The sequence below is a fragment of the Streptomyces sp. NPDC046831 genome (assembly GCF_040645305.1).
In the GTDB taxonomy this organism is placed as follows: Bacteria; Actinomycetota; Actinomycetes; order Streptomycetales; family Streptomycetaceae; genus Streptomyces.
This window is the reverse complement of record NZ_JBEYXZ010000019.1, coordinates 1-115,343: the sequence shown is the minus strand read 5'-3', so window position 1 is coordinate 115,343 and position 115,343 is coordinate 1. Positions and strand designations below refer to the sequence as shown.

The following is a 115,343-nucleotide window of genomic DNA, read 5'->3' as shown; positions in this document are numbered from 1 at the left end:
GTCGCGGGCGCAGGAGTAGAGGTTGCCGACGCCCTCGTGGTCGGAGAGGAAGGCGATGCGGCCGCAGACGAACATCGGCGACTGCAGGTGGCCGCCGAGGCCTTCGAGCAGCCGCTGCCCGTGCAGCCACAGCCGGCCCGTGGCGCCGCCGCGGTAGCGCTTCCAGGTGGCCGGCTCGTGCGGCGCGGCGCCGGTCAGCAGCAGGGTCCTGCGCTCGCCGTCGAGGTCGGCGACCTGGATGTCGGAGACCGGGCCCCAGGGCAGTTTGCGGCCGGGGGCGCCGTCCGGGGAGATCTTGTAGGACCAGGTGAGGTACGAGAAGGGCTCGCCGTGGGAGGTGACGGCGAGGATGTCGGTGTGGCCGTGTTCGGCGGGCGGGCTCCAGCCGCACACCCGGGTGTCGGCGCTGCCCCAGTACGTCAGCTGCCGGGCCGGTCCGCCGTCCACCGCGACCAGGTGGACCTCGGGCACCAGGCTGCGCCAGCTCGTGTACGCGATGTGGCGGCCGTCGGGGGAGAAGCGGGGGTGGCCGGCCTTGGTGCGGTCGACGGTGAGCCGCCAGGCGCGGTCCGGTCCGTCGAGCGGCGCCAGCCAGAGGTCGTCCTCGGCCACGAAGCACAGCAGGTCTCCGCTGAGGTGCGGCAGGCGCAGATAGCTCACCCACCCATGCTTTTCCCCCGGCCCGGACGGAGCAACTTATGGGAAACCGACGGACGTGACCCAGCACACGTACGAAACAGTTTCGTTTCGCTAGCGCGTGCGCTAGATTCGAGGTGTAGGAGACATGCTCGTCCGGAGCCCCTTCGGCGCCGGACGGGGAGCGGGGAGGCGAGGACATGGCGGAGGCATCCGGGGCCGCGGCATCGGCCGCTCCGGCGGAGCCGGCGCCCGCACCGGGACGCCGCAGCCGTATCACGCCCCAGCGTGAGGCCGAGCTGTACGCGGCCGTGCTCGACCTGCTCCGCGAAGTCGGCTACGACGCCCTGACCATGGACGCCGTCGCCGCGCGCACCCGGTCCAGCAAGGCCACGCTCTACCGCCAGTGGGGCGGCAAGGCCGAACTGGTGGCGACCGCGATCCGGCACAGCAAGCCGGGCAGCATCGCCGACGTCGACACCGGGTCGCTGCGGGGCGACCTGCACGCCCTCGTGACCCGCGAGGACGACTGCGGCATGGAGCAGAACAGCGCGCTGATGCGCGGTCTGGCCATGGCGATGCACACCCACCCGGACCTCCTCAGGGCGTTCCGGGAACAGCTGATCGAGCCGGAGACCGCGGAGTTCCACCGGGTGCTGCAGCGGGCCGTCGACCGCGGCGAGGTCCGCGCCGACAACCCGGCACTGCGCTACGTGGTGCACATGATGATCGGCGCGTTCGCCACGCGCGCGATCATCGACGACCAGCCGCCGACCCAGGCGTTCCTGCGTTCGTACCTCGACGCCGTCGTCCTCCCCGCCCTCGGCGTCCCCACCTGACACCCTCCCCCTCCGGCACACCCCACCGGAACGTCCCCAGGCCCTGTCGTCACCGCTCACGTCGCCGGGCTGACCACCCCTGCCCAGAACAACCCCAACGACCTGACCGGGAGTACGCCCACGTGGCCACGTTCCTGTACAAAGCCGGCCGACTCGCCTTCCGGCGACGGCACTTCGTCGTCCTGATATGGGTGGCACTGCTCACGCTCGCCGGCGTGGGCGCCGCCTCCGCGCCCACCGCGGGCTCGTCCTCCTTCTCCATCCCCGGCACCGAGGCGCAGAAGGCCTTCGACCTGCTGGACGAGCGCTTCCCCGGCATGAACGCCGACGGGGCGACCGCGCGGGTCGTCTTCGCGGCGCCGAAGGGGGAGAAGATCACCGACGCCGCCCACAGGGCGACCGTCCGGAAGACCGTCGAGGAGCTGGCGGACGGCTCCGAGGTCGTCTCCGCCGCCGACCCGTTCACCGCGCGCGCCGTGAGCGGGGACGGCCGGACCGCCTACTCCCAGGTGAGGTACGAGGTCTCCGGCATGGAGCTGGAGGACTCCGCCAAGGACGCGCTGCAGCGGGCCGCGCAGGACGCGCGCGACGCGGGGCTGACCGTCGAGATCGGCGGTGACGCGCTCAGCGCGGTGCCCGAGACGGGAGCCACCGAGGTCGTCGGCATCGCCATCGCCGCCGTCGTCCTCGTCGTCACCTTCGGCTCGCTGGTCGCGGCCGGGCTGCCGCTGCTGACCGCGCTGATCGGCGTGGGCATCGGCGTCTCCACCATCACGGCCCTGGCGAGCGCCCTGGACCTCGGCTCCACCACGTCCACGCTGGCCACGATGATCGGCCTGGCGGTCGGCATCGACTACGCGCTGTTCATCGTCTCCCGCTACCGCGCCGAACTGGCCGAGGGCCGCGAACGCGAGGAGGCGGCCGGACGCGCCGCCGGCACCGCCGGCTCGGCGGTGGTCTTCGCCGGTCTCACGGTCGTCATCGCCCTGGTGGGTCTGTCGGTCGTCAACATCCCGATGCTGACCAAGATGGGCCTCGCGGCGGCCGGCACCGTCGTCGTCGCCGTCCTGATCGCCCTGACGATGATCCCGGCGCTGCTCGGGTACGCCGGGCGCAGGGTGAGGCCCGCCGGTGAGAAGAGCCGGCTGCTCGGCGGCGGGCGGACGCCGGGGAGGACCGGCCGGCCGAACTTGGGCACGCGCTGGGCCAGCTTCGTCGTGCGCCGCCCGATCGCGGTGCTGCTGCTCGGCGTCGTCGGCCTGGGCGCCGCGGCCCTGCCCGCATCATCGCTGGAGCTGGGTCTGCCGGACGACGGCGCCCAGCCGGTGTCCACGACCCAGCGCCGGGCCTACGACCTGCTCTCCGAGGGCTTCGGGCCGGGCTCCAACGGCCCCCTGATGCTGGTGGTCGACGCGAAGGCGAGCGACGACCCGAAGGCCGCGGTCACGACGGTCGCCGACCAGGTCAAGGGCCTGAAGGACGTGGTCACGGTGACGCCCGCGACCTACAACAAGGCCGGCGACACCGCGGTGATCACCGTCGTCCCCGACTCCAAGCCGTCGTCGGCGACGACCGAGGACCTGGTGCACTCCATCCGCGGCGCGGGCGACCGGATCACGGCCGAGACGGACGCGAAGGTCCTGGTCACCGGCTCCACGGCGATGAACATCGACGTCTCGCAGAAGCTGAACGACGCGCTCTTCCCCTACCTCGCGCTGGTGGTCGGCCTGGCGTTCCTGCTGCTGATCGCGGTCTTCCGGTCCGTGCTGGTCCCGCTGAAGGCGGCGCTCGGCTTCCTGCTGTCGGTGATGGCCGCGCTCGGCGCGGTGGTCGCGGTCTTCCAGTGGGGCTGGCTGTCCGGCCTGCTGGGCGTCGAGCAGACCGGCCCGGTCATGTCCATGATGCCGATCTTCATGGTGGGCGTCGTCTTCGGTCTCGCGATGGACTACGAGGTCTTCCTCGTGACCCGGATGCGGGAGGCGTACGTCCACGGGGAGAAGCCGGCGCAGGCCGTCGTGACCGGGTTCCGGCACGGCGCGCGGGTCGTCACGGCGGCCGCCGTCATCATGATCGCCGTCTTCTCCGGCTTCATCGGCTCCAGCGAGTCCATGGTCAAGATGATCGGCTTCGGCCTCGCGATCGCGGTGTTCTTCGACGCCTTCGTGGTGCGGATGGCGCTCGTCCCGGCGGTGCTCGCCCTGCTGGGCCGCAAGGCCTGGTGGCTGCCGCGGTGGCTGGACCGCGCGCTGCCCGACGTGGACGTGGAGGGCGAGGGCCTGCGCACCGGGGCGGCCCGGGACGACGAGGACCAGGAGCTGGTCCGGGCGTGAACCGGCCCGGCTGAAGAGCCGCGAATGGGCCGGTGAGGGCGCGCCATGGGGACGGCGCGCTCTCACCGGCCTCCTCGTGCGTCCCGCCACCGGGGCGGAGAGTCCTGACGCGCCGGGCGGCCGGCCCGCCGTGCATGACCTCCACCGAGCCGGCAGCCCACTCCCACTTCGCCGAAGCCCTGGGCGCGCCGGGGCTGGAGGAGCCGCTGCCGCGGATCCGCCGCTTCCCCGCCGCCACCCGCACTGCCGCCGAGACCGCCGCGGCCGTCGGCTGCCAACTGGGCCAAGAGCGCTTCGGGGCGCCGAGGATCGCGGCCGCCGGGCTGCTCGTCGTCGGCAACGGGCTGATGCTGCGTACGGGTTGAGGCAGTGCGCCGGCCCCGGCTCCCGCCCTCCGCGGCCGTGGCCGACGTCCGGTGCGGCCGCCCCGCTCGGGCGTGCCGCCCGCGTGGGTGCGCCGACGCCCCGGGAGGAGCACCCTGGAATCAGGTGTTCCGGAGGTGATCGTCATGATGCACGCCGCTGTGGGATGGCATGTCGAGATGGAGTTCGAGGAAGACGACCAGCACACGCGGGCGGCGGCGCTCCTGCGTCTGCCGGACGGGAGCGAGGTGCGCTCGCACGGCCGCGCCAGCCGTCACACCACGGACAACAATCAGCCGCGGGTCGGCGAGGAGATCGCGGGAGCCCGGGCCCTGAACGAGCTCGCCCTGGAGCTGCTGGACAAGGCCCACACGGAGATCGACCAGAACTCGGGCCGCACGTCGCACCCGATCCACGTCTGAGCGGGACCCCCGCCGGGACGGCGCGGGTGACGACGCCGCGGGCGGCGACGAGGGCGGGCGGCCCCCGTCGCCGCCCCGCCCCGCGGCGCGACCCGGCCTGGTTCCGTGACGCCCTTCCGGGCGGGGAATCGGGGCCCTGGCGCGGCGCCACGGCGCGTCGCCGGACGCCCGAGTACGCGGTGCGCCTCTGCCGGGCGCGCCGCGCGGCAGCGGTGGCCGCGCTCTCCGCGGAGGGCACGGCGATCCTGCGCCGTGCGATGCCCGCTTGACCTGACGGGACGGGAGGCACGGCGCCCGTCCGCCTGCACGGCGGGGGAGGTTCCCGCCCGTCCGCTGAACGGCGGGGGAGGCGCCCGCCCGTCCGCCGCAGGGGCGCAGGACCCGCCCGTCCGCCTGAACGGCGCGGGAAGCCCCCAGCACCGGCGCCCCGGGTCCAAGTCCGGGCCGGCCCGATCCGGCCGCAGCCCCCTACGCCAGGGCGGTCCGCACCGCCCGGATCAGGGCCTGCGCCCTCGGGTCGGCCGTCACGCCGGAGCGGAAGCCGTTGGTGACGTAGCCGAAGGCGATGCCCGACTCGGGGTCGGCGAAGCCGAGGGAGCCGCCCCGGCCCGGGTGGCCGAAGGAGCCGTCGCCGAGGAGCGGGGACGCGCTGCCGTGCAGCATGTGGCCCAGGCCGAAGCGGGTGTGGACCACCAGGACCCGGTCCGGGCCCGCCGCCTGCTCGGTGCGGGCCAGCTCCATGGTCCGGGGGGTGAACAGGCGCCGGCCGCCGTCCACGTCACCGATGAGGGAGGCGTAGAAGCGCGCCAGGCCGTCGGCGGTGGCGATGCCGTTGGAGGCGGGCAGGACGGCCGCGCGGTAGGCGGGGTCGTTCTCGTCCGGCAGCGGGCTGATCGCGCCGAACGCGCGCCGGGTCAGCGACTCCGGGTCGGCGTACGCCTCCGCGACGGACCGCTTGGGCCGTGTCCTCAGCGCGCCCGGCGCCGCGGGGGCCGCCTCCAGCCGCCCCACCCGGCCCACGCGCCCGGCCTCGCTCCCGGGCAGCCCGACCCACAGGTCCGCCCCGAGCGGCCCGGCGATCTCGCTCGCGATCCACGCGCCGATCGTGCGGCCCGTGACCCGACGGACCAGTTCGCCCGTCAGCCAGCTGTACGTCTGCGCGTGGTAGCCGTGGTCCGTGCCCGGTTCCCAGGCCGGCGCCTGCGCCGCGACCGCCTCCGCGCCGAGCACCGGGTCGAGGGCCTGCTCCGGCGTCAGCGGCCGGTCCAGCACCGGTACGCCCGCGCGGTGCGCGAGGAGGTCGCGCACGAGGGTCTGCTCCTTGCCCGCCGTCTTGTACTCGGGCCAGTACGTGCCCACCGGGGCGTCCAGGTCGAGCTCCCCGCGCTGGTGGAGCAGCAGGATCACGGCGGCGGCGACGCCCTTCGCCGCGGACCGCACGATCTGTGCCGTGCCGCGTTCCCACGGCGCCGCAGCGGACGTGCCGGCCGCGCCGTCCACGTGCCGTACGCCGCCCCACAGGTCGACGACCCGGTGCCCGTGCCGGTAGACGGCCACAGCCGCGCCCCGGTCGCCCAGCAGGGCGAAGTTGCGGGCGAACGCCTCCCTGACCGGCTCGAAGCCCTCGGCCACGGTGCCGTGCACGACGGTCCCGCCGTTCCCGTCCCCGCCCGCGTCCCTGCCTGCGTCCGCGTCCACGTCCGCCGTCCTTCCTGCCCGACCTGTACCAGGGGGTGCAACGCGCGCCCCCGGTCCGCGATTCCTGTGCCCGGGCACGGACGGGTCACGCGCCCGTCGTCACCGACCGCGGGTCGAAGCCGAAGGGCAGCTCCAGCCGGTGGGCGCGCATGAGGGCGTCGTCGGAGAGGAGTTCACCGGTCGGGCCGTCCGCGACGATGACACCGTCGCTCAGGACCAGTGAGCGCGGGCACAACTCCAGCGCGTACGGCAGGTCGTGCGTGACCATGAGGACCGTCACGTCCAGGGCGCGCAGGATGTCGGCCAGTTCGCGGCGGGAGGCGGGGTCGAGGTTGGACGACGGCTCGTCCAGCACCAGGATCTCCGGCTCCATGGCGAGGACGGTCGCCACGGCCACCCGGCGCCGCTGGCCGAAGGAGAGGTGGTGCGGCGGGCGGTCGGCGAAGTCCGCCATGCCCACCCGCTCCAGCGCGGTGTGCACCCGCCGCTCCAGTTCCGGGCCCTTCAGCCCGGCCGCCGCCGGACCGAACGCCACGTCCTCGCGCACGGTCGGCATGAACAGCTGGTCGTCCGGGTCCTGGAAGACGATGCCGACCTTGCGCCGGATCTCGGCCATGTGCTCCTTGCCGACGGGCAGCCCCGCCACCCTCACCGTGCCCGTCCCGCCGGCCAGGATGCCGTTGAGGTGCAGCACGAGGGTCGTCTTGCCGGCGCCGTTCGGGCCGAGCAGGGCGACCCGCTCGCCGCGCGGGATGCGGAAGTCGACGCCGAACAGGGCCTGGTGGCCGTCGGGGTAGGCGAAGGCGAGGCCGGAGACCTCGAGCGAGGGCGGCACGGAGGTCACCGGATCCGGTCCGGCGGGCAGAGCAGTCACAAAATCCATCCCAGCAGACAGACGACGAGGGCGGCGAAGGGGAGGGCGAGGGCGTACGACCACTGCGCCCGGGACGCGCTCACCTCGTCGATCACCGGCATCGAACCGGTGTACCCCCGGCTCACCATGGCCAGGTGCACCCGCTCCCCGCGCTCGTAGGAGCGGATGAACAGCGCGCCGGCGGACTTGGCGAGGATCCCCCAGTGCCGGACGCCGCGGGCCTCGAAGCCGCGCGACTGGCGGGCGATCCGCATCCTGCGCATCTCGTCGGTGATGACGTCGCCGTAGCGGATCATGAAGGAGGCGATCTGCACGAGCAGCGGCGGCAGCTTCAGGCGCTGCAGGCCGAGGAGCAGGTCGCGCAGCTCGGTGGTGGCGGCGAGCAGGACGGAGGCGGCGACGCCGAGGGTGCCCTTGGCGAGGACGTTCCAGGCGCCCCACAGCCCGTGCGCGCTCAGGGAGAGCCCGAGGACGTGCACGCGCTCGCCCTCCGCCACGAACGGCATGAGCACGGCGAACGCGACGAAGGGAACCTCGATCAGCAGCCGCCGGAGGAGGAGGCCGGCGGGCACGCGCGCGGTGTACGCGACGGCCCCGAGCAGCACGGCGTAGAGCGCGAACGCCCACATCGCCTCGCGCGGGGTCGACACCACGACGACCACGAAGGCGAAGGCCGCGGCCAGCTTGGTGTGCGGCGGCAGCGCGTGCACGGGGGAGTGCGCGTGCCGGTACAGCCGGTGCGCTCCCCCGGCACCCGGAGCGTGCCCGCCACCCATGTCAGACGGCCTGCGAGGAGGGCCGGGAGGAGGACTCGGCGGAGGCGTCGCGGCGCCTGCGGACCACCCGGAAGACGGCGGTGCCCACCACGACGGTGGCGCCGACGCCGATCACGCCCGCGAGACCGCCGGACAGCCGGGCGTCGGAGACGTCCTTCACGCCGTAGTCGGCGAGCGGGGAGTCGGCGGCCGCGTGCGGCTCGGCCTTCCGGTCGATGCCCTGGTCGCCGGCGACCTTCTCCAGTCCGTCCGGGGAGGCGGAGGCGTAGAAGCTGACGAAGCCGGCGAGGACGAGCGAGGTGACCAGGCCGGTGATCCACACCTTGCGGTGGTGGGGGGCCCGGGCGGTGCCCGCGGCGGCCCGGGGGAGGGCCGCCTCCGGTCCGGGGGCGTCGACCAGTTCGCCGTTGACCCGCAGCTTCAGCCGCTGCTGGAGCCCACGGGCCCCGTGGACGAGGTCCGGCCGTACGGCGATGACGGCGCCGACCGTCAGCGCGGTGATCGCCGCCTCGCCGATGCCGATCAGGAGGTGCACGCCGATCATGGCGGTCGCCACCTTGCCGATCGCGACGTCGGTGGTCCCGCCGACCGCGTAGATCAGCGTGAAGGCGACGGCGGCGGCGGGGACGGAGAGCAGGGCGGCGGCGAACGAGGCGACGGTGACCGAGCGCCGCCCGCGCGGCAGCACCTTCACCAGGCCGCGGAAGACGGCGTACGACACGACCGTCGTGACGATCGCCATGTCGGTGATGTTGACGCCGAGCGCGGTCAGGCCGCCGTCGGCGAACAGGAGCCCCTGCATGAGCAGGACCACGGAGACGCACAGGATCCCTGTCCAGGGACCGACGAGTATCGCCGCGAGGGCTCCGCCGAGGAGGTGCCCGCTGGTGCCCGCCGCGACGGGGAAGTTCAGCATCTGCACCGCGAAGATGAACGCGGCCACGAGGCCGGCCAGGGGCGCCGTCCGCTCGTCCAGTTCACGGCGGGCGCCGCGCAGCCCGACGGCGAGGGCGCCGGCGGCTACGACTCCGGCGGCGGCGGAGAGGGGGGCGTCGATGAATCCGTCAGGCACATGCACAGGTTGATGATAGTCGCTTGTTGCGAACGAGTTGCAAGAGCGAGGAGGTCGTGCCCGGGCCGGGCTTCGGCGCCGCGTCGCCGGCTCGGTGTACGGAAGGGTCGTGCGGCTCGATAGCGGGCGCCTATCAGCAAAAGCCGCATATCAGAACATATGGGATATTGAATGAGGAAGTGGATGTACAGCTTCCGTACCGGTGACTGAGCGTGAGAGGGTCGTCCGATGTCGGTAGTCGAACAGAACGCACGAGCCCATATCCTCACGGACGACGACATACAGCGGCAGGACGAGGGCGCCGTCCCGGTCGTCCTGCGCTACGACCCCGGGGCCGACCCGCGCTCCGTGCGCGTCGGACTCCCCGGCACCCGCGAGTGCACCGTGCCCCGGTCGCTGCTGGAGGAGGGGCTGCGCGTCCCGGCCGGCACCGGCCAGGTCCGGGTGTGGCCGTGCGGCCGGGTGCAGACCGTGGTCGAGTTCCACTCCCCGAGGGGCGTCTCGGTCGTGCAGTTCGAGACCAGGGCGCTGCTGCGCTTCCTGCGGCGGACCTACGCGGCCGCCACCCCCGTCGTCCACCGCTGACCTGCGCGGCACGCCGTCAGCCGGATCAGCGGCCCGCGTGCGGCCGTCTTGCCGTCAGCGGTCCGCCGCCCGCCTTGGGCCGTCCGCCGCCAGTGGCTCGCGTCGGCCGTCCGCCGTCAGCCGCCCGCCTTCAGCAGGGCCGCCACGATCGGACCGGCCGTGTCACCGCCGTGGCCGCCCGCCTGGACGACGCCCGCGGCGGCGAGGTCGCCCCGGTAGGCGGTGAACCAGCCGTTCGGCTTCTTCTGGTTGTCGACCTCCGCCGAACCCGTCTTCGCGCCGTAGTCCGGGCCGAGGCCGGACATCGCCTCGGCGGCGGTACCGGACGCGGCCGTGTACCGCATCAGTTCCCGCAACTGGGAGAGCGCGGACGGGGACAGCGTGCGCGAGGCGGTGGCCAGTGTCCGGCCGTCGACGCTCGGGGCCACCAGGTACGGCTGGTGGAAGGCGCCCGAGGTGACGGTCGCGGCGACGGACGCCATGTTCAGCGGGTTCATGCGCACCCCGCCCTGGCCTATCAGGGACGCGGCCATCTGCGCCGCGCTCTGCACCGGCACGGACCCGTCGAAGGACGGCACGCCGACCGACCAGTTGTTCATCGACAGCCCGAAGACCTGCTGGGCCTGCCGGGTCAGGTCGTCGTTGCCGAGCTTCTTGGCCTGGCTGATGAAGGCGGTGTTGCAGGAGCGGGCGAAGCTCGCCTTGAACGTGCCGCCCTTGATCTCGAAGTCGTCGTCGTTGTGGAACTTCCAGCCGCCGTAGGTGAACGTCTTGGGGCACGGATGCTTCTTGTCCACCGACGCCAGCCCCTTGTCGATCAGCAGCGACGAGGTGATGATCTTCATCGTGGAGCCGGGGGCGAGGGACCCCTGGAACGCCGTGTTGAAGCCGTGGCCGCTGTTCGCCACCGCGAGGATCTCGCCGGTCGAGGCGCGCATCACCACCACCGACGCGCGCGCCCGCTTGGCGACCTGCTGCTCGGCGGCCGCCTGCAGGGCGGGGCTCAGGGTCGTCCGCACCGTGCCCGGTGTGCCCTCGCTCAGCTCCAGCAGCGTCTTGTCCGTGAGCTCGGCCGCCTGCGACGCCTTGCCGCGCACCACACGCAGTTCGACGCCCGCCGTGCCGCCCGCCTTCTTGCCGTACTTCGCGCGCAGCCCGTCCAGCACGGTGCCCAGCGACGGGTACGTCGCCGCGGTCAGCTCACCGCCCTCGCGGTCCAGTGCCTTGACCGGCGGGGTCCCGGACTCGCCGGTGACCAGGGTGTCGCCGTCCCTCAGCTCGGGATGGACCACCGAGGCGTGCCAGTCGACGAGCGGCCTGCCGTCCGCGGCGCTCCGCACGACGGTCAGCGCGCCCGCGTACGCCAGGGGCTTGCTGAGCTGCTTGTAGGTCACCGTGGCCCTGACCGAGAAGGGGACCTTGGCGCCGGCGGGGGTGCCCGGGGTCAGCGTGACACCCGTCAGGCGGGCGTCCCTGGTGTATCCGGTGAGCAGGGCCGCGGCCGCCGCGGAGTCGTCCGTCGCGGCCGCCGCCTCCGCGGTGCGGCCCTGCTGCCAGGCCGTCAGGAACCGCTGGGCGGTGGTCCGGACCTCGGTCGCCGACAGCGGGCCGGTCTTCACCTTCTTCTGGCCGGCGGACGTCCGCGTCCCGTCGTCGGCCGCGGCGCCTCCGCCGTACAGCGCGTAGACGCCGAACCCCGCTCCGGCGACGACCACGGCGGTCATGCCGCCGACCACGGCGGGAGTCCTCTTCCGTCGCTCGGCGACACGCCTTCTTCTGCCCACTGGCCTTCGTCCCTCCGCGACATCCCCGGGGCCCCGCCGCCCTCGCTGCCCGCACGCTCCCCAACGTCGGGCCCCAGCCTAGGGCCTGGACGCCCGCTCCCCGTCCGCCGGGCGGCGATGTGACGCAGGACTCCGCGGGCGGCCTTGGCGCGCGGTCACCGGCTCCGTGGCGGCGCCGCGGCGGGCGGCCCGGCTCAGTCGCCGGCGCGCAGCACGGACGCCACGATCGGGCCCGCCGCGTCGCCGCCGTGGCCGCCCGCCTGCGTCATGGCCGCGGCGGCCACGTCGTCGCGGTACCCGGCGAACCAGCTGTTGGACCGGGCCTGTCCGTCGACCTCGGCGGAGCCGGTCTTCGCACCGATACGGCGGCCGGGCAGCCCGGACATCGCCGCGGCGGCGGTCCCGCTGGTGGCGGTGCGGTTCATCATCTGCCGCAACTGGGCGGCGGTGGTCGCCGGCAGGCCCTTGGCCCGCGCCAGGGGGCGGCCGTCGAGGCTCTGCGGCACGATCACCGGCTGCCGGAAGCTGCCCGTCATCGCGGTGGCCGTCACCGACGCCATGTCGAGGGGGCTCATCTGGACCTGGCCCTGGCCGATCAGGTTGGCCGCCATGTCCGGGCCGCCCACGCCGGGAACCGCCCCGTCGAAGGAGGGGATGCCGACCTTCCAGTCGTCCCGGCCGAGGCCGAAGCGCTCCTCGGCCTCGCGCTGCAGGGAGTCCACCTTCAGGTCGTCCGTGAACTTGACGAAGGCGGTGTTGCAGGAGCGCGCGAAGCTCTCGGAGAGGGTGGCGCCCTCGTTCGGGGACATGCCCTCGAGATTGTGGAAGGTCTGGCCCTCCCACATCGCGTCCGGGGTGCAGGGCGCCGGCCCGCCGGCCGTCGTGATGCCGTTGTCGATGAGGGTGGCCGCGGTGACGATCTTCATGGTGGAGCCGGGGGCGAGCCGGCCGAGGAACGCCGCGTTCCAGGCGTCGTTGCGGTGGTTGGCGACTGCCAGCACCTCACCGGTGGACGCCTTGACGGCCACGACGGACGACTCGGCGTACCGCTGCACCGATCGCTCGGCCGCCGCCTGGGCGCTCGCGCTGAGGGTCGTGTGCAGCTCGCCCGGCCTGCCCTCGGTGAGCGTCATCAGCGGCGTCTCGGCGGAGTCGGGACCCTCGTGACGGATGCTCAGCTCGACGGCCGGCGAGCCGCCGGCCTTGTCGCCGTAGCGGGCGCGCAGTTCGTCCAGGATCGGCCCGAGGGAGGGGTACTTCTCCTTCGTCAGGACGGCGCCGTGGCGGTCGAGGGCGCGGATCGGCGGCTTGGCGGACTCGCCGGTGACGAGCGTGTCGCCCTTCTTCAGGGCGGGGTGCACCAGGGCCGGGTCCCAGTCGACCAGCGGGCGGCGGGTGGTCTCGCCGCGCACGACGGTCAGCCGGCTGCGGTAGGCCAGCGCCTTGGACGTCCCGCCGTACGACACGGTCCCCTTGACGGAGAACGGCACGCTGGTGCCGGTGGCGGCCTGCGGAGTGATCTGCACCTTCTCGATGTGCGCGGCCTGGCCGTAGGCCGTCAGCAACGCGCCGGCCCCCCCGGGGAAGTTGGTGTACGACGCGGCGGTCGACGCGTCCTGCTTCTCCCAGGCCGCGAAGAACCTCGCCGCCGTCTCCTTCACCTCGGCCGCGCTCGGCGGCCCGGTCTCCACGGGAGCCGCCCCGCCGACGCCCGCGTCGGCCTCGATGGCGGACACGACGTTGAACGCCCCGTATCCGGCCCCACCCACCAGCACCGCGAACACGCCGCCGACGACGGCGGCCTTCGCCCCCTTGCGCATGACGCGCTCCCCTCCCGTTTCGGCCTCCGGCACTCTAGGTGGTCGCCGGGCACCCGGGAGGGCTGTTTCCGGATGGTGTCCGAACGGAGATCAGCGGGCTGACTCTGCCCCGGCATTCAGCCACGTAGGTGAACGCCGGGTCAGACGGCACCACCGGTCTGGTCGGCCGGGTTGGTGCTTGCGTCGATCGGTGGGCGAGCCGGAGGGACCTGGTCGACCGGCTGCTGGCCTGCCGGCACCTGACCTGTCTGCGCTTGACCTGCCTGCGCTTGACCTGCCTGCACCTGACGTGCTGCCGAGACCAGCGCCCTGAAGTCGGGAAGCTTCCTGATGACGAAGATCCCCGCGATGGAGGAAGCCGGGAGGCCGCACAGCAGAACGCCGTAGCCCGCTTCATGCGCCTCGACCATGGTGTGAGCCACCCACAGGAAGGCGGCCACCGCCCCGCCGGCCACCAAGGTCCCCAGTGCGGTCGTGACATGCCCGAGATACATGTCGATGCGCTCGGTGCGAGCCGTGTAGTTGATCCCCTTCAGGGCCTGTCTGAGGCTGGCCTTCTCCACGTTCTCCAGTTTCGTGGCCAACTCGATGAGCTGGTCGACGTCGACCTTCGCACTGGGATCCCCCGCTTCGGACATGCCTACAGCGCCTCCTGCACATCTGCCGCGAGGCGACGCAGCATTCTGACTACGGGGTGGTCTTCACTCGCCGTTTTCATGACCTGCTCTACGCTGAAATGGGGTGAGTGCGCCTCGGAGACGAGAAGGCTTCTGCGGCCCCCTTCGTCGTACTCCGAGAGGATCTCGATGAGCAACGCACTCGCCAGTTCCGGATCCCCCTTGCTGCGGCGGATCAGGCTGTTTGCCTCAAGGGACTGGACCTGATTCTCGGCCATGCGCATCAAGGCTTTGCGCATCAGGTCGAGATCGCGGTGGTGCAGCTCGCGCTCTTTCTGCCTCAATGAGTATTGCAGCGCCGCGAAGAACGCACCGATTCCCACCGTGGCCACGACCGAACTCGCGGATATCACAGCCACAGGCCAGTTGGTGCCGCTCGCCAGCGAAACGAGTCCGAGTGCGGACGTGAGAACTGCCGAGAGGAAACTGGCGGTCACTGCGACGATGCGTAGGCGCGACAAGGACAGCCGCGGACCGAGCCGACGCGCCCACGGTCGGGAACCCTCGGCCGGCTCGGGAGGGCTGTCCCTTTCCGCGTCCAATGCGGAGATCAAGGCATGGACGCCCTCGTCGAAGGAGCGCACTTCGAAATCTGAGTGCGCCGCGCGCGCCGGGAGCGCTTTTCCCGTTGGATCGAGAACGGCACGTGCCCCCGTCCCGATATTGCCCCAGCGCATGACAACCACCCCCGATGAGCTGCCTTAGCCCCATGTGCTGTACCCAAGGTAGCAGATCGATAACCGGCAGTGACGGAATTGCTGCGATGTGGAGAGTCTGCCCCTGGCGGCCGGAGGTCGGTGCGCTGCATTGTCTCGGACTCTGGGATTCGGCCGACGATCGATCAAAAGCGAACGGACCTTTCCTCTCCAGTAATACGAGCGAACAGCTGCCAATGATCAAAAGGATCTTCATACCGCTGTCGGATCACTCTGCGTGGGCCTGTGGGTATTGCCCTCCCTCTTTCCGCAGTGGCCCACCGCCACTGCCGCCGACGGCGGGAACGGCGACGCTCCCCCGTCCCCCGTCGCCCCTCGGTGACCGTGGCGCGGATGTCCCCGGCTGGACCCGGGCGGTCAGACCCAGGTGTCCAGCCACATCCGCGACCGCCACGCGTCGATCGGGATGGCGGTGCCGGTGTAGATCGGCCAGAAGTAGACGAAGTTCCAGGCGATCAGCAGGACCAGGACGCCCGCGCCGGTGGCGCCCGCGACGCGGCGGGTGTCCGTGGCGCCGGGCGGGCCGGCCAGCGCGCCGATCATCATGGCCACCGCCAGGCACAGGAAGGGCACGAACACGACGGCGTAGAAGAAGAAGATCGTGCGCTCCTGGTACAGGAACCACGGCAGGTATCCGGCCGCCACGCCGCAGGCGATCGCGCCCGCCCGCCAGTCACGGCGGAAGAACCAGCGCCACAGGACGTACAGCAGGGCCACGGCGGCCGTCCACCACAGCACCGGCGTGCCCAGGGCGAGGACCTCGCGGGCGCACTTCTCGCCGGCGTCGGCCGGGCAGCCGTCCACGCCGGGCGCCGGCGACTCGTAGAAGTAGGACACCGGGCGGCCGTCGACGAGCCAGCTCCAGGGGTTGGACTGGTAGGTGTGCGGCGAGGACAGGCCGACGTGGAACGTGTAGACCTCGTGCTCGTAGTGCCACAGGCTGCGCAGCCAGTCCGGCAGGAAGGTCCAGCTGCCGCCCCGGCCGTCGGTCGCCGCCCAGTTGCGGAAGTAGCCGCCCGTGCCGTCCGTGGGCGACAGGATCCAGCCGATCCAGGAGACCAGGTAGACGGCGAGCGCCACCGGGACCGTGGCCAGGAACGTGAGCGGCACGTCCCGCTTCAGCACCGCCGCGTACGGGTGCCGGGCGCCGGCCACCCGGCGCGAGCCCACGTCCCACAGCACCGCCATGACGCAGAAGGCCGCCGTGACGTACAGGCCGTTCCACTTGGTGCCGATCGCCAGGCCCAGCATCAGGCCGGCCGCCCAGCGCCAGGGACGCAGGCCCAGGCGGGTGGACTCGGCCGCTTGCGCGTCGGGGCGGACGCGGCCGTCGGCGTCCGCCGGGAGCGCGGCGGCCAGTCTCTCCCGCGCCCGGTCGCGGTCGACCAGCAGGCAGCCGAACGCCGCCAGCACGAAGAACATCAGCACGCCGTCGAGCAGCGAGGTGCGGCTCATCACGAAGTGCAGGCCGTCCACCGCCAGCAGCACGCCCGCCAGGCAGCCGAGGAACGTCGAGCGGAACAGCCGGCGGCCGATACGGCACAGCATCAGCACCGAGAGCGTGCCGAGCAGGGCCGTCATGAAGCGCCAGCCGAACGGGTCGAACCCGAAGACCAGCTCGCCGAGGCCGATCACGTACTTGCCCACCGGCGGGTGCACGACGTACGCCGCGTCGGACGGCACGGAGACGTGACCGCCCGTCTGCAGGATCAGGTCGTTGGCGCTCTTCTCCCAGTTGACCTCGAAGCCGCGGTGGACGACCGCCCACGCGTCCTTGGCGTAGTAGGTCTCGTCGAATATCACCGCCTTCGGGCTGCCCAGGTTCCAGAACCGCAGCACGCCCGCCAGCAGGGTCACCAGCAGCGGACCGCCCCAGCCGGACCAGCGCATGAAGCGGTCGGAGACCGACGGCGGGACGCGCAGGGCCGCCCACAGGCGCGGACCTGGCTCGGCGTACGGCGGCACCAGCCGATCGACGACACCTCTGACGTGGTGTGCGGGCCCCGCCGAGTAGCCGAGACGGCGCAGCCGCTGGGGCCACGACGGCCGGTGGTCGTACGGGGCCGGGCCCTGCCGGGTGTCCGTGGAGGACGCGGTACTGGTCACCGCGCCATCGTAGGGAACCACTCTGTGGGAGTCCCGCGGATGGGCGGTTGTGGGCGAGGGGGCGTAGGCCGTCGCGCCGTCCGCCGGGGCGCGGGCCTGCGGTGATGGGCGGATCACTCCGGTCCGGGTGGTTCCGTGGACCCCTGTGGGCCGGGGCTTGGCGGGTACATGTAGGCCGGGCTGGGCGAGTGCACGCCGGCCGGGGTTCGCCGAGTCTCCGCCGGTTCCGGGATCCGCAGCCCCTCGGGGTCAACGGGACTCGGGCCCTGCGGCGTCGGGGAACCGGGTGCGGCAGGGGCAGGGCGACCGGGTCCCGCGGGGTCCAAGTGGGCCGGTGGGTCCTGCGAGGATGGGAGCGTGACTGGAACCCTTGTTTTGGCTGGCACCCCCATCGGCGACATCCAGGACGCGCCGCCCCGGCTCGCCGAGGAACTGGCCGGCGCCGACGTCGTCGCCGCCGAGGACACGCGGCGGCTGCGGCGGCTGACGCAGGCCCTGGGCGTGCAGCCCAAGGGGCGCGTGGTGTCGTACTTCGAGGGCAACGAGTCCGCCCGCACCCCGGAACTGGTCGAGGAGCTGCTGGGCGGTGCGCGGGTGCTGCTGGTCACGGACGCGGGCATGCCGTCCGTGTCCGACCCCGGGTACCGGCTGGTCGCCGCGGCCGTCGAGAAGGACGTCCGGGTCACCGCCGTGCCGGGGCCGTCCGCCGTGCTGACCGCGCTCGCGCTGTCCGGGCTGCCCGTCGACCGGTTCTGCTTCGAGGGCTTCCTGCCACGGAAGGCGGGCGAGCGGCTGTCCCGGCTCCGGGAGGTCGCGCAGGAGCGGCGGACGCTGGTCTACTTCGAGGCTCCGCACCGGCTGGACGACACGCTCGCGGCGATGGCCGAGGTGTTCGGCGCCGAGCGGCGTGCCGCCGTGTGCCGCGAGCTGACCAAGACCTACGAGGAGGTGCGGCGCGGCGCGCTGGGGGAGCTGGCCGCGTGGGCGGCCGAGGGCGTGCGCGGCGAGATCACGGTCGTGGTGGAGGGCGCGCCCGAGAGGGGGCCGGAGGAGATCGGCGCCGAGGAGCTGGTGCGGCGGGTGCGGGTGCGGGAGGAAGCGGGGGAGCGGCGCAAGGAGGCGATCGCGGCGGTGGCCGCGGAGGCCGGGGTGCCGAAGCGGGAGGTGTTCGACGCGGTGGTGGCGGCGAAGCACACCGGGTGACGCACGCGCTACACCCGGGACGTGCGTGACGGGGGCGGCGCCGCCCGTGGGGCGGTGGCGCGCCGCCGTCCGCGTGAGCCGGGCCGGGAGCGCGCAGGAGCCGCCCCGGCGTCGGCTGGGCGGCCCGTCCCCTCGCCCCGGCGCCCGGTGCGCCGACGGGTCGGCCGGGTGCCCCGGCGGGCGATGGCGGCGCGCACGGCGTACGAGGGTCGCGGGCGCTGCGAGCGGGGCGCGACCTGGGTGAGCGTGCTCCCCATGCCGGGGCAAAGCGGCGGCGCCGGAGGCAAAGCCACACCCCGCCCGGGAGGCGCGGAGGGCAAGCGGACTCCAAATCGGCTCCAACACTCGGCAGGCCTGTCGCCCTCCCGCCGGTGAACGCGTCCACTGGACGGCAGGGACGCACCCGTCCCTCGTCCCCGGCGGCGGGATCCGCGGCAATCCGCCCGCCCGGGGGCGCTCGTCCAGCGGACCCGAGGAGCCGGCATGAGTGAGATACCGGAAGTGACCGGTCCCCGCGACAGCGCGGCCGCCGCCGTCACCGAGTCCTACTCCTTCGCCTGCATGCGCTGCGGGCACGGCTGGGAGCAGTCGTACGAGATCGAGCACCACACGGACGGCGACGGCAACCGGCTCGTGCTGTACGTGGCCGACGACCGCGTCGTGCCGTCCCCGCTCAGCCGCCCCAGCTGCCAGAACTGCGACAGCCGCGTCGTCCGCATCATGCGGGCCGGCCAGGTGTCCTCGGTGCAGCGGCACGACCCGCACCGGCGCCGGCCTCAGGCAGGCCCCGTCGTGGCGCCGGCGCCCCCGTCCGCGCAGGACGCGGTCGGCCGGGAGCGGCACGGGCGCCACCACTGGCACCTGTCCGACCTGCTGCACCCCTTCCGGCGCAAGGCGGTCTGAGGCCCCGGCGCTGCGCAGGGCGGGCCGGGGGTCTCCGGTGCGTGCGGGCCGCAGCCCGGCGCGAGGCGGCCCGCCCTCTCCGGCGCCGGGCGAACCGCGGCCGTCCGTGACAAGGCCCAGCCCTGTCCACCACACCGCGGGCCCGCCCTCGCCCGGCCCGGAACGGCATGCCCCTTCCGTAGGATCGGGGGCATGCCTTCGAACGCCGACAAGAAAGCGGCGCCGCCGCTCCCGGAGCCGCTCCGGGTCCCGGTCGCCGACTCCCACACCCACCTCGACATGCAAACCGGCACGGTCGAGGAAGGCCTGGCCAAGGCCGCGTCGGTGGGGGTGACGACGGTCGTCCAGGTCGGCTGCGACGTGAACGGCTCGCGATGGGCGGCACAGACGGCCGCGGCGCACGGGAGCGTCCACGCCTCCGTGGCGCTGCATCCGAACGAGGCTCCGCGCATCGTGCACGGCGACCCCGTCGAGAAGGCCCCCGGAGGCGACGCGGACCAGGGCGACGGCGCGCGGCGGACCGTACGGCCGCGGCAGGGCGGACGCGGGCCCGGCGGCGACGCGGCGCTGGACGAGGCGCTCGCCGAGATCGACCGGCTGGCCGCGCTGCCGCAGGTCAAGGGGGTCGGCGAGACCGGGCTGGACTACTTCCGCACCGGGCCCGAGGGGAAGGCGGCGCAGGAGCGGTCCTTCCGCGCCCACATAGAGATCGCCAAGCGGCACGGCAAGGCCCTGGTCATCCACGACCGGGACGCCCACGCCGACGTCCTGCGCATCCTCAAGGAGGAGGGCGCCCCCGAGCGCACCGTGTTCCACTGCTACTCCGGCGACGCGGAGATGGCGGAGGTGTGCGCCCGCGCGGGGTACTACATGTCCTTCGCCGGCAACGTCACCTTCAAGAACGCGCAGAACCTGCGGGGCGCGCTCGCCGTCGCCCCGCTGGAGCTGGTCCTGGTCGAGACCGACGCGCCGTTCCTGACGCCGGCGCCGTACCGCGGACGGCCCAACGCGCCCTACCTCGTTCCGGTCACGGTGCGTGCCATGGCCGCCGTCCGGGGTGTCGACGAGGACGCGATGGCGACGGCGCTCGGCGAGAACACGGCGCGCGCCTTCGGCTACTGACGGCCGGGCCGGACGGCGGCAGCCCGGTGCCGCCCACCGGCCGCCCCGTCACCGGCCGTTCGAACGCGACGGTGTGTAGTCGCGTCGCTTTGGAGAGTGACGACCGCTCCGCTAGGTTCTGGGGTTCCGATCCGGACCCCCTCGCCCTCTGGAGCGTGTCGGCGTGAGCAACTCGCAGGACGAGACGACGTACCTGACCTGGGGCCCGGGCGCGAGCCCCGCCGGCCCGCGGCCGCCGGGGCCCCCGCCGCACGGCGGCTCCGGCGGCCCCGGCGGTGCGCGGCCCGGCCTGCACGACGCCGAGACCGTGGCGGCGCCCGGCCCGTACGGGCTGCCCGGCGTCCGCGAGGATCCCTACCGGCCCGCCTACGAGCGGACCGAGCCGGTGCTCCCGCGGCAGACCGGCCGCGGGCCGGCCGAGGACCCGCGGCGGCGCACCTCCGGCGCGGGCGTCGCCGGGACGGGACGACGGGGGGTACGCAGGCGCAGGCCGGCGTACGCCGAGCGCACGGAGGCTGGCGTGCGGCGGCTGCTGCCGCAGGCACTGGTCGTGGCGTTCCTGGCGGGCGGCACCACCGCCTTCGTCGCCCAGGACAAGGCGGTCGAGCTCGACGTCGACGGCACCCCGCGCACCCTGCACACCTTCGCCGACCACGTCTCCGAGCTGCTCACCGAGGAGGGCGTGCGCGTCGGCCCCCACGACGAGGTCGCGCCCGCCCCCGGCGCCGGACTCACCCGCGGCGCCCGGGTCGCGGTGCGCTACGGGCGGCCGGTGCGGCTCACGCTCGACGGGCACCGGCACGAGGTGTGGACGACCGCGCACACGGTGGACGCGGCGCTCCGGGAGCTCGGGGTGCGGGTCGAGGGCGCCCACCTGTCCGTCCCGCGCTCCGGACGCATCGGACGCGCGGGGCTCACGCTCGACGTCCGCACCGAGCGCACCGTGACCGTCATGGCGGACGGCCGCGCCCGCACCGTCCGCACCAACGCGGCGACGGTGCGGGAGGCGGTGGCCCAGGCGGGCGTCACCCTGCGCGGGCACGACGCCACCTCCGTCGCCCCCGACGCCTTCCCGCGCGACGGGCAGACCGTCACCGTGCTGAGGATCACCAGCCGGAGGGAGGTCCGCGAGGAGGTGATCCCCTTCGCCGTCCGGCGCACGGCCGACCCTTCGCTGTTCCGCGGCACGGAAGTGGTGGAGCGGGCCGGCCAGCCGGGGGTCCGCCGCACCACGTTCTCCCTGCGCACCGTCAACGGCGTGCGCCAGCGGCCGCGGCGCCTGGAGTCGGCGGTCGTGCGCGCGCCGCGGGCGCAGATCGTGAAGGTCGGCACCCGGCCGCGTCCGCCGTCCGTGCGGGGCGCCGACCACCTGAACTGGCAGGGGCTCGCGGCCTGCGAGTCCGGGGGCAGGCCCGGAGCGGTCGACTCCACCGGCACCTACGGGGGCCTGTACCAGTTCGACACGCGCACCTGGCACAGCCTCGGCGGTACCGGCCGCCCCCAGGACGCCTCGGCGGAGGAGCAGACGTACCGGGCCAAGAAGCTGTACGTGCGCCGCGGCACGAGCCCCTGGCCGCACTGCGGGGAGCGCCTGCACGGGTAGTGCGCGGCCCGGGCGGGGATCCGGGGGCCGGCGCCCCCGGCCCCACCCGCCGCGCCGCCGGTCGCCCCACCCTCGTCGCGCTCGCCCCGGTGGCCCGCTGCCCGTCACCCCGGCCGCGCGGGGGCCGGCGGGCCGCCCCGTACCCTTGCTCCGTGAGCAGCAGCCCCGCCCCCGACGCCCTTCTGGGCCCCGCCGACGTCCGTGAGCTGGCGGCAGCCCTCGGCGTACGCCCCACCAAGCAGCGCGGCCAGAACTTCGTGATCGACGCGAACACGGTCCGCCGCATCGTCCGCACCGCACAGGTGCGCCCCGACGACGTGGTCGTCGAGGTCGGACCGGGGCTCGGCTCGCTCACCCTGGCGCTGCTGGAGGTCGCCGACCGCGTCACCGCCGTCGAGATCGACGACGTCCTCGCCGCGGCGCTGCCCGCCACCATCGCCGCCCGCATGCCCGAGCGCGCCGACCGGTTCGCGCTCGTCCACTCCGACGCCATGCACGTCGCCGAACTGCCGGGCCCGGCTCCGACCGCGCTGGTCGCGAACCTGCCGTACAACGTCGCCGTCCCCGTGCTGCTGCACATGCTCGACACCTTCCCGAGCCTGGAGCGCACCCTCGTCATGGTGCAGGCGGAGGTCGCCGACCGGCTCGCCGCCGCGCCCGGCTCGAAGGTGTACGGCGTGCCGTCGGTCAAGGCGGCCTGGTACGCCGAGGTCAAGCGGGCCGGCGCCATCGGCCGCAACGTCTTCTGGCCCGCGCCGAACGTCGACAGCGGGCTGGTCTCCCTGGTCCGGCGGACGGAGCCGCTGAAGACGACCGCGACGAGGAGCGAGGTGTTCGCCGTCGTCGACGCGGCCTTCGCCCAGCGGCGCAAGACCCTGCGGGCCGCGCTCGCGGGCTGGGCCGGGTCCGCGGCGGCCGCCGAGGCGGCGCTCGTCGCCGCCGGCGTCTCGCCGCAGGCGCGGGGCGAGTCGCTCACCGTCGAGGAGTTCGCGCGCATCGCCGAGTCCGCGCCGGCCCGGGACGCGGCCCCCGCCCCCACGAACGAGGAGTCCGGCAAGTGAGCGTGACCGTACGTGTCCCGGCCAAGGTCAACGTCCAGCTCGCGGTCGGCGCCGCGCGCCCCGACGGCTTCCACGACCTGGCGAACGTCTTCCTCGCGGTCGGCCTCCACGACGAGGTCACGGCGACCCCGTCGGCCGGCGGACTCCGGATCACCTGCGAGGGCCCGGACGCCGCGCAGGTCCCGCTGGACCGCACGAACCTGGCCGCCCGCGCGGCCCTCGCGCTCGCCGAGCGGTACGGCCGCCCGGCCGACGTCCACCTGCACATCGCCAAGGACATCCCGGTCGCCGGCGGCATGGCGGGCGGCAGCGCGGACGGCGCGGCCGCGCTGCTCGCCTGCGACGCCCTGTGGGGCACGCGCGCCCCGCGGGCGGAACTGCTCGACATCTGCGCCGAGCTGGGCAGCGACGTGCCGTTCAGCCTGGTGGGCGGGGCGGCCCTGGGCACGGGGCGGGGTGAGAGGCTGACGCCGCTGGAGGTGGGCGGCACCTTCCACTGGGTGTTCGCCATGGCCCACCGCGGGCTGTCCACCCCGGCGGTCTTCGGTGAGTTCGACCGGCTCGGCGAGGGCACGGACATCCCCGAGCCGGTGGCGTCCCAGGACCTGCTGGACGCCCTGGCCAAGGGGGACCCCGACGCGCTCGCCGCCGCGGTCTCCAACGATCTGCAGCCGGCCGCGCTGTCCCTCTTCCCCGACCTGGCCGGCACCCTCGCCGCGGGCCGCGCCGCCGGCGCCCTGGCCGCGCTCGTCTCCGGTTCCGGCCCGACCACGGCGTTCCTGGTCCGCGACGCGGAAGCCGCGGACCGGGTCGCCGGGGCCCTGCGCACGTCCGGCACCTGCCGCTCGGCACGCACGGCGCCGGGCCCGGTCCCGGGCGCCACGGTCCTGACCGACCGCCCGGCGTAGGCACCGCGCGGGCACCGCGGGGCGGCGGCCCGGGGGCCCGGCCCTGCCCCGGCGATCGCGCACGACGGCCCCCCGGCCGATCGCGCCCGACCGCCCCGTGGCGGGTCGCCCCGCCCGGCGAGGCGAAGGCCGTTCCCGGGCGGAGCGGCGCGCGGGTGGGGCCCGCCCCGGTGCGGGCGGGAAACCTCCACCACGGAGCACCGCGCGCGCCGACTACCCTGGAGGGTCGATCGATCCCCGGGGCAGGAGTGAAATGGCCGTCAACCTGGTCAATGTCGAGAACGTCAGCAAGGTGTACGGCACGCGTGCCCTGCTCGACGGCGTCTCGCTCGGCGTGTCCGAAGGGGACCGGATCGGGGTCGTCGGTCGCAACGGCGACGGCAAGACCACCCTGATCCGGATGCTGGCGAGGCTGGAGGAGGCCGACACCGGGCGCGTCACGCACTCCGGCGGGCTGCGGCTCGGGGTGCTGACGCAGCACGACTCCCTGGACCCGGAGGCGACCGTCCGGCACGAGGTCATCGGCGACCTCGCCGACCACGAGTGGGCGGGCAACGCCAAGATCCGCGACGTGCTGACCGGTCTGTTCGGCGGGCTGGACCTGCCCGGCTTCCCGAAGGGACTCGACACGGTCATCGGGCCGCTCTCCGGCGGCGAGCGGCGCCGGATCGCGCTCGCCAAGCTGCTCATCGAGGAGCAGGACCTCGTCGTCCTGGACGAGCCCACCAACCACCTCGACGTCGAGGGCATCGCCTGGCTCGCCCAGCACCTGCAGAACCGCCGGTCGGCGCTGGTGTGCGTCACGCACGACCGGTGGTTCCTCGACCAGGTCTGCACCCGCATGTGGGACGTGCAGCGCGGCACCGTCCACGAGTACGAGGGCGGCTACTCCGACTACGTCTTCGCCCGCGCCGAGCGCGAGCGCATCGCCGCCGGCGAGGAGGCCAAGCGGCAGAACCTCGTCCGCAAGGAGCTGGCGTGGCTGCGGCGCGGCGCGCCCGCCCGCACCTCCAAGCCCCGCTTCCGCGTCGAGGCGGCCAACGAGCTCATCAAGGACGTGCCCGCGCCGCGCGACCGCAGCGAGCTGATGAAGTTCGCCTCCTCCCGGCTCGGCCGGACCGTCTTCGACCTGGAGGACGTGACCGTCCAGGCCGGCCCCAAGGTGCTGCTGCAGCACGTCACCTGGCACCTGGGACCCGGCGACCGGATCGGCCTGGTCGGCGTCAACGGCGCCGGCAAGACGTCCCTCCTGCGGGCGATGGCCGAGGCCGCCCGGTCGGAGGGCGAGCAGCAGCCCGTGGGCGGGCGGATCGCCGTCGGCCGGACCGTCAAGCTCGCCTACCTCTCCCAGGAGGTCGCCGAACTCGACCCGAACTGGCGGGTCCTGGAGGCCGTGCAGCGGGTGCGCGAACGCGTCGACCTCGGCAAGGGGCGCGAGATGACCGCCGGTCAGCTCTGCGAGACGTTCGGCTTCAACAAGGACAAGCAGTGGACGCCGGTCGGCGACCTCTCCGGCGGCGAGCGGCGGCGGCTGCAGCTGCTGCGGCTGCTGATGGACGAGCCCAACGTCCTGTTCCTGGACGAGCCCACCAACGACCTCGACATCGAGACCCTCACCCAGCTCGAGGACCTGCTCGACGGCTGGCCCGGCTCGATGATCGTCATCTCGCACGACCGGTTCTTCGTCGAGCGCACCACCGACACCGTCTACGCCCTCCTCGGCGACGGCGCCCTGCGGATGCTGCCGCGCGGCGTCGACGAGTACCTGGAGCGCCGCCGGCGGATGGAGCAGCAGGCCGCCGCGGCCGTTCCCGCCCCGGCCGCCGCGCCGGCCGCCGAGAAGGCCGCGCCGGAGCGGAGCGCCGCCGAGGTGCGCGCCGCGAAGAAGGAACTGCAGAAGATCGAGCGGCAGCTGGACCGGATCTCGGAGAAGGAGTCCACGCTGCACGCCCGGATCGCCGAGAACGCGACCGACTTCGAGAAGGTCGCCCGACTCGACGCGGAACTGCGCGAGTTGGCGGGGGAGCGCGAGGAACTGGAGCTGCGCTGGCTCGAACTCGCCGAGGACGCCTAGGCCGCGCCCGCGGCGGGCCCGGTGCCGCGGGCGTCCGCGGTGCCGCCGTCCCCGCTCCCGGCGCCGCCCCGGGCCGGGCCCCGGCGGCCGCCCGGTGCGCGGCCGGAAACGCTCCCCGGTGTCCGGAAGTACGCGGCGCGCGCCCCCCGTCGCGCGCGCCGCGTGAAAGGGGCGTGAAGGCGCGTAACGAGGGCATCACAGGGCGGTCCTCCCTTGGGAACAGCGGCCGCTCCGGGCCGGTGGACCGTTGGGCTCGAGTGATAGAAAGACCGTCTGAGAACCGCCTGAATACGACTCTGGGTCCACCAACAGCCTCAGGGCGTGGCTAAAAAAATCAGTGAATGAGGGGGATCGCGCTGATGACTCAGCCGCCGGACCAGCAGCCGCCCGGGGGACACCCCGACCAGCAGCCGTCGCAGCCCGGCGGCTTCGGCGATGCCCAGGACCCGCGTCAGGGCACGCCCCCGCCCCCGCCCCCGGTCCAGCCGCCGCAGCCCCGGCCCGGCTTCGGCCACCCGCAGCAGCCCGGCGCCCCCGGCCCCTACGCCCAGCCCGGACCCGGCCCCTACGGCGCGCCCGCCGCGCCCGGCCCCTACGGGCAGCCCGGCCCCTACGCACAGCCGGGACCCTACGGGCAGCCGCAGCCGGGTCCGTACGGGCAGCCGCAGCAGCCGGGTCCGTACGGACCGCAGCCCGGCTACGGCTACCCGCAGCCGCAGTTCCCCGGAGCCCCCGGCACCCCGCCGCCCGGCGGTTCCCGCAACCCGTTCAAGGGCAGGCCGGCCGCCGTCGTCGGGGCCGCGGTCGCGGCACTGCTCGTGGTCGGCGGCACCGTGTGGGCCGTGAGCAGCGGCGACGACGACGGCAGGAAGCCCGTCGCGGAGAAGAGCGGCGACGCCAAGGGCCCCGCCTCCGACGCCCCGGTCGATCCCGGCGACGGCAGCGGCGACGGCGGCGAGGACCCGGAGGACCTCAACGACGGCCGCAAGCCCGGCGAGGCCAAGGTGCTCTGGTACAAGGAGGCGCCGGACGCGCCCGGTTCCGGCGCCGACGCCCCCGGCATGTGGATCACCGGCCGGACCGCGGTGAAGGCGGCCTACAAGCAGCTCTTCGCCTACGCCGTGGGTGACGGGAAGCCGGCCTGGGACCCGGTCGGCTTCCCGCAGAAGATCTGCGCGGTGACCCCGCAGAAGTCGGCCGACGACAAGATCGTCGTGGCCTACATGAGCGGGGCCAGTGACCGCGCCAAGTGCAACCAGCTCCAGCAGATCGACCTGAACACCGGCGCCAAGGGCTGGAGCGGCGAGGTCGCCGAGGGCAGCCTGTTCGACAGCACGCTCAGCGTCGAGCTGTCGATCACCGGCAGGACGCTGATGGTGGGCCGCTCGCAGTCCGGCACGGCGTACGACCTCGGCACCGGCAAGAAGCTGTTCGACAAGCAGAAGTACGGCGAGGCCTGCTTCCCCGCCGCCTTCGCGGGCGGCGCCCGGCTGATCTCGGTCGCCTCCTGCGGCGCCGGCCGCGCCAACGAGCACGACGAGGTGCAGGAGCTCGACCCGACGACCGGCAGGGCCAGGTGGACCAGGAAGATCCCCAAGGGCTGGTCGGTCACGCGCGCCTACTCCGTCGACCCGGTGATCCTCTACATGACCAACGAGGACAAGAAGCACTGGAACATCTCGACCCTGAAGGCCGACGGCTCCGTCCTCTCCCAGGCCGACACCAAGGCGTCCTTCCGGCCCGAGTGCGGCTGGGCCGTCCTGGAGCGCGACCTGCAGGGCTGCAAGGGCGTCGCGTCCGACGCCGGCACCCTGTACCTGCCCACGGAGGCGACCAGCGGCCCCAACGAGATCGTCGCGATCAGCCTGGCCACCGGCAAGGAGAAGTGGCGCGTGAAGTCCCCCGCGGACACCACGATGCTGCCGGTCACGGTGGAGAGCGGCCGGCTCGTCGCGTACGTCGAGCCGTCCTACTCCTCCGGCGGCCGGATCGTGTCCGTGCCGACCGCCGGCACGGCGCACACCGTGACGACGCTGCTGCAGAACCCGCAGGCCACCGCGCAGATCGAGAACGGCTTCTTCTCCCGGGACTTCCACTGGGCCGACGGCCGGTTCTACCTCTCCACCACCCGGCTGAGCGGCAGGGACGAGGCGAAGGAGAAGCTGATGCTCGCCTTCGGCAAGTGAGGCGGGCCGGCCGCCCCGCGGCGGCCGGCACTCCCGCGCCGTTCCGATCACCGGACTTCCGCCCGTCCCCCTTCCCCGAGGTGCCCCTCCGATGACCCAGCCGCCCCCGCCCCCCAACCAGCCCCCGCAGCAGGGCGGTTTCGGCCCGCCGCAGGACCAGCCGCCCCAGGGCTCCGCACCCGCGCAGCACTCGCAGCAGCCGCAGCCGCCCGAGTCCCAGCACCCCGCGCAGCCTCCGCAGCCTCCGCAGCCCGGGCAGGCCCCCGGAGCCGCCCGGGCACCGCAGGGCCCGCCTCCCGCCGGCCCGGCGAACCTCGCCAAGTCGCCCGGGCCCGCTCCGGACCAGGGCCCGTCCCCGCAGCAGCCGCCTGCGCCGCCGGCCCCGCCGGTGCCCGGTCCGCCACAGCCCGGCTACGGCTACCCGCAGGCGCCCCCGCCGCCCCCGCCGCCCGGGTACGGCTACCCGCAGGCGCCGCAGGCCCCGCAGGTGCCGCCGCAGCCCGGCTACGGCTACCCCGCCGGGCAGCCCAACCCCTACGCCCAGCAACCGCACCCCTACGGCGCCCAGCAGCCCGGTTACGGCTACCCGGGCCAGCCGACGGTGCCGATGCACCCGCAGACGGCGCAGCCCGCGCCTCCCGGCGGCAGGCGGGGCCTGAAGGCGCAGGTGGCGATCATCGTCGCGGCCGTCGTGGCGATCGCGCTGATCATCGGCGGCGGCGTCTGGTACGCCAACTCGTCCGGCGGGGACGGCGGGAAGAACACCGCCGGTTCCAGCGGCGGCACCGGCGGCAAGGACGGCAAGGGCGCCGACGGCGGCTCCGCCGGCACCGGCACGGAGAAGGTGCCGGACGACCCGGCCGCCCGCATGCTCTTCCAGATCCCCGCGCCGGCCGTCAAGGACGACCAGATCGACAGCGTCGAGGGCTCCTGGCTGACCGACACCGTGTACGCCAAGGCCGGCGTCAACCAGATCGTGGGCTACGAGCCCGACACCGGCAAGGCGAAGTGGACGCTGCCGCTGACCGGCCAGACCTGCGCGGCCTCCCGCCAGGTCACCGCGGACGGGACGGCCGTCGTCCTCACCGAGGGGGCCAGGCGGAACAGCAAGGGCGACCACGTGCCCTGCACGGAGATCACCGCGTTCAGCCTCGGCACCGGCAAGGCGCTGTGGACGAAGAACGTCGAACTCAGCGGCACCAAGGTGATGTTCGGCGAGGTCAGCATCTCGGGCAGCACGGTCGCCGTGGGCGGGGGCTACAACGGCGGCGCCGCCTTCGACGTCAGGACCGGCAAGGTGCTCTGGCAGCCCAAGGCCGACGGGTGCCGGGACGCCGGCTACGCGGGCGGCGAGCAACTGGTCGCGGTCCGCAAGTGCGGCACCTACGGCAGCGAGACGCTGGAGGTCCAGTTGCTCGACGCCACGACGGGTCGCGTCAGGTGGACGTACAAGCTGCCGGCCGGCATCGACAACGCCAAGATCATCTCCACGAAGCCGGTCGTCTTCGGCGTCGACTCCGGGGACATCACCGCCTCCGGCGCCACCGACGTCTTCTCGCTGGACGACGGCGGCAAGCTCCGGTACAAGATCGCGCTCAGGGACGGCGAGTACGCGCACCGCTGCGAGATCGGCAGGTTCGACGGCTGCAGGGGGATCGTGGTCGGCAACGGCAAGCTGTACGTCCCGACCAAGGAGCACGACGGCTCGGCGCAGTTCAGCAACACCAACGAGATCGTCGCCTTCTCCCTGGCGACCGGGAAGACCACCGGTGACCGCATCGACGCGGGCGACCGCTACACGGTCTTCCCGATCCGGATGGACGGGGGCGATCTCATCGCGTTCAAGGACGGCCCGTACGACAAGGGCGCCCAGGTGGTCTCCGTGAACGGCGGGACGCTGAAGCAGACCAAGCTCCTGGAGACCCCGGCCACCAGGCCGGTCCTGGAGGCGATCAGCAGCATGGTCCCGAGCTCCGCGGAGCTGCTGTACACCGGCGGACGGCTCTTCCTGGGCAAGGACCTGGTGAGCAAGCCCTACTCGGCCGACCAGAAGCGGTACACGGCCATCGGCTTCGGCACCCGGTAGCCCCTCCGTGAGAGGACGGCCCCGCCCCGCATCGGGGGGCGGGGCCGTCCGCGTACCGCGCCCGGTGTCCACGCGTGGTGATTTTCGGCGATCCGGGGCACTTCTCGCCGGTAGGGGCAGCGCGACGTCCCCCGAGCGTGTAGCTTCCGGGGGCATGCGGGGCGGCTGCGCCGGGGGGTCACCGCCCGTGGGGCGGGGTGCGCGTGGGGCCCGGTGGGCATCCGCAGGGGGCATCCAGGGGGAGCTGGGGGTTGCTCATGGGAGTGCGGCTGATGGTGGTCGACGACCACCGCCTGCTCGCCGAGGCGCTGGCCTCGGCGCTGAAGCTGCGCGGACACCGGGTGCTGGCCGCGGCGGCGCCCGTCGCGGGAGCGGCGGACCTGGTGATCACCCGGTCGCCGGAGGTGTGCCTGCTGGGCACGGCGACACCGGCCGGGGCGGGGACGTTCGACCCGGTGGCGCGGATCAAGCGGGAGCGTCCGCAGGTCGCGGTCGTGGTGCTGGGGCCCGTGCCGTCGCCGCGGGGGATCGCGGCGGCCTTCGCCGCGGGGGCCTCGGGCTACGTCCGCCACGACGAGCGCATCGAGGGGGTCGAGCGGGCGATCATCAAGGCCCGCGCGGGTGAGGCGGCGGTGGCGCCGCAGCTCCTCCAGGGGGCCTTCGACGAGCTGCTCCACCCGGCCGCGCAGCCCGACGACGAGGGCCGGCGGCTGCTGGAGCTGCTGACCCCGCGGGAGGTGGAGGTCCTGGTGCGGGTGGCCGACGGCGAGGACACCCGGCTCATCGCGGCGGGCATGGGGATAGCGCCGAGCACGGCCCGCACGCACGTGCAGCGGGTGCTGATGAAGCTGGAGGTGGGCTCCCGCCTGGAGGCGGCGGCCCTGGCGGCCCGGACCGGGCTGCTGGACCGCGCCGGCCCCCTGCTGGAGAAGCGGGCGGAACCGGAGCGGACGTCCCCGGCCCCGCCCCCCGGCGGCCCGTGAGCGAGGGGGCCGGCCGCGGGAAGGCCCGCGGCCGCTCCCCTTCGGATGCGGGGGAACCCGGCGGGCCCGTGCCCGCCGTCCCGTGTCACTCGGCCGGTTCGTCCTTCCGCGGTGCCGCCGGCGCCGCCGGGCGCAGCTTCAGCCACACCAGGAAGAACACGCCCAGGGCCAGCATCCCGATCCCGGTCCACAGGTTGATGTTGACGCCCTGCGCCTTGTCGATCGCGGCCTGCGAGTCCGTCAGGCCCGTGATCGTCACGATGATCCCGTAGAGGACGAACAGCCCGCCGATGATGCGCCGCAGGTCGAAGATCCGTGCGGCGGTCGCGGACGTGGTCTCCAGCTCGGTGACCTCCCGCTGGACGTCCTTCTCGGAGAATCCGTGCTTCTCGGTCATGGTCTCTCAATCCTCCCGCGTCAGAACGAGAACGGGATGTAGCAGAGGGCGGCGAGGACGATCGCTCCCCAGCCCAGCAGCGCGGGCCTGCGGTACCAGGCCTCGTCACCGGGGGCGGCGGGCTCGGCCACGCCGGGGGAGGTGGTGCCGTAGACCAGGCCCTGCAGCTCCTCGGCGGGCTTGGGCCGGGTGAACAGCGACACGGCCACCATGACCACCGCGCCGGCGACGAAGCCGGCGATCGCGGAGACGAAGTTGGCGCCCTGGTCGGTGGGGATGTCGATGATGCCCTGCTTGTAGATCACGAAGTAGTTCACCATCGCGGTCACGGTGCCGGCGAGCAGGCCCCAGAAGCCGGACTTCATGGACGCGCGCTTCCAGAACATGCCGACGATGAACACCACGAACATCGGCACGTTGAAGAAGGAGAAGAGCGTCTGCAGGTAGGCCATGATGTTCGAGAACGACGAGGCGAGGAACGCCGTGCCGATCGAGGCGAGCACGCCGATGGCGGTGATGAGCCGCCCGAACCGCACGTAGTAGCCGTCCTCGCGGTCCTTGACGACGTACTTGGCCCAGATGTCGTTGGTGAACACCGTGTTGAAGGACGACACGTTGGCCGCCATGCCCGCCATGAAGGCGGCGAGCAGACCGGTCACCGCGATGCCGAGGACGCCGTTGGGCAGCAGCTCCTGCATCAGGTACGGGATGGCGTCGTTGTACTGCAGCCCGGAGCCGGCGGTGCCGATCGTGGGCACGAGGGCGGCGGCGGCCAGGCCCGGGATCATCACCAGGAAGACGATGAAGATCTTCGGGTACGCGGCGATCAAGGGGGTGCGCTGGGCGGCGGAGAGGTTCTTCGCGGACAGCGCGCGCTGGACCTCGGCGAAGTTGGTGGTCCAGTAGCCGAAGGAGAGCACGAAGCCGAGGCCGAGGACGATCGTCAGCCAGTTGGCACCCAGCGGGTTGGCGCTGCCGATGCCCGTGCCGCCCCAGGCGGTCACGAAGTTGTCGCCGTGCTGCCTGGTGAGGGTGTCGGTCAGGCCGTCCCAGCCGCCGACCCGCTTCAGGCTGAGCACCACGATCGGGATCAGCGCCGCGAGGATGACGAAGAACTGCAGCACCTCGTTGTAGATCGCGGACGACAGGCCGCCGAGGGTGATGTAGGCGAGGACGAAGAAGCCGGCGACCACGATGGCCACCCACTGCGGCCAGGCGAGCAGTGCCTCGACGACGATCGCCAGGGCGTAGAGGTTCACGCCCGCGATGAGGATGGCCGCGAAGGCGAACAGGATCGAACTCAGCAGGTGCGCGCCCCTGTCGAAGCGCAGCAGCAGGAACTCGGGGACCGAGCGCACCTTGGAGCCGTAGTAGAAGGGCATCATCACCAGGCCGAGGAAGACCATGGCCGGGATGGCGCCGATCCAGTACCAGTGCACCGTGTAGGCGCCGTACTGGGCGCTGTTGGCGGCCATGCCCAGGATCTCGGTGGCGGCGAGGTTGGCGGAGATGAACGCCAGGCCGGTGATCCAGGCGGGCAGCGACCGTCCGGAGAGGAAGAAGTCGAGGCTCGTGCGCACGGAGCGGCGGGCGGCGAAGCCGATGCCGAGCACCACGACGAAGTAGATGCCGAGAATCGTGTAATCGAGCCAGTTGGTGGGGAGTCGTAGCTCCGCTGCCAGGTACGTGGGGGTATGCATAAGAACTCGCTTCGTTGCGCGAACTGATCCAGCGTGGAACCTACGCCTCCGCGTTCGGGAATTGAACACTTGTGTTGGGTGTCTTTGTTTGATTGTGATGTGCCGCAACGGATGATCGGTTGTGGCGTGTTATGTTTGATTGTGTTGAGTGATTGGGTCCGGGCACAGGGAGTCCGAAGTGAAGAAGACCTCGACCCGCCTGGCCGACGGTCGCGAGCTCGTCTACTACGACCTGCGGGACGACACCGTGCGGGACGCGGTCGACCGGCGCCCGCTGGAGCCGACGGTGACCGCGTCCGAGATCCGCGAGGACGTGCTGCTCGGCGACGCGGTCGCCGTGGCCTCGCACCGCCAGGGCCGCACCTACCACCCGCCGGCCGACGAGTGCCCGCTGTGCCCGTCGCGCGGCGAGCGGCTGAGCGAGATCCCCGACTCCTCCTACGACGTGGTGGTCTTCGAGAATCGCTTCCCGTCGCTGGCCGGCGACTCCGGCCGCTGCGAGGTCGTGTGCTTCACCTCCGACCACGAGGCCTCCTTCGCCGACCTGACCGAGGAGCAGGCGCGGCTCGTCCTGGACGCGTGGACGGACCGGACCTCGGAACTGTCGCATCTGCCCTCCGTCGAGCAGGTCTTCTGTTTCGAGAACCGCGGGGCCGAGATCGGCGTGACCCTGGGTCACCCCCACGGTCAGATCTACGCCTACCCCTTCACCACCCCGCGCACCGCGCTCATGCTGCGGTCGCTGGCGTCCCACCGGCGGGCCACCGGCGGGGAGAACCTGTTCGACGCCGTCCTGGAGCGCGAGCTCGCCGGCGAGCGGGTCGTCCTGCGCAGCGACCACTGGGTCGCCTTCGTCCCGTACGCCGCGCACTGGCCGTACGAGGTCCACCTGTACCCGCGCCGCCGCGTGCCGGACCTGCTGGCCCTCGACGAGGCGGCGCGCGCGGAGTTCCCCCGGGTCTACCTGGAACTGCTGAGGCGCTTCGACCGGATCTTCGGCACGGCGGGGAGCGGTGAGCGGTCCGCGGGCCGGCCGCCGACGCCGTACATAGCGGCCTGGCACCAGGCCCCGTTCGGCGCGCTGAGGGAGTTCGACGGCGTCAGCCGGGACGACTTCGCGCTCCACCTCGAGCTTTTCACCATCCGACGCACCGCCGGCAAGCTGAAGTTCCTCGCGGGTTCCGAGTCCGGCATGAACGTGTTCATCAACGACGTGCCGCCGGAGCGCGCGGCCGAGCGACTGCGAGAGGTAGCGAGTTCATGAGCGGGAAGTACCTGGTGACGGGCGGCGCGGGCTACGTCGGCGGCGTCGTCGCCCAGCACCTGCTGGAGGCCGGCCACGAGGTGACCGTCCTCGACAACCTCTCCACCGGCTTCCGCGAGGGCGTCCCCGCGGGCGCCGCCTTCGTCGAGGACGACATCCGCCACGCCGCCAAGTGGCTGGACCCCTCCTACGACGCCGTGCTGCACTTCGCCGCGTTCTCGCAGGTCGGCGAGTCGGTGGTGCAGCCGGAGAAGTACTGGGACAACAACGTCGGCGGCACCATGGCGCTGCTGACCGCCATGCGCGAGGCCGGCGTGCGGAGGCTGGTGTTCTCGTCCACGGCGGCCACGTACGGCGAGCCGGAGCAGGTCCCGATCGTCGAGACCGCGCCGACGAAGCCCACCAACCCCTACGGCGCCTCCAAGCTCGCCGTCGACCACATGATCGCCGGTGAGGCCGCCGCGCACGGCCTGGCCGCGGTCTCGCTGCGCTACTTCAACGTGGCGGGCGCCTACGGCCCCCACGGGGAGCGCCACGACCCCGAGTCGCACCTCATCCCCCTGGTGCTCCAGGTCGCGCAGGGCCGCCGGGAGGCTATCTCCGTCTTCGGCGACGACTACCCGACGCCCGACGGCACCTGCGTCCGCGACTACATCCACGTCGCCGACCTCGCCGAGGCCCACCTGCTGGCGCTGAAGGCCGCCGCCCCGGGCGAGCACCTGGTCTGCAACCTGGGCAACGGCAGCGGCTTCTCGGTCCGCGAGGTCGTCGAGACCGTCCGGCAGGTCACCGGCCACCCCGTCCCCGAGGTCGTGGCCCCGCGCCGCGGCGGCGACCCGGCCGTCCTGGTGGCCTCCGCCGAAGCCGCGCGCGAGAAGCTCGGCTGGACCCCGTCCCGCCCGGACCTCGCGGGTATCGTCGCGGACGCGTGGACGTTCGCGCAGCAGGTCGCAGACACGGCAAGGGAGCAGTAGTGCGGGCACAGCAGGTGCGGGACGGCTTCGTGGAGCTGTACGGGGCCGAGCCCGAGGGCGTCTGGGCGGCGCCGGGCCGGGTCAACCTGATCGGCGAGCACACCGACTACAACGACGGCTTCGTCATGCCGTTCGCCCTGCCGCACGTCACGGTCGCCGCGGTCTCCCGGCGCACCGACGGCGTGCTGCGCCTGCACTCGGCGGACACCGAGGGCGGCGCGGGCGACGGCGGCGACGGCGGCCCGGGAACGGCCGTCGAACTGCGCGTCGACGAGCTGGCCCCCGAGTCCGCCAAGGGCTGGACGGCCTACCCGGCCGGCGTGGTGTGGGCGCTGCGCGAGGCCGGCCACCGGATCACCGGCGCGGACGTCCACCTCGCCTCGGCCGTGCCGGCCGGCGCCGGCCTGTCGTCGTCCGCCGCGCTGGAGGTCGTCGTCGCCCTCGCCCTGAACGACCTGTTCGCCCTCGGGCTCAAGGGCTGGCAGCTGGCCCGCCTGTGCCAGCGCGCCGAGAACGTCTACGTCGGCGCCCCCACCGGCATCATGGACCAGACCGCGTCGGCGTGCTGCGAGGCCGGCCACGCCCTCTTCCTCGACACCCGCGACCTGTCGCAGCGTCAGATCCCCTTCGACCTCGCGGCCGAGGGCATGCGCCTGCTGGTCGTCGACACCCGCGTCAGGCACGCCCACAGCGACGGCGAGTACGGCAAGCGCCGCGCCGGCTGCGAGAAGGGCGCCGCGCTGCTCGGCGTGGACGCCCTGCGGGACATCCCCTACGGCGAGCTGGACGCGGCGCTCGAGCGGATCGGCGAGGACGAGGAGGTGCGCCGCCTGGTGCGCCACGTCGTCACCGAGGACGAGCGGGTCGAGCGGGTGGTGTCGCTGCTGCGCGCGGGCGACACACGGGCGATCGGGCCGGTGCTGACCGAGGGGCACCTCTCCCTGCGGGACGACTTCCGGATCTCCTGCCCGGAGCTCGACCTGGTCGTCGACACCGCGAACGCCGCCGGCGCGCTGGGCGCCCGCATGACCGGCGGGGGTTTCGGCGGCTCGGCGATCGTGCTCGCCGAGGAGGGCGACGTGCCCGCGATCACCAAGGCGGTCGAGGACGCCTTCGCCGCGGCGGGCTTCCGGGCGCCGCGCGTGTTCGAGGCGGTGCCCTCGGCGGGGGCGCGCCGGCTCAGCCCAGCGGCTTGATCAAGGTGTACTCGGTGATCCCCGGCGGGTAGTCGGGGATCGCGCACACCACCTTGTAGCCGTGCCTGCGATAGAACTCCGGCGCCTGGAAGTCCCAGGTCTCCAGGCGGGCGCCCCGGCAGCGGCGTTCGTGACGCGCCGTGCGCTCCGCCCGCGCCAGCAGCCGGGAGCCCATGCCCCGGCCCCGGTGACGGGCGTCGACCCACAGCAGGTCCACGTGCAGCCAGGTCGTCCACGTGTGGCCGACCAGGCCGCCGGCCAGGTTCCCCGCCTCGTCCACCGCCCAGACGTGCAACGGGACTTCGCGTTCGGCGGGGGTGCCGCGCAGCGCGGCGAGGACCGGCGAGGCCGCCGTGTTGGTGTCGCGGAGGCGGGAGCGGAGCAGAGCGTGCCGCTCTTTGTCTACTTCTGCCTCGATTCGGAACATGCGGCACACCCTAAACGCGCCCGGTGGTCAGTTCTGTGAATTGCCTTCCGCTCCTGCCCCCCGTCCGTAGGCTGAAAACAGCACCGGTGGGGGCCGGTGCCGATCAGGGGGCGAGACAGCCGGGTACGACGTCCCGAGTGGGGGTAGCTCTTCCGCATGGCGGCGGCCGTGCGGTCGTGACCACGGGGCGCCGTACCCGCGTGTCGGCGTTCTCCGGACGATGGGGCGTCCCCGGCTCTGCACAGGGCGTGGGGGAGGGGGGTTTTCAGTGGTTCGCATCCGAGTGCTGGTCGTCGACGACCACCGCATCTTCGCCGAGTCCCTCGCCGCCGCCCTGGCCGCCGAGCCCGACGTCGAGGTGGCCGCGGCCGGCTCCGGTCCGGCGGCGCTGCGCTGCCTGGAGCGGGCGGCCGCCGAGGACCGCCGCTACGACGTGGTGCTGGTCGACGCGGACCTGGGCGGGGGCGTGCCCGGCGGGCGCGCGGCCGTGCCGGTGCGGGACGGCGACGCGGACGGCGTGGTCGACGGGCTCTCCCTCGTCGCCGGCGTCCGGGGCGCGCAGCCCGGGGTGCGCACCGTCGTGCTCGCCGAGAAGGACGACCCCCACCGTGCGGCGCTGGCCCTGCAGGCCGGGGCCTGCGGCTGGGTGGCCAAGGACTGCTCCCTGTCGCGGCTGCTGACCGTCATCCGGGGCGTGCTGCGCGACGAGACGCACCTGCCGCCGGCCCTGCTGACGGGGGTGCTGCGCGAGCTGACCGCCGCACGCCGGCACCGCAGCGAGAGCGAGCGGCTGGTGGAGTCCCTCACCCCGCGCGAGCGCGAGGTGCTGCGCTGCATGGTCGCCGGGCTCGGCCGCAAGGCCGTCGCCGAACGGCTCTACCTGTCCCCGCACACCGTGCGCACCCACATGCAGAACGTCCTGGGCAAGCTGGGCGTGCACTCGACGCTCGCCGCCGTCGCGCTCGCCCGGCGGGCCGGGGTCGGACCGGCCGAGACGGCACCCGCCGCGCCGCTCGGGGTGAGGCTCACGGAGGGCAGCAGCGCCTGAGCCCGCGGCGGCCGGCAGACCCTGGAGGTCCTGTCCGACCCTGCGCGTCGTCGCCCGGAGGGCGGCCGCGCGTCGTCCGGTGCGTGCTCTCGGCGTGCCGCCCCCAGGCCTCCGTACGGGACGTGCTCGGGTCCGGGGCCGGTGCGGCGAGTGGGGGTATACCCCTTGCTCGAGCGAAGCCGAGAGCCTGGGGGAGCGTGCAGGGCGTCGCGCGGCAGACGCGCATGGTCAGACAGGGCCTAGCCTGGGATGTTGTCGAACGGGGCGGTCAGCTGACGCAGCAGGGCGGCCAGTTCGCTGCGCTGGGCGTGCGACAGCTCGCCCAGAATCGCCCTCTCCTGGTCGAGCAGGCCCGCGAGCGCCTGGTCCGCACGGTCCCGCCCCTCCACCGTCAGCCGGACCAGCACGCCGCGCCGGTCGCTGGGGTCGGGCAGACGCTCGACCAGGCCCTTCTTCGCCAGCCGGTCGATGCGGTTGGTCATCGTGCCCGAGGTGACCAGGGTCTGGGTCAGCAGCTGCCCCGGCGAGAGCTGGTACGGGGACCCGGCGCGCCGCAGCGCCGTCAGCACGTCGAACTCCCAGGGCTCCAGGCTGTGCTCGGCGAAGGCGAGCCGGCGCGCGCGGTCCAGGTGCCGGGCCAGCCTGCTCACCCGGCTGAGCACCTCGAGCGGTTCCACGTCGAGGTCCGGGCGCTCCCGGCGCCACGCTGCGACCAGCCGATCGACCTCGTCCTCCATGGCGATCAGTGTAGTGGTTGTGTCGATGTGAAGTCTCTTGACATCGACTGTCTTGATGTCAAGATATCTCCGGGGGACGTGATGGCAGCGGGCCGCACGACCCCGAGGGCACCGCGGTCACCGACCGCCGAGGACATCCAGGAGGCCGCCATGCCGTCCCCCGTGACCCCCCGCTGGGACCCCGCCCAGTACCTGCGCCACGCCGGGCACCGCGCCCGCCCTTTCACCGATCTGCTCGCCCGCGTCCCCGATCCGCCCGGCGGCCGTCCCCGCGTGGCCGACCTCGGCTGCGGGCCCGGCAACGTCACCGTCCTCCTCGCCGACCGCTGGCCCGCCGCGCACGTCACCGGGTACGACAACTCGCCCGAGATGCTCGACGGGGCCCACGTCGACCACGAGGGCCCGACCCGCGGCGGCGGCCGCCTCGACTTCGCCCACGCCGACCTGCGCACCTGGACGCCGCCGGAGCCGTACGACGTCATCGTCTCCAACGCCACCCTGCAGTGGGTGCCCGGGCACGCCGGCCGCTTCGCCGACTGGATCGCGGCCCTGAGGCCCGGCGGCACCCTCGCCTTCCAGGTCCCCGGCAACTTCTCCGCCCCCAGCCACCGCCTCATGCGCGACCTCGCCCACTCCGCCCGCTGGCGCGGCCGCCTCGCCGGAGTCCTGCGCCACGACGACGCCGTCCTGACCCCGGCCGCCTACCTGGAGCGGCTGACCGGCCTCGGCTGCACGGCGGACGTGTGGGAGACGACGTACCTGCACCTGCTGAAGGGCGAGGATCCGGTCCTCGACTGGGTGAAGGGCACCGGCCTGCGCCCGGTCCTCACCGCCCTCGCCGACGACCCCGGGGCGCGGGAGGCGTTCGTGGCCGAGTACCGCGACGCCCTGCGCGAGGCCTACCCGGCCGGCCCGCACGGCACCCCGTTCCCCTTCCGCCGCGTCTTCGCGGTGGCCACGAAGGAGGCCTGAGGAGATGCTCACCGCCCTCGACCACGTGCAGCTCGCCGCCCCGCCCGGCGCGGAGGACCTGCTGCGGGCGTACTACGCCGGCGTCCTCGGGATGACGGAGGTCCCCAAGCCGCCGGCCCTGGCGGCGCGGGGCGGGTGCTGGTTCCAGGCCGGGGCCGTGCGGCTCCACCTGGGCGTCGAGGAGGACTTCCGGCCCGCCCGGAAGGCCCACCCGGGGATCGCGGTGACGGGCATCGAGGCCTACGCCTCCCGGCTGGCGTCCCGCGGCGCGCGGGTCACCTGGGACGACGGCCTCCCCGGCCACCGCCGCTTCTACTCCGAGGACCCGGTCGGCAACCGCCTGGAGTTCCTGGAGCCCGCCGGCCCTCAGGCGTGAGCGCGCCCGCGCCCCGTCAGCTCTTGCGGTGGCCGATCAGCCGCGGCTTCTGCTCCAGGCCGTCCAGGCCGTGCCAGGCGAGGTTCACCAGGTGCGCGGCCACCTCCGCCTTCTTCGGGCGGCGCACGTCCAGCCACCACTGGCCGGTCAGCGCGACCATGCCGACCAGGGCCTGCGCGTACAGCGGGGCCAGCTTCGGGTCGAAGCCGCGGTTCTTGAACTCGCGGCCCAGGATGTCCTCCACCTGGGTGGCGATGTCGGAGATCAGCGAGGCGAAGGAGCCCGTCGACTGGGGGATGGGGGAGTCGCGGACGAGGATGCGGAAGCCGTCCGTGTACTCCTCGATGTAGTCCAGCAGCGCGAACGCGGCCTGTTCGCACAGCTCCCGCGGGTGCCCCGCGGTCAGCGAGCTGGTCACCATGTCCAGCAGGCGCCGCATCTCGCGGTCCACGACGACCGCGTACAGGCCCTCCTTGCCGCCGAAGTGCTCGTAGACCACCGGTTTGGAGACCCCGGCCCTCGCCGCGATCTCCTCCACCGACGTGCCCTCGAAACCCTTGGCGGCGAACAGGGTGCGACCGATCTCCAGCAGCTGCTGGCGGCGCTCGGCACCGGTCATGCGGGTGCGCCGCGCGCGCCGCGGCTTGTCGTTGCTCGGGGTGCTGGAGTCGGTCGCCACGGCGACCATCATGCCGCCTTCGCGGTCTTCCTCCGGCGCCGGGAGCCGCCTTCACCGGTGTTGCGGCGGGAATCGATACGGGAGCGTGACGGCCAGCGCACGTCGTACGCCCAGCCCAGCTGCTCGAACCAGCGGATCAGACGGGCGGAGGAGTCCAGCTGGCCGCGCTCCACACCGTGCCGCGCGGAGGTCGGGTCGGCGTGGTGCAGGTTGTGCCAGGACTCGCCGCAGGACAGGATCGCCAGCCACCACACGTTGCCCGAGCGGTCGCGCGACTTGAACGGGCGCTTGCCGACCGCGTGGCAGATCGAGTTGATCGACCACGTCACGTGGTGCAGCAGGGCCACCCGGACCAGGGAGCCCCAGAAGAACGCCGTGAACGCCCCCCACCACGACATGGTGACCAGCCCGCCGATCAGCGGGGGCAGCCCCAGCGACACGACCGTCCACAGCGCGAACTGGCGGGAGATCGTGCGCAGCGTCCGGTCCTTGATCAGGTCGGGCGCGTACTTGTCCTGCGGGGTCTGCTCCTCGTCGAACATCCAGCCGAGGTGGGCCCACCACAGGCCCTTCAGCAGCGCCGGGACCGTCTCGCCGTAGCGCCACGGGGAGTGGGGGTCGCCCTCGTGGTCGGAGAACCTGTGGTGCTTGCGGTGGTCGGCCACCCAGCGGACCAGGGGCCCCTCGACCGCCATCGACCCCATGATCGCCAGCGCGATCTTCAGGGGCCGCTTCGCCTTGAAGGAGCCGTGCGTGAAGTGCCGGTGGAAGCCGATGGTGATGCCGTGGCAGCCGAGGAAGTAGAAGAAGACCAGCAGGCCGAGGTCCAGCCAGCTCACACCCCATCCCCAGGCCAGCGGCACGGCGGCGACCAGCGCGAGGAACGGGACGGTGATGAACAGCAGGAGCGTGATCTGCTCGATCGAACGCTTCTGCTCGCCACCCAGCGTCGCGGAGGGCAGCGAGCCGGTCGCCTTCGGGGCGTCTGCGATCACATCGGAGCTTGTGGTCATGGGCGTCCCCCGTGGGGTCGAGGATTACGGCAGGTGCCGCGGGCCGCGGAACCGGTCAGCTCCCGGGGAGTTCCCTACGGTTCCGTAACCTACGGCATCGTAAGTATGTCAGTGCGTCGCCTCGCGGCAAGAGCCCCTAGCCTGCGCGTCCGGGTCGACACCTAGACTTGGACTCGGTCGGACAGCGCGGTCCGCTCTGTTTTCTTCCCGGCTGCCCCCTCACTCAAGCGGCACCGCCGCGGGTGTGGATGCCCGGGTTCCCTCCCAGACGAGCTTCAACACTGCAAGGAGCCGCACCTGTGAGCAGTGCCGACGACCAGACGACGACCAGCAGCGAGCTGCGCGCCGACATCCGCCGACTGGGCGACCTCCTCGGTGAGACCCTCGTCCGGCAGGAGGGCCCCGAACTCCTCGACCTGGTCGAGAAGGTGCGCCGCCTGACCCGGGAGGACGGCGAGGCCGCCGCTGAGCTGCTGCGCGGCATCGAACTGGAGACCGCGGCCAAGCTGGTCCGCGCCTTCTCCACCTACTTCCACCTGGCCAACGTGACCGAGCAGGTGCACCGCGGCCGTGAACTGCGCGCCCGGCGCGCCGCCGAGGGCGGCCTGATCGCCCGCACGGCCGACCGCCTGAAGGACGCCGACCCGGAGCACCTGCGCCAGACGGTCGAACACCTGAACGTCCGCCCGGTGTTCACCGCCCACCCCACGGAGGCCGCGCGCCGGTCGGTCCTGAACAAGCTCCGGCGCATCGCCGCGCTTCTGGAGACCCCCGTCCTCGACTCCGACCGCCGCCGCCACGACACGCGCCTGGCGGAGAACATCGACCTGGTCTGGCAGACCGACGAGCTGCGCGTCGTCCGGCCGGAACCGGCGGACGAGGCCCGCAACGCCATCTACTACCTCGACGAGCTGCACGCCGGCGCCGTCGGCGACGTCCTGGAGGACCTGACCGCCGAGCTGGAGCGGGTCGGCGTCAAGCTGCCCGACGACACCCGCCCCGTCACCTTCGGCACCTGGATCGGCGGCGACCGCGACGGCAACCCCAACGTCACCCCCCAGGTGACCTGGGACGTGCTGATCCTCCAGCACGAGCACGGCATCAACGACGCCCTCGACATGATCGACGAGCTGCGCGGCTACCTGTCGAACTCGATCCGCTACACCGGCGCCACCGACGAACTCCTGCAGTCCCTCCAGGCCGACCTCGAACTGCTGCCCGAGATCAGCCCCCGCTACAAGCGGCTCAACGCCGAGGAGCCCTACCGGCTCAAGGCCACCTGCATCCGGCAGAAGCTGGAGAACACCAAGCAGCGCCTGGCCCGCAGCACCGCCCACGAGCCCGGCCGCGACTACCTCGGCACCTCCGAACTGCTGCGCGACCTGCGGATCATCCAGGACTCGCTGCGCGCGCACCGCGGCGGCCTGTTCGCCGACGGCCGCCTGGGCCGCACCATCCGCACCCTGGCCGCCTTCGGCCTCCAGCTGGCCACGATGGACGTCCGCGAGCACGCCGACGCCCACCACCACGCCCTCGGCCAGCTCTTCGACCGCCTCGGCGAGGAGTCCTGGCGCTACGCCGACATGCCCCGCGAGTACCGCGCCAAGCTGCTCGCCAAGGAGCTGCGCTCCAGGAGGCCGCTCGCCCCCACCCCCGCCCCCGTCGACGCGGCCGGCGCCAAGACGCTCGGCGTGTTCGAGACGGTCGGGCGGGCACTGGAGGTGTTCGGGCCGGAGGTCGTCGAGTCGTACATCATCTCGATGTGCCAGGGCGCCGACGACGTGTTCGCCGCGGCCGTCCTCGCCCGCGAGGCCGGCCTGATCGACCTGCACGCCGGCTGGGCGAAGATCGGCATCGTGCCGCTGCTGGAGACCACCGACGAGCTCAAGGCGGCCGACACGATCCTGGAGGACATGCTCTCCGACCCCTCCTACCGGCGGCTGGTCGCCCTGCGCGGCGACGTCCAGGAGGTCATGCTCGGCTACTCCGACTCCTCCAAGTTCGGCGGCATCACCACCTCCCAGTGGGAGATCCACCGCGCCCAGCGCCGCCTGCGCGACGTCGCCCACCGCTACGGCGTCCGCCTGCGCCTCTTCCACGGCCGCGGCGGCACCGTCGGCCGCGGCGGCGGCCCCAGCCACGACGCCATCCTCGCCCAGCCCTGGGGCACCCTCGAGGGCGAGATCAAGGTGACCGAGCAGGGCGAGGTCATCTCCGACAAGTACCTCATCCCCTCCCTGGCCCGGGAGAACCTGGAACTGACCGTGGCGGCCACGCTGCAGGCCTCCGCCCTGCACACCGCCCCCCGCCAGTCCACCGAGGCCCTCGCCCGCTGGGACGCGGCCATGGACGTCGTCTCCGACGCCGCCCACGCCGCCTACCGGCGCCTCGTCGAGGACCCCGACCTGCCCGCCTACTTCTTCGCCTCCACCCCCGTCGACCAGCTCGCCGACCTCCACCTCGGCTCCCGCCCCTCCCGCCGCCCCGACTCCGGGGCGGGCCTGGACGGCCTGCGCGCCATCCCCTGGGTGTTCGGCTGGACGCAGTCCCGGCAGATCGTCCCCGGCTGGTTCGGCGTCGGCTCCGGCCTGAAGGCCCTGCGCGAGGCCGGCCTCGACACCGTGCTCGACGAGATGCACGAGCAGTGGCACTTCTTCCGCAACTTCGTCTCCAACGTCGAGATGACCCTCGCGAAGACGGACCTGCGCATCGCCCGGCACTACGTCGACACCCTCGTGCCCGACGAGCTCAAGCACGTGTTCGACACCATCAGGGCCGAGCACGAACTGACCGTCCGTGAGGTCCTGCGCATCACCGGCGAGAAGGAGCTCCTCGACGCCCATCCCGTCCTCAAGCAGACGTTCGCGATCCGCGACGCCTACCTCGACCCGATCTCCTACCTGCAGGTCACCCTGCTGAAGCGGCAGCGCGACGCGGCGGCGGCCGGCGAGGAGCCCGACCCGCTGCTCGCCCGCGCCCTGCTGCTCACCGTCAACGGCGTGGCGGCCGGCCTGCGCAACACCGGCTGATCCGGCCGCACGGCACGAACGGGGGTGCCCCCGGGCTCCGTACGAGCCCGGGGGCACCCCCGTGGGAAGAGAACGAACCGGCCCCGCACACCCGGGGGCCGGCTCACAACGTCACGAACGCCCCCGTCAGCAGGGCCACCCCCGCGCCCGCCAGTACCCAGGCCGCCCGCGTCCGCCGCAGCCCGCCCGCGACCACCACCGACGCCAGCAGCAGCGCGCCGCCGAGCGGGGCCCAGGCGTACAGGATGCCGGCGGGTCCCGAGCGCACCACCTCGTCGGTGCCCGGCTTCACGATCACGCTGTACGTCTGTCCCAGGCGCACCCCGGCCGTGTGGGCGACCACGACCCGGTCCCGCGCCGTCGACCCCTGCGACACCGGCGCGTACGGGCCGCTGCACGTGTCCTCACCGCACCGCGTCACCCGCACCGTGCCGCTCTCGCGGCCCTTGGTCAGCATCACGTGCTGCGCCGTGCCCCACGACGCCCACACCCCGGCGACCAGGATCAGCGCCGCGACCGTGCCCATCGCCGCCGTGCGCCCGAACCGCAGCACGGCGGACGAGGCCCGGCGGGCGGTGGTGGTGGCGCTGGCAGGCATGGCCGGGATCATTGGCCACACCCTTGCGCCAGGTCAACTCGGCGGGGGACAAGTCAGGAGTTGTACGCGCTTTGCGCCCGCTCCAGGCCCTCCGTGACCAGACACTCCACCGCGTCCGCCGCCCGGTCCACGAAGTAGTCCAGCTCCTTGCGCTCCGCCGGGGAGAAGTCCTTGAGCACGAAGTCCGCCACCTGCATCCGGCCCGGGGGACGCCCGATCCCGAACCGCACCCGGTGGTAGTCCGCGCCCATCGCCTTCGTCATCGACTTCAGGCCGTTGTGCCCGTTGTCGCCGCCGCCCAGCTTCAGCCGCAGCGTGCCGTGGTCGATGTCCAGCTCGTCGTGGACCGCCACGATGTTGGCCACCGGCACCTTGTAGAAGTCCCGCAGCGCGTTCACCGGGCCGCCCGACAGGTTCATGTACGACATCGGCTTCGCCAGCACCACCCGCCGGCTGCCCGGCCCCGGCGGACCGATCCGGCCCTCCAGCACCTGGGCCTGCGCCTTGCCGGCCCGCTTGAACCGTCCGCCCATCCGCTCGGCCAGCAGGTCCACCACCATGAACCCCACGTTGTGCCGGTTCATGGCGTACTCCGGTCCGGGATTGCCCAGCCCGACGACCAGCCAGGGGGCGTTGGCGGGGGTGGTCACGTCCGTCTCTCCTTGATACGCGCCGGCCGCCGCCCCCCGTGCACGAGCACGGGAGAGCAGCGGCCGGCGAAACGATGGGGACTCGAGGGATCAGGCCTCGGCGGCCTCTTCGCCCTCGCCTTCCTCGCCTTCCTCGGCCTCGACCTGCGCGGCCACGACCTGCAGCACCACGGCGTCCTCGTCCACGGCCAGCGTCACACCGCTCGGCAGGGCGATGTCCTTGGCGTGGACCGAGGCACCGGCCTCCAGGCCCTCCACCGACACGGTCAGCGCCTCGGGGATGTGCGTGGCCTCGGCCTCGACCGGCAGCGCGGCCAGGATGTGCTCCAGCAGGTTGCCGCCGGGGGCCAGCTCGCCCTCGGTCTGCACCGGGATCTCGACCGTGACCTTCTCGCCGCGCTTGACCAGCAGCAGGTCGACGTGCTCCAGGAAGCCCTTCAGCGGGTCGCGCTGCACGGCCTTCGGGATCGCCAGCTCGTTCGACTTGCCGTCGATGTCGAGCGAGATCAGGACGTTGGGCGTACGCAGCGCCAGCAGCAGGTCGTGGCCCGGCAGCGTCAGGTGCAGCGGCTCGGAGCCGTGCCCGTACAGCACACCCGGAACCTTGTTGTCGCGGCGGATACGGCGCGCGGCACCCTTGCCGAACTCGGTGCGCGTCTCGGCGGCGAGCTTCACCTCGGACATTGCTCACTCCTCGTAGTGGTACGTGGAAAACGGTCGGGGTCACCCGGCCAACGAACGGCCTGCTACGAAGAGCGCGTCGATTACGGACCGCCGGTCCCGCCGAAAACGGGAACGGCCTCCCTCGCCGAGCAACTCCAGCAGTTTACTCGGAGAAGGAGGCCGTTCCCAAAACGATCTCCACGGGCGCGGGGCCTCGGGCGGACCCGGTGCCGGATCCTTCCTGCGCGGGACCCCTACTGCTCGTCGAACAGGCTCGTGACCGAACCGTCCTCGAACACCTCGCGCACCGCGCTCGCGATCGTCGGCGCGATCGACAGCACCGTGATCTTGTCCAGCTCCAGCTCGCCCGGCGTCGGCAGCGTGTTGGTCAACACGAACTCGCTCACCTTCGAGTTCTTCAGCCGGTCCGCCGCCGGACCCGACAGCACACCGTGCGTCGCCGTCACGATCACGTCCTCCGCGCCGTGCGCGAACAGGGCGTCGGCAGCGGCGCAGATGGTGCCGCCGGTGTCGATCATGTCGTCGACCAGGACGCAGATGCGGCCCTTCACGTCACCGACGACCTCGTGCACGGTGACCTGGTTCGCCACGTCCTTGTCGCGCCGCTTGTGCACGATCGCCAGCGGGGCGCCCAGCCGGTCGCACCAGCGGTCCGCCACCCGCACCCGGCCGGCGTCCGGGGACACCACCGTCAGCTTGGAGCGGTCCACCTTGTTGCCCACGTAGTCCGCCAGCAGCGGCAGGGCGAAGAGGTGGTCCACCGGGCCGTCGAAGAACCCCTGGATCTGGTCCGTGTGCAGGTCCATGGCCAGGATCCGGTCGGCACCCGCGGTCTTCATCAGGTCCGCGATCAGGCGCGCCGAGATCGGTTCACGCCCGCGGTGCTTCTTGTCCTGCCGCGCGTAACCGTAGAACGGCACGATCACCGTGATGGAGCGGGCCGACGCGCGCTTCAGCGCGTCGATCATGATGAGCTGCTCCATGATCCACTTGTTGATCGGAGCCGTGTGGCTCTGGATCAGGAAGCAGTCCGCGCCACGGGCGGACTCCTGGTAACGGACGTAGATCTCGCCGTTGGCGAAGTCGAAGGCCTTCGTCGGGACGAGCCCGACACCTAGCTGCTGGGCGACCTCCTCGGCAAGCTCGGGGTGGGCGCGGCCGGAGAAGAACATCATCTTCTTCTCGCCGGTCGTCTTGATCCCGGTCACAGCACTGTCTCCTCAGAGGTGTTCTCAGCCGGCTGTCGAGGGACCTCTCCAAAGCGCCTGAGAGGCCGTCTCGGCTGGTGGGGGTGCGGATGTGCACTTATCACGGTACGCCGTCCCAGACGTACGTGTTTCTGGTCAGGCTTCGCCTTCCGGCTCCCGGGACGCCGTCTCGGCCGCCTTCGCCGCCGCGCTCCCCGGGCGCTTGCGGGCCACCCAGCCCTCGATATTGCGCTGCTGACCACGGGCCACGGCCAGCGAACCCGGCGGCACGTTCTTCGTGATCACCGAGCCGGCCGCGGTGTACGCGCCGTCTCCGACCGTGACAGGAGCCACAAACATGTTGTCCGATCCGGTCCGGCAGTGCGACCCGATCGTCGTGTGGTGCTTGTCCTGGCCGTCGTAGTTCACGAACACGCTGGCCGCGCCGATGTTCGTGTACTCGCCGATCGTCGCGTCGCCCACGTACGACAGGTGCGGCACCTTCGTCCCCTCGCCGATGCGCGCGTTCTTCGTCTCGACGTACGTGCCGACCTTCGACTTCGGGCCCAGCCGCGTACCGGGCCGCAGGTACGCGTACGGACCCACCGACGCCTCCGGGCCGATCACGGCGCCGTCCGACACCGTGTTGTCCACGCGCGCGCCCCTGCCGACCTTCGTGTCCGTCAGCCGGCAGTTCGGCCCGACCACGCTGCCCTCGCCGAGCTGCGTCGACCCGTGCAGCTGCGTGCCCGGCAGCACCGTCACGTCCTGCTCGAACGCCACCGTGACGTCGACCCACGTCGTCGCCGGGTCGACCACCGTGACACCCGCGAGCATCGCGTTCGTCAGCAGCCGGTCGTTGAGCGTCCGCCGCGCCTCGGCCAGCTGCACGCGGTTGTTGATCCCCGCGATCTCGCGGTGGTCGGCGGCCACGCACGCGCCCACCCGGTGGCCCGCCTCGCGGAGGATCCCGAGCACGTCCGTCAGGTACTCCTCGCCCTGGCTGTTGTCCGTGCGCACCTTGCCCAGCGCCTCGGCGAGCAGCCGCCCGTCGAAGGCGAACACCCCGGAGTTGATCTCGCGGATGGCGCGCTGCGACTCCGACGCGTCCTTGTGCTCCACGATCGCGGTCACCGCGCCCGACGCCTCGTCCCGCACGATCCGGCCGTACCCGGTCGCGTCCGGCACCTGCGCCGTCAGCACCGTCACCGCGTTGCCGTCCTCGTCGTGCGTGGCCGCCAGGCTCCGCAGCGTCTCGCCGGTCAGCAGCGGGGTGTCGCCGCACACGACCACCACGGTGCCGTCGACGGAGCCGCCGAGCTCCTCCAGCGCCATGCGGACGGCGTGACCGGTCCCCTTCTGCTGCTCCTGCACCGCGGTGCGCACCTGCGGGTCGGCCTCGGTGAGGTGCGCGGTGACCTTCTCGCGGGCGTGCCCGACCACGACGACCAGGTTCTCGGGCTCCAACTCGCGCGAGGCGGCGAGCACATGGCCCACGAGGGAACGGCCGCAGATCTCGTGCAGGACCTTGGGTGTGGCCGACTTCATACGGGTGCCCTCACCCGCTGCGAGAACGACGACGGCTGCCGGGCGAATGGCGCTCACGGAGTTGCCCTTCGGCTGTGGATGGGTGGGGGTTGGACATCCGCAGGATACCGGGGCGTTTCCGGGGGGAGACGGGAGCGGCCGGACTCGGCGGCCGGGGCCCGGACCGCCGGTGACCGGCTGTGGCTCCCCCGCAAGGATTCGAACCTTGTCCTGCTGGTACCAAAAACCAGTGTGCTGCCGGTTACACCACGGGGGACGGCGCTTCAGACCTTACCGGAGACGCGCCCGCGCCCGGGCGGTGATTCCGCGCTGCCGGCCCGGACAAGCGCCCGGATCCGCACCGTCCGGGCCGCCCGGCGCGGATCCGCGGCGGGATGCGGCCCTCACGTCGCGGACCCACCGCGGGACGGGGCTTTCGCGTCGTGGCGCCGTCGTCCGCTCCCGCGCGCCGGCGAAGTCGGCCCGGCTGCGCGGGAACGCACGCCGCGCGGGCCGTTCGGCCGGAATGGGCCGTTCCGCGGTATACCGTCCCGGGCTCGGCAGTTCGGTGGACAGCGGTTGTTTTCGGTGCTGTTCGATCACCGGGCGCGGTGTGGGGTGGTAGCGGAAACTCGCCGGAAAAGCCGGGGGCGGCGCCCGTAGGCTGGGAGGCATGACCACGACGGGGGAAGAGCACGCGGCGGCCGTGACCGGGCCGTGGTGGTGGGCACGGTGGCGCAGCGCGACGCTCGACGGGACTCTGGCGCTGGTGTCCGCGCTGGAGTGCGCGGCGGAGGGTGTTCCGTTCGCCCGGGACGCGGGGATCCCGGTGTCCGCGGGGATCGTCTTCGGACTGCTGGCCGGCTCGGTGCTGCTGGTGCGGCGCCGCTGGCCGATCGCGGTGGTGCTGGTGGCGATCGCCATCACGCCGGCCCAGATGGGCTTCCTGCTAACCATAGTCGGCCTGTACACGCTGGCGGCCTGCGAGCTGCCGCGCCGGGTCATCGCGGCGCTGGCCGGCATGTCGCTGGTCGGGACGATGATCGTGACCTTCGTGCGGGTGCGCCAGGACACGGCGCGCGGTGACCTGACGCTCGGGGACTGGTTCGTGCCGTTCGCGGCGGTGACGACGTCGCTGGGGCTGACGGCGCCTCCGGTGCTGCTGGGCCTCTATGTCGGGGCGCGGCGGCGGCTGATGGAGAGTCTGCGGGAGCGGGCGGACAGCCTGGAACGGGAGTTGCAGCTGCTCGCGGAGCGGGCGGAGGAGCGGGCGGAGTGGGCCCGCAACGAGGAGCGGACCCGCATCGCGCGGGAGATGCACGACGTCGTGGCGCACCGGGTGAGCCTCATGGTGGTGCACGCGGCCGCGCTGCAGGCCGTGGCCCGCAAGGATCCGGAGAAGGCGGTGAAGAACGCCGCGCTGGTGGGGGACATGGGCCGGCAGGCGCTGACCGAGTTGCGCGAGATGCTCGGGGTGCTGCGCAGCGGCGACGGGGGGCAGCGGCGGGCGCGGCGGGAGCCGTCCGGGGCGCCGTTGGCGGCGGTGGGGGTGGCCGCCGCGGCGGCGGCCTCCCGTGCGGTCGGGGCGCCCGTGGGGTTTGCGCCGGAGGGGCCGGGGCCGAGCCTGTCGGAGCTGGACGAGCTGGTCGAGCAGTCGGCGGCGGCCGGGATGGTCGTACGGCTGTCGGTGGAGGGCCGGGCGCGCCCGTACGCGGCGGAGGTGGAGCAGACGGCGTTCCGGGTGGTGCAGGAGGCGCTGACGAACGTCCACAAGCACGCGGCGGGAGCGAAGACGCATGTGCGCCTGGCGCACCGGGTGTCGGAGATCGCGATGCAGGTGGAGAACGAGCCGCCGCCGGAGCCGGGGTCGGCGGACGCGGCGCGGCTGCCGTCGGGGGGGAACGGCCTGCTCGGGATGAGGGAGCGGGTGCTGGCGCTCGGGGGCGTGTTCGTGTCCGGGCCGACGGAGGCGGGGGGCTTCCGGGTGTCGGCGGTGATCCCGGCGTCGTGAGGCCGGGCGGTGGCGGACCCGGGGGCGTCGGGAGGCCAGGTCTGGTGCGACCTGTGGGCGGCGTGAGGTAGGGCACCGTGCCCGGACCGGAGCGTGGAGGGTCGGGCGTTGTGGGCCGGGCCGGACCGGACCCGTGGGGGCGGGTGCCGGCGTGCCGGGGGTGCGGCGGCCCGGGCTCTCAGCCCGCGGTCAGGCGTACGGGTGCTATGCCGGAGATCAGCGCGGACAGGGCCTGGTCGACGTCGGGGCCGAGGTACCAGTCACCGGTGTGGTCCAGGGCGTAGACGCGGCCCTCGGCGTCGACGGCGAGGAGGGACTCGGTGTCGGTCTCGGCGCCCAGGGGGCAGACGTCGGTGCCGAGGGCGCGGCCGAGGTCGCCGAGGGTCCGGGCCATGTGCAGGCCGTGCAGCGGGTCGAGGTGGAGCGCGGCGGGGGCGACCTGGCGGCCGGGGCCGGCCGCGGTGACGTGCAGGCCGCCGAACTCGGCCCACGCCTCCACGGCGGCCGGGAACACCGTGTGGCGGTGTCCGGCGGGCGAGGCGTGTTCGCGCAGGGTGTCGGCCCAGATCTCGGCCTGCTTCATGTCCCAGCGTCCGGGGTGCCAGCCGGCGGCGCGCAGGGCGGCGTCGACGGGGACGGCGAAGCGGGACGGAGGTCCGCCCTGTGCGGGCGGAGCGGGGAGCCTGGGGGGCGTGGAGCGGTCGGTGTGCATCTGCCCTTCGTTCGTCGAGGTCGTCGGGGTCGTCGGGGTCGTCGAGCCGCGGCTTCGGCCCGCGTGGGGTGGTCGCCGCGGTGTCGTGCCACCGGTCGCGCCGTGGTGCGGGGTCGTGGAGCGGCCCGCCGGGTCAGCCGTCCGTCGGCGTGGGGTCGACGATGCGGACGCCGAAGTGGGCGCTGAGCGCGGTGCAGGCGCGGCAGGGCGCGGCGAAGCCGCCGTGCAGGGGGTCGCCGTCCTCGCGGATGCGCCGGGCGGTCAGCTTGGCCTGCTTCAGGGCCTTGCGCGCTTCGCCGTTCGTCATGGGTTTGCGGGAGGCGCGTTTGCTGCGGGCGGCGTCGGCGACGGTGATGTGCCGGGAGATGAGGATGGTCTCGGCGCAGCGGCCGGTGAAGCGGTCGCGCTGGGCGCTGGTGAGCGCGTCGAGGAAGTCCTGGACGAGGGGGTGCAGCGCGGGGGGCTGGTCGCCGCGTGCGGCGGTGCCGGTGAGCGTGGCGCCGCGGACGGACAGGGCGGCGGCCACGGTGGGGAGTATGCCGTCGCGGCGGTGGCGGAGGGCGGGAACCTGGGGCGTTCCGGTGCCGCTCCAGCCGATCCGCGGGTCGCCGGAGGCGGTGCCGTGCGGTTCCGTCTGCGTCGCGTTCATGATCGTCTTTCCCTCCGGAGCATCCCCCCGAAGGACACAGAGTGCCAAATGCCGTGGGGGGTGCGGAAGCTGGGGCGGTGCGACACGCCCGGTCGGGTCGGTGCGTCACGGCGGGGTGACGGCTGGTCACGGAAGTGGTGGGCCGGTGACCGGTGTCCGCGTACCGCATAGGCTGTCGGCACCCGCATGCGTGCGGTCAACGCGTTGGAGAGAAGTAGTCGATACGGGCCGCGGTGGGCCGGTCTGGGACCGGTGGCCGCGGGCCGTACAGAGTGCCGCAGGGGGCAACCGCCATGACGACAGGTCGGCTCGGGCTGGGGGTACCACCACCCGGCCGCCAGGCCGGGGGAGACGCCGTGCCGCCGAACGCGGCCTATGCGGGGCAGGTCGTGCACTTCCCGGATCCGGTGCGGGCGGCACGTCACCCGGGAGGGGTGCGGGTCGACGACCGGGGCTACCCCGACTTCTCCGCGTACGCGCGGGCGGCCGTGGAGATCGCGGAGCCGCCGGAGGGTTTCGGCGTCGACGAGTTGCGGCTGACGGACTACGTGTCGGCGAACGCCGCGCTGGCCGCGTCGGGGCACGAGCTGTGGGACACGGTCGGCTACGTCGCGACGCCGCACGGCTGGACGTGGCACCACGTGGCGGGCGGGCGGCGCCTGGAGCTGGTCCCGGTCGAGGTGAAGGCGCTGCTGCGCCACCACGGCGGGATCGCGACCGCGAACGTCGACCAGGGCAAGCGCGGCACGCGGCCGTTGCAGGAGACGCGGCCGGCGCACTTCGGGCTGCCGAAGTCGGGCGTCGCGGTGTCGGAGCAGCAGGTGCAGGGCGTCGAGGAGGACCTGGGGTACCGGCTCCCGGGCGCGTACCGGTCCTTCCTGAAGGCGGCGGGCGGCTGCGCGCCCGTCGGCACGGCGCTGGACGCCCAGTTGGGGCTGCTGATCGACCAGCCGTTCTTCACCGTGCGGGAGGAGGCGGCGGTCAACGACCTGGTCTACGTCAACAAGTGCCTGCGGGATCACCTGACGAAGGACTATCTGGGTGTCGCCTTCGTGCAGGGCGGTCTGCTCGCCGTGAAGGTGAGGGGCGACCGGGTCGGATCGGTGTGGTTCTGCGCCTACGACGACGTGCGGGACGTCGATCCGTCGTGGACGCAGGCAGAGCGCGTGGAGCGGCTGTTGCTGCCCTGCGGTGAGGACTTCGACGCGTTCCTGTCCCGGCTGGCGGGTTCCCCGCCGGAGCTGGAGACGGTGGCGAACCTGATGGTGGACGGCGGTTTCGCGCGTGCCGTCCCGGTTTCTTCCGCGGGGGAGTGAGCTTCGGCGATGGTGACGTTCGCGCAGGCGCAGGAGCGCGCGGAGGAGTGGGTCAACGGCGACGTGCCGTCGTACCAGCATCGTGAGGTGCGGGTACGGGAGTTCGAGCTCGGATTCGTGGTGTGGGCCGAGGACCGCGCCGACGGGCCGCGTTCGGACGGGGGCGCGCAGCGGCTGGTGATCGCCCGGGACAGCGGCGAGGCCACGCTGTGGCCCGCGCTGCCGGTGGGCGAGGTGATCCGCCGGTACGAGGAGGAGTACGGCCGCCCGGACGTGCCGGCCGGGCCGGCGGTGGCGCCGCCGGCGCGGGTGGACCTGAACCAGACGTCGTTCCTGCTGAGTCCGCCGGAATGGCTCCAGGAGGCGGCGGACAAGCTGGGCATCCCGGATCGGCGTCCCGGGGCGGACGCCGGGGCCGGGAGCGGCTCGACGGCCGGCGCCGGGGCCGGCGGTGATGCGCCGGCTGGTGGTGGTGGCGCCGTTGCCGCGTCCGCGGGGCCGGGGTCCGCCGAAGGCGGCGCGCTGCCGTGGACGCAGGCCGGGATGCCGGGCGCCGCGCCGGCCGCTCCGGGCCCGGACGCCGGCCCGGGCTCCGCCGCCGGGTCGTACACCCCCGGTGCGCAGGGCTCGCCGGCGACGCCCGCCGGGGCCACGCCCTGGGCCGGGACGGACACCAACGCCGAGACCGGTGACGACCGTTCCGTGCCGCTGCCCGCGACCGTGTTCGCGCCGCCGCTCAGCGGCTCCGACGACGACACCCCGCCGCCTGCGCCCACCGCCGCTCCCGACGCGAAGACGGCGCTGATGGCGGGCGGCAGCCACCTGCCGCGCACCACGACGGCACCGGCGCTCGGCGACTCCGGCACCTCCCCCGCGGCGGGTGCTCCGACGGCGCAGCCGGCACCCGGCGGTGCGGCGGGAACGTCCGGCGGTCCGGCCGCCCCCGGTGCGCCGGGCTCCGCGCAGGGCAGCGTCCCGCCGCCTCCGCCCCCGGGCGGACCGTCGTACGGCCATCCGCAGGGTCCCGGTGCTCCGGTGCCCCCGCCCGCGGACGGCTCGACGGGGTCCGGACGGCCGCTCGCGGCGAATGCCGGCGACATCGCCGATGCCGCGACCAGCAAGGCGGCGCCTCCGCCGCGACGCGGGGCGACTCCGCCTCCGCCGCCTCCGCCTCCGCCGGGTGCCCCGGGGACTCCCGGCGCGCGACCGGGCGTGCCCGCGCCGCCCCCGCCCGGTGGTCCCGGTGCGCCGGCGGGCGGGTACGCGCCGACCCAGCTCGTGTCCTCGCTCGGACGGGAGGGGCCCGAAGGAGCCCCGCAGCCGCCGGGTGCTCCGGGGACGCCGGGTGCGCCGGGTGGTACGCCTCCCGGTGGCGTCCACCATGCGGCGACGATGTTCGCCGACCCGAGCCGACCGGGCGGCGCGCCGCAGCCCCCCGGCCCGCCGGCTCCCCCCGGCGCGCCCGGCGCTCCGGGTGTGCCCCAGCCGCCGGCCGCTCCGGGCCTGCCCGGCGTGCCCGGGCCCCACCCCCCGCAGCCGCCGGGCGCGCCGGGTGGTACGCCTCCCGGTGGCGTCCACCACGCGGCGACGATGCTCGCCGACCCGAACCGGCTCGGCGGCGCCCCGCAGCAGCCCGGCCCGCCCGGCGTGCCGCCGGGTGCGATGCCGCCGCCACCGCCGCCCGCGCCCGGCCAGGTCCCGCAGCCGATGCCGGGTCAGCCGATGCCGGGTCAGCAGCCGCCGGCGTACGGCTATCCGCAGCAGGGTCAGCCGACGGTCGGTCCCGGCTACCAGGCCGTGCTGCGCTACCGCGCGCACGACGGGTCCGAGCAGCAGCTGATCCGGCGTTCGGCGCCGGGTGTTCCGCACCCGGAGTGGCAGATCTTCCACGAACTGCGCGCCATGAACGTCCCGCCGGACCAGGTGCTGGAGCTGCACACGGAACTGGAGTCGTGCGAGCTGCCGGGCGCCTACTGCGCGCGGATGATCCGCGAGCAGTGGCCGCAGGCCCGGATCACGAGCATCGCCCCCTACGGCACGGACCACGCGAGCCGCCGGCAGGGCATGCAGCAGCTCCTGGCGCACCAGGGCGAGCTGCACCAGGTGGCCGACGGCCCCGCGCGGCCGGGTCCGGTGCGGGCGCCGCTGCCGCCGGTGCAGCCCGTGCCGCCCATCCCGCCGGAGGGCGTCGCGCAGGAGCTGGCGGGCGCGTTCGGGCCGGGCGTCCACCGGTTCGAGCAGGCAGCGGTCTCCCGCCAGGGCGTGCCGCCGATCGTGGCGCACACCCTGGTGGTGGCGGGGCTGCCGCTGGACATGGGCCCCTTCTTCTGGGCGCAGGCCCAGCCGGGGCGGCCCGTGCCGACCCTGGCGGAGCTGGCGGCCGAGCGCGGGGTGCGGCCGGCGCCGGACGCCGGCTCGTACCTGGTGATGGGCAGCGACTTCGGCAAGGCCGTGTGCGTGCAGTACGGCACGGCGAACATCGTCGCGGTGCCGGTGGAGGCGGGGCCGGGCGGTACGTCCGTGCCGCCGCAGTTCGTCAACACCGGGCTGCCGGAGTTCGTGCGCTGCCTGGCGCTGCTCGGGCGGATGTGGCGGCTGCGGTTCGGCCTCAACCAGGAGCAGGCGGGCCGCTGGACGGTCGACTTCCAGGCCCAGCTCGCCGCGCTCGACCCGGCGGCGCTGGCGTCTCCCGAGAGCTGGTGGTCGGTGCTGCTGGAGCAGATGTGGGACGGACTGCTGTGAGCCGCTGACGCGGCGCCGCGCAGGGACGAACGGCGCGCAGCGCGTGGTGGACGAGGGCCGGGCCCGGTCGTGCGACCGGGCCCGGCCCTCCCGCGTTCCGTTCCGGCCGATGGGGGACGGGGCGGTCCGGCTTGGCCCCGGTCGCCGGCGGCCCGCTCACGGACCCGCCCCGGCAGGGACGCGCGTCCGAGGCCGGTGCAGGTCAGGACGGGGGCTGCGAGGCCGGTGCGTGGGCCGGCGCATCCGCGTCCGATGCGTCCGGCTCCACGAGCTCGATCCCGGCCGCTCCGGCCAGGTCGTTCGGCGCCGGCGCCGTCGGCGGGAGTGACCGGCCGTCAGCACGGACGCTGGCTACGTCCGGAGTGTCGCGTTATGAGTATTTACGCCCTATAGCTCAAGATGTCCGCGCAGTCATCCTTACGCGTCCGTTCGGCGGAGAGGGGTTCCAGGATGAGCGGCCCATCGGTGTCGCCCCACGGCTTCGTGGTCGTGCGGCGGCGCGGTTACCGTCCCGACCAGGTCGACGCGTACGCGGACGCCCTCTCCGACGACCGCGACGCCGCCTGGGAGCGCGCGGCGCGGCTCACCGTCCTCGCCCGGCACATGGAGGCGGAGGTCGTCCGGCTGCGGGAGGCCGTCGAGGCGCTCGTCCCGCAGGACTACGCGTCGCTCGGTGACGGTGCCCGGCGGCTGTTCGCGGCCGGGCAGGACGAGGCGGAGGCCGTCCGGGAGCGGGCGCGGCGGGAGGCGCGGCGCATGGAGGAGGAGGCGCGGGCGCAGGCGGAGGGCGTGCTGCAGGCCGCGCGCAAGCAGGCAGACGCGGTGCGCGCCGAGGCCGACGAGCACGCCCGGCGGCGGCTTCTCGCGGCCGGTGCGGAGGTGCACGACATCCGCGTCGCGGCCCGGCGCCAGGTGCGCAGAAGCCGCGCCGAGGCGCTGGCCGACCTGCGGCACAAGCGGCAGCTCGCCGAGGCGATGCTGGCCGACCAGGCGCGCGAGCACGCCCGGCGGCTGGCCGCGGCTGAGCGGGAGGAGGACGGGCGCCGGGCCGCCGTCGACGCGAAGTACGCCGAGCGGGCGGCGCGGGCCGAGGCGGCGCTGTCCGCGGCGGCGCGTGCGCTCGCCGACGCGGAGGAGTCGGCGCTGCGCGGGCAGGAGGAGGCACGGGCGCGGGCGGCACGCGTGCTCGCCGACGCCCGGCGCCACCGGGAACGGATCGCCCGGCAGGCCGAACGGATGCTGGGCGAGCACGGCGAGCTCTGGGACGGCCTGCGCGAGCCGACGCACACGGTGCACGGCGACCTCGCGACGCTCACAGGCCCGACACGGCCGACGTAACGGTCGACACGCGAGCAGGCCCCTCGGCCGACCGGGTGCGTGCGCGCCCCCGACCGGCCAGGCGTGCGAGCACACGCCCGACCGGCCGCGCACCTCCCCGGCACTGGCGACCGGCCGTGCGGCTGCGGCCGTTCGGACAGGCCTCTTCCGAAGGGGTGAGGCAGACTCAGCCGTACGGCTGAACGCGCCCGCCGCTTCCCCTTCGTGCGTACCAGGGGCCGCGGCCGCACCGAACGGGCGGCCGCCTTCCCGCTCAGCCGCCCCTGCGGACCGCGCCCGCCAGGATCAGCCCCTCCACCGCCTCGTACTGCCGGCGTTGTCCGTCCGTCTTGGCGCGGCCGGAGGCGAGTGTGCCGAGCCAGCCGCAGAGGAAGCCGAGGGGGATGGAGACCAGGCCGGTCGTCGTGAACGGGAAGTAGGCGAAGTCGGCGTCGGGGAACGCCGCGACGGGGGAGCCCGAGACCAGGGTGGTGCCCGGCATCAGCACCAGGACCGCGAGGCTGCCGCCGATCAGCGTGCACATCAGGCCCGTCCGGGTGAACCGGCGCCAGAAGAGGCTGTAGACAAGTGCGGGGGCGATGGCGGAGGCGCCCAGGCAGAAGCTCAGGGTCACCAGGTGCTGCAGGCTGCGGTGCTGCACGAGGGTCGCCAGCGCGATCGTCGGGACGCCCACGGCCAGCGCCGAGACACGCGCCAGCGTCATCTCCCGGCGCGGCGGCATCTCCTGCACGCGGGCCGCGAAGACGTCGTGGGCGAGGGAGTTGGCGCAGGCGAGGATCATCCCCGAGACGGAGGCCAGCAGGGTGAGGAAGATGGCCGTGGTGACCGTGGTGAAGAGGAAGGTCTCCACCGGGGAGACCTCCGCGCCGAACACCGCCCTGGACCCCAGCAGGTAGGCGGTGTTGCCCTGCGGGTCGGCCTGCGCGATGGCCGCCCGCCCGATCAGCGCGGTCGCGCCGAAGCCGACGACCGTGATCACCAGCACGAACAGCGCCACGCTCGACACCGCCCACGACATCGACCGGCGGACCTGCCGGGCGCTGGAGGCGGTGTACATGCGCATGGTGACGTGCGGCAGGCACGCCCCGCCCAGGACGATCGTCAGCTCCGAAGTGATCATGTCCAGGCGGGGGCTGGCGCCGCCGGCGAACTCCAGTCCCGAGTGCAGGAAGGCGGGCCCGACCCCGCTCTGCCGCGCCGCCGCGTCGAACAGCGCGCCCGGGTCCCAGCCGAACCGGTGCAGGATCAGCAGGGCGACCACGACGCCGGAGCCGAGCAGCATCACGATCTTCAGGATCTGGATCAGGGCGGTGCCCTTCATCCCGCCGATCGCCGCGTAGCTGATCATCAGCACGCCCAGGCCGATCACGCAGCCGGTCTGCAGGGAGTCCCCGGAGAAGCCGAGGAGGTAGGCGAGCAGCTGCCCGGTGCCGGCCAGCTGCACCAGCATCAGCGGCATCAGCGCCGCGATGGTCACCGCGCACGCCGTGATGCGCACGCCCCGGCTCGGCATCCGCCGGGCCAGCACGTCGCCCATGGTGAACCGGCCCGCGTTGCGCAGGGGTTCGGCCAGCAGGAACATCAGCAGCATCAGGGACAGCGCCGTGCTCAGCGCCAGTACGACCCCGTCGTAGCCGCACAGGGCGATCACGCCGCCGGTGCCCAGCACGGACGCCGCGGAGATGTAGTCGCCCGCGATCGCCAGGCCGTTGCGCAGCGGGGACAGGGAGCCGTAGCCGGTGTAGAACTCGTCGAGGTCGTCCCGGTCGGGGCCGGTCATCACACACAGCAGCAGCGTGAGCGTGGCGACGGCCGTGAACGCCACCAGGGACGTCGTCTGCGCGGATCCGCCGAGTTCGGTCGTCATCGGGTCGCCTCCCGCGGGGCGTCCAGGCCGGCCTGCCGGCGGATCCGGTCGGCCAGCGGGTCGACGGAGCGGCGGGCGGTGCGTTCGTAGAGGACGATGGCCAGCCAGGTGACCGGCAGTTGGACCAGGGCCAGCAGCAGCCCGGTGGTCAGGCCACCGGTGACGGTGCCCGTCATGAACGACGGTGCGTACGCCGACAGGACGAGGAAGAGGACGAAGTAGCCGAGCGCGGTGAGCGTGGCGACCCGCCGCTGCCGGCGGTAGGCGCCGCGCAGGACGCGCAGGTCGCCGTGGTGCTCGGGCGCGGCCCCCTGGGGCGAGGACCATCGGGCGGCTTCGGGCCGGTGCGCCGGCGGCTGCCAGGGGTGGGCCGGGCGCGACGCGAACGCGCCCGGCACGGGGTACGGCCCGGACGCCGGCGGGCCGGACGGGGGAACGGCGGACGACGGCGGCGCGTCGTGCGACGGATACGGGTACGGGTGCGACATGTCGCGGGGTGGACGGAACTGCGACGGGGAGGGGTCGTAGGACATCCCGGTGCTCCTTCTGGCTCCTTGCACGGCTCGGTCCGGTGCGGCGGACCACAGGGAGTGGGGGGCTGAGCGAGTGACGCACGCTACTCGGCGAGCGGGATCTCCGTGGAGTTTTCGCCAAACTGGCCGGTCGGTATGCCCTTGTGCCGCCGCTTGGGCGCCGCGCGGCCTTGACCCTCACGCGGCGGCAGGGTGGAGCCTGGATGGGCCGCAGGGTGGAGACGACCCCGAGGCGCCTCCGCCTGCCGGTGGACGGCCCCTAGGGGTTGCTCCTTACCCGGGGTCGGGGAGGGGTCGTCCCGACGGAGGACGAGAAGGCGGGGGCCTCGTCCTTAACCTGGCTTTACGCCGTGGGGGCGGCGCACCGGACCGACGGGGGTGGGGTTTTCCCCAGCGCGGGACTGCGCTGGGCACCAGCGCGCCGGAACCCTCCGCCGACCAGAATCATCGACGTACCACCTCGCACGGCACGAACCCGTGACACCGCTCGGCGTCCGCGGGCCTCGCGCACCTCATCGCCGACCGACTTAGGAGACTTACCGTGACATCGGCTGTGACCATTCCCAGGCACGGGGGCACTGGAGGGCCTACGGCCGTTGCCGCGCGGGCGCGGCAGGTCGTGAAGGCGTACGGGGCCGGGGAGACCCGCGTCGTCGCCCTCGACCACGTCGACGTGGACATCGCCCGCGGCCAGTTCACCGCGATCATGGGTCCCTCGGGATCCGGCAAGTCCACGCTCATGCACTGCCTCGCCGGGCTCGACACCGTCACCGGCGGCAAGATCTACCTGGACGAGACCGAGATCACCGGCCTGAAGGACAAGAAGCTCACGCAGTTGCGCCGGGACCGGATCGGCTTCATCTTCCAGGCGTTCAACCTGCTGCCGACGCTGAACGCGATCGAGAACATCACCCTGCCCATGGACATCGCCGGCCGGAAGCCGGACCGGGCGTGGCTGGACCGTGTGGTGGAGACGGTCGGGCTCGCCGGGCGGCTCAGGCACCGGCCGAACCAGCTCTCCGGCGGTCAGCAGCAGCGCGTCGCCGTGGCCCGCGCGCTCGCCGCCCGCCCCGAGATCATCTTCGGGGACGAGCCGACCGGAAACCTCGACTCCCGCGCCGGCGCCGAGGTGCTGGGCTTCCTGCGCCGCTCGGTGGACGAGCTAGGCCAGACGATCGTGATGGTCACGCACGACCCGGTGGCCGCCTCCTACGCCGACCGCGTGCTGTACCTCGCCGACGGCCGGATCGTGGACGAGATGCAGCAGCCGACGGCCGAGCAGGTCCTGGACCGGATGAAGGACTTCGACGCCCGGGGGCGCACGTCATGACGGTCCTGAAGACCTCGATGCGCAACTTCCTCGCGCACAAGGGACGCATGGCCCTGTCCGCGGTCGCCGTGCTGCTGTCGGTGGCGTTCGTGTGCGGCACGCTCGTGTTCACCGACACGATGAACACGACGTTCGACAAGCTGTTCGCGGCCACGTCCTCGGACGTGACCGTCAGCGCCAAGGGCGCCTCGAACACCGGGGAGACCACCTCCGACACCGGCAGGCCGCCGGTCGTGCCGGCCTCCGTGCTGACCCAGGTGCGCGCGGCGGACGGCGTGAAGTCGGCCGAGGGCGCCGTGTTCTCGACCGCGGTGACCGTCGTCGACGCCGACAAGGAGAGCCTGTCGCCCTCCAGCGGCGCCCCGACGATCGTCGGCAGCTGGAACGCCAACGAGGCCCGCACCATGAAGATCACCTCGGGTGCGGCGCCGCGGAACGCGGGCCAGATCATGGTCGACGCCGACACCGCGGACAAGCACGGCCTGCGGCTCGGGGACACGATCGGCGTGATCACCGCGGTCGGCACGCACACCGCGAAGCTGTCCGGCATCGCCGACTTCACCGTCACCAACCCCGGTGCGGCCATCTTCTACCTGGACACGGCGACGGCGCAGCGCACGCTCGTCGGACGCACCGGCGTCTACACGAACGTCAACGTCACCGCCGCCCCGGGCGTGAGCGACGCCCGGCTGAAGGCGAACGTGCTGGCAGAGCTCGGCGGCGCGTACAAGGTGCAGACCGCCAAGGAGACCGCCGACGCCAACCAGAAGGACGTCGAGAGCTTCATGAACGTCATGAAGTACGCGATGCTCGGCTTCGCCGGGATCGCCTTCCTCGTCGGCATCTTCCTGATCATCAACACCTTCTCCATGCTGGTCGCCCAGCGCACCCGGGAGATCGGCCTGATGCGGGCGATCGGCTCCTCCCGCAAGCAGGTCAACCGGTCGGTCCTCACCGAGGCACTGCTCCTCGGCGCCGTCGGCTCGGTGCTCGGCGTCGGCGCGGGGGTGGGTCTCGCGATCGGCCTGATGAAGCTCATGGGCCAGATGGGCATGGAGCTGTCCACGGACGACCTCACGGTGGCCTGGACGACCCCGGTGGCCGGCGTGCTGCTCGGTGTGGTGGTCACCGTCCTCGCCGCCTACCTGCCCGCCCGGCGCGCCGGGAAGATCTCGCCGATGGCCGCGCTGCGCGACGCCGGCGCCCCGGCCGACGCCAGGGCCGGCCGGGTGCGCGCCGTCCTCGGCACGCTCCTCACCGGCGCCGGCGCGTACGCCCTCTACCTGGCGGCCGACGCCGCCCGGGCCACGGAGGGCTCCCTGTGGCTCGGCGTGGGCATCGTCCTGTCCCTGATCGGCTTCGTCGTCGTCGGCCCGCTGCTCGCGAGCGGCGTGGTCCGCGTCCTCGGCGCGGTGCTGCTGCGCGCCTTCGGCCCGGTGGGCCGGATGGCCGAGCGCAACGCCCTGCGCAACCCGCGCCGCACCGGCGCGACGGGCGCCGCGCTGATGATCGGCCTCGCGCTGGTGGCGTGCCTGTCGGTGGTCGGCTCCTCCATGGTCGCCTCCGCCACCGACCAGCTCGACAAGACCGTCGGCACGGACTTCATCGTCCAGTCCGACAGCGGCCAGCTGATCACCGCGCAGGCGGTACGGGCCGTGCAGTCGACACCGGGCCTGGAGCGGGTCACCGAGTACCGGTGGACCAAGGCCGACTTCACCACCCCCGACGGCAAGACGCTCAAGGACACGGCGATCACCGCGGCCGACCCGACGTACGCGACGGACCTGCGCACCGAGACGGTCGCCGGCAAGCTGGCGGACGCCTACCGGCCCGACGCGATGTCCGTGCACGAGAAGTTCGCCGAGGACCACGGCATCACCCTCGGCTCGAAGATCACCGTCGCCTTCCGGGACGGCCGCACCGCCCGCCTGACCGTCCGGGCGATCACCAGCAGCGACGTCGTGATCGACGCGGGCGCGATGTACACGTCCATCGACACGCTCGCCCGGTACGTCCCGGCCGACCGGATGCCGCTGGACACGCTGGTCTTCGCCTCGGCGAAGGAGGGGCAGCAGGATGCCGCCTACAAGGCCCTCAAGTCGGCCCTGCACGACTACCCGCAGTACACCGTGCGCGACCAGACCGACTACAAGCAGGCGCTGAAGGACCAGATCGGCCAGCTGCTCAACATGATCTACGGCCTGCTGGCACTGGCGATCATCGTCGCCATCCTCGGTGTGGTGAACACGCTCGCCCTGTCGGTCGTGGAGCGCACCCGGGAGATCGGCCTGATGCGGGCGATCGGCCTGTCCCGCCGCCAGCTGCGCCGCATGATCCGCATGGAGTCGGTGGTGATCGCCCTCTTCGGCGCCCTGCTGGGCCTGGGGCTCGGCATGGGCTGGGGCGCCACCGCCCAGAAGCTCCTCGCACTGGAGGGGCTGACCGTCCTGGAGATCCCCTGGCCGACGATCATCGCGGTCTTCGTGGGGTCGGCCTTCGTGGGCCTGTTCGCGGCCCTGGTCCCGGCCTTCCGCGCCGGCCGGATGAACGTCCTGAACGCGATCGCCACGGAGTAGCGAACAGCTCGCGGCCACCGCACACGGGGGTTGCGGGGGACGGGCGCCCGGTGCCGGGGAGTACACCGACGTACTCCCCGGCACCGGGCTTCCCGCGAGCAGACGACCGCCCACGACGGATACGGCGTGCCGTTCCCCGCACGGTCCCGCGGCCGCGGTGCCCGGCAGTTCCCGCAGCCGCCCACGAACGATGCCGTGTGCCGTTCGCCGGACGGTCCCGGAGCCGCCCACGAACGACGCCGCGTGCCGCTCGCCGGACGGTCCCGCGGCCGCCCACGACGGATGTTGCGTGCCGTTCGCCGGACGGCGCCGCAGCCGCCCACGGACGGGAGGGGGCGTGTCGGGGGGTGCCCGCCCGCAGCGGCCGGCGCGTCGACGCCGGGTGCGCTCCTGGAGAAACCGAGCTCGCGCCGGTCCGAGGACGGGCACCCCCCGGCGCGCCCCCGGCACCCCCGACTCGCGGCGACCACCCACACCGCTCGCACATGCCCAGCACCGCCCGCACACGCCCCGGACTGCCCGCACCGCCCGCACACGCCCCGGACTGCCCGCACCGCCGGCACCGCCCGCACCGCCCGCACACGCCCCGGACTGCCCGCACCGCCGGCACCGCCGGCACCGCCCGCACACGCCCCGGACTGCCCGCACCGCCCGCACACGCCCCGCACCGCCCCGCCGAACCGGGCTTCGCCGCCCACGCCGGACCACCACCGCCCACGGCGCACCGCCGCCGCCCACCGCGGACGGCACGTTGTCCACAGCCCCACCAGCCGCCACTCCGGCGTCGTACGCTGGAAGTACCCCCGGCCCGCAGCGCGTGCCGGGCCGTTCGTGTTGCCCACCCCCCGGGACGGAACCCACTTCATGAGCCTGCACGGTCTGCTGGACGCCGTCGTCAAGGACCCCGCCCTCGCGGAAGCGATCACGGCGGCAGCGGACGGCAACCGCATGCACGTCGACCTGGTCGGCCCCCCGGCCGCCCGCCCCTTCGCGGTCGCCGCCCTCGCCCGCGAGACCGGCCGCCCGGTCCTCGCGGTCACCGCCACCGGTCGTGAGTCCGAGGACCTGGTCGCCGCCCTGCGCTCGCTGCTGCCCCCGGAAGGCGTCGTGGAGTACCCCTCCTGGGAGACGCTTCCGCACGAGCGGCTCAGCCCCCGCAGCGACACCGTCGGCCGCCGTCTCGCGGTGCTGCGGCGGCTGGCCCACCCCCGCCCCGACGACCCGGAGACCGGCCCCGTCTCCGTCGTCGTCGCCCCCGTGCGCTCCGTGCTCCAACCGCAGGTCAAGCGCCTCGGCGACCTGGAGCCGGTGTCCCTGAGGACGGGCCAGAGCGCCGATCTGAACGACGTCGTCGAGGCCCTCGCCGCCGCCGCGTACTCCCGCGTGGAGCTGGTGGAGAAGCGCGGCGAGTTCGCCGTGCGCGGCGGCATCCTGGACGTGTTCCCGCCCACCGAGGAACACCCCCTGCGCATCGAGTTCTGGGGCGACGACGTCGAGGAGATCCGCTACTTCAAGGTCGCCGACCAGCGGTCCCTGGAGGTCGCCGAGCACGGCCTGTGGGCCCCGCCGTGCCGCGAGCTGCTGCTCACCGACGAGGTCCGCACCCGCGCGGCCGCGCTGGCCGAGCGGCACCCGGAGCTCGGCGAACTCCTCGGCAAGATCGCCGAGGGCATCGCGGTGGAGGGCATGGAGTCCCTCGCCCCGGTCCTCGTCGACGACATGGAACTGCTGCTCGACGTGCTGCCGAAGGGCTCCATGGCCGTCGTCTGCGACCCGGAGCGCGTGCGCACCCGCGCGTCCGACCTGGTCGCCACCAGCCAGGAGTTCCTGCAGGCGTCCTGGGCGGCCACGGCCGGCGGCGGGGAGGCGCCCATCGACGTCGGCGCCGCGTCCCTGTGGTCCATCGCCGACGTGCGGGACCGCGCCCGCGAGCTGGACATGATGTGGTGGTCGGTGTCGCCGTTCGCCGCGGACGAGACCGCCGAGGACACCGACACCCTCAAGCTGGGCATGCGCGCGCCCGAGGCCTACCGCGGCGACACCGCCCGAGCCCTCGCCGACACCAAGGGCTGGCTCGCCGACGGCTGGCGCGCCGTCTTCGTCACCGAGGGCCACGGCCCCGCGGCCCGGACGGTGGAGGTGCTGGGCGGGGAGGGCGTCGCCGCCCGTCTGGACGTCGACCTGGGCGAGCCGACCCCGTCCGTGGTGCACGTGGCGTGCGGCTGCATCGACCACGGCTTCGTCGACCGCGGGCTGAAGCTGGCGGTGCTCACCGAGACCGACCTGACCGGCCAGAAGACGGCCAGCCGGGACGGCACCCGCATGCCGGCCCGCCGCCGCAAGACCATCGACCCGCTGACGCTGGAGTCGGGCGACTACATCGTCCACGAGCAGCACGGCGTCGGCCGCTACATCGAGATGGTGCAGCGCACGGTCCAGGGCGCCACCCGCGAGTACCTGGTGGTGGAGTACGCCCCCGCCAAGCGCGGCCAGCCCGGCGACCGCCTGTACATCCCCACCGACCAGCTGGAGCAGATCACCAAGTACGTCGGCGGCGAGCAGCCCACGCTGCACCGGCTCGGCGGCGCCGACTGGACGAAGACCAAGGCGCGTGCGAAGAAGGCGGTCAAGGAGATCGCCGCGGACCTGATCCGGCTGTACTCCGCGCGGATGGCGGCGCCCGGCCACGCCTTCGGCGCGGACACGCCCTGGCAGCGCGAGCTGGAGGACGCCTTCCCCTACGCGGAGACGCCCGACCAGCTCACGACGATCGCCGAGGTCAAGGACGACATGGAGAAGACGGTCCCGATGGACCGCCTGATCTGCGGCGACGTCGGGTACGGCAAGACGGAGATCGCGGTCCGGGCCGCCTTCAAGGCCGTCCAGGACGGCAAGCAGGTGGCGGTCCTGGTGCCGACGACGCTGCTGGTGCAGCAGCACTTCGGCACGTTCTCCGAGCGGTACGCGCAGTTCCCTGTGAACGTGCGGGCGCTGTCCCGCTTCCAGACCGACACCGAGGCGAAGGCGGTCCTGGAGGGCCTCAGGGACGGTTCGGTGGACGTCGTCATCGGCACCCACCGCCTGTTCTCCTCCGAGACGAAGTTCAAGGACCTGGGCCTGGTCGTCGTCGACGAGGAGCAGCGCTTCGGCGTGGAGCACAAGGAGCAGCTGAAGAAGCTGCGGGCGAACGTCGACGTGCTGACGATGTCCGCGACGCCGATCCCGCGCACCCTGGAGATGGCGGTGACGGGCATCCGCGAGATGTCGACGATCACCACCCCGCCGGAGGAGCGCCACCCGGTGCTCACCTTCGTGGGGCCGTACGAGGAGAGGCAGATCGGCGCGGCGATCCGCCGTGAGCTGCTGCGGGAGGGTCAGGTCTTCTACATCCACAACCGGGTCGAGTCGATCGACCGGGCGGCGGCCAGGCTGCGGGACATCGTGCCGGAGGCGCGCATCGCGACCGCGCACGGCCAGATGTCGGAGCAGGCGCTGGAGCAGGTCGTCGTCGACTTCTGGGAGAAGAAGTTCGACGTCCTCGTCTCGACGACGATCGTGGAGTCGGGCATCGACATCTCCAACGCCAACACCCTGATCGTCGAGCGCGGCGACACCTTCGGCCTGTCGCAGCTGCACCAGCTGCGCGGCCGGGTCGGCCGTGGCCGCGAGCGCGGCTACGCCTACTTCCTGTACCCGCCGGAGAAGCCGCTCACGGAGACCGCGCACGAGCGTCTGGCGACCATCGCCCAGCACACGGAGATGGGCGCGGGCATGTACGTGGCGATGAAGGACCTGGAGATCCGCGGCGCGGGCAACCTGCTCGGCGGCGAGCAGTCCGGCCACATCGCGGGCGTCGGCTTCGACCTGTACGTGCGCATGGTCGGCGAGGCGGTCGCCGACTACCGCCGGCAGCTGGAGACGGGCGAGCCGATGGAGGAGGCGCCGCTCGAGGTCAAGATCGAGCTGCCCGTCGACGCGCACGTCCCGCACGACTACGCCCCCGGTGAGCGGCTGCGCCTCCAGGCGTACCGGGCCATCGCCTCCGCCAACTCGGAGGAGGACGTCAAGGCCGTCCGCGAGGAACTGACCGACCGCTACGGCCCGTTGCCCGAGCCGGTGGAGAACCTGCTGCTGGTGGCGGAGCTGCGCATGCTCGCCCGCGCGTGCGACGTCGGCGAGATCGTCCTGCAGGGCAACAACATCCGCTTCGCACCGGTGGACCTGCGCGAGTCGCAGGAGCTGCGGCTCAAGCGCCTGTACCCGGGCACGGTCGTCAAGCCGACCGCCCACCAGGTGCTCGTGCCCCGCCCCAAGACCGCGAAGATCGGCGGCAAGCCGCTGGTCGGACGGGAACTGCTGGGCTGGGTCGGCGAGTTCCTGACGTCGGTCCTGGGCTCGTGACCGGGCGGCCGGACGGCGCGCGGCGCCGCCCGGCCGCCGCGGTCGCGGGCCGGGCCCGCCTGGTCCGCCTGGTCCGCCGGCCGGACCCGGATGGCGCGCCGGTGGACTCCCGTGGCGCCGCCGGCCGGGCCTCGCAGAGCGCGCCGGTAAGCCCCCGGGAGCCGCGGCCCCGCACGGCGCGCCGCACCGCCGTGCGCGCCGTGTGACGCTGCCGCCCGTCCGCGCCTCCGCCGCCGTTGCACGCGGGGACGCCGTCCGCGACAGGCGCGGGCGGCGTCCGTGCCGGTGGTTCACGACGGCCGCGCACGGAGACGTGACCGCCCGTTCCGCCGGCCTCCGTTCGGCTGGGGTCCGTGGTCCTACGGCTCGTCGTCGGGCCGGCGGTCGCGGTGGGTGCCGAACCTGCCCTCGATGTTCTGCTGGGCGTCGTCGATCTGGCTCCCGTACCTGTTGCCCGTCCTCTCGTTGGTCTTCCGCTCGGCTGTGTCGGACATGCTCTTGGCCCGGTGCTGTACCTGGCGCTTGAGCTTGTCGAAGATGCCCATGCAGGAGCTCCTTCCGGACGTCACTCAGAACGACGATACGACCGGTAAGGGAGCATCTGCACCTTTACGGGTGATATGGTCTGGACATTTTCGCTGCTCCGGCGGGCATCCGGACCACGAGCGCCCCACCGGGGCGGCGACCGGGGAGGCAAGGGGAGGGACGCACCGTGGCGCGTCAGAGGGGCGGGACGGCCGTAGCGGCGTGCGCCGTGACGGTGGAGGGGCACATGAGGCGCGGGGGAGTGCGGAAGGCGCGCTTCCTGCGCGCGGCGACGATGTCGGCGGCCGCCGTGCTCCTCGTGACGGGATGCGAGGACCTCGGCACGGACGACCCCGCCGCACGGCCGGGTCCGGCCGCTGAGGACGGGCGGGCGGCCAGTCCGCTCGACAATCCGGAGGGCACGAAGCCGGGTCTCGCGCCTCTGACGACGGACGCGGACAGGGCCGCCGCCCGCAAGCTCATCGAGAAGGTGCCGACCAAGGGGCGCGGGCCCAAGACGGGCTACGACCGGGACGAGTTCGGCTACGCGTGGATGGACACGGCCGACGGCGTGCCGTTCGCGAGGAACGGATGCGACACCCGCAACGATCTCATCCGCCGCGACGGCCAGGGCCTTCGCTTCCGAACCGGCTCCGACTGCGTGGTCGTCGCCATGACGCTGGACGACCCGTACACCGGGACGACCATCACGTGGCGCAAGCAGAAGGCCGCCGAGGTGCAGATCGACCACGTGGTGCCGCTGTCCTACAGCTGGCAGATGGGTGCCTCGCGCTGGTCGGAGAGCAAGCGCGAGCAGCTCGCCAACGACGCCCTGAACCTGATTCCGGTTCAGGGCCGGGCCAACTCCGCCAAGAGCGACTCCGGCCCCGCGTCCTGGCTGCCGCCGAACCAGCGCATCCGGTGCTCCTACGCGGTCCGGTTCGCCCAGGTCGCCCTCGAGTACGAGATGCCGGTCACCGCGCCGGACAAGCAGGCGATGCTGCGCCAGTGCGGCGGCTGACGGGCGGACGGACGTGGGGAGCAGCGGTAGAAGACCGTGCCGGTCCCGGAGGTCCGGTACCGGCACGGAGGAGGAGAGCGGCTGACGCCGGATCCGGTGGTCCGGACCCCGGTGCCGGCGGGTGGCGGCGCCGCCTACCGCCCGTACGGGTAGCCGTACGGGCTGCCCTGCGGTGCGACGGGCGCCGCCGCGTACCCGGCCGGACCCGTCGCCCGCTTGTCGAACAGGGCGAACAGCAGCATGCCCGTCCCCAGCAGCAGGCACAGGATGATGACGAGGCCCAGCATCGCGTCGCCGTCGGCGTCCTCCGGCGTGAGGGCCAGCCACGGCAGGGTCACGCACTCGTAGACCACGAACGAGGCGAAGGCCCCCCAGTCCGACCCCCGGCCGCGGCGGATCGCCACGTACAGGAACGGCACCCAGGCCAGCAGTCCCAGCGAGCCCCACAGCAGGACCGACCACGCGGCCCGCTGGAACCAGCCGGCCTCCAGACGTTTGTTCATCGAACCCCCCAAACAGATCCGTCGCGCGGGGACGGAGGCGAAGCAAGGGGGCAAGATTAAGCCACGCACGCCTCGCCGGACCGGGGCGGGAGGAGCGAACGCCCCGAAGGACCGGTCAGTTTGCCTTGCGCAGCGCCCCGACGATCCGCTCCGTCAGCCTGCGCGCCGTCGCCGCCCCGTTGTCGTGGCCGTCCGTCGACATGACGCTGACGACGTTGGTGCCGACCCGGGCCGCCACGAGCGTCGTGCCGTTCACCCAGGCGGGGTCCGTCAGAGTGAACGTGTAGGCGGCGTCGCCCAGGCCGGGCGTGGGCCGCCCGGCGACCTTCACCTTCGTGTGGGTCTGGGAGTCGGTGAAGCCGGTGCAGGCCGTGGCCACCCGCTCCAGCGCCTCCAGGACGTCGGCCGCCGCCGTGCCGCGGTAGGCGTCGATCTCCTGGGCGATGTCCTCGGAGGTGTCCTGGCTGACGTAGTCGTTCTGCGCGAACGACACCCCGGTGACGCCGCTGACGTCGATCCAGCCGGTGCCGCCCAGCCGCGTGCAGTCCGGCTTCCCGGCGGGCGCCGTGGAGGGGGGAACGTAGGTGTCGCCGGAGTCCCGCTCCCCGCTCGGGTCCACGGCGAACCCGGAGGGGAAGAACGACGCCGGGGCGAGCGCCTTCTTCAGCTGGGCGCCCGTGAGCAGACCCGCGTTCGGGCTCTTCGGCGAGGGCGCCGAGGACGGGGCGCCGGAGCCGGCGGGGTCGCAGGCGGCCAGGGCCAGCGGAAGCGCCGCCACGGCGAGGGCGCGGGCGGTGCGGGACGTGAGGTGCATGGAAGTCCTTGCGGTGGGCCACAGGAGTGGGGGTGGCCAGCGGACCCTACGGCAGGCGCGAGGGGCACGGTTCATCTCCGGGTCAGCATTCGATCAAGGGTTCGCCAAGATCGTGCGGGGAAGGGGGCGCGCCGGCCGACGGCGGCACGCGGACCGGCGGCGCGGCGGTGCCCCAACGGGCGGGCAATCGTTGGTCCAATGGGTTGGCCGCAGACCGGCCGCTGCCTACCATCGATCTTCGCAAGACTCTGTGCGCCCGCCCGTCGCCCGACCAGCGCCGCTGGTGGAGGCGCCGTGCGACGCACCCGTTGTGGCAACAGCCTCGGGAGGCCTCCTTGCACCGCCGCCGTCGCACCGCGCTCCTTCTGTCCGCCGCGATCGCCGCGGCGGCACCCCTGCTCACCGCCTGCGGGAACGACGCGCATCCGGGCGCGGCGGCCGTCGTCGGGGGGCAGCGGATCACCGTCGCCCAGCTGCAGAGCCGGGTGGACGAGGTGCGCCGGGCCCAGCGGGCCGCGGTACCGGACGCGACGCAGTACGAGCACGCCGTCGCCGGCACCGGCACCCTGACCCGGGAGACGCTGCACGGCATGATCCTCGACCGCGTCGTGCGCCGCGCCGCCGAGGACGCCGGGATCACCGTCACCCCGCGGGAGGTCCAGCAGATGCGCGCCGGCCTCGAACGGCAGGCGGGCGGGTCCAAGGGCCTCAAGGCGACCTGGCTGCAGCAGTACAACATCCCGCCGGAGCGCCTCGACGCCAATCTCCGCCTTCAGATCGAGGCGCAGAAGCTCGCGGCCGGGCTGAACACCCAGCCCGGTTCGCCGGTCTTCTGGCAGGCACTGTCGAAGGCCTCCCGCGAGCTGGATGTCGACCTCAACCCGCGCTACGGCGGCTGGGACGTGCAGAAGAGCGTGGACGCGAGGACGCCGTGGCTGCGGGACGTCTCGGCGACGGGGACGCAGCAGACGACGTGACGCGCGCGGCGGGGGTTCGCCCCCCGCCTGTGGACAACGGCTCGGGGTGCGCGCCAGGGCCTGTGGACAACTCGTGGGCCGGACGGTGGTGTGCGTTACGTTCGGAGGGTGAACGCAACCAGCTCCGCACCCGCCCCCGGCCGCGTCGTCCTGCTCACCACCAGCCACCGCGTCGCCCCCGGCCTGCTGTCCTGGCCGGCCTGGCAGGCCCTGCGCGCGGCCGATCGCGTGCTGTGTGCGGACGGGGCCCATCCGCAGGTGCCGTACCTGCGCGAGGCGGGCATAGCCGTCGACGAGGCGTCGCCGACGGCGCGGGAACTGGTCGACGCCTGCGCCGGCGGCCGCACCGTCGTGGTCGTGGCGACCGGCGAGGGCGAACCGGCCCTGACCGACGGCCTGGCCCGGCTGGCCGGCTCCGGCCGGGTGCGGATGCCGGACCTGGAGCTGCTTCCCGCCTCCTACGACCTGCCGGGCGCCCGGCTGCTCGACCTGGTCCAGGTCATGGACCGCATCCGCGCCGAATGCCCCTGGTCGTCGCGCCAGACCCACCAGGGCCTGGCGAAGTACGGCATCGAGGAGGCCTACGAGCTGGTCGAGGCGATCGAGGACGGCGACCGGGAGGAGCTGCGCGAGGAGCTGGGCGACGTGCTGCTCCAGGTCGTCTTCCACGCCCGCATCGCCGAGGAGGACGCCGACGCCCCGTTCTCCATCGACGACGTGGCCGGCGGGATCGTCGCCAAGCTGATCCACCGTCATCCGCACGTCTTCGGCGAGGAGACGGCCGCCACGCCCGAGGAGGTCAAGGAGCACTGGCTGCGCACCAAGGCGGAGGAGAAGCAGCGCACCTCCGTGACGGAGGGCGTCCCCCTCGGCCAGCCCGGACTGGCCCTGGCCGCGAAGCTGGCGTCCCGCGTGCGCACGGCCGGCCTGGACGTGCCCCTGCCGAGGGCCGAGGGCGTCGGCTACGAACTGCTCGCCCTCGCGGCCCGCGCCGAGGCGGAGGGCGTCGACCCGGAGGCAGCACTGAGGGCGGCGGCACGGACCTACCGCGACGCGATCCGTAGGACGGAGGGCGTGACGACGGAGCCGGCGGTGCGCCCGGACGCGGAGGAGCACCCGGACGAGGGGGAGCGCCCGGACGACGAGTAGCACGGACGACGAGTAGCACGGGGGCGAGCAGAACCGGCGGAGGGGGGAGCGGAACGGGGGCGCAGAACGGGGGCGAGTGGAACGGGGGTGCTGCGGCCGGGCGCGGCGGGCGGCAGGGGCGGGTCCGCCTCAGGGCGTACGCCGTGAGCGCCCGCACCGCTCGTGAACGCGCTGTCGTGAACGCGCTGTCGCGAACGCGCAGCCGCGAATCCGGCGGCGACGCCCGTGCCGGACGTGCGGGGGAACGTACGTACGCGGCCGGATACGGTCGAGGAGTGACCGATCAGCCCGCCTCCGACCAGCCCACGCCCGACCACCCCCGGTCCGACCGGGCCACCGGCAGCCCCGCCCCCGACCGGCCCGTCCCCGGCCGGCCTCCGTCCGGCCCAGCCACCGTCGGCGGCCCCGCTCCCGTCCGGCCTCCGTCCGGCCCGGCCGTCGCCGGCAGTCCCGCCCCCGACCGGGACCCGTCCGCCCCGGCCACCGCCGGCAGTCCCGCCCCGGGCCGGGACACGTCCGGCCCAGCCACCGTCGGCGGCCCCGCCCCCGAGCTCTTCACCTGGGAGTTCGCCGCCGATCCGTACCCGGCGTACGCCTGGCTGCGCGAGCACGCCCCCGTGCACCGGACGCGGCTGCCGAGCGGGGTCGAGGCCTGGCTGGTCACCCGGTACGCCGACGCCAAGCAGGCCCTGGCCGACCAGCGGCTCAGCAAGAACCCGGCGCACCACGACGAGCCCGCGCACGCCAGGGGCAAGACCGGCATCCCGGGCGAGCGCAAGGCCGAGCTGATGACGCACCTGCTCAACATCGACCCGCCGGACCACACCCGGCTGCGCCGCCTCGTCAGCAAGGCGTTCACCCCCCGCCGCGTCGCCGCGTTCGCGCCGCGCGTGCAGGAGCTGACCGACGGCCTCATCGACCGGTTCGCCGGGCGGGGCAGCGCGGACCTCATCCACGAGTTCGCCTTCCCGCTCCCCATCTACGCCATCTGCGACCTGCTCGGCGTCCCCCGCGAGGACCAGGACGACTTCCGGGACTGGGCGGGCATGATGATCCGCCACGGCAACCCGACGGCCGCCGGCCGGACGCCGTCGTCCGCCGGGGGCGGCGGGAGGCGGGCGGGCGGGTCGCGTGGCGGCGTGGCCCGGTCGGTGAAGATGATGCGCGGCTACCTCGCCGACCTGATCCACCGCAAGCGGGCGGCCCTGCCCGCCGAGCCCGAGCCGGGCGAGGACCTCATCTCCGGTCTCATCCGCGCCTCGGACCACGGCGAGCACCTCACCGAGAACGAGGCCGCCGCCATGGCCTTCATCCTGCTCTTCGCGGGGTTCGAGACCACCGTCAACCTCATCGGCAACGGCACCTACGCCCTCCTGACCCACCCCGGGCCGCGCGACCGGCTCCAGCGGGCGCTCGCGGCCGGCGACACCGGCCTGCTGGAGACCGGCGTCGAGGAACTCCTGCGCTACGACGGCCCGGTGGAGATGGCCACCTGGCGCTTCGCCACCCGCCCCCTCACCATCGGAGGGCAGGACATCGCCCCCGGCGACCCGGTCCTCGTCGTCCTCGCCGCGGCGGACCGGGACCCCGAGCGGTTCGCCGACCCGGACGTGCTCGACCTCGGCCGGCGGGACAACCAGCACCTCGGGTACGGCCACGGCATCCACTACTGCCTCGGCGCGCCGCTCGCCCGGCTGGAGGGCCGGCTGGCCCTCGCCACGCTCCTCACCCGGCTGCCCGATCTGCGACTCGACGCGGAACCGGCCGACCTGCGCTGGCGGGGCGGGCTCATCATGCGCGGCCTGCGCACGCTGCCCGTCCGGTTCACGCCGGCCGCTTCCTAGCCTCCTGCTTCCCAGAGGAATACGCGGGCGAAGAAGCGTTTGTTCATCCCCTCGTTGACGAAGGCAAAGGTGACACACGCTCAACTCTGTGATGTTCGCGTGATCTACGCGGCATTAACTTGTGACAGGCGATTGTCAGCCGATACGTTCACGCATCAGCGCGGCGCCCTGCCTCATCCGCCGCGCAGCTCATCGCTGTCCCACGAAAGGTTTCCGCATGCTCTCCGGGAACGGTCGTCACCGGCGGCCCCGTCAGGCCCCGGCCGTGCTCGTCGCGGCCGGAGTGACCGGATCCGCCATCGCCATCCCGCTGCTCGGCGCCAGCGGCGCCAGCGCGGCGGAAGGCACCACGTGGGACAAGGTCGCGGAGTGCGAGAGCGGTGGCTCCTGGAGCGCCGACAACGGCAACGGCTACTACGGCGGGCTGCAGTTGTCCCAGGAGGACTGGGACAAGTACGGCGGGCTCACCTACGCGCCGAGCGCCGACCAGGCCAGCCGCTCCCAGCAGATAGCCGTCGCCGAGAAGATCCTCGACGACCGGGGCCCGGGCGCCTGGCCCACCTGCGGACTCCTCTCCGGGCTGCACAAGGACACCGGTTCGGCCGACGTGGACACCGGTGTGGGCAACGACTCGTCCTCCTCGTCCGGTTCATCCCGTTCCACCGGCTCGCCCCGGACGCCCGACTCGGGGCTGTCCGGCGAGGCCGGGGACTCCACGCGGTCGCCCGGCGACGCCCGGCCCTCGTCCGGCGCCGATTCGTCCCCCTCGTCCGGCTCCGCGGCTGATTCCCGTCCGAAGGCGCCCTCTTCGGGCTCTTCCGCCTCTTCATCCGCCAAAACGGACGATCCGGCCGAGTCCGGCACGTCCGCGCCCGCCGCACCCCGCGACACGCAGGCTCCCGGCAGCTCGCCGTCCGTGCCGCCCCGATCGGACGACTCGGACAACTGGGAACAGACCGGCGGTTCTTCGGCCCTCGTGGACACCGGGGCGCTCGGCACCGGCCGCCATCGCGGCGGCAGCGCCGCGGAGGACCCGGCCGAGAACCTCACCGCCGCGTCGGCCGGCCGTCACGCCGTGCGTGAGACCGACGACACGCCCGCCGCCGGAGGTTCCTACATCGTCCGCGCCGGCGACTCCCTCGCGTCCATCGCCGACTCCCTTGACCTCGACGGCGGATGGCATGCGCTGTACGCGGCGAACAGGGCGGCGATCGGCTCCGACCCGAACAGCATCGTCACCGGTCAGACGCTGGATGTAGGCACCGAAAACGCCCGAAAGTAGGGGCAGTTCACGTCAGTATTAGTGCTGAATGTCCGTTTCGGTGAAAGTGTGGGATGAGTCTCAGAAGCCCTGATCGTCTTTGAAATTCCGCGGCAGCCGTGTCTACGGTCGTGATCGCTCGTCACCGCGAGCCCCGGCTGCCGCAACGCCGAATCCTGCCAGCGGCCGCACGGGAACAGTCGTCGCATCATGCGCCGCAGGCAGGAGCGGGGGACCCAAGGTAAGTGCCGTACCGGGCTGTTGCCCGGAGCGGCTCGGGGTGAAGCCGCGTCCCGCACAGGGACGCGGCCGGGCAACTCAACCGGCCCGAACCCGACAGCTCACCTCGCAGGCGTCGGTGAGGGGATCCAACCATGCTGTTTTCCGGCAAGGGCACGCACCGTCGTCCGTCCAAGGCCACCCGTGCCATCGCGCTCGCCGGTGTCGCCGGCACCGCCGTCGCCGCCCCGCTGATGGCGGCCGGCAGCGCCTCCGCCGCCACCGCCTCCCAGTGGGACGCGGTCGCCCAGTGCGAGTCCGGCGGCAACTGGTCCATCAACACCGGCAACGGCTTCTACGGCGGTCTGCAGTTCACCAACTCGACCTGGGCCGCCTTCGGGGGCACGGCCTACGCGTCGCGCGCCGACCTGGCCACCAAGGCCCAGCAGATAGCCGTCGCCGAGAAGGTCCTCGCGGGCCAGGGCAAGGGTGCCTGGCCGGTCTGCGGCAAGGGCCTGACCAACGCCGCCTACAACGGCAGCGCCCCGTCCTCGTCGGACAGCGGCTCCGCCAAGAGCGGCAGCACCGTCAACCGCTCCACCGAGCAGAAGGCCTCCCGCTCCGCCGAGCGCCCGGCCGCCAAGAAGACCGTCACCACCCCGACCGGCAAGAAGGTCGCCAAGGGCGACGGCGAGTACAAGGTGGTCGCCGGCGACACCCTCAGCAGGATCGCGGCGAAGCAGAACGTCCAGGGCGGCTGGAAGAAGCTGTTCGACCTCAACAAGGACATCGTCGACAACGCCGACCTCATCTACCCGGGCCAGCAGCTGCACCTGAAGTGACAGCCGGCCGCTGACCGGGCCGCCGGACCCCGGCGGGCGCGGCCCCCGCACCGCGGGGCCGCCCCGGTGCCCCCGGTCCACCCCGTCCCCCGGGCTCCCCGCTCCGGTGCGTGTTCCCCCGTACGCACCGGAGCGGGGCTTTTTTCGTTTCCGCCCGCCGCCCGCCGCCCGCCGCCCGCCGCCCGCCGCCCGCCGCCCGCCGCCCGCCGCCCGCCGCCCGCCGCCCGCTCGCCCCTCCTCCGGTATGGCCCGGACTCGCCGGGGCCCTTTGTTCCGAGCAGAAACAATGTGTACCGTCAGCTTGTCCACGGGGCGGTCGGTCGGCTGCCGGCGGCCCCGGGACGGTTAGGCTCTAGTCGCAAGGCACACCAGCCCCGCACTTCCAGCGTCACATCCAAGAAGGAGATGCTCGTGCCGTCGATCGACGTCGTCGTAGCCCGGGAAATCCTGGACTCCCGAGGCAATCCCACGGTCGAGGTCGAGGTCGGCCTCGACGACGGCAGCACCGGGCGTGCCGCCGTCCCCTCCGGCGCCTCCACCGGCGCCTTCGAGGCCATCGAGCTCCGCGACGGTGACCCCAACCGCTACCAGGGCAAGGGCGTCGAGAAGGCCGTCCTCGCCGTGATCGAGCAGATCGGCCCGGAGCTGGTCGGCTACGACGCCACCGAGCAGCGCCTGATCGACCAGGCGATGTTCGACCTCGACGCCACCGACAACAAGGGCTCCCTCGGCGCCAACGCCATCCTCGGCGTCTCCCTCGCCGTCGCCCACGCCGCGTCCGAGGCCAGCGACCTGCCGCTGTTCCGCTACCTGGGCGGCCCGAACGCGCACCTGCTGCCGGTGCCGATGATGAACATCCTGAACGGCGGCTCGCACGCCGACTCCAACGTGGACATCCAGGAGTTCATGATCGCGCCGATCGGGGCGGAGTCCTTCTCCGAGGCCCTGCGCTGGGGCGCCGAGGTCTACCACACCCTGAAGAAGGTCCTGAAGAGCAAGGGCCTGTCCACCGGCCTCGGCGACGAGGGCGGCTTCGCCCCGAACCTCGGCTCCAACCGCGAGGCCCTCGACCTCATCCTCGAGGCCATCACGGAGGCCGGCTACACCCCCGGCGAGCAGATCGCCCTGGCGCTCGACGTGGCCGCGTCCGAGTTCCACAAGGACGGCTCCTACCTCTTCGAGGGCAAGGAGCGCTCCGCCACCGAGATGACCGAGTACTACGCCGACCTGGTCGAGGCGTACCCGCTCGTGTCCATCGAGGACCCGCTGTTCGAGGACGACTGGGAGGGCTGGAAGACCATCACCGCCAGGCTCGGTGACAAGGTCCAGCTCGTCGGTGACGACCTGTTCGTCACCAACCCGGAGCGCCTGGCCCGCGGCATCGAGGAGGGCGCCGCGAACGCCCTGCTGGTCAAGGTCAACCAGATCGGCTCGCTGACCGAGACCCTGGACGCCGTCGAGCTGGCCCAGCGCAACGGCTACAAGTGCATGATGTCCCACCGCTCCGGCGAGACCGAGGACGTCACCATCGCCGACCTGGCCGTCGCCACCAACTGCGGCCAGATCAAGACCGGTGCCCCGGCCCGCTCCGAGCGCGTGGCCAAGTACAACCAGCTGCTGCGCATCGAGGAGATCCTCGACGACGCCGCGGTGTACGCCGGCCGCAGCGCCTTCCCGCGCTTCAAGGGCTGAGCCGTCCGGCAGGAAGGCCCAGCCAGTCGTACGTACGTCCCCGTACCCGGTCCCGTACCGTGTGCGGGGACGTACGCACGTGCGGCGTGGCCCGCGGGCCGGCGGGGGCGATGGCCGCGCCGTCCCGGGACACCCACCGGACCACCGGCCGACGAGAGAGGTGACCGGCGTAGTGAGGCGAGGTGACATGCCGTGACCGACCGGGACCGGTTCTCCACCGCGACCAGGCTCAGGCTGCTCGGCGAGCAGACGGCGGCCCGCGTCTACCGCTCCCAGACGCGGCGGCAGGCCCGCCGCTCCCGGCTCACCGGGCGCGCGGCGCTGCTCGCGCTCGTCGTGTGCTCGATGGTCGTCGCGCTGGCGTACCCGATGCGGCAGTACTTCTCCCAGCGGGCCGAGATCGCCGACATGCAGCAGCAGAAGCGGCAGGCCCAGCAGCGGGTGCGGCAGTTGCGCGACCTCAAGGCACGCTGGCAGGACGACGCCTACGCCCAGCAGCAGATCCGCCGCCGGCTGCACTACGTGCTGCCGGGGGAGACCGGATACATCGTCATCGACCCGGGCACGGCCGAGCAGTCGCGCGCCGACCTCACCACGGCACGCCGTCCCTGGTACGCGAACGTCTGGGAGGGCGTGGACAAGTCCGACGCCTCCGCCCAGTGAACCCGACACAGACCTCAGAGAGACTTTCGTACGGCATGCAGACCCCTCCGCCGCCCACCCCGCGCACCGAGCCCACCGACAGGGACGTCGAGGCCTTCCAGCAGCAGCTCGGGCGGCCGCCGCGCGGACTGCGCGCGATCGCCCACCGGTGCCCCTGCGGGCAGCCGGACGTCGTCGAGACGGCGCCCCGGCTGCCCGACGGCACGCCCTTCCCGACGCTGTACTACCTGACGTGCCCGCGCGCCGCGTCCGCGATCGGCACGCTGGAGGCGAGCGGCGTGATGAAGGAGATGACGGAGCGCCTCGCCACCGACCCCGAGCTCGCGGACGCCTACCGGGCCGCGCACGAGGACTACATCCGGCGCCGCGACGAGATCGAGGAACTGACGGGCTTTCCGAGCGCGGGCGGCATGCCGGACCGCGTCAAGTGCCTGCACGTGCTGGTCGCCCACTCGCTGGCCGCCGGCCCCGGCGTCAACCCGCTCGGGGACGAGGCGCTCGCGATGCTGCCGGAGTGGTGGCTGAAGGGGCCGTGCGTCACGGTTCCCGGGCAGGACTGCGGCGCCCCGTCCGCCACCGGTGACGAGGCCGCCGGCACCGCCGAGGAGGACCAGAAGTGACCCGTGTCGCCGCCGTCGACTGCGGTACGAACTCCATCCGGCTGCTCGTCGCCGACGCGGACCCCGCCACCGGCCGGCTGGCCGAGCTGGACCGGCGCATGACCATCGTGCGGCTCGGCCAGGGCGTCGACCGCACCGGGCGGCTCGCGCCCGAGGCCCTGGAGCGGACCTTCGCGGCCTGCCGCGAGTACGCCGCCGTCATCGAGGAACTGGGCGCCGAGCGTGTGCGGTTCGTGGCCACCTCGGCCTCCCGGGACGCCGAGAACCGGGACGAGTTCGTGCGCGGCGTCGTGGACATCCTCGGTGTCGAGCCCGAGGTGATCTCCGGCGACCAGGAGGCGGAGTTCTCCTTCACCGGCGCGACCAGGGAGCTGACGGGGCGGGACGACCTGGCCCGGCCGTTCCTGGTGGTGGACATCGGCGGCGGGTCGACCGAGTTCGTCGTCGGCGACGACCACGTGCGCGCGGCGCGCTCCGTGGACGTGGGCTGTGTGCGCATGACCGAGCGCCACCTGGTGCGGGACGGGGTGGTCGCCGACCCGCCCACCGAGGAGCAGATCGCCGCGATAAGGGCCGACATCGAGGCCGCCCTGGACCTCGTCGAGGAGACGGTGCCGCTGCGGGAGGCGCACACGCTGGTGGGTCTGGCCGGGTCGGTGACCACCGTGTCGGCGATCGCGCAGGACCTGCCCGAGTACGACTCCGCGGCGATCCACCACTCCCGGATCTCCCACGACCGCGTCCGCCGGATCACCGAGCGCCTGCTGCACTCCACGCATGCCGAGCGCGCGGCCGTCCCGTCCATGCACCCCGGCCGGGTCGACGTGATCGGCGCGGGCGCTCTGGTCCTGCTGGCGATCATGGAGCGCATCGGTGCCCGCGAGGTCGTCGTCAGCGAGCACGACATCCTCGACGGCATCGCCTGGTCGCTGGCGTAGGGCTGCGTGAGGCGGGGGCTCCCGGGCCCCGCAGCCGCGGAGCCCTCGCGGGTGCGGGGCCGGGTCGCCGTGGCGCGGGTCTCCCGCGGCCGGTGGCGTGCGTCTCGTTTGCTACTGACCAGTAGCCTCCGCTGAGCAGGTCCGATAACGTATGAGCACGTTTCCGGGGCCCGGGCCGTGGCCCCCGGCAGTGTTCGCCGGGAAAGTTCGTGAAGTTCTTCACAAGAACTGCCGTCCCGGCGGCGCGGAAGGAGGGCCGAATGGGCCCTTCCGAGGGTGCGCGGAGGCTGGGACGCTGTGCTGAGCGGTGGTGTCCGGCGACTCGTGAAGGAGGGTGCCGACGCCCGGTCCGACGGCCTGTCGGCCCGGAGGGGCAGCTCACGCGGCATTGACAACGGACTGTGAGGCGGCGTGGTTCCCTGCCGCCGCCATGATCTGCGTCACGCGGGGCGCGGAGTGTAGCACAGGGCCTGCCCGAGCTTGTGAAGGGGCGCACGAGCCACCCCCCTGGGGCAGGTGGATACTCGATGCCATGAGCACCACGGAGCGTCCCAGGATCCTCGTAGTAGGCGGTGGGTACGTAGGCCTGTACGCAGCTCGGCGCATTCTCAAGAAGATGCGCTACGGCGAGGCGACCGTCACGGTCGTCGACCCCCGGTCGTACATGACCTATCAGCCCTTCCTCCCCGAAGCCGCCGCCGGCAGCATCTCCCCGCGTCACGTCGTCGTCCCGCTGCGGCGCGTGCTTCCCAGGGCGGAGGTCCTCACCGGCCGGGTCACCACCATCGACCAGGACCGCAAGGTCGCCACGATCGCCCCGCTCGTGGGCGAGGCGTACGAGCTGCCCTTCGACTACCTGGTCGTCGCGATGGGCGCGGTCTCCCGCACCTTCCCGATCCCCGGCCTCGCCGAGCAGGGCATCGGCATGAAGGGCATCGAGGAGTCCATCGGCCTGCGCAACCACGTCCTGGAGCAGCTGGACAAGGCCGACTCCACGACCGACGAGGAGATCCGCCGCAAGGCGCTCACGTTCGTCTTCATCGGCGGTGGCTTCGCCGGCGCCGAGACGATCGGCGAGGTCGAGGACATGGCCCGGGACGCGGCCAAGTACTACCGGAACGTGTCCCGCGAGGACATGCGCTTCATCCTCGTCGACGCCGCCGACAAGATCCTGCCCGAGGTGGGGCCGAAGCTCGGCACGTACGGCAAGGAGCACCTGGAGGGCCGCGGGGTCGAGGTCTACCTCTCCACCTCCATGGACTCCTGCGTCGACGGCCACGTGGTGCTGAAGAACGGCCTCGAGGTCGACTCCAACACGATCGTGTGGACGGCGGGCGTCAAGCCGAACCCGGCGCTGTCCCGCTTCGGCCTCCCGCTCGGCCCGCGCGGGCACATCGACTGCGAGCCCACGCTCCAGGTCAAGGGCACGGACTACATCTGGGCCGCCGGCGACAACGCCCAGGTGCCCGACCTCGCCGCCCGCCGGGCCGGCGTGGAGAACGCCTGGTGCCCGCCGAACGCCCAGCACGCGCTGCGCCAGGCCAAGGTCCTCGGCGACAACGTGGTGTCCGGCATGCGGGGCTTCCCGCAGAAGGAGTACAGCCACGCCAACAAGGGCGCGGTCGCGGGCCTCGGCCTGCACAAGGGCGTCGCGATGATCGTCATGGGCAAGATGAAGATCAAGCTCAAGGGCCGTCTCGCCTGGTACATGCACCGCGGCTACCACGGTCTGGCGATGCCGACCTGGAACCGCAAGATCCGCATCTTCGCCGACTGGACCCTCGGCATGTTCCTCAAGCGCGAGGTCGTCTCCCTCGGCGCCATGGAGAACCCGCGCGAGGAGTTCTACGAGGCCGCCAAGCCGGCGCCGGTCGCCGCCGCGCCGAAGACCGAGGAGAAGGCCAAGGCCTCCTGACCCGGCGGTCACCGAACGACCCGAAGGGCCTCCCGCCATCCGTGGTGCGGGAGGCCCTTCGGCATGTCCGCCCCTTGCCGGTGGTCCGGGCGGGGACGGACACGCCGACGGCCGGTGGTCCGGGCGGCTGCCTCCGGCCGGTGATCCGGACGGGTGACACACAGTGTGTGGCCGCTACAACTGTTTTGCCCGGCCGTAACTCCTTTGCGGGACTGCCCGGTAGGCCTGGCGGCGTTTACGTGGTAACCCCCCATCGGGGTTCCTCACCACGGAGGTGTGCGCCATGGCCGATGCCGCGCCGCGGCTCAAGAGTCTGCTCGAACAGGCACTGGGAGCTCCGCTCCCCGTGCGCATCCGCGCCTGGGACGGTTCGCCGGCGGGCCCGTCGCACGGGCCGACGCTGGTCGTCCGTAACCGCCGCGCCCTGCGCCGGCTGCTGTGGAAACCGGGGGAGCTGGGCCTCGCCCGGGCCTGGGTGGCGGGCGACCTCGACGTCGAGGGCGACCTGTACGCCGCCCTGGACCTGATGTCGGGGCTCGTCTGGGAGCGCGGCGAGGACGCCCGCACCCTGACGCAGGCGCTGCGCGACCCGGAGGTGCGGGCCGCGATCCGGGGCCTGGTGAAGCTGGGCGGCCTCCCGCTGCCGCCCGTGCCGCCCCGCGAGGAGGTGCGCCGCCGCGGCCACCTGCACACCAAGCACTCCGACCGGCGCGCCGTCAGCCACCACTACGACGTCGGCAACGACTTCTACGAGCTCGTGCTCGGCCCGTCCATGGTGTACTCCTGCGCCTACTGGCCGGCCCCGGAACCCGACGCCACCCTCGAACAGGCGCAGCGCGACAAGCTGGAACTGGTCTGCCGCAAGCTGGACCTGAGGCCTGGTCAGCGGCTGCTCGACGTCGGGTGCGGCTGGGGCTCCATGGCCCTGCACGCGGCCCGCGAGCACGGCGTGAGCGTCGTCGGCGTCACCCTGTCCCAGGAGCAGGCCGCGTACGCCCGCAAGCGGGTCGCCGACGAGGGTCTCACCGACCGGGTGGAGATCCGCGTGCAGGACTACCGGGACGTCCGGGACGGCCCGTACGACGCCGTCTCCTCCATCGGCATGGCCGAACACGTCGGCGCCCTGCGCTACCTGGCGTACGCCCGCGACCTGTACGCGCTGCTCGTGCCCGGCGGGCGGCTCCTCAACCACCAGATCGCCCGCCGCCCGCAGAACGACGAGTCCGCCTACACGGTAAACCGGTTCATCGACGCCTACGTCTTCCCGGACGGCGAACTCGCGCCGATCGGCACCACCGTCACCCAGCTGGAGCGCGCCGGTTTCGAGGTGCGCGACGTGGAGTCGATCCGCGAGCACTACGCGCACACCCTGCGCCGCTGGGTCGCCAACCTGGAGGCGGACTGGGCCCGGGCCGTGGACCTCACCAGTCCCGGCCGTGCCCGCGTCTGGCGCCTGTACATGGCGGCCTCCGCCGTCGCCTTCGAGCGCAACCGCATCGGCGTCAACCAGGTACTGGCCGTGAAGACCCCGGCGTCGGGCGACGCGGGCATGCCGCTGCGGGCCCGCACCTGGGGAGCCGCACGGCCGTAGGCCGGGCCCGGCGCGCGGCCCGGCCGCGCCCGCGCCGCGCGGGGGGCCGCCCGCCGCCCGGCGCGCACGCACCCGCAGGGCCCCCGTTCCGCACCGGATGCTGTTGGCATCCGCACCGGAACGGGGGCCTGACGCGGCCGGGGTGACCCGGGGCGGACCACGCGTTCTTCTGCGGGCTACTCCGACTTGATGGCCTGGAGCATGTTCAGCCGGGCCGCCCGCCGGGCCGGCCACAGCGCCGCCAGCACGCCGACCGCCGCGGCCAGCAGCAGGAAGACACCCATCCGGGCCCAGGGCAGGACCAGTTCGTAGGTCGCCATCCTGGTGCCGAGCAGCTCACCGGCCGCCCAGCCGAAGAACACGCCCAGCCCGATGCCGAGCACACCGCCGAAGAGGGAGATGACCAGGGACTCCAGACGGACCATCCGCTTGACGCCCCCGCGGTCCAGGCCGATCGCGCGGAGCATGCCGATCTCCTGGGAGCGTTCGAACACGGACATGGCCAGGGTGTTGACGACACCGAGGACCGCCACGATCACCGCCATCGCCAGCAGGCCGTAGAGCATGTTCAGCATCAGCGTGAACATCCGCGCGATGTCGTCGGAGAGGTCCTTCTTGTCCTGGACCCTGATGGCCGGGTTGGAGCCGAGGGCCTTCTCCAGCCGGTCCTTGACCGTGTCCGTGGCGCCGCCGGCCGTCTTGACCATGACCTGCATGTCGGACGGGTCCGGCTGGTGCGGGGCGAGGGTGGCGTTGTCGAGCATGATGCCGCGCATCATCTCGTTGCCCTGGTACACCCCGGCGACGGTCAGCCGCTGCTTGCGGCCGTCCTCGTAGGCGACGGTGAAGGAGGAACCGGCGTGCCAGCCGTGGGAGCGGGCGGTGTCGTCGTCGACGACGGTCCTCGTGCCGTCGACCGTGAACGAGCCGTCGTCGACCGGGAGGTCCGTCAGCCGGCCGATCACGGCGCCGTTGACGCCGGTCAGGTACTCGGTCCCGCCGTCGACGCGGGCCGGGGCGTTGCGCAGCGGGCTGGTGGCGGTCACCCCCTCGGTGGCCCGCAGCCTCCTGTCCACCTCCGGGGAGAGGGGGGTGCCGCTGGCCATCGACACCACGTAGTCGGCCCTGATCGCGGCCGACGCCATCCTGTCGATCGACGTCTGCAGGCTGCCCGCCATCACCGTCATGCCGGTGATCAGGGTCAGGCCGATCATCAGCGCGGACGCCGTGGCCGCCGTACGGCGCGGGTTGCGCACCGAGTTCCGGCGGGCCAGCCTGCCCGAGACGCCGAAGGCGCGCAGGACGGGTGCCGCGGCCGCGACCAGCGGGCGCGACAGCAGCGGGGTCAGGACGAACACGCCGGTGATGAGGAGCACCGCGCCGACACCCATGGGCGCCTCGCCGTCCGAGCCGTCCATGGTCGTGGCCGCCAGGACCACCGCGACACCCGCGGCCGAGAACAGGGCGCCGATCGTGTTGCGCAGCACCAGCGACCTGGTGGTCGCCTTCGCGTGCATGCTGCTCATCGCCGCGACCGGCGGGATCTTCGCCGCCCTGCGGCCCGGCAGCCAGGCCGCCAGCATGGTCACCAGGATGCCGACCGCGAGGGCGGCGCCGACGGTGCCGGGCGTGACGACCAGCGGCCCGCCGGGCACCGTCGCGCCGAAGGAGCCCATCAGCGAGCGCAGCCCGGCGCCGATGCCGACGCCGGCGACCAGGCCGGTCACGGCGGCCACCGCGCCCACCACGAACGCCTCGGTCAGCACCGACCGGGTGACCTGCCGCCGCGAGGCGCCCACCGCCCGCAGCAGCGCCAGTTCCCTGGTGCGCTGGGCGACCAGCATGGTGAAGGTGTTGGCGATGATGAAGGTGCCGACGAACAGCGCGATGCCGGCGAACACCAGCAGGCCCTGGCGCATGCCGCTCATGGAGGCGGCGATCGCCCGCGCCTGGTCGTCGGCGAGCTGCCGGCCGGTGGTGGTCTGCGTCCGGCCCTTCGGCAGCGCCCGGTCCAGCTGCGCCTTCAGCGCGGCCTCGCCGACGCCCGCCTTCGCCGTCACGTCGATCTCGTCGTACGTGCCCGGCTTGCCGAACAGCCGCTGGGCCGTGGCCGTGTCGAAGAGGGCGAGGCTGCCGCCGGCGGCGACGTTGCCGTCGTCGGTGGTGAAGACGCCGGTGATCGTCGGCTTCAGGACGGGGCCGTCGACCGAGAGGCGGACGGTGTCGCCGACCGCGTATCCGGCGCGCCGGGCGGTCCCGGAGTCGACGAGCACCTCGCCCGCCCCGTGCGGGGCGCGGCCCTCGGCGAGCGGGTACCGGGGGTCCTTCGTGCCCCAGTAGTTGCCGCCCTGCGACTGGAAGCCGTCGCCGATCAGCTTGCCGTTCTTGCCGGCGATGGCGGTGAAGCCGCGGACGACGCCGACGGCGGACGCCGCGCCCGGAACGCGGGCGCTCTTGTCCAGCTCGGCGGAAGTCAGTTCGGCGCGCTTGCCGAGGCGGTCGCCCGAGCCCTCCTGGTAGGCGGGCTCCACGGCCACGTCGACCTGGTCGAAGCCCTTGGCGGAGCTCTTCCGGTACGCGTCGGAGATGGTGTTGGTGAAGACCAGGGTCCCCGACACGAACGCGACGCCGAGCATCACGGCGAGCACGGTCATGAGGAGCCGGGCCTTGTGCGCGAATACGGTGCGCAAGGCGGTGCGGAGCATGGGTTGTCTCAGTCCAGTGGGAGCGTGGGAGTACGGGGACGTCAGCTGGTGCGGCCCTTGGCGTCGAACCGCTTCATGCGGTCCAGCACGGACTCCGCCGTGGGTCCGTGCACCTCGTCCACGATCCGTCCGTCGGCGAGGAACACCACCCGGTCGGCGTACCCGGCGGCCACCGGGTCGTGCGTCACCATGACCACCGTCTGGCCCAGTTCCCGCACGGAGTTGCGCAGGAAGCCCAGGATCTCGGCGCCCGAGCGTGAGTCGAGGTTTCCGGTGGGCTCGTCGCCGAAGACGATGTCGGGCCTGGAGGCCAGGGCGCGGGCGACGGCGACGCGCTGCTGCTGGCCGCCCGACAGCTGGGAGGGCCGGTGGCGAAGCCGGTCGGACAGCCCCACCATCCCGATCACGGTGTCCAGCCACTGCCGGTCCGGCTTGCGGCCCGCGATGTCCATCGGGAGGGTGATGTTCTCCAGCGCGGTCAGCGTCGGCAGCAGGTTGAACGCCTGGAAGATGAAGCCGATCTTGTCCCGGCGCAACTTGGTGAGCTGCTTGTCCTTCAGCGCGCCCAGTTCCGTCTCACCGATCCGCACGGAGCCGGAGGAGAACGTGTCCAGGCCGGCCACGCAGTGCATCAGCGTGGACTTGCCGGACCCGGACGGGCCCATGATGGCGGTGAACTCGGCCTGCCGGAAGTCGACGGAGACCCGGTCGAGGGCGACCACCTGGGTCTCGCCCTGTCCGTAGATCTTCGACAGATCCGTGGCGCGTGCGGCCACGGCGGTGGTCCGGCCGGCGATGGATGAGGTGGTCACGTGCGGGGCTCCTGACGGTACGGCGAGGTGCGGGACGAGGACGTTGTCCATCGTGTCCGCCGCCGGCGCCCGTGGAGTCAGCCGCTGTTCCCGTTCCGGGGGGCGACTCGGGTCGGACCGCACTGGTTCGCGTCATACCTGGGGATGACGGCCGTCCCTGACCGGGGGGACGTCAAGAACAGGTGGAGCTCCCTGGTTCGGACGGTGAAATCCCGTCATTCCGCATGCACCATCGCCCACCGCGCGGAAGGCTACTGGCAAGTGCCTATGGCCCACTCGAAGTTCTGATGCTCCCTCAGACGCCAATAAAATAAGACAACGTCGGCCCGGCGTACCGCAGTTCGGAGGGAGCCGTCCCGATAGGCTCGAACCTCGACGCGGAGCCCATGGCCTGCCCGGATGGTGGAATGCAGACACGGCGAGCTTAAACCTCGCTGCCCCTCGCGGGCGTACCGGTTCGAGTCCGGTTCCGGGCACCACTCCCCTTACCGTGAGTGACCAGCGCAAACGCCGTGTGCCCGCTCGCGGCTCGGCTGGGAGTGGGAACGCGGCGGGAACACCGTCGCCGGTGCGCCGTCATCGCCGCGTACCGGCCGGCACCGTCCCCCGGACCGAGGCGTCAGGCTCCAGGAGTGCGCGGAGGACGTCGCCGAGTACCCACCGGCTCTGACCCGGACTCACGCCCGGCCGACGCCGGCAGCGGAGTTCTCCTGCTCCGGGCTGTGCGGCACGGACGCCACGGCGCCGGCCACTCCATGGGTGCACCACCATGGGAGTGCCCGTGGGCAGCGGCGGTCCCCGGAAAGTCCCGATCAACACTTTCGCATCTCTCAGAAATCGCCGGGGACCTGGCCGGTGCCCGACAGGTGTTCCACGGAGGAACCCTGTCGCGGTTGACCGGTCCTGACTGCCACGATTGCCCCGGTTTGCGGCACAGTCAAGAGGGTCGGCTGAACTACTGGGCGGAGTTCGGCTGCGGGGGGAGTTCGAACCGCAGCAGGGCTCCGGCCTGCTGCGTGCGCAGTTCCGTCTCCGTGTCCACGTGCCGCACCTCGCCTCCGTCGTCGATGACGGCCCCGGCCAGTTCGTCGATCACGTCGGGCACCTCGCGCAGCGCCTCCCCGCAGAGCGGGCAGGTCTTCCCCGAGCGGGTCAGCAGCCCGTCCCGGTCGCAGACGAAGCCCGGTACGACGGCCTGCTCGTCCACCGCCAGTGCCCGGATCGCGGCCAGGGACGCCGCCCACAGCGTCTCGTCGAGCCCGACGGCGGCAGGCCTGCCGGCCGCCTTGGCCTCGAGGATCTCGCCGACCAGCCGCCGCTGCTCCTCCTCGGCGTGGCCGGCGACGAGCTCCCGCACCTTCTGCCGGATGTCCTCGGGCGTCGCGCCTTCCCGGTCGAGAGCGAAGGTCCCGGCGAGGCGGTCCGTCAGCTCACCCGGCAGGAAGCCGACGAAGACCGGCACCTCGTGCGACTCACCGCCGACGGCGAGCAGGTCGTAGCCCCCGCCCGCGAACAGTTGCCTGAGCTCGCCGACCAGCCGTCGGTAGTGCTTCTTGCTCAGCTCGTCCGCCTTGTTGCGGACGCGGTGCTCGGAGTACGCCTCGGCGTAGGCGTGTTTGTGCAGCACGCGGTCACGGATCGCCTCAAGCTCGCGGACCTCGTCGAGGTAGTACTCCCAGACCTGGCCCTCCCTCTTGTCGACCACGACGACGCAGGTGCGGTAGTACTCGTCGAGCACACCCAGGAGAGGCCGGACATGCGGATCGGCGTCCACCACGAGGCTCTCGCGCGTCCTGCGGGGCAGCCACACCTGTTCGTAGATGTCGTGGCCGGCGCAGGAGAAGACCGCGAGGGTTCCCGGCCGGAGGGGCTCCTTATTCAGTGTCTTCCCGATCCTGGACATGTCCTCGCGGAGCGAGAGCCGCACGGCGTGCTCGGCCGACGCGTCCTCCGCGAGCGGCCGGATGCGGTTCAGCAGGCTCGACAGGCGACTGTCGTATTCCCGGCGGTCGGGCCCGGGCCTGCCGGGGTTCACCGGGATGTACAGGGACACCAGGGGGAGTCCGTTGCCTCTCAGCCGCAGGATTCGCTCGATCTGCTCTTGCGTGATCATCGCCGCTCCTCGTCGCCCGTCGGGCCTCGCCCCTCGTTCCAGCTAACGAGGTGGGCGGGGCGGCGGCAACCGCAGCGCGACGGCCGCGGGCGGACCCGGGAAGCACCTCCCGCTCGGACCGTCGAAGCTCGCGCGGGCCACCGGTGTGCCGGCCGGGTCCGCCCCGAGCGGCGCGGCCGAACGGCCCGGCCGGGTCCGGCGCCCCCGGCGGCGTCCGCGGTGCCGGGCCGTCGTCCTTCCGGGGGAACCATTGACATCGGGTGAGGGCGGACGGAAACTCATGCGCGACGTCAGTGAAGGAAAGTTCACCACACGAACAGGAGGGCGGGCGCAAGCTCGCGAACGCCCTTCGCGACCATCGGCGAGCGGACCCCGGCTGACTCCCCCGGCAAAGACGCCTCACCCGAAGGGAACGACGATGCGCACGACCGTCGGCATCATCGGAGCCGGCCCCGCCGGCCTGCTCCTCGCCCGGCTGCTCCACCGGGCCGGGATCGACTCGGTCGTCCTGGAGAGCCGCGACCGCGCCTACGTCGAGCAGCGCCAGCGGGCCGGGATCCTGGAGCAGGGCACCGTCGACGTGCTGCGCGCGGCCGGCGCCGGGGAGCGGATGGACCGGGAGGGGCTGCGGCACGACGGGATCGAGCTGCGGTTCGACCGGCGACGCCACCGCGTCGACTTCCCCGCGCTCACCGGCGGCCGGTCGGTGACGGTCTACGCCCAGACCGAGGTCTGCAAGGACCTCATCGCTCTCCAGCTCGATCAGGGCGGCCCGCTGCTGTTCGGGGCCGAGGCGCTGGCCGTGGAGGACGCGGAGGGCGACCGGCCCCGCGTGCCGTTCCGGTACCAGGGGCGCGAGGAGGTGCTGGAGTGCGACTACGTCGTGGGCTGCGACGGCTTCTGGGGTGTGGCCCGCAAGGCGGTGCCCGCCTCGCTCTCCCGCGTCTTCGAGCGCACGTACCCCTTCGGCTGGCTCGGCATCCTGGCCGACGTCGCCCCCTCGCACGACGAGCTCGTCTACGCCCGCCACGACCGCGGCTTCGCCCTGCTGTCCATGCGGTCCCCCGCCGTCTCCCGGCTCTACCTCCAGGTGCCCGCGGGCACCGACGCCGGGGCGTGGGGCGACGCGGAGATCTGGGACGAGCTGGAGCGGCGCTTCGAGACCGCCGACGGCTGGGAGCTGCGGCGCGGCCCCGTCACCCAGAAGTCGGTCACGCCGATGCGCTCCTACGTGCACGAGCCCATGCGCCACGGCCGCCTCTTCCTCGCCGGGGACGCCGCCCACATCGTGCCGCCCACGGGTGCCAAGGGGCTGAATCTCGCCGTCGGGGACGTCGTCACCTTCGCCCGGGCGCTGACGCACCTCGAGGAGACCGGCTCGACGGAGCTCCTCGACGCCTACTCGGCGACCTGCCTGCGCCGGGTCTGGCAGGCCGAGCGCTTCTCCTACGACATGACGACGATGCTGCACCGCGACCCGGACGCCACCCCCTTCGACGACCGCCTGCAACTGGCCCGCCTGGACCGGATCGCGACCTCCCGCGCGGCCGGGACCGAGCTCGCCGAGGCGTACACCGGCTTCCCGATCGGGTGAAGGCCCGCCGCCGGGACCGGACGACTCCCCGGTGCCGGGGTCGCGATGATCTCCGGCTGGTTCCGGACGTGTCCCGGATCGGTCATGAATGAGGCCGCGCACTGGCGGGAATCACCAGCCCGGTTAGCGTGTTCCGCAGCAGCACGAGGGAAAGATCCTCCCCAGGTACCAGAGTGGATCCTTTGCCTTTCCATTACTCTTGAGCCAAGGCCGCGCAGCGCGGCCATGGAGGAGTGAGATGAGGAGCAGAAACCCGGTCTTCTCGCGACGGGGGTTCAGCCGCGACAACGGCTACGCGGGCTTCGACGCCGCGCCGCAGGCCGGGGGACCCGCTGTCGGCACGCAGGGCAGTCCGTACGCGCAGGGCAACCCCTACGCCCAGCCGAGCGGCAGCCCCCACGGACAGAACCCGTACGCCCAGAACCCGTACGCCCAGCAGGACGTCTACGCCCCGCCGCAGGCCCCGGTCACCACCGGCCGGATGACGATGGACGACGTCGTCGTGCGCACGGCCTCGACGCTGGGCACGCTGATCGTCACGGCCGCCCTCGCCTGGGCGCTGCTGCCGGTCGACACCGCCAGCCTCGGCCGCTCCTACGGCATCGGCATCGGCGCCGCGCTGATCGGCATGGTGCTGGCGCTGGTGCAGTCCTTCAAGCGCAAGGCCTCGCCCGCGCTGATCCTGACGTACGCGGCCTTCGAGGGCGTCTTCCTCGGCGTCGTCTCCAATATCGTCGACACCCACATCGCGAGCGGCGCGGCCATGCAGGCCGTGATCGGCACGATGGCGGTCTTCGCCGGCGTGCTGGTGGCGTACAAGGCGGGCTGGATCCGCGTCAACCGCCGGTTCTACGGCTTCGTGATGGCGGCGGCGCTGGGCTTCGTGCTGCTGATGGCGGTCAACCTGCTGTTCGCCGTCTTCGGCGGCGGTGACGGCCTCGGCTTCCGCAGCGGCCCGCTCGGTGTCTTCTTCGGCATCGTCGGCATCATCCTCGGCGCCTGCTTCCTCGCCCTGGACTTCAAGCAGGTCGAGGACGGCATCGCCTACGGCGCCCCGCGCGAGGAGGCCTGGCTCGCGGCCTTCGGCCTCACCCTGACGCTGGTGTGGATCTACATGGAGTTCCTGCGGATCATCGCGATCCTCAACAGCGACGACTGACGCCTGCCGCGACAGGCCGGCCGGTCCGCGCGGCCGTCCGACCGATCCGGACACACAGCGGGCGAAGGGCCCCGGGTTCCCCCGGGGCCCTTCGCCGTACCCGGCGCTCCGGCGTGGACGGGCGGCCGTGTGCGCTCAGCGCAGCTTGCGCGCGGCCCTTCTCAGGTCGTACTCGTGGATGATCGCCTTGGCGTGGCCGTACGCGAGGTCGTGCTCGTGGCGGAGCCAGCTGACCTTCTCCTCGAAGCAGAGGGCGGGGCCTTCTTCGACGGTGCGCAGCCAGTCGGAGACTTCACGACCGGTGCAGCGGGGGATGCGGGCGAGCAGGTTGCGATGGGTCTCCTCGGAGAAGACTTGGGACATCGGCGCCTCCGGACGCATTCGATGAAGCCGGTCCTTCAGGTCACCGTGCCTGAGCGGTAGCCCGTTGGCAACAGTCCCGCTGCGACGCGTAATCTCACGGCGTGGTTGACACGACACCTCTGACCCGGGCAGTGGATCACTTCGCCGACCGTCTGCGGGCCGCTCCGCAGAGCCGGCTCCAGCGGGGCGCCGCCGCCGAGGCGCTGGCGCTGGCCCGGGAGCTGGCGCGGCGGGCGCAGTTGATCGAGGACCCCGGAGCGCAGCCGCGGGAGATGCCCGACGCCGGGATGTTCGCGGCCGCCGACCAGGTGACGGTCGCCGTGCACGATCTGGCGCTGGTGCTGCGCAGCGAGGCGGAGGTGGCGGAGGCGGTCGAGCTGGTGCGGGAGGCGCAGCAGCGGGCGGGCGTGTGAGCTGACGGAGCCGCCCGGTGGGCCGCCCCTCACCGCCTCACAGTGAGGCGATGACCCGGTCCGCCAGGATGTACACGTTCTCCTCGCCGCAGGCGAAGGTGAGGCTGTAGGCGCCGGAGACGCCCGAGCCGCCGAGCAGCGTCGGGGTCTGGCCCGCCCGCAGGGCTTCGGCCAGGCGCTCCGCGGTCTCGCGGTGGCCCGGGGTCATGCACAGGGTGGTGCCGTCGGCGAAGACGTAGACGTCGAGGGTGCCCAGCGGGCCCGGGCGGACGTCGGCCAGCCCGACGCGGGACTCGGCCAGCTCCTCCAGCGTGGCGACCGTGCGCTCGTGGTCGCCCACCACCGGCGACGGGGACGGGCTGAAGTCCGGGTGCGAGGGGTGGCGGCGGCGGGCCGCGGCCAGCTCCGGCGACTCCCCGGACAGCTCGTCGGCGTCCTTGCCGGCCTCGGTCACCGGCTCCAGCGAGTCCAGCCCCACGAGGTCGGCCTGGCGCGGCAGGAACAGTTCGCTGTCGGGCAGTCCGAGCAGGGTGGGACCGTCGGAGGCGTCGCGGGCCTCCTGGGCGGCCCAGAACGCGCGCGCCTCGGCCAGCTCGCGCTCCCGCTCCTCGGCGAGTGCCTGCGCGACGGCGGCGCGTATCTCGTCGGCGTCCGCGTCGGCGCGCGCGGCGGGCACGTGTGCGCCCGTGGCGGCGTGGTTCTCGGCGAGCTGCGTGTGCAGCGCCGCGACCTGGCGGCGCAGCACCATGAGGCTGCGCAGGACGGCGACGCCCACGGCGCCGGTGGCGGCCGTGGTGAGCAGCAAGGCGATCGGCATGGCGCTCACTGACGTACTCCCGGGTTCAAGGTAGACCCCCGACTTCCTACATCAGCTTGAAGGGTGAACTGACCGGCTGTCAGTGCGTAACGTCACGAAACGGACAGGACTTCGGTCGGGGGCCACCTGGCGAAACGGTGCTGACCTGCGCTGACCTGCGTCGTCCCTCCCCTCGGGAGATAGGTCACATCCTGAGGGAGATTGGATCACAAAACGGCCCGGATCCAAGTCGTTTCCTGGAATCCGGGCCGTTCCGTCACCGTGGGTGGTAAGGCGGCCACCGACGGTTCACCGGTGACACGCCGTGTGCTGCCGCCGCCGGCGCTCTGCCGTGGCGGCGGGGGTCAGCTGAGGCGCTCGATGACCATCGCCATGCCCTGGCCGCCGCCGACGCACATCGTCTCCAGGCCGAACTGCTTGTCGTGCCACTGCAGCGAGTTGATCAGCGTGCCGGTGATGCGGGCGCCGGTCATGCCGAAGGGGTGGCCGACGGCGATGGCGCCGCCGTTGACGTTCAGCTTGTCGAGGTCGATGCCGAGGTCGCGGTAGGAGGGGATCACCTGCGCGGCGAACGCCTCGTTGATCTCGACCAGGTCGATGTCGTCGATGGTCAGGCCGGCGCGGCGCAGGGCCTGCTGCGAGGCCTCGACCGGGCCGAGGCCCATGATCTCCGGGGAGAGGCCGGAGACGCCGGTGGAGACGATGCGGGCCAGCGGGGTCAGGCCCAGCTCACGGGCCTTGGTGTCCGACATGATGACGAGCGCGGCGGCGCCGTCGTTGAGGGGGCAGCAGTTGGCCGCGGTGACGAGGCCGTCGGGGCGGAAGACGGGCTTCAGGCCGGCGACGCCCTCCAGGGTCACCCCGGGGCGCGGGCCGTCGTCCTTGGAGACGACGGTGCCGTCGGGCAGCGTGACCGGGGTGATCTCCCGCTCCCAGAAGCCGTTCTTGATGGCCTGCTCGGCGAGGTTCTGCGACCGCACGCCGAACTCGTCCATGTCCTCGCGGGTGACGCCCTTCAAGCGCGCCAGGTTCTCGGCGGTCTGGCCCATGGCGATGTAGGGGTCGGGCAGCAGCCCGTCCTCGCGCGGGTCGTGCCAGGTGGTGCCCTCCTGCGCGGCGACCGCGGCGGTGCGCTCCTCGGCCTCGGCGAACAGCGGGTTGTGCGTGTCCGGCAGGCTGTCGGAGTTGCCCTTGGTGAAGCGGGAGACCGTCTCCACGCCGGCCGAGATGAACACGTCCCCCTCGCCGGCCTTGATGGCGTGCAGGGCCATGCGGGAGGTCTGCAGGGACGAGGAGCAGTACCGGGTGACGGTGCAGCCGGGGAGGTGGTCCATGCCCATCTGCACGGCGACGATCCGGCCGAGGTTGTTGCCCTGCTCGCCGCCGGGGAGGCCGCAGCCGAGCATCAGGTCGTCGATGTCCCTGGGGTCCAGCTCGGGGATCTTCGCGAGGGCGGCCTGGACGATCGTGGCGGCCAGGTCGTCGGGGCGCAGGTCCTTCAGGGAGCCCTTGAAGGCGCGGCCGATGGGCGAGCGGGCGGTCGAGACGATGACGGCTTCGGGCATCACGGCTCCATGTCGAACAATCGCGGCGCACAGCGCCTCGTTGAGGATGGGTGGGACGTCGGGGGCCTACGGAAGGGGTCTGCCGGCTGTCTGGGAAGTTACCCGTCCGTATGGTCCAGGTCACGAGGAGCGTGGTGTGACCCTGGCCGCAATTTTCTAAGCGCTTGCTTTGTCCGCGCGCCGACTCGGGTGCCGCTTCCCCCTGCGGCCCGGCCGCTCCGGCGACCGCCCGCGACCCCGTCCCACCCCGCCCCGCCGGCCCCGCCGCCCCGGCTCGGACCCCGACCGTCCCCGCGGCGCCACTCGGCCACGTGCCGCGGGACGTGGGCTGGGCCGGGGCTAGGCCCTGTCTGACCATGCGCGTCTGCCGCGCGACGCCCTGCACGCTCTCCCGAGCTCTCGGCTTCGGTCGAGCAGGGGGTACCCCCGCTGGCCGCACCGGCCCCGGACCCGAGTACGTCCCGTACGAGGGCCGGGGGCCGGCACGCCGAGAGCACGCACCTGACGCCGCGCGGCCGCCCTCCGGGCGACGACGCGCAGGGTCGGACAGGACCTACTGGGCGGGCTGGATGGGCGTCGTCTCCGGCTCCGGCAGCCGCCGGCGGCGGCGCCGCTTGAGCAGGGCCCACGGCCCTCGGGGCCCCGTCGGCATCGCCGCGGCGACCTCCGTACCGGCCTCCGACGCCGCCTCCGCCGCCGCACGGGCCACCGGCAGGAAGCCCTCGCGGCGGGCGGCGTCCGGACGGTCCTCGTCCGCCGGCCACAGCCCGAGCGCCGCGCACAGCGTCGGCAGGACCGCCATCGCCGCCGTGGCGTACCCCTCGGCGGAGGGGTGGTAGTTGTCGGGGCCGAACAGCTCGCGCGGGTTCGCCGCGAACTCCGGCCCGAGCAGGTCGCCCAGCGACACGGTCCGGCCGCCCTGCTCCACCACCCCGATCGTCTGGGCCGCCGCCAGCTGGCGCGAGGCCCGGCGGGCCAGCCAGCGCAGCGGCTGCTGCACCGGCTCGATCGTGCCGAGGTCCGGGCAGGTGCCGACGACCACCTCCGCGCCCGCCGTGCGCAGCCGCCGTACCGCCGCCGCCAGGTACCGCACCGACCGCGTCGGCGGCATCCGGTGCGTCACGTCGTTCGCCCCGATCATGATCACGCAGATGTCCGGCACCCGCGTGGGATCGCCCACGACCAGCGCGACCTGACGCTCCAGGTCGTCGGACTGGGCACCGGGGACGGCGACGTTGCGCAGCTCCACCGGGCGCTCCGCGACCGCCGCGAGCCCGGAGGCCAGCAGCGCGCCAGGGGTCTGGCCGGCGCGGTGGACGCCCTGGCCCGCGGCCGTCGAGTCGCCGAGCACGGCGAGGCGCAGCGCCGGCTCGCCGGGGACGTCGTAGGCACGGCCGTACAGCCCGTCCGCCACCGGTAAGTAGTTGTCCGTGCCGTTGCCCACGTGGCGCTTGGCCAGCTGCACCTCGGCCAGCAGCAGTCCGACGGCGGCCGCGCCGGCCAGGCCGATCCCGCCCCCGCCGTACGCGGCGCCGGCCGCGATCCGCCTGGCCACCCTCGCCCTCGACAAGCTCGTCATGCCTCGCCGCCACCTCCTCGTAGCCCCACACCCACTGCTTGCCCCGTACAGGGCGTCGGCCAATCTCAACGGGGAGTGGACGCCCCCGCGGGGCCGTAGGCTGGCGGGACACCACGACAGCATCCTTTGCAGCAACCGGAGACAACGGTGCACTACCACGACTCGATGATCAGCCTCGTCGGCAACACCCCGCTGGTGAAGCTCAACAACGTCACCAAGGGCATCAGGGCGACCGTCCTGGCGAAGGTCGAGTACTTCAACCCGGGCGGGTCCGTGAAGGACCGCATCGCCCTGCGCATGATCGAGGCGGCCGAGCAGAGCGGGGAGCTCCAGCCGGGCGGCACGATCGTCGAGCCGACGAGCGGCAACACCGGCGTCGGCCTGGCCATCGTGGCCCAGCAGAAGGGCTACAAGTGCATCTTCGTGTGCCCGGACAAGGTCTCCACCGACAAGATCAACGTGCTGCGCGCCTACGGTGCGGAGGTCGTGGTGTGCCCGACCGCGGTGGCGCCCGAGCACCCGGACTCCTACTACAACGTCTCCGACCGGCTGGTGCGCGAGACCCCCGGGGCCTGGAAGCCAGACCAGTACTCCAACCCCAACAACCCCCTGTCGCACTACCACTCCACCGGCCCGGAGCTGTGGGAGCAGACCGAGGGGAGGATCACCCACTTCGTGGCCGGCGTCGGCACCGGCGGCACCATCTCCGGCACCGGCCGCTACCTGAAGGACGCCAGCGACGGCAGGGTGAAGGTGATCGGCGCCGACCCGGAGGGCTCGGTGTACTCGGGCGGCTCGGGCCGGCCGTACCTCATCGAGGGCGTCGGTGAGGACTTCTGGCCCACCGCCTACGACCGCACCGTCGCCGACGAGATCGTCGCCGTGTCCGACAAGGACGCCTTCCAGATGACCCGGCGGCTGGCGAAGGAGGAGGGCCTGCTGGTGGGCGGCTCCTGCGGCATGGCCGTCGTCGCCGCGCTGCGGGTGGCCGAGCGGCTCGGCGAGGACGACGTCGTCGTGGTGCTGCTGCCGGACAGCGGGCGCGGCTACCTCAGCAAGATCTTCAACGACGAGTGGATGGCGGACTACGGCTTCCTGGAGAACGAGGGCCCGAGCGCGCGGGTCGGCGACGTCCTCAGCGACAAGGAGGGCGGCATCCCCTCCCTGGTCCACATGCACCCGGACGAGACCGTCGGCCAGGCCATCGAGGTGCTGCGCGAGTACGGCGTCTCCCAGATGCCGATCGTGAAGCCGGGCGCCGGGCACCCCGACGTCATGGCGGCGGAGGTCGTCGGCTCCGTGGTGGAGCGGGAACTGCTGGACGCGCTGTTCACCAAGCGGGCCTCGCTCGAGGACCCGCTGGAGAAGCACATGTCCGCCCCGCTGCCCCAGGTCGGCTCCGGCGAGCCGGTCGCCGACCTGATGTCCGTGCTCGGCACGGCGGACGCGGCCATCGTCCTCGTCGAGGGCAAGCCGACCGGCGTGGTCAGCCGGCAGGACCTGCTGGCCTTCCTGGCCAAGGGCGGAAAGCAGTAGCGGACCGCCCCCGGACCGCGGGTGCCGGCGGAAACGCGCGGTGACCTGCGGCCGAGGGGCGGGCGCGGAAGTGGTACGAGCGTGTCACGTGCACGCAGCACCCGCTTAACACGCGCCCGGCACAGTAGTGGGTGTCGGCAGGGGCGACGGGGTGCTTCCCGGGCGTCGAGCACGGGGGAGAGCCTCCCGCCCCGCCGGCGCCGAACGGCGTCAGGGACCTCCGGAGCGGCTCCCGGACCTCCATGGACGCCAGGACGCGCGAGCCCGGCCTGACCCGGCCCGCGTCCCCCGCGGGGACCGCCGTCGTCCCGCCCCCCGAGCACGGGGGTGCGGCGGTCCCCGCGTACGACTTCTTCCCCTTCTCCCTGCGGCGCCGCCCCGGCCGGCTGCTCAGGGCGGCGCGGTACGCGGGCTCAGTCCTCCCAGTCGCCGTCCTGCGCCGGGCCGCGGCGCCGGCGGCCGAAGAGGCCGGGGGTGGTGCGCGCGGCCTGGACGGCGTTGACGCCGACGATGCCGACCCACGCGACGATGAGGCCGGGCAGGTGGGCGACGCCGCCGCCGATCGCGGACAGCGGCACCGCCAGCACCATCGAGACGATCCCGAAGCCGAAGCGCTCGCCCCAGGAGTCGGTGGCCCCCGGCCCCCGGGTGTCGCGCGCCACCGCCATCTGCTGCTCGGCGAGCCCGCGGCGCACCCGCCGCTCGACGGTCCCGTCGATGCGCTGCTCGACCTTCTCCAGGAACGACTCGACCAGGGCCAAGTCGTAGTCCTCGCCCAGTTCCCGCCGTGCTTGCAGCGTGGCGTCGAGTTCCTTCCTCAGGTCGGCGTCCCGCGCGTTCATTCCGGTCATGCGCATCAGGCTAGGAAGCGGGCGTGCGGCCCGCACTGGGGTTAGCCCCCGTGTTCGCCGGGGGCTGCCCCTTGTGTGACTGTATGGAGACATGCAGGGTGCAGGGCGTCTGAAGAGAATGCGCGGGGTGCCCTCCCCGGCCCCGGGCGCACGGGCCGCCGCGTCGTCCGGCGGCGCTGTACTCTCCCGCGTCGAGGACATCTGGAGGGGGAGCGCGTCATGAGCGTGACCGACAGCCCGGCCGCACGGCTGCAGGCGCTGTTCGAGGGGCACCGGCTCACGCCGACCCAGCGGCGCATCGCGCACAGCATGGTGCGGCGGGCCGCGGACGTGCCGTTCCTGTCCAGCGTCGAGCTGGCCGAGCTGGCCGGGGTCAGCCAGCCGTCCGTGACCCGCTTCGCGGTCGCGCTCGGGTTCGACGGCTACCCGGCGCTGCGCCGGCACCTGCGCGAGGCCGCGCCCGCCGGTCAGCCGCCCGAGCCGGCGTCGTACAACGCGTACCAGCAGGCCGTCGAGGCCGAGATCGCCAACCTGCGGCACCTGGCGGAGGCGCTGGCCGATCCCCGGCCGGTGCACAAGGCGGGCCGGGTCCTCGCCGCCTCGCGCCCGCTGCCCGTGCTCGGCCTGCGGGCCGCGGCCTCCCAGGCGTACGGTTTCGCGTACTTCGCCGGCAAGGTCCACCCGGACGTCCGGCTGCTCAACGAGGGCGGCACGATGATCTACGACCGCATCGACGCGGCCGTGCGGGCGGGGGCATCGGCCCTGCTGTGCTTCGCGCTGCCGCGGCACCCGCGCGAGGTCGTGGACGCCCTCGCCCACGCCCGGACCGCGGGGCTGACCGTCGTCACGGTCGCGGACTCGGCCTTCGCGCCCGTCGCGGCCCACTCCGACGTGCTGCTGCCCGCGGCCGTCGGCACCGGGCTCGCCTTCGACACCGCGTGCGCGCCGATGCTGCTCGGCCGGGTCCTGCTGGAGGCGATGTGCGACGGCCTGCCGGACGCGCAGGCGCGGCTGGAGGAGTTCGACACCAGGGCGGCCGCGCGGGGGCTGTTCGTGGAGTGACGCGCGGCGCCCGGCCGCGCCGGTCCTCTCAGATTCGTCTCAGGCTTCCCCGCTAACCTCCCCGTCCGCACGGAGTGTGCCAGGACGTCCGGGACGATGAGGAGGCAGCACATGGCACGCGGAGGTCGGGGACTGGCCCGGGTGGCCGTCGTCGTGCGCGCGGGAGCGGCGCCGATGTGGTGGCTCGGGGTGTGCGCGGCGGGAATCGGTTCGCTGGTACCGGGGCTGACGGGGCGCCGGATCGGCCTGCTGTCGGGAGCCGCGCTGTTCCTCGGGTGCGCGGCCGTGGTGGCGTGCGCCCGTCGCCGGCGCTACACCGCGCTCGCCCGCGGGGCGGCCCGCGCCGGCCGTCACGACGTACTGCAGGACCGCGCCGTGAGCCTGCGCGCCTGGCGCCGGGGGCACCGCTGGTGGCTGCTCCTGGCGTTCGCGGCCGCCCTCGGCAGTGCGTTCGCCGTGCCGGCGGCCGGCGGTCTGCTGCTGGCCGGCGCCGGGGCCGGGCTGCGGCTGAAGGCGGCGTGGCTGGGGCGGCTGGAGCGGACGGGCGAGGCGCTGCTGTGGGTGCGCGTCGACTGGCTGGACCGGCGCGGCGGACGCCCCGCCGGCAGGACGGTCGAGGCGTACCGCACCACGGGCGTCGCGGCCGGCGACGCGGCTCCCGGAGGGGCCCGCCGCCGCACCGCGGCACTCGTGTAGGCCCGTTCCGGCGCGAACGGTCAGACAGGGCCTAGACCTCGAGGACCTCCTCGATCCTCTTGAGCTGGTGGCGGGCCATCGCCAGGTTGGCCCGCTTGCCGTCCAGCACCAGGTAGAGGAAGAGACCGTTGCCGCCGCGCCCGCTGATCAGACGGATCAGGTGGTACTGGTCGGACAGGGTGATGAGGATGTCCTCGATCTGGCCCTTGAGCCCGAGGTGCTCCATGGTGCGCAGCTTGGCCCGGATCACGTCCGTGTTGCCGGCGGCGGCGACGTTCAGGTCGAAGCTCTTGCTGCCGCCCATCGTGCCCAGCGCCATGCCGCTGGTGTAGTCGACGAGGGCGACTCCGGTCGCGCCCTCGATGGAGGCGAGTGCTTCCTTCAGCGCGGTTTCGGTGTTGGCCATGGCGTGCGTTTCCTCGATTTCTCTCAGATGTCGGTTGCGGTGCGCGCGTCGGCGGTGGTGCCGCGTGGCGCGCGCGTGGTTCTGGTGCGGATCGGGGCGGGCCCGGCCGCCGGTGGCGGGGACCCCCCGGTGGCGGGTGGGGCGAGCGTGGCCCCGGCGTCGACGAGCTCGCCGACGCGGGCGCCCGCCCTGCGTCCCTCCAGGTGCAGGCGGCCGACGTTGACCCGGTCCTGGGCGAACAGGGTCAGCACGGCGGTGCGGCCCGCCGCGTACGTCGCGACGTAGCCGTTCGTGCCGCGGACGAGCAGCTCGCGGAAGCCGCCCCGGCCGGTGAGGTCGGTCGTCCTGAGGGCGACGCCGAGGGCGGTCGCGGTGAGCGCGGCCACGGTCTCCGGTTCCAGCCCGGGGGTGTCGTGCGCCACGACCAGCCCGTCGACGGTGGCCGCGAGGGCCCCGGTGAGGCCGGGGACGCGGGCGCGCAGCCGGCGGAGCTCGTCGAGGACGTCTGCCTCGGCTGCCATCAGGTCGCTCCTTCCGGCCTGCGGTCGTTGCCGCTCAAAGGGCCTCCAACGCATCCCTGAGCCTCTTCAGCAAGGTGATGTGGGGATCGGTGACGTACGGCAGCGGGTCGCCGGGGACGACCGTCGCGTCGCCGGGATCCGGTGGCGGCCCGGGCGCGGGCGGTCCGGGCGCCGGTCCCGGCACGGGCGGTCCGGGCGCCGGCGCCGGCAGCACCAGTCCGGCCGCCGCCAGCCGCCGCACGTCCACCAGCACGGGGAACGCCCGCCGGCCCAGGTCGCGCGCGATGTCCGTGGCCGTGCGCACCCCGTCGACCCGCTCCAGGACCGCCCGCTGCCGGTGGGTGAGGGACGGCGTCCCGGCGGGGTCGGCACGGATCAGGGGCGCGCTGTCCGTCCGGGCGTCGGGCAGGACGCGGTGCAGCACCTCCCGGCCGCGGAGGGCGGCCTGCTCCAGGGCGGCGACCGGCACCGGGCGTGCCGTGCCGGGCCGGTGCGCCGTGCCGTAGCGGAAGCGGCCCGGCGTGCTGCTCGGCGCCAGCGCGAAGTACGCCGCGTCGTACAGCGCCCCCAGGTGGCACAGCTCCAGCTCGGCCTCGGTCAGGTGGCCGGCGGCCACGAGCAGGCGGCCCACCGGGCGTCGTTCGTCGGCGCGGGCCACCGCCTCCTGCCAGGTCTCCGCGTCGAGGGTGCCGTGGGCCGCCAGGAGGACACCGAGGTCCGGGGCGCACGGGCTCTCGGCGTGCACGACCTCCCCCTCGGCGAGGTGGAGCGTGCCGCGCTCGCGGACCAGGACGCCGCTGGCGCGTTCGGCGGCGAGCCGGGTCAGCATCGGCGAGACACCGTCCCGGGGCCGTTCACCGGCCGCGGTCCGGTTCCGTACCGGCAGCGGCGGGGGAGTCTCCTTCACCATGGTCATCCCAGCACCAGCCGTCCGGCCATCTCGCCGAGGCGGATGCGGGCCAGCGCGAGGTTGCCCTCCGCGCGGGTCAGCCACAGGTGCAGGAAGACGCTGCTGTCGAAGGTGGTCCGCACGAACCGCAGCAGGTGGTAGCTGTCGCGGTTGCTGATGATCAGGTCCTCGAGCGGGGGGTCGTCGGCGCCGGCCTCACCGGCCGGTGCGAAGGCGCCGTGCTCGGCGGCCATCCGGGCCAGCTCGGCGGCCTCCGCCGCGCTGGCCTCGTGGTCACCGCCCGGGGACTCCCCGACGGTGCCCAGGGCCAGCCCGCTGGTCCAGTCGACCAGCGCGACACCCCGGGCACCGGGCAGGCGCATCGCTTCGAGCAAGCACTCGTCGATTCCGGGCACCGTGGCTCCCCTCCCGCCTGCGGTTCGGTTGAGTGACCCAGACGCTACGCACCGTAGGCGGGAGGGGTGAGGCTTCTGGCATTTTCCGGTGGAACATGCGACGGGGCGGCTAGTGTGGGTCGGCTGTGCCCCGGGCGGGAGCGCCGGACGGCGCGTTCGCCCGGCCGCGTCACGGGCGGGCGCGTACGGCCAGGCCGGCCAGCGCCCGCGCGTGCTCGCCGCCCGCCTCGGCGACGATCTCCGCCGGGGTCTGCGCCTCGCGCACGGTGGCGAACGTGACGCCGCCCGAGCCGTCCCGGACGAAGCCGTGGACGCCCGGCCGGGCCAGCGAGTTGTAGGCGTAGTGGTGCGCGAAATAGTAGGCGCCGGTGTCCAGCGCCGCCGCGTAGTCGCCCTGTTCCAGCAGCGGCAGCGCGCGGCCCTCGGCCAGCAGATCGCCCGCGAAGCAGGCCGGCCCGGCCACGTTCTGCACGACCTCGGGCCCCCGCTTGGGCCGCCCCTGCGCGTCGTAGGCGGCGATGCGCAGCGGCCAGGAGCCCGGCGCGTACACCGTCCGCGTCGCGACCTGGACGCCCGCGTGCGTGACCGCGACGGGGCGCCCGCCGGCGCTCTTGGCGTACTCGACCCGCGCCACCACCGTGCCGTGCCGGGCCAGCAGCGACCGTCCGAACTCGGTCACCAGCCCGTACCGCCCGTCGAACAGCCCGGGGACCGCCTCGCGCAGCGCCCGGGCGTACCGGGCGAACGTCGGGTCCGTCGTCTCGGAGGAGAAGTTCACCGGCAGCCCGCCGCCGATGTCGAGGGTGTCGATCTGCCGCCGTCCGGCCCGCTCGTTGATCTCCTCGGCCAGCGCGTACGTCTCGGCCACGCCGCGCGTCATCAGGGACAGCGGGATGCCCTGCGAACCGGTGTGCGCGTGCAGCCGGGTCAGCCACGGACGGTCCAGGAAGGCGCGCACCACCCAGGCGCGAGCCCCCTCGTCGCGCAGCGCCACCCCGAACTTCGAGGTCGCCGTCGCGGTCGACAGCGCCCCGATCGAGCCCCCACCGAGCTGCGGGTTCACCCGGATGCCGACGGGGGAGAGGGGGCCGCCCGCGGCCGGACCCGGGTCGTGGGCGAGCAGGGCGTCGATGCGCTCCAGCTCCTGCGGGTTGTCCGCGTTCACGGCGATCCCCAGCGCCAGTGCCTCGCGCAGCTCGGCCGGGGTCTTCGCGGGCGAGTCCAGGACGACGCGGGCCGGCGGGATCCCGGCCGCCCGCGCCAGCGCCAGCTCGCCGGGGCTCGCCACCTCGGCGCCGACGCCCTCCTCGTGCAGCAGCCGCAGGACCGGCACCAGCGGGGTCGCCTTCACCGCGAAGGCGTGCAGCACCGGCGTCCCCGGGGCCACCACTTCGCCGAACGCCGCCCGCAGCGCCGCCGCCGACTCCCTGATGCCGGTGACGTCCAGGAGGCCGACGATCGGCGTGCGGGGGCCGAGCAGCCCCTGCTCCACGGCGGCCCGCACCGCCGCGTCCCGCCGGACGGCCCGTGCCCGGTCCGCCTCGCCCGGCGGCGCGCCGGCGGCCCGGCCCTCCGGGCGGTCCGCCGCCGGGTCCGTCGCGCGGTGCGGCGCGTGGTGCGCCGCGCCCCCTCCCGCGCCGGCGGCCCCCGCCGCTCCGTTCACCGCGTTCGCCCCCGTGCCGTCCGTCCGGTTCGTCCGCTCGCTGCCGGCTCCGCTCACCCGTGCGCCCTCCGCCTCGTCCACTGGTCCACCCGTCCGCTCGTGCGCCGTTGCCCTGCCTGTCGTGGTCACTGCCCGGGACGCCGCCCGGCCGGTCGCCGCCGGCGGCCCGGTTTCCAGCCAAACACCCGGGCCGCGCCCGCGGCGGCGGACCAACGTGTTGACTGGTTCTATTCAGATGACGAGGATATGAATAACGGCCGCAACAATGCGGCGGCGCAGCCACCGCCAGCAATCCGCCAGGAGGCAGACCATGTCAGGACCCCGCCCCGTCCGGGCACCCCGCGGCACGGACCTGAGCGCCCTGGGGTGGCAGCAGGAGGCCGCCCTGCGGATGCTGCAGAACAACCTCGACCCCGAGGTCGCGGAGCATCCCGACAAGCTCGTCGTCTACGGCGGCACCGGCAGGGCGGCCCGGGACTGGCGCTCCTTCGACGCCATGGTCCGCACCCTGCGGACGCTGAAGCAGGACGAGACGATGCTGGTCCAGTCCGGCCGCCCCGTCGGCGTCATGCAGACCCACGAGTGGGCGCCGCGCGTGCTCATCGCCAACTCCAACCTCGTCGGCGACTGGGCCACCTGGGAGGAGTTCCGGCGCCTGGAGGCCCTCGGCCTGACCATGTACGGCCAGATGACCGCCGGGTCCTGGATCTACATCGGCACCCAGGGCATCCTCCAGGGCACCTACGAGACCTTCGCCGCCGTCGCCGCGAAGAGGTTCGGCGGCACGCTCGCCGGCACGATCACCCTGACCGCCGGCCTGGGCGGCATGGGCGGCGCCCAGCCGCTCGCCGTCACCATGAACGACGGCGTGGCCCTCTGCGTCGACTGCGACCCGCGCGCCATCGAGCGCCGGATCGAGCACCGCTACCTGGACGTGCGGGCCGACTCCCTGGAGCACGCCCTCCAGCTGGCCGTCGAGGCCCGCGACCAGCGCCGGCCGCTGTCCGTCGGCGTCCTCGGCAACGCCGCCGAAGTCCTGCCCCAGCTGCTCGCCATGGGCGCCCCGATCGACATCGTCACCGACCAGACCTCCGCCCACGACCCGCTGTCCTACCTGCCGCTCGGTGTCGGCTTCGAGGACATGGCCGAGGCCGCCGCCAAGGACCCGGCCGGGTTCACCACCCGGGCGCGCGAGTCCATGGCCCGGCACGTCGAGGCGATGGTCGGCTTCATGGACGCCGGCGCCGAGGTCTTCGACTACGGCAACTCCATCCGCGGCGAGGCCCGGCTCGCCGGGTACGACCGGGCGTTCGCCTTCCCCGGCTTCGTCCCCGCCTACATCCGCCCGCTCTTCTGCGAGGGCAAGGGCCCCTTCCGCTGGGCCGCCCTGTCCGGCGACCCGGCCGACATCGCGAGGACGGACCGGGCGATCCTCGACCTCTTCCCGGAGAACGAGTCGCTGGCCCGCTGGATCAGGATGGCCGGCGAGCGGGTCCACTTCCAGGGCCTGCCCGCGCGCATCTGCTGGCTCGGCTACGGCGAACGCGACAGGGCCGGCGAGCGCTTCAACGACATGGTCGCCGCGGGCGAGCTCCGCGCGCCGGTCGTCATCGGCCGCGACCACCTGGACTGCGGCTCCGTCGCCTCCCCGTACCGCGAGACCGAGGCCATGCTCGACGGCTCCGACGCGATCGCCGACTGGCCGCTGCTGAACGCCATGGTCAACGTCGCCTCCGGCGCGTCCTGGGTGTCCGTCCACCACGGCGGCGGCGTCGGCATGGGCCGCTCCCTGCACGCCGGACAGGTCACGGTCGCCGACGGCACCCCGCTCGCCGGGGAGAAGATCCGCCGCGTGCTGACCAACGACCCCGGGATGGGCGTCATCCGCCACGTCGACGCCGGGTACGACACCGCCGAGACGGTGGCGCGGGAGCGCGGTGTGCGGGTGCCGATGCGTGAAGGTGACCGGGCGTGACCTTCCACAGCATGTGGGCGGAGCTGCTGCCCGTCGGCCGCAGCTCCGCCACCGGCGGCTACCGCCGCTACGCCTGGACCGCGGCCGACGCCGAGTGCCGGGCCTGGTTCCGGGCCCAGGCCGAGGCGCGCGGACTGGCCCACGAGACCGACCGCAACGGCAACCAGTGGGCCTGGCTCGGTGATCCGGCGCAGGGGGACGCCGTCGTCACCGGGTCGCACCTCGACTCCGTCCCCGACGGCGGGGCCTTCGACGGACCGCTCGGCGTGGTGTCCGCGTTCGCGGCCCTGGACGAACTGCGGGCCAGGGGAGCGCGGCCCACCAGGCCCCTCGCCGTCGTCAACTTCGGCGACGAGGAGGGCGCCCGGTTCGGGCTCGCCTGCGTCGGGTCGCGGCTGACCGCCGGCCGGCTCACCGTAGAGCAGGCGCACCGGCTCACCGACGGCGACGGGATCACGCTGCCGCGGGCCATGGAGGCCGCCGGGTACGACCCCGAGGCCATCGGGCCGGACCCGGAACGGCTCGCCCGCATCGGCGCGTTCGTCGAACTGCACGTCGAGCAGGGCCGCGCCCTGGACCTCACCGGGGACGCGGTGGGCGTCGCGAGCGCCATCTGGCCGCACGGGCGCTGGCGCTTCGACTTCCGGGGCGAGGCCAACCACGCCGGCACCACCCGGCTCGGCGACCGCCGCGACCCGATGCCGCCGTACGCCGAGACCGTGCTCGCCGCCCGCCGCGAGGCCGAACTCGCCGGCGCCGTCGCCACCTTCGGCAAGATCGCCGTGGAGCCGAACGGCGTCAACGCGATCCCCTCCGTGGTGCGCGGCTGGCTCGACTCCCGCGCCGCCGACCACGACACCCTCGACACCGTGGTCACCGGCATAGAGAAGGCCGCCCGCGAGCACGCCGCCGCCCACGGCGTCGACCTCGACGTCGTACGGGAGTCCTTCACCCCCGTCGTCGAGTTCGACCACGCCCTGCGCGACGAGGTCGCCCGCGTCCTGGGTCACGGCACGGCCGCGGCGGTGCCCGTCCTCGGCACGGGCGCCGGACACGACGCCGGAATCCTCTCCGCGCACGTGCCGACCGCCATGCTGTTCGTGCGCAACCCCACCGGTGTCTCGCACTCCCCGGCCGAGTTCGCCGCCGAGGACGACTGCGTGGCCGGGGTGCGCGCCCTCGCCGACGTACTGGAAGGACTGGCCTGCAGGTGACGCGGACGTACTGGCTGGAGCACGCCTGGCTCGGCACCCTCCCCGAAGGACTCGACGGCGTCCGCGCAGGGGGAACGCCCATCGAGCCGGGCGTGGCACTCGACGTGCACGAGGGGCGCATCACGGCCGTCCGCACGGACGTCGCCGCTCCGCCCGCCGGCGCCGAGGTGCTGCGCGGACTCACCCTGCCCGGGCTGGCCAACGCCCACAGCCATGCCTTCCACCGGGCCCTGCGCGGCACCGTCCAGGTCGGCTCCGGCACCTTCTGGACGTGGCGCGAGGTCATGTACGCCGCGGCCGCCCGGCTCACCCCCGAGCGCTACCACGCGCTCGCCCGCGCCGTGTACGCCGAGATGGCGCTGGCCGGCATCACGGCGGTCGGCGAGTTCCACTACGTGCACCACGCCCCCGGCGGCCGCCGCTACGCCGACCCGAACGCCATGGGGGAGGCCCTGATCGAGGCCGCCGCCGAGGCCGGCATCCGGATCACCCTCCTCGACACCTGCTACCTCTCCGCCGGCTTCGGGCAGCCGCCCGGCACCCACCAGCTCCGCTTCTCCGACGGCACCGCCGAGGCCTGGGCCGAACGCGCCTCGCTCCTCACCGCACGCGGGCACGCGCGGATCGGCGCCGCCGTCCACTCCGTGCGCGCCGTGCCCGCGGGGCAGCTCGCCACGGTGGCGCGGTGGGCCGAGGAGCGGCGGGCGCCGCTCCATGTGCACCTGTCGGAGCAGACGGCGGAGAACGACGCCTGTCTGCGCGCCCACGGGTGCAGCCCGGCACGGCTCCTCGCCGACCACGGGGTCCTCGGGCCGCGCACCACCGGCGTGCACAACACCCACCTCACCGACGAGGACATCGCCCTGCTGGGCGACTCCGGCACCGGCACCTGCATGTGCCCCACCACCGAACGGGACCTGGCCGACGGCATCGGCCCCGCCCCGGCCCTGCAGCGGGCCGGCTCCCCGCTGTGCCTCGGCTCCGACAGCCACGCCGTCGTCGACCTGCTGGAGGAGGCGCGCGCCATGGAGCTCGACGAGCGGCTGCGCAGCCGGACCCGCGGCCACTGGACGGCCGCCGCCCTGCTGCGGGCCGCCACCGCCGACGGGCACGCGGCCCTCGGCTGGGAGGAGGCGGGCACCCTGGAGGCCGGGGCGCTCGCCGACTTCACCACGATCGCGCTGGACTCGGTCAGGACGGCGGGGACCCTGCCCAGGCTGGGCGCCGAGACGGCCGTCTTCGCGGCGACGGCCGCCGACGTCCGGCACACGGTCGTGGCGGGGCGGCACATCGTCCGCGACGGCGCGCACACCCTCGTCGCCGACGCGCCACGGGCGTTGGCGGAAGCCGTCGACGCCCTGCGCGGCTGATCCGGCCCGGCCCGCGGCCGACCGGCCGGCCCCCGCGCAGTGCCCGAGCCGGGGAAGCGCTGCTTCGGGGAGGAGCCCCGGGCCGCTCGGCCGGCCCGGGCCCGCCGGACGGCCGGCACCTCCGCGGCGACCGAGGCCACCGACGCGGCCACCCCCCGGCACCGCATCCCCCGCAGTCCGCCCGCACGCCCACGCCCCCGAGGACGCCATGAGCAGCACGACCGGCAGCAACGGCACGAGCACCGTCATCACCAACATCGCCACGCTGGTCACCAACGACCCCTCCCTCGGCCGGGGCGAGTCCCCGCTCGGCCTGATCCGGGACGCGGCCGTCGTCATCGACGGCGACCGCGTCGCATGGACCGGCGAGGCCGGGAAGGCACCCGCCGCCGACCAGCGGGTGGACGCCGGCGGCCGCGCGGTGATCCCGGGCTTCGTCGACTCCCACTCCCACCTGGTCTTCGCCGGTGACCGCACCGAGGAGTTCAACGCCCGGATGTCGGGCCGGCCCTACAGCGCGGGCGGCATCCGCACCACGGTCGCCGCCACCCGCGCCGCGACCGACGCGGAACTGGAGGCCAACCTCACCCGCCTCCTCACCGAGGCGCTGCGCCAGGGCACGACCACCTTCGAGACGAAGTCCGGCTACGGCCTGACCGTCGAGGACGAGGCCCGCGCCCTGCGCGTCGCGGCCCGGCACACCGACGAGGTCACCTACCTGGGCGCCCACGTCGTCCCCCCGGAGCACGCCGAGGACCCGGACGGCTACGTCCGCCTCGTCACCGGCGAGATGCTCGACGCCTGCGCGCCGCACGCCCGCTGGATCGACGTCTTCTGCGAGGAGGGCGCCTTCGACGGCGACCAGGCCCGCGCGATCCTCGCCGCGGGCCGGGCGAGGGGCCTGCACCCGCGCGTCCACGCCAACCAGCTCTCGTACGGACCCGGTGTGCAGCTCGCCGTCGAGGCCGACGCGGCCAGCGCCGACCACTGCACCCACCTGACGGACGCGGACGTGGACGCCCTCGCGGGCAGCCGCACGGTGGCCACCCTGCTGCCGGGCGCCGAGTTCTCCACCCGCGCCCGGTGGCCGGACGCGCGCCGCCTGCTGGACGCCGGTGTGACGGTCGCCCTGTCCACCGACTGCAACCCGGGCTCGTCCTTCACCTCGTCGGTGCCCTTCTGCATCGCCCTGGCCGTCCGCGACATGGGCATGACCCCGGACGAGGCCGTGTGGTCGGCGACGGCGGGCGGCGCCGCGGCCCTGCGCCGCGACGACGTCGGCCGTCTCGTCCCGGGCGCCCGCGCCGACCTGGCCGTGCTGGACGCGCCGAGCCACGTCCACCTCGCCTACCGCCCCGGAGTGCCCCTGGTGACGTCGGTGTGGCGGCGCGGCGAGAGGGTCCGCTGAGGCGGTTCCTCGCGGCGGGAGGGTCCGCGGCGCGGACCGGACGTGCGGACCCGGCGTGCGGGCCGGCCGGTCACGGCCGCGCACAGGACGGCGGCCCCCTTCCCGCGCCGGGAGCCCGGCACCGAAGGGGGCCGCCGTCGGGACACGGCCGGCGAACGGCGTCACTCGTCCAGGGTCAGCCCCTTGCGCAGCTTCACGAGCGTCCGGGACAGCAGGCGCGAGACGTGCATCTGCGAGATGCCCAGCTCCTCGCCGATCTCCGACTGGGTCATGTTGGCCACGAACCGCAGGGAGAGGATCTTCCGGTCCCGCGAGGGCAGCTCGGCGATCAGCGGCTTCAGCGACTCGATGTACTCGATGCCCTCGATGCCGTGGTCCTCGTACCCGATGCGGTCGGCGAGCGCGCCCTCGGAGTCGTCCTCCTCGGGCTGGGCGTCCAGCGACGACGCGCTGTACGCGTTCGAGGCCGCCATGCCCTCGACGACCTCGTCGGCGGTGATGCCCAGGCGCTCGGCGAGCTCCGCGACCGTCGGGGCGCGGTCGAGCTGCTGGGCCAGCTCGTCGCCGGCCTTGGCCAGGTCCAGCCGCAGCTCCTGCAGGCGGCGCGGGACCCGCACCGACCACGAGGTGTCGCGGAAGAAGCGCTTGATCTCGCCGATGATGGTGGGCATCGCGAACGTGGGGAACTCCACGCCGCGGGACATCTCGAAGCGGTCGATCGCCTTGATCAGGCCGATGGTGCCGACCTGGACGATGTCCTCCATCGGCTCGCTGCGGGAGCGGAAGCGGGAGGCGGCGAACTTGACGAGGGCGAGGTTCAGTTCGACGAGCGTCGCACGGACGTACGCGTGTTCGTGCGTGCCTTCCTCGAGGGACTCCAGCCGCTCGAAGAGGGTCCGGGACAGGGCCCTGGCGTCGTCAGGGGCCACTTCGGCGTACGGGGGGATGTCCGGAAGCCCGGCGAGTGCGGCGGCCGGATCGGCCCGCTCGGCGCCCGCGGGGGCGGGCACGAGGGACTCGAGGTGGTCGAGGGGGGATGCCGACGACGCCTTCTGGGTATGCGCTGCGTCGAGCCGGGGTGACATGATGTCCTCCATCGTTCTCGGCATATGGCTGCCGAAGCCAGTGCGTGCACTACGGTGTGCGGCGCCTCCAAAGCCGGCCGTGTTCGAGTACGTTTCCCTCTAGGCCTACCCGCTTCCCCGAGGCCGCCGCAAGTGCGTTCTGTGGGGTTATGTCCGATTGTGTGTGGTTGTTCGGGTGTCGAAGTGTGGAGAGAGGGCGTAGTGTTCGAGGGCGTCAGTGCAGCCAAGACCCCGGGAGAGAGAAACGGCATGGACCGCGGGACGGTCGGCAGCGCGCAGTCGGGCCGGCTTCTGGTTGAGGTGCGTCAGGAAGGCTCCAGTGCCGTCGTGACTCCGGCGGGTGAGCTGGACCACCACACGGCCGACCTGCTGCGCGAGCCTCTTGAGGAATGCCTCGACAAGGGCCGCAAGCGGCTGGTCGTGGACTGCTCACGTCTGGAGTTCTGCGACTCCACCGGCCTCAACGTGCTCCTCGGCGCACGGTTGAAGGCCGAGGCCGCCGGAGGGGGTGTCCACCTGGCGGGAATGCAGCCGGTGGTGGCGCGCGTGTTCGAGATCACAGGTGCGGACGCCGTGTTCGCCGTGCACGACACGCTCGAGGACGCCCTGGCCGACGAGGCCGACTGAGCCTCCGCCGTCAGGCCGCCGGCGTGTCTCTCCTGCCCCCCTGCGACCGGCGCGTTCCGGAGGTCACTCCGATCGTGCCCAAAACGGGGGTGTTCCACCGGATCGGTCGGGCAGGAGTCATCCTGAGCGAGTCGGTCGCCCGCCGACGGGAGCCGGGGCAGACCACGGGCGTGTGTACGGCGTAGTGACTGTCCACCTGTGTAGTGACTTCTGAACTGAAACGGTGAATCGGTGAGGTGAAGCGCTGATGAGCACCACCCGGCCCTACTCGCCGGGCGATCGCGGCCCGGAGCCCGGCGGCGCTTCCGGGGCGTCCGAGGGGGGCGTGGCGGCGGCCGGTGCGTCCGCCGGCGGCGCCGCCACCGCGCCGGCGGTGTCGTCGGGGGGTCGTCAGGTCCGCAGGCTCAGCTTCGTCGGGGAGAGCGGCGTGGTGCCGCTGGCCCGCGACTTCACCCGCCAGGCGCTGTACGCGTGGGGCTGGCTGCCCGCCGCGAGCGGCGACCAGCGGGCCGCCGCCGAGGACGTCCTTCTGGTCGTCTCCGAGCTGGTCACCAACGCCTGCCTGCACGCCGAGGGACCGGACCAGCTGGAGATCACCTGCGACAACAAGGTGATCCGGGTGGAGGTGTCCGACCGCGGCGCCGGCCAGCCCGCCCCGCGCACGCCGCACCGCGCCGGACGCCCCGGCGGCCACGGCATGTTCATCGTCGAGCGGCTCTGCCTGGACTGGGGGGTCGTCCGCGCCCCGGGCGTCGTCGGCAAGAAGGTCTGGGCGGAGCTGGGAGCGCCCGCTTAGGGACCCGCCGCGCCCGTCTCCCGTCGCCCGCCCTGCGCCCGCCGGCAGCACGGCGGGCGTACGCATGTCCGGGAGCGGCCCGGTCGCCGGCCGGGGGAGGCGGGCCGCCGGTCAGGGCAGGCGGCCGCGATGCGCCCCGGCCGTCCGGCCCCGGCCCAGTCCGGCCGGTGCCTCACAGACGGGCGGCCCGGGAAGCCGCGCCCCAGCGCAGCGCCCAGCCCGCACTACGCCCAGCCCGCGCGGTGCAACCCGCGCCCGCCCCCTCCACGTACGCCGCCGTCGGACTGGGTGAACCACTGCCCGGCGGCGCTCTGCGCGTTGCATATCAGCGCGGTCCTCGCGTCGGTGCTGGTGAGGATCTGCCGGGCCAGCTT

General features: G+C 73.4%; 94 protein-coding genes, 2 tRNA genes, 1 pseudogene and 1 riboswitch (1 of these 98 running past the window's edge). Of the genes and pseudogenes, 54 read left to right on the top strand and 43 right to left on the bottom strand.

The window, feature by feature from the left end; all coding sequences use genetic code 11:
• A protein-coding gene (locus tag ABZ920_RS18305) for a S41 family peptidase (RefSeq protein WP_361505465.1) crosses the window boundary here: on the bottom strand, positions 1-660 show its 5' portion. 2,607 nt of this gene lie to the left of the window's left edge; only the first 660 of its 3,267 coding nucleotides appear in the window; its start codon is at positions 658-660; the stop codon falls past the left edge of the window.
• A 176-nt stretch (positions 661-836) separates the two neighbouring features.
• Between ABZ920_RS18305 and ABZ920_RS18300 the strand changes: the two genes are divergently transcribed.
• The 4 genes and pseudogenes from ABZ920_RS18300 to ABZ920_RS18285 all read left to right on the top strand — a co-directional run bounded on the left by ABZ920_RS18300 (position 837) and on the right by ABZ920_RS18285 (position 4,590).
• Positions 837-1,475: a TetR/AcrR family transcriptional regulator gene (locus ABZ920_RS18300; protein ID WP_361505462.1), complete on the top strand. Its 639-nt coding sequence runs from the start codon at positions 837-839 to the stop codon at positions 1,473-1,475.
• A 122-nt stretch (positions 1,476-1,597) separates the two neighbouring features.
• Positions 1,598-3,805 carry an MMPL family transporter gene (locus tag ABZ920_RS18295; protein ID WP_361505459.1) on the top strand — a complete coding sequence of 736 codons (2,208 nt, stop codon included), beginning with the start codon at positions 1,598-1,600 and terminating at the stop codon, positions 3,803-3,805.
• 134 nt (positions 3,806-3,939) lie between these two features.
• Positions 3,940-4,092: pseudogene (locus ABZ920_RS18290) on the top strand (YbaK/EbsC family protein); the annotation flags it as partial.
• A 222-nt stretch (positions 4,093-4,314) separates the two neighbouring features.
• Positions 4,315-4,590: a dsRBD fold-containing protein gene (locus ABZ920_RS18285; protein WP_361505456.1), complete on the top strand. Its 276-nt coding sequence runs from the start codon at positions 4,315-4,317 to the stop codon at positions 4,588-4,590.
• Between the two features lie 468 nt (positions 4,591-5,058).
• On the opposite strand, the gene ABZ920_RS18280 is transcribed toward ABZ920_RS18285, so the two are convergent.
• From ABZ920_RS18280 to ABZ920_RS18265, 4 genes are all read right to left on the bottom strand, one after another.
• Complete coding sequence (locus tag ABZ920_RS18280) at positions 5,059-6,288, bottom strand: serine hydrolase domain-containing protein (RefSeq protein ID WP_361505453.1); 1,230 nt, start codon at positions 6,286-6,288, stop codon at positions 5,059-5,061.
• A gap of 85 nt (positions 6,289-6,373) precedes the next feature.
• On the bottom strand, positions 6,374-7,171 hold the full coding sequence (locus ABZ920_RS18275; protein ID WP_361505450.1) for an ABC transporter ATP-binding protein: 798 nt from the start codon (positions 7,169-7,171) through the stop codon (positions 6,374-6,376).
• Complete coding sequence (gene cbiQ, locus ABZ920_RS18270; protein WP_361505447.1) at positions 7,159-7,938, bottom strand: cobalt ECF transporter T component CbiQ; 780 nt, start codon at positions 7,936-7,938, stop codon at positions 7,159-7,161. Before cbiQ ends, ABZ920_RS18275 begins: the two co-directional genes overlap by 13 nt.
• Position 7,939: 1 nt before the next feature.
• On the bottom strand, positions 7,940-9,016 hold the full coding sequence (locus ABZ920_RS18265; RefSeq protein WP_361505444.1) for an energy-coupling factor ABC transporter permease: 1,077 nt from the start codon (positions 9,014-9,016) through the stop codon (positions 7,940-7,942).
• Between the two features lie 222 nt (positions 9,017-9,238).
• On the opposite strand from ABZ920_RS18265, the gene ABZ920_RS18260 reads away from it, so the two are divergent.
• A complete protein-coding gene (locus ABZ920_RS18260) occupies positions 9,239-9,595 on the top strand; it encodes an SsgA family sporulation/cell division regulator (protein ID WP_361505441.1) in 357 nt (118 codons plus the stop codon).
• Between the two features lie 116 nt (positions 9,596-9,711).
• On the opposite strand, the gene ABZ920_RS18255 is transcribed toward ABZ920_RS18260, so the two are convergent.
• The 5 genes from ABZ920_RS18255 to ABZ920_RS18235 all read right to left on the bottom strand — a co-directional run bounded on the left by ABZ920_RS18255 (position 9,712) and on the right by ABZ920_RS18235 (position 16,698).
• On the bottom strand, positions 9,712-11,379 hold the full coding sequence (locus ABZ920_RS18255; protein WP_361505438.1) for a penicillin-binding transpeptidase domain-containing protein: 1,668 nt from the start codon (positions 11,377-11,379) through the stop codon (positions 9,712-9,714).
• Between the two features lie 194 nt (positions 11,380-11,573).
• Positions 11,574-13,199, bottom strand: a complete 1,626-nt coding sequence (locus ABZ920_RS18250; protein ID WP_361505435.1) for a penicillin-binding transpeptidase domain-containing protein — start codon at positions 13,197-13,199, stop codon at positions 11,574-11,576.
• A 140-nt stretch (positions 13,200-13,339) separates the two neighbouring features.
• Positions 13,340-13,837, bottom strand: a complete 498-nt coding sequence (locus ABZ920_RS18245; protein ID WP_361505433.1) for a hypothetical protein — start codon at positions 13,835-13,837, stop codon at positions 13,340-13,342.
• Between the two features lie 2 nt (positions 13,838-13,839).
• On the bottom strand, positions 13,840-14,553 hold the full coding sequence (locus ABZ920_RS18240) for a hypothetical protein (protein ID WP_361505430.1): 714 nt from the start codon (positions 14,551-14,553) through the stop codon (positions 13,840-13,842).
• Positions 14,554-14,949: 396 nt separating this feature from the next.
• Entirely contained in the window at positions 14,950-16,698 is a 1,749-nt protein-coding gene (locus ABZ920_RS18235) for a phospholipid carrier-dependent glycosyltransferase (protein ID WP_361505428.1), read from the bottom strand.
• A gap of 357 nt (positions 16,699-17,055) precedes the next feature.
• Here ABZ920_RS18235 and rsmI point away from each other — a divergent pair, with 357 nt between their 5' ends.
• The 10 genes from rsmI to ABZ920_RS18185 all read left to right on the top strand — a co-directional run bounded on the left by rsmI (position 17,056) and on the right by ABZ920_RS18185 (position 30,827).
• A complete protein-coding gene (gene rsmI / locus ABZ920_RS18230; RefSeq protein ID WP_361505425.1) occupies positions 17,056-17,901 on the top strand; it encodes a 16S rRNA (cytidine(1402)-2'-O)-methyltransferase in 846 nt (281 codons plus the stop codon).
• A 483-nt stretch (positions 17,902-18,384) separates the two neighbouring features.
• Entirely contained in the window at positions 18,385-18,804 is a 420-nt protein-coding gene (locus ABZ920_RS18225; protein WP_361505422.1) for a hypothetical protein, read from the top strand.
• A gap of 192 nt (positions 18,805-18,996) precedes the next feature.
• Positions 18,997-19,926 (top strand): TatD family hydrolase, encoded by a 930-nt coding sequence (locus ABZ920_RS18220; RefSeq protein ID WP_361505419.1) that lies wholly within the window; start codon positions 18,997-18,999, stop codon positions 19,924-19,926.
• Positions 19,927-20,089: 163 nt separating this feature from the next.
• Positions 20,090-21,529, top strand: coding sequence for a ubiquitin-like domain-containing protein (locus ABZ920_RS18215; protein ID WP_361505416.1), 1,440 nt, complete (start codon positions 20,090-20,092; stop codon positions 21,527-21,529).
• Between the two features lie 152 nt (positions 21,530-21,681).
• On the top strand, positions 21,682-22,590 hold the full coding sequence (gene rsmA / locus ABZ920_RS18210; RefSeq protein WP_361505413.1) for a 16S rRNA (adenine(1518)-N(6)/adenine(1519)-N(6))-dimethyltransferase RsmA: 909 nt from the start codon (positions 21,682-21,684) through the stop codon (positions 22,588-22,590).
• Positions 22,587-23,498, top strand: coding sequence for a 4-(cytidine 5'-diphospho)-2-C-methyl-D-erythritol kinase (locus ABZ920_RS18205; RefSeq protein WP_361505410.1), 912 nt, complete (start codon positions 22,587-22,589; stop codon positions 23,496-23,498). The genes rsmA and ABZ920_RS18205 overlap by 4 nt, the downstream gene beginning before the upstream one ends.
• Before the next feature lie 253 nt (positions 23,499-23,751).
• Positions 23,752-25,572, top strand: coding sequence for an ABC-F family ATP-binding cassette domain-containing protein (locus ABZ920_RS18200; RefSeq protein ID WP_361505407.1), 1,821 nt, complete (start codon positions 23,752-23,754; stop codon positions 25,570-25,572).
• A 359-nt stretch (positions 25,573-25,931) separates the two neighbouring features.
• Entirely contained in the window at positions 25,932-27,758 is a 1,827-nt protein-coding gene (locus tag ABZ920_RS18195) for a PQQ-binding-like beta-propeller repeat protein (protein ID WP_361505503.1), read from the top strand.
• A gap of 91 nt (positions 27,759-27,849) precedes the next feature.
• Positions 27,850-29,844 (top strand): PQQ-binding-like beta-propeller repeat protein, encoded by a 1,995-nt coding sequence (locus ABZ920_RS18190; RefSeq protein ID WP_361505404.1) that lies wholly within the window; start codon positions 27,850-27,852, stop codon positions 29,842-29,844.
• 257 nt (positions 29,845-30,101) lie between these two features.
• A complete protein-coding gene (locus ABZ920_RS18185; protein ID WP_361505500.1) occupies positions 30,102-30,827 on the top strand; it encodes a LuxR C-terminal-related transcriptional regulator in 726 nt (241 codons plus the stop codon).
• Positions 30,828-30,912: 85 nt separating this feature from the next.
• On the opposite strand, the gene ABZ920_RS18180 is transcribed toward ABZ920_RS18185, so the two are convergent.
• Together ABZ920_RS18180 and ABZ920_RS18175 are read right to left on the bottom strand one after the other, a co-directional pair.
• Positions 30,913-31,224: a hypothetical protein gene (locus tag ABZ920_RS18180; protein ID WP_361505402.1), complete on the bottom strand. Its 312-nt coding sequence runs from the start codon at positions 31,222-31,224 to the stop codon at positions 30,913-30,915.
• A gap of 20 nt (positions 31,225-31,244) precedes the next feature.
• The gene (locus ABZ920_RS18175; protein ID WP_361505399.1) at positions 31,245-32,924 is read right to left on the bottom strand and encodes a sodium:solute symporter family protein; all 1,680 of its coding nucleotides are present in this window, start codon (positions 32,922-32,924) and stop codon (positions 31,245-31,247) included.
• A gap of 178 nt (positions 32,925-33,102) precedes the next feature.
• Here ABZ920_RS18175 and galT point away from each other — a divergent pair, with 178 nt between their 5' ends.
• The 3 genes from galT to galK are packed head-to-tail and all read left to right on the top strand — an operon-like array spanning position 33,103 to position 36,358.
• Positions 33,103-34,188, top strand: a complete 1,086-nt coding sequence (gene galT / locus ABZ920_RS18170; protein WP_361505396.1) for a galactose-1-phosphate uridylyltransferase — start codon at positions 33,103-33,105, stop codon at positions 34,186-34,188.
• On the top strand, positions 34,185-35,162 hold the full coding sequence (gene galE, locus ABZ920_RS18165; RefSeq protein WP_361505393.1) for a UDP-glucose 4-epimerase GalE: 978 nt from the start codon (positions 34,185-34,187) through the stop codon (positions 35,160-35,162). The genes galT and galE overlap by 4 nt, the downstream gene beginning before the upstream one ends.
• The gene (galK, locus tag ABZ920_RS18160) at positions 35,162-36,358 is read left to right on the top strand and encodes a galactokinase (protein WP_361505391.1); all 1,197 of its coding nucleotides are present in this window, start codon (positions 35,162-35,164) and stop codon (positions 36,356-36,358) included. Before galE ends, galK begins: the two co-directional genes overlap by 1 nt.
• On the opposite strand, the gene ABZ920_RS18155 is transcribed toward galK, so the two are convergent.
• Complete coding sequence (locus tag ABZ920_RS18155; protein WP_361505388.1) at positions 36,342-36,785, bottom strand: GNAT family N-acetyltransferase; 444 nt, start codon at positions 36,783-36,785, stop codon at positions 36,342-36,344. The genes galK and ABZ920_RS18155 overlap by 17 nt on opposite strands.
• Before the next feature lie 268 nt (positions 36,786-37,053).
• On the opposite strand from ABZ920_RS18155, the gene ABZ920_RS18150 reads away from it, so the two are divergent.
• The gene (locus ABZ920_RS18150; protein ID WP_361505385.1) at positions 37,054-37,833 is read left to right on the top strand and encodes a response regulator transcription factor; all 780 of its coding nucleotides are present in this window, start codon (positions 37,054-37,056) and stop codon (positions 37,831-37,833) included.
• 239 nt (positions 37,834-38,072) lie between these two features.
• Here ABZ920_RS18150 and tamR read toward each other — a convergent pair whose 3' ends face one another.
• On the bottom strand, positions 38,073-38,570 hold the full coding sequence (gene tamR / locus ABZ920_RS18145; RefSeq protein ID WP_361505382.1) for a MarR family transcriptional regulator TamR: 498 nt from the start codon (positions 38,568-38,570) through the stop codon (positions 38,073-38,075).
• A gap of 150 nt (positions 38,571-38,720) precedes the next feature.
• On the opposite strand from tamR, the gene ABZ920_RS18140 reads away from it, so the two are divergent.
• Both ABZ920_RS18140 and ABZ920_RS18135 read left to right on the top strand, forming a co-directional pair.
• Positions 38,721-39,542 carry a trans-aconitate 2-methyltransferase gene (locus ABZ920_RS18140; RefSeq protein ID WP_361505379.1) on the top strand — a complete coding sequence of 274 codons (822 nt, stop codon included), beginning with the start codon at positions 38,721-38,723 and terminating at the stop codon, positions 39,540-39,542.
• Between the two features lie 4 nt (positions 39,543-39,546).
• Entirely contained in the window at positions 39,547-39,918 is a 372-nt protein-coding gene (locus tag ABZ920_RS18135) for a VOC family protein (protein ID WP_361505376.1), read from the top strand.
• Positions 39,919-39,934: 16 nt separating this feature from the next.
• Here the strand turns inward: ABZ920_RS18135 and ABZ920_RS18130 are convergent, their stop codons facing one another.
• Complete coding sequence (locus tag ABZ920_RS18130; protein ID WP_361505373.1) at positions 39,935-40,609, bottom strand: TetR/AcrR family transcriptional regulator; 675 nt, start codon at positions 40,607-40,609, stop codon at positions 39,935-39,937.
• Complete coding sequence (locus tag ABZ920_RS18125) at positions 40,606-41,610, bottom strand: acyl-CoA desaturase (RefSeq protein WP_361505370.1); 1,005 nt, start codon at positions 41,608-41,610, stop codon at positions 40,606-40,608. The genes ABZ920_RS18130 and ABZ920_RS18125 overlap by 4 nt, the downstream gene beginning before the upstream one ends.
• 299 nt (positions 41,611-41,909) lie before the next feature.
• On the opposite strand from ABZ920_RS18125, the gene ppc reads away from it, so the two are divergent.
• Positions 41,910-44,639, top strand: coding sequence for a phosphoenolpyruvate carboxylase (ppc, locus tag ABZ920_RS18120; RefSeq protein WP_361505368.1), 2,730 nt, complete (start codon positions 41,910-41,912; stop codon positions 44,637-44,639).
• A gap of 103 nt (positions 44,640-44,742) precedes the next feature.
• Here ppc and ABZ920_RS18115 read toward each other — a convergent pair whose 3' ends face one another.
• From ABZ920_RS18115 to ABZ920_RS18090, 6 genes are all read right to left on the bottom strand, one after another.
• Positions 44,743-45,249: a hypothetical protein gene (locus ABZ920_RS18115; RefSeq protein WP_361505365.1), complete on the bottom strand. Its 507-nt coding sequence runs from the start codon at positions 45,247-45,249 to the stop codon at positions 44,743-44,745.
• A gap of 41 nt (positions 45,250-45,290) precedes the next feature.
• On the bottom strand, positions 45,291-45,887 hold the full coding sequence (gene pth / locus ABZ920_RS18110) for an aminoacyl-tRNA hydrolase (RefSeq protein WP_361505362.1): 597 nt from the start codon (positions 45,885-45,887) through the stop codon (positions 45,291-45,293).
• Between the two features lie 90 nt (positions 45,888-45,977).
• Positions 45,978-46,571: a 50S ribosomal protein L25/general stress protein Ctc gene (locus ABZ920_RS18105; protein WP_361505359.1), complete on the bottom strand. Its 594-nt coding sequence runs from the start codon at positions 46,569-46,571 to the stop codon at positions 45,978-45,980.
• Between the two features lie 233 nt (positions 46,572-46,804).
• Entirely contained in the window at positions 46,805-47,779 is a 975-nt protein-coding gene (locus tag ABZ920_RS18100) for a ribose-phosphate diphosphokinase (protein ID WP_361505356.1), read from the bottom strand.
• A 135-nt stretch (positions 47,780-47,914) separates the two neighbouring features.
• Positions 47,915-49,363, bottom strand: a complete 1,449-nt coding sequence (gene glmU, locus ABZ920_RS18095) for a bifunctional UDP-N-acetylglucosamine diphosphorylase/glucosamine-1-phosphate N-acetyltransferase GlmU (protein WP_361505353.1) — start codon at positions 49,361-49,363, stop codon at positions 47,915-47,917.
• A 123-nt stretch (positions 49,364-49,486) separates the two neighbouring features.
• Positions 49,487-49,562: transfer RNA gene (locus ABZ920_RS18090), tRNA-Gln, on the bottom strand.
• A gap of 396 nt (positions 49,563-49,958) precedes the next feature.
• On the opposite strand from ABZ920_RS18090, the gene ABZ920_RS18085 reads away from it, so the two are divergent.
• A complete protein-coding gene (locus ABZ920_RS18085) occupies positions 49,959-51,296 on the top strand; it encodes a histidine kinase (protein ID WP_361505351.1) in 1,338 nt (445 codons plus the stop codon).
• A gap of 178 nt (positions 51,297-51,474) precedes the next feature.
• Here ABZ920_RS18085 and ABZ920_RS18080 read toward each other — a convergent pair whose 3' ends face one another.
• Both ABZ920_RS18080 and ABZ920_RS18075 read right to left on the bottom strand, forming a co-directional pair.
• Entirely contained in the window at positions 51,475-52,008 is a 534-nt protein-coding gene (locus ABZ920_RS18080; RefSeq protein ID WP_361505348.1) for an SUKH-3 domain-containing protein, read from the bottom strand.
• Between the two features lie 133 nt (positions 52,009-52,141).
• On the bottom strand, positions 52,142-52,657 hold the full coding sequence (locus ABZ920_RS18075) for a YwqJ-related putative deaminase (protein ID WP_361505345.1): 516 nt from the start codon (positions 52,655-52,657) through the stop codon (positions 52,142-52,144).
• 293 nt (positions 52,658-52,950) lie between these two features.
• On the opposite strand from ABZ920_RS18075, the gene ABZ920_RS18070 reads away from it, so the two are divergent.
• The 3 genes from ABZ920_RS18070 (at position 52,951) to ABZ920_RS18060 (ending at position 58,053) form a co-directional block, all read left to right on the top strand.
• Positions 52,951-53,973, top strand: a complete 1,023-nt coding sequence (locus ABZ920_RS18070; protein ID WP_361505343.1) for an SMI1/KNR4 family protein — start codon at positions 52,951-52,953, stop codon at positions 53,971-53,973.
• A 9-nt stretch (positions 53,974-53,982) separates the two neighbouring features.
• A complete protein-coding gene (locus ABZ920_RS18065) occupies positions 53,983-56,715 on the top strand; it encodes an SUKH-4 family immunity protein (protein ID WP_361505340.1) in 2,733 nt (910 codons plus the stop codon).
• Between the two features lie 450 nt (positions 56,716-57,165).
• Positions 57,166-58,053 (top strand): DivIVA domain-containing protein, encoded by an 888-nt coding sequence (locus tag ABZ920_RS18060; RefSeq protein ID WP_361505337.1) that lies wholly within the window; start codon positions 57,166-57,168, stop codon positions 58,051-58,053.
• Positions 58,054-58,306: 253 nt separating this feature from the next.
• Here the strand turns inward: ABZ920_RS18060 and ABZ920_RS18055 are convergent, their stop codons facing one another.
• Both ABZ920_RS18055 and ABZ920_RS18050 read right to left on the bottom strand, forming a co-directional pair.
• The gene (locus ABZ920_RS18055) at positions 58,307-59,920 is read right to left on the bottom strand and encodes a cation acetate symporter (RefSeq protein WP_361505334.1); all 1,614 of its coding nucleotides are present in this window, start codon (positions 59,918-59,920) and stop codon (positions 58,307-58,309) included.
• The gene (locus tag ABZ920_RS18050; RefSeq protein ID WP_361505332.1) at positions 59,917-60,453 is read right to left on the bottom strand and encodes a DUF485 domain-containing protein; all 537 of its coding nucleotides are present in this window, start codon (positions 60,451-60,453) and stop codon (positions 59,917-59,919) included. Before ABZ920_RS18050 ends, ABZ920_RS18055 begins: the two co-directional genes overlap by 4 nt.
• A gap of 541 nt (positions 60,454-60,994) precedes the next feature.
• On the opposite strand from ABZ920_RS18050, the gene ABZ920_RS18045 reads away from it, so the two are divergent.
• From ABZ920_RS18045 to mfd, 3 genes are all read left to right on the top strand, one after another.
• Positions 60,995-61,783, top strand: a complete 789-nt coding sequence (locus ABZ920_RS18045) for an ABC transporter ATP-binding protein (RefSeq protein WP_361505329.1) — start codon at positions 60,995-60,997, stop codon at positions 61,781-61,783.
• The gene (locus ABZ920_RS18040; RefSeq protein WP_361505326.1) at positions 61,780-64,359 is read left to right on the top strand and encodes an FtsX-like permease family protein; all 2,580 of its coding nucleotides are present in this window, start codon (positions 61,780-61,782) and stop codon (positions 64,357-64,359) included. The genes ABZ920_RS18045 and ABZ920_RS18040 overlap by 4 nt, the downstream gene beginning before the upstream one ends.
• 864 nt (positions 64,360-65,223) lie before the next feature.
• Entirely contained in the window at positions 65,224-68,760 is a 3,537-nt protein-coding gene (gene mfd, locus ABZ920_RS18035) for a transcription-repair coupling factor (RefSeq protein ID WP_361505323.1), read from the top strand.
• A gap of 359 nt (positions 68,761-69,119) precedes the next feature.
• Here the strand turns inward: mfd and ABZ920_RS18030 are convergent, their stop codons facing one another.
• Positions 69,120-69,305, bottom strand: coding sequence for an antitoxin (locus ABZ920_RS18030; protein ID WP_361505320.1), 186 nt, complete (start codon positions 69,303-69,305; stop codon positions 69,120-69,122).
• Positions 69,306-69,580: 275 nt separating this feature from the next.
• On the opposite strand from ABZ920_RS18030, the gene ABZ920_RS18025 reads away from it, so the two are divergent.
• Complete coding sequence (locus tag ABZ920_RS18025; protein ID WP_361505497.1) at positions 69,581-70,306, top strand: HNH endonuclease family protein; 726 nt, start codon at positions 69,581-69,583, stop codon at positions 70,304-70,306.
• Between the two features lie 134 nt (positions 70,307-70,440).
• Here the strand turns inward: ABZ920_RS18025 and ABZ920_RS18020 are convergent, their stop codons facing one another.
• Complete coding sequence (locus ABZ920_RS18020) at positions 70,441-70,809, bottom strand: hypothetical protein (protein ID WP_361505317.1); 369 nt, start codon at positions 70,807-70,809, stop codon at positions 70,441-70,443.
• 115 nt (positions 70,810-70,924) lie between these two features.
• On the bottom strand, positions 70,925-71,623 hold the full coding sequence (locus ABZ920_RS18015) for a hypothetical protein (RefSeq protein ID WP_361505314.1): 699 nt from the start codon (positions 71,621-71,623) through the stop codon (positions 70,925-70,927).
• A 335-nt stretch (positions 71,624-71,958) separates the two neighbouring features.
• Here ABZ920_RS18015 and ABZ920_RS18010 point away from each other — a divergent pair, with 335 nt between their 5' ends.
• From ABZ920_RS18010 to ABZ920_RS17960, 11 genes are all read left to right on the top strand, one after another.
• Positions 71,959-72,600: a SurA N-terminal domain-containing protein gene (locus ABZ920_RS18010; protein WP_361505311.1), complete on the top strand. Its 642-nt coding sequence runs from the start codon at positions 71,959-71,961 to the stop codon at positions 72,598-72,600.
• Between the two features lie 108 nt (positions 72,601-72,708).
• Positions 72,709-73,749, top strand: coding sequence for a nucleoside triphosphate pyrophosphohydrolase (locus tag ABZ920_RS18005; protein ID WP_361505308.1), 1,041 nt, complete (start codon positions 72,709-72,711; stop codon positions 73,747-73,749).
• A gap of 275 nt (positions 73,750-74,024) precedes the next feature.
• Complete coding sequence (locus ABZ920_RS18000; RefSeq protein WP_361505305.1) at positions 74,025-75,593, top strand: cytochrome P450; 1,569 nt, start codon at positions 74,025-74,027, stop codon at positions 75,591-75,593.
• A gap of 217 nt (positions 75,594-75,810) precedes the next feature.
• A complete protein-coding gene (locus tag ABZ920_RS17995) occupies positions 75,811-76,875 on the top strand; it encodes a transglycosylase family protein (protein WP_361505302.1) in 1,065 nt (354 codons plus the stop codon).
• Positions 76,876-77,057: 182 nt separating this feature from the next.
• Positions 77,058-77,224: riboswitch (cyclic di-AMP (ydaO/yuaA leader) on the top strand.
• Between the two features lie 4 nt (positions 77,225-77,228).
• Positions 77,229-77,915: a transglycosylase family protein gene (locus tag ABZ920_RS17990; RefSeq protein ID WP_361505299.1), complete on the top strand. Its 687-nt coding sequence runs from the start codon at positions 77,229-77,231 to the stop codon at positions 77,913-77,915.
• Between the two features lie 411 nt (positions 77,916-78,326).
• The gene (gene eno / locus ABZ920_RS17985) at positions 78,327-79,607 is read left to right on the top strand and encodes a phosphopyruvate hydratase (protein ID WP_361505296.1); all 1,281 of its coding nucleotides are present in this window, start codon (positions 78,327-78,329) and stop codon (positions 79,605-79,607) included.
• A gap of 192 nt (positions 79,608-79,799) precedes the next feature.
• Positions 79,800-80,270 carry a septum formation initiator family protein gene (locus ABZ920_RS17980; protein WP_361505293.1) on the top strand — a complete coding sequence of 157 codons (471 nt, stop codon included), beginning with the start codon at positions 79,800-79,802 and terminating at the stop codon, positions 80,268-80,270.
• Between the two features lie 35 nt (positions 80,271-80,305).
• Entirely contained in the window at positions 80,306-80,890 is a 585-nt protein-coding gene (locus tag ABZ920_RS17975) for a DUF501 domain-containing protein (protein ID WP_361505290.1), read from the top strand.
• Entirely contained in the window at positions 80,887-81,828 is a 942-nt protein-coding gene (locus tag ABZ920_RS17970) for a Ppx/GppA phosphatase family protein (protein ID WP_361505288.1), read from the top strand. The genes ABZ920_RS17975 and ABZ920_RS17970 overlap by 4 nt, the downstream gene beginning before the upstream one ends.
• A 532-nt stretch (positions 81,829-82,360) precedes the next feature.
• Positions 82,361-83,743: an NAD(P)/FAD-dependent oxidoreductase gene (locus ABZ920_RS17965; RefSeq protein WP_361505285.1), complete on the top strand. Its 1,383-nt coding sequence runs from the start codon at positions 82,361-82,363 to the stop codon at positions 83,741-83,743.
• 283 nt (positions 83,744-84,026) lie between these two features.
• Positions 84,027-85,334: a cyclopropane-fatty-acyl-phospholipid synthase family protein gene (locus ABZ920_RS17960; protein ID WP_361505282.1), complete on the top strand. Its 1,308-nt coding sequence runs from the start codon at positions 84,027-84,029 to the stop codon at positions 85,332-85,334.
• Positions 85,335-85,510: 176 nt separating this feature from the next.
• Here the strand turns inward: ABZ920_RS17960 and ABZ920_RS17955 are convergent, their stop codons facing one another.
• Positions 85,511-88,039, bottom strand: a complete 2,529-nt coding sequence (locus ABZ920_RS17955) for an ABC transporter permease (protein ID WP_361505279.1) — start codon at positions 88,037-88,039, stop codon at positions 85,511-85,513.
• Between the two features lie 41 nt (positions 88,040-88,080).
• Positions 88,081-88,851, bottom strand: a complete 771-nt coding sequence (locus tag ABZ920_RS17950; RefSeq protein WP_361505276.1) for an ABC transporter ATP-binding protein — start codon at positions 88,849-88,851, stop codon at positions 88,081-88,083.
• Positions 88,852-89,244: 393 nt separating this feature from the next.
• Here ABZ920_RS17950 and ABZ920_RS17945 point away from each other — a divergent pair.
• Positions 89,245-89,330, top strand: a tRNA-Leu gene (locus ABZ920_RS17945).
• Positions 89,331-89,806: 476 nt separating this feature from the next.
• Here ABZ920_RS17945 and ABZ920_RS17940 read toward each other — a convergent pair.
• A complete protein-coding gene (locus ABZ920_RS17940; RefSeq protein ID WP_361505273.1) occupies positions 89,807-90,964 on the bottom strand; it encodes a hypothetical protein in 1,158 nt (385 codons plus the stop codon).
• Between the two features lie 418 nt (positions 90,965-91,382).
• On the opposite strand from ABZ920_RS17940, the gene ABZ920_RS17935 reads away from it, so the two are divergent.
• Positions 91,383-92,558 carry a 4-hydroxybenzoate 3-monooxygenase gene (locus ABZ920_RS17935; protein ID WP_361505270.1) on the top strand — a complete coding sequence of 392 codons (1,176 nt, stop codon included), beginning with the start codon at positions 91,383-91,385 and terminating at the stop codon, positions 92,556-92,558.
• A gap of 238 nt (positions 92,559-92,796) precedes the next feature.
• Positions 92,797-93,717 (top strand): Bax inhibitor-1/YccA family protein, encoded by a 921-nt coding sequence (locus ABZ920_RS17930; RefSeq protein ID WP_361505267.1) that lies wholly within the window; start codon positions 92,797-92,799, stop codon positions 93,715-93,717.
• 135 nt (positions 93,718-93,852) lie between these two features.
• Here ABZ920_RS17930 and ABZ920_RS17925 read toward each other — a convergent pair whose 3' ends face one another.
• Positions 93,853-94,080 (bottom strand): DUF4287 domain-containing protein, encoded by a 228-nt coding sequence (locus tag ABZ920_RS17925; RefSeq protein ID WP_361505264.1) that lies wholly within the window; start codon positions 94,078-94,080, stop codon positions 93,853-93,855.
• Between the two features lie 101 nt (positions 94,081-94,181).
• Between ABZ920_RS17925 and ABZ920_RS17920 the strand changes: the two genes are divergently transcribed.
• Entirely contained in the window at positions 94,182-94,493 is a 312-nt protein-coding gene (locus ABZ920_RS17920; RefSeq protein ID WP_361505261.1) for a hypothetical protein, read from the top strand.
• Between the two features lie 37 nt (positions 94,494-94,530).
• Here the strand turns inward: ABZ920_RS17920 and ABZ920_RS17915 are convergent, their stop codons facing one another.
• The 3 genes from ABZ920_RS17915 to ABZ920_RS17905 form a co-directional block, all read right to left on the bottom strand.
• Positions 94,531-95,319 carry a hypothetical protein gene (locus ABZ920_RS17915; protein ID WP_361505258.1) on the bottom strand — a complete coding sequence of 263 codons (789 nt, stop codon included), beginning with the start codon at positions 95,317-95,319 and terminating at the stop codon, positions 94,531-94,533.
• A gap of 335 nt (positions 95,320-95,654) precedes the next feature.
• Positions 95,655-96,875 (bottom strand): acetyl-CoA C-acetyltransferase, encoded by a 1,221-nt coding sequence (locus tag ABZ920_RS17910; RefSeq protein WP_361505255.1) that lies wholly within the window; start codon positions 96,873-96,875, stop codon positions 95,655-95,657.
• A 553-nt stretch (positions 96,876-97,428) separates the two neighbouring features.
• Positions 97,429-98,454, bottom strand: coding sequence for an SGNH/GDSL hydrolase family protein (locus tag ABZ920_RS17905; RefSeq protein WP_361505252.1), 1,026 nt, complete (start codon positions 98,452-98,454; stop codon positions 97,429-97,431).
• 147 nt (positions 98,455-98,601) lie between these two features.
• On the opposite strand from ABZ920_RS17905, the gene ABZ920_RS17900 reads away from it, so the two are divergent.
• Positions 98,602-99,990 (top strand): cystathionine beta-synthase, encoded by a 1,389-nt coding sequence (locus ABZ920_RS17900; RefSeq protein ID WP_361505249.1) that lies wholly within the window; start codon positions 98,602-98,604, stop codon positions 99,988-99,990.
• A 413-nt stretch (positions 99,991-100,403) separates the two neighbouring features.
• On the opposite strand, the gene ABZ920_RS17895 is transcribed toward ABZ920_RS17900, so the two are convergent.
• Positions 100,404-100,832: a hypothetical protein gene (locus ABZ920_RS17895; RefSeq protein ID WP_361505494.1), complete on the bottom strand. Its 429-nt coding sequence runs from the start codon at positions 100,830-100,832 to the stop codon at positions 100,404-100,406.
• A gap of 228 nt (positions 100,833-101,060) precedes the next feature.
• Between ABZ920_RS17895 and ABZ920_RS17890 the strand changes: the two genes are divergently transcribed.
• Together ABZ920_RS17890 and ABZ920_RS17885 are read left to right on the top strand one after the other, a co-directional pair.
• A complete protein-coding gene (locus tag ABZ920_RS17890; protein WP_361505246.1) occupies positions 101,061-101,903 on the top strand; it encodes a MurR/RpiR family transcriptional regulator in 843 nt (280 codons plus the stop codon).
• 111 nt (positions 101,904-102,014) lie between these two features.
• Positions 102,015-102,599: a hypothetical protein gene (locus ABZ920_RS17885; protein WP_361505243.1), complete on the top strand. Its 585-nt coding sequence runs from the start codon at positions 102,015-102,017 to the stop codon at positions 102,597-102,599.
• 31 nt (positions 102,600-102,630) lie between these two features.
• On the opposite strand, the gene ABZ920_RS17880 is transcribed toward ABZ920_RS17885, so the two are convergent.
• The 5 genes from ABZ920_RS17880 to ABZ920_RS17860 all read right to left on the bottom strand — a co-directional run bounded on the left by ABZ920_RS17880 (position 102,631) and on the right by ABZ920_RS17860 (position 106,335).
• Positions 102,631-103,005: a hypothetical protein gene (locus ABZ920_RS17880; RefSeq protein ID WP_361505240.1), complete on the bottom strand. Its 375-nt coding sequence runs from the start codon at positions 103,003-103,005 to the stop codon at positions 102,631-102,633.
• A 23-nt stretch (positions 103,006-103,028) separates the two neighbouring features.
• Positions 103,029-103,526: a roadblock/LC7 domain-containing protein gene (locus ABZ920_RS17875; RefSeq protein ID WP_361505237.1), complete on the bottom strand. Its 498-nt coding sequence runs from the start codon at positions 103,524-103,526 to the stop codon at positions 103,029-103,031.
• Between the two features lie 34 nt (positions 103,527-103,560).
• Entirely contained in the window at positions 103,561-104,442 is an 882-nt protein-coding gene (locus ABZ920_RS17870; protein ID WP_361505234.1) for a transcriptional regulator, read from the bottom strand.
• The gene (locus ABZ920_RS17865; RefSeq protein WP_361505232.1) at positions 104,439-104,831 is read right to left on the bottom strand and encodes a hypothetical protein; all 393 of its coding nucleotides are present in this window, start codon (positions 104,829-104,831) and stop codon (positions 104,439-104,441) included. The genes ABZ920_RS17870 and ABZ920_RS17865 overlap by 4 nt, the downstream gene beginning before the upstream one ends.
• A gap of 169 nt (positions 104,832-105,000) precedes the next feature.
• Positions 105,001-106,335 (bottom strand): diaminopimelate decarboxylase, encoded by a 1,335-nt coding sequence (locus tag ABZ920_RS17860; protein ID WP_361505491.1) that lies wholly within the window; start codon positions 106,333-106,335, stop codon positions 105,001-105,003.
• A gap of 469 nt (positions 106,336-106,804) precedes the next feature.
• On the opposite strand from ABZ920_RS17860, the gene hutU reads away from it, so the two are divergent.
• The 4 genes from hutU to hutI all read left to right on the top strand — a co-directional run bounded on the left by hutU (position 106,805) and on the right by hutI (position 112,461).
• Positions 106,805-108,469 carry a urocanate hydratase gene (gene hutU, locus ABZ920_RS17855; protein WP_361505230.1) on the top strand — a complete coding sequence of 555 codons (1,665 nt, stop codon included), beginning with the start codon at positions 106,805-106,807 and terminating at the stop codon, positions 108,467-108,469.
• Positions 108,466-109,683, top strand: a complete 1,218-nt coding sequence (locus ABZ920_RS17850) for an allantoate amidohydrolase (protein WP_361505227.1) — start codon at positions 108,466-108,468, stop codon at positions 109,681-109,683. Before hutU ends, ABZ920_RS17850 begins: the two co-directional genes overlap by 4 nt.
• 14 nt (positions 109,684-109,697) lie before the next feature.
• The gene (locus ABZ920_RS17845; protein WP_361505488.1) at positions 109,698-111,053 is read left to right on the top strand and encodes a formimidoylglutamate deiminase; all 1,356 of its coding nucleotides are present in this window, start codon (positions 109,698-109,700) and stop codon (positions 111,051-111,053) included.
• A 208-nt stretch (positions 111,054-111,261) separates the two neighbouring features.
• The gene (hutI, locus tag ABZ920_RS17840) at positions 111,262-112,461 is read left to right on the top strand and encodes an imidazolonepropionase (protein WP_361505225.1); all 1,200 of its coding nucleotides are present in this window, start codon (positions 111,262-111,264) and stop codon (positions 112,459-112,461) included.
• Between the two features lie 161 nt (positions 112,462-112,622).
• On the opposite strand, the gene ABZ920_RS17835 is transcribed toward hutI, so the two are convergent.
• Positions 112,623-113,558, bottom strand: a complete 936-nt coding sequence (locus ABZ920_RS17835) for an RNA polymerase sigma factor SigF (RefSeq protein WP_361505222.1) — start codon at positions 113,556-113,558, stop codon at positions 112,623-112,625.
• Between the two features lie 237 nt (positions 113,559-113,795).
• Between ABZ920_RS17835 and ABZ920_RS17830 the strand changes: the two genes are divergently transcribed.
• On the top strand, positions 113,796-114,173 hold the full coding sequence (locus ABZ920_RS17830) for an STAS domain-containing protein (RefSeq protein WP_361505485.1): 378 nt from the start codon (positions 113,796-113,798) through the stop codon (positions 114,171-114,173).
• A 247-nt stretch (positions 114,174-114,420) separates the two neighbouring features.
• A complete protein-coding gene (locus ABZ920_RS17825; protein WP_361505219.1) occupies positions 114,421-114,969 on the top strand; it encodes an ATP-binding protein in 549 nt (182 codons plus the stop codon).
• Positions 114,970-115,343 lie beyond the last annotated feature (374 nt).

Coding starts and splice junctions, on each gene's coding strand:
- ABZ920_RS18300 (WP_361505462.1), top strand. CDS start 837: ATGGCGGAGGCATCCGGGGCCGCGGCATCGGCCGCTCCGGCGGAGCCG.
- ABZ920_RS18285 (WP_361505456.1), top strand. CDS start 4,315: ATGATGCACGCCGCTGTGGGATGGCATGTCGAGATGGAGTTCGAGGAA.
- ABZ920_RS18275 (WP_361505450.1), bottom strand. CDS start 7,171: ATGGATTTTGTGACTGCTCTGCCCGCCGGACCGGATCCGGTGACCTCC.
- cbiQ (WP_361505447.1), bottom strand. CDS start 7,938: ATGGGTGGCGGGCACGCTCCGGGTGCCGGGGGAGCGCACCGGCTGTAC.
- ABZ920_RS18260 (WP_361505441.1), top strand. CDS start 9,239: ATGTCGGTAGTCGAACAGAACGCACGAGCCCATATCCTCACGGACGAC.
- ABZ920_RS18250 (WP_361505435.1), bottom strand. CDS start 13,199: ATGCGCAAGGGGGCGAAGGCCGCCGTCGTCGGCGGCGTGTTCGCGGTG.
- ABZ920_RS18245 (WP_361505433.1), bottom strand. CDS start 13,837: ATGTCCGAAGCGGGGGATCCCAGTGCGAAGGTCGACGTCGACCAGCTC.
- ABZ920_RS18240 (WP_361505430.1), bottom strand. CDS start 14,553: ATGCGCTGGGGCAATATCGGGACGGGGGCACGTGCCGTTCTCGATCCA.
- ABZ920_RS18225 (WP_361505422.1), top strand. CDS start 18,385: ATGAGTGAGATACCGGAAGTGACCGGTCCCCGCGACAGCGCGGCCGCC.
- ABZ920_RS18220 (WP_361505419.1), top strand. CDS start 18,997: ATGCCTTCGAACGCCGACAAGAAAGCGGCGCCGCCGCTCCCGGAGCCG.
- ABZ920_RS18200 (WP_361505407.1), top strand. CDS start 23,752: ATGGCCGTCAACCTGGTCAATGTCGAGAACGTCAGCAAGGTGTACGGC.
- ABZ920_RS18195 (WP_361505503.1), top strand. CDS start 25,932: ATGACTCAGCCGCCGGACCAGCAGCCGCCCGGGGGACACCCCGACCAG.
- ABZ920_RS18190 (WP_361505404.1), top strand. CDS start 27,850: ATGACCCAGCCGCCCCCGCCCCCCAACCAGCCCCCGCAGCAGGGCGGT.
- ABZ920_RS18185 (WP_361505500.1), top strand. CDS start 30,102: ATGGGAGTGCGGCTGATGGTGGTCGACGACCACCGCCTGCTCGCCGAG.
- ABZ920_RS18180 (WP_361505402.1), bottom strand. CDS start 31,224: ATGACCGAGAAGCACGGATTCTCCGAGAAGGACGTCCAGCGGGAGGTC.
- ABZ920_RS18175 (WP_361505399.1), bottom strand. CDS start 32,924: ATGCATACCCCCACGTACCTGGCAGCGGAGCTACGACTCCCCACCAAC.
- galE (WP_361505393.1), top strand. CDS start 34,185: ATGAGCGGGAAGTACCTGGTGACGGGCGGCGCGGGCTACGTCGGCGGC.
- ABZ920_RS18155 (WP_361505388.1), bottom strand. CDS start 36,785: ATGTTCCGAATCGAGGCAGAAGTAGACAAAGAGCGGCACGCTCTGCTC.
- tamR (WP_361505382.1), bottom strand. CDS start 38,570: ATGGAGGACGAGGTCGATCGGCTGGTCGCAGCGTGGCGCCGGGAGCGC.
- ABZ920_RS18140 (WP_361505379.1), top strand. CDS start 38,721: ATGCCGTCCCCCGTGACCCCCCGCTGGGACCCCGCCCAGTACCTGCGC.
- ABZ920_RS18135 (WP_361505376.1), top strand. CDS start 39,547: ATGCTCACCGCCCTCGACCACGTGCAGCTCGCCGCCCCGCCCGGCGCG.
- ABZ920_RS18130 (WP_361505373.1), bottom strand. CDS start 40,609: ATGATGGTCGCCGTGGCGACCGACTCCAGCACCCCGAGCAACGACAAG.
- ABZ920_RS18125 (WP_361505370.1), bottom strand. CDS start 41,610: ATGACCACAAGCTCCGATGTGATCGCAGACGCCCCGAAGGCGACCGGC.
- ABZ920_RS18115 (WP_361505365.1), bottom strand. CDS start 45,249: ATGATCCCGGCCATGCCTGCCAGCGCCACCACCACCGCCCGCCGGGCC.
- ABZ920_RS18105 (WP_361505359.1), bottom strand. CDS start 46,571: ATGTCCGAGGTGAAGCTCGCCGCCGAGACGCGCACCGAGTTCGGCAAG.
- ABZ920_RS18085 (WP_361505351.1), top strand. CDS start 49,959: ATGACCACGACGGGGGAAGAGCACGCGGCGGCCGTGACCGGGCCGTGG.
- ABZ920_RS18080 (WP_361505348.1), bottom strand. CDS start 52,008: ATGCACACCGACCGCTCCACGCCCCCCAGGCTCCCCGCTCCGCCCGCA.
- ABZ920_RS18075 (WP_361505345.1), bottom strand. CDS start 52,657: ATGAACGCGACGCAGACGGAACCGCACGGCACCGCCTCCGGCGACCCG.
- ABZ920_RS18070 (WP_361505343.1), top strand. CDS start 52,951: ATGACGACAGGTCGGCTCGGGCTGGGGGTACCACCACCCGGCCGCCAG.
- ABZ920_RS18065 (WP_361505340.1), top strand. CDS start 53,983: ATGGTGACGTTCGCGCAGGCGCAGGAGCGCGCGGAGGAGTGGGTCAAC.
- ABZ920_RS18060 (WP_361505337.1), top strand. CDS start 57,166: ATGAGCGGCCCATCGGTGTCGCCCCACGGCTTCGTGGTCGTGCGGCGG.
- ABZ920_RS18055 (WP_361505334.1), bottom strand. CDS start 59,920: ATGACGACCGAACTCGGCGGATCCGCGCAGACGACGTCCCTGGTGGCG.
- ABZ920_RS18050 (WP_361505332.1), bottom strand. CDS start 60,453: ATGTCCTACGACCCCTCCCCGTCGCAGTTCCGTCCACCCCGCGACATG.
- ABZ920_RS18040 (WP_361505326.1), top strand. CDS start 61,780: ATGACGGTCCTGAAGACCTCGATGCGCAACTTCCTCGCGCACAAGGGA.
- mfd (WP_361505323.1), top strand. CDS start 65,224: ATGAGCCTGCACGGTCTGCTGGACGCCGTCGTCAAGGACCCCGCCCTC.
- ABZ920_RS18030 (WP_361505320.1), bottom strand. CDS start 69,305: ATGGGCATCTTCGACAAGCTCAAGCGCCAGGTACAGCACCGGGCCAAG.
- ABZ920_RS18025 (WP_361505497.1), top strand. CDS start 69,581: ATGTCGGCGGCCGCCGTGCTCCTCGTGACGGGATGCGAGGACCTCGGC.
- ABZ920_RS18020 (WP_361505317.1), bottom strand. CDS start 70,809: ATGAACAAACGTCTGGAGGCCGGCTGGTTCCAGCGGGCCGCGTGGTCG.
- ABZ920_RS18015 (WP_361505314.1), bottom strand. CDS start 71,623: ATGCACCTCACGTCCCGCACCGCCCGCGCCCTCGCCGTGGCGGCGCTT.
- ABZ920_RS17995 (WP_361505302.1), top strand. CDS start 75,811: ATGCTCTCCGGGAACGGTCGTCACCGGCGGCCCCGTCAGGCCCCGGCC.
- ABZ920_RS17990 (WP_361505299.1), top strand. CDS start 77,229: ATGCTGTTTTCCGGCAAGGGCACGCACCGTCGTCCGTCCAAGGCCACC.
- ABZ920_RS17975 (WP_361505290.1), top strand. CDS start 80,306: ATGCAGACCCCTCCGCCGCCCACCCCGCGCACCGAGCCCACCGACAGG.
- ABZ920_RS17965 (WP_361505285.1), top strand. CDS start 82,361: ATGAGCACCACGGAGCGTCCCAGGATCCTCGTAGTAGGCGGTGGGTAC.
- ABZ920_RS17960 (WP_361505282.1), top strand. CDS start 84,027: ATGGCCGATGCCGCGCCGCGGCTCAAGAGTCTGCTCGAACAGGCACTG.
- ABZ920_RS17955 (WP_361505279.1), bottom strand. CDS start 88,039: ATGCTCCGCACCGCCTTGCGCACCGTATTCGCGCACAAGGCCCGGCTC.
- ABZ920_RS17940 (WP_361505273.1), bottom strand. CDS start 90,964: ATGATCACGCAAGAGCAGATCGAGCGAATCCTGCGGCTGAGAGGCAAC.
- ABZ920_RS17935 (WP_361505270.1), top strand. CDS start 91,383: ATGCGCACGACCGTCGGCATCATCGGAGCCGGCCCCGCCGGCCTGCTC.
- ABZ920_RS17930 (WP_361505267.1), top strand. CDS start 92,797: ATGAGGAGCAGAAACCCGGTCTTCTCGCGACGGGGGTTCAGCCGCGAC.
- ABZ920_RS17925 (WP_361505264.1), bottom strand. CDS start 94,080: ATGTCCCAAGTCTTCTCCGAGGAGACCCATCGCAACCTGCTCGCCCGC.
- ABZ920_RS17910 (WP_361505255.1), bottom strand. CDS start 96,875: ATGCCCGAAGCCGTCATCGTCTCGACCGCCCGCTCGCCCATCGGCCGC.
- ABZ920_RS17905 (WP_361505252.1), bottom strand. CDS start 98,454: ATGACGAGCTTGTCGAGGGCGAGGGTGGCCAGGCGGATCGCGGCCGGC.
- ABZ920_RS17895 (WP_361505494.1), bottom strand. CDS start 100,832: ATGAACGCGCGGGACGCCGACCTGAGGAAGGAACTCGACGCCACGCTG.
- ABZ920_RS17890 (WP_361505246.1), top strand. CDS start 101,061: ATGAGCGTGACCGACAGCCCGGCCGCACGGCTGCAGGCGCTGTTCGAG.
- ABZ920_RS17885 (WP_361505243.1), top strand. CDS start 102,015: ATGGCACGCGGAGGTCGGGGACTGGCCCGGGTGGCCGTCGTCGTGCGC.
- ABZ920_RS17880 (WP_361505240.1), bottom strand. CDS start 103,005: ATGGCCAACACCGAAACCGCGCTGAAGGAAGCACTCGCCTCCATCGAG.
- ABZ920_RS17875 (WP_361505237.1), bottom strand. CDS start 103,526: ATGGCAGCCGAGGCAGACGTCCTCGACGAGCTCCGCCGGCTGCGCGCC.
- ABZ920_RS17870 (WP_361505234.1), bottom strand. CDS start 104,442: ATGACCATGGTGAAGGAGACTCCCCCGCCGCTGCCGGTACGGAACCGG.
- hutU (WP_361505230.1), top strand. CDS start 106,805: ATGTCAGGACCCCGCCCCGTCCGGGCACCCCGCGGCACGGACCTGAGC.
- hutI (WP_361505225.1), top strand. CDS start 111,262: ATGAGCAGCACGACCGGCAGCAACGGCACGAGCACCGTCATCACCAAC.
- ABZ920_RS17835 (WP_361505222.1), bottom strand. CDS start 113,558: ATGGAGGACATCATGTCACCCCGGCTCGACGCAGCGCATACCCAGAAG.
- ABZ920_RS17830 (WP_361505485.1), top strand. CDS start 113,796: ATGGACCGCGGGACGGTCGGCAGCGCGCAGTCGGGCCGGCTTCTGGTT.
- ABZ920_RS17825 (WP_361505219.1), top strand. CDS start 114,421: ATGAGCACCACCCGGCCCTACTCGCCGGGCGATCGCGGCCCGGAGCCC.